Below are 112,399 nucleotides of genomic sequence, written 5' to 3'. Positions count from 1 at the left end.
AAGGCAGACATCCGGGCCGCCCCTGGACCTGACGGTTGTCGTCACCGCTGCATCCGGGTCCGTGTCTGGAGAGCCGGGAAGAACGGCCGCGCCCTACAGGCCGACCTGATCGAGCGTCCCCTGCCAGCGCCTGGCGAGGAGGAATCGTATCCGTACCCGACGGCTGAGGAAGTCCGTGCCCTTGTCAAATACGGGGTGCTGACTGGCTGGATGCCTGAAGCGGTCGGCGGCACGTTCCGAATCACGTCAGGGGCTGAACTTGCGTTGCCCGGATTCGCCATCACTGATCTTCTGTGGGCCGCAGAGCAGGCAACTCCCAAGCCGGTACTCGCTCACCCCAGTCTGACCCCAGCGCGACGCCAACACGCAACCGGATGAACGGCGGCCACGAGCCAGCGGGGAGGCGAGGCGGGTGACGGCGGATGCGGGATGCTCCTACGGATCAGATGGTCAGCGCCGGCCGGGCGTACAGCCATCGGTACAGCCAAGGGCGGCGGCAGTGGCCGACGACGCCCGACAACCACGGACGGGCTGAACAGGGGCGCGGCGGCCTGACCAGCCATCCGCGATCTTCTTCTAATCCCAAGGCCGCAGGTTCGAATCCTGCCGGGCGCGCCACCGCTGACTTGCAGCTTCCGCTCCAAAGTTGGTCATTTGGAAGCCGGCAGGCACGGGACCACAATCGATCGCTGCCGTCAGGCCCGCCCATCCAGACGACCGAGACCTTTCCCCAGACGACAGACGGCCCCTGCCCTGACGGGAGGGACCGTATGGCGCTCGGCTTCACCTCGCGGGAAGGCCCGCGCGGAGCGTGTGCTCAGCCCTGCTGGTGACGCTCATTGCGCCGAAGGGCCTCTTCGAGTTGGTCCTCAAGAATGATGATCCGGCAGGCCGAGGCCATGTCGGTGCCCTGGTCGCACATCTCCCGAGCTCGCGCGGCAAGGCGCAGTTGGTAGCGGGAGTAGCGGCGGTGCCCTCCACTGGAGCGCTGCGGGTCGATCAGTTTCGCATCGCCGAGCCGGCGTAGAAAATCCTGCGAGCAGCCGAGGATCTCTGCGGCACGGCCCATCGTGTAGGCGGGGTAGTCCTCATCGTCGAGCATGTCGTCGGGTTGAGCCATCGAACCTCCATCACGAGGGCCCCGGTGCTCGGAAGCACCGGGGCCCAAGGGTTGTGGGTCAGGAACACCATCTACCGACAGAACGTCGGCTTGTCTTATCCGCACCGGCCGTCAGGAACGGCTTCGGGTGCGAGGATCGCATAAGCGTGACCGGAGACCACCTCTCGTTCGAGGGAAACTGCGGTGTCCGCGCCCAGCCCACGAACGCGACTGGCGGCGGGCGATCCAACGGTGTAATGCCCTCCCTTGCCTCTGATTTCCTCTGCCGTACTCCGTGCTGTCCGTCGGTGTCCGAGCCCCACGCGACTTCATGGCCCCAACACGTACGACGAACTCTCCTTGCCTCGGGTGAAGCCCTGAACAAGCGTTGGCCCCACCCGCTGTCACACGCGTGCCACCTCACTACGGCAAATGTCTGCCGCCGAGCTGAGCAGGACTTGCAAGACCCCTGCCCCACTCCTTCGCCCTCGTGCGGGGCGGCAACGTCAGCGTCTTTGTTTACTCCGTCTTCGACCTCAGGAACGTTAGTCGACACCGGCAAAAATGTCTAGCGCTTCGAACATAGATTTTCTCCGAGGACGGAGATAGCCCCGCAGGTGCAGCCATCCGTCCTGCGCGTGGTGGCTGCGGCGGAACTGGAACCGGCTGCGAGGCGACGCGGAGTCGTGGCGCAGCCGCCAGCCCGTGCCTCGACTCGGCGGGCGACGTCAGCCGGCCCGGGCGCATGGCCGCTCAGCCCCGCAGGTGCCAAGCGCCTCCTGCGACGGCGACGGGGTAGATGACCGGCGCAGCAGCCGAGACTGGCCGATGCCCACAACGCCGACCACGAAGTCACCCCCTCGAGTGGGCGTCTCGCCCCGGACCATGATGGTTACCGGACTCCCCTCGCGGCGGAGCTGTATGTCCTCTCGGCCGCCCCACAGGTCGCGGTAGGGCAGGCGATCGGAGGCGCTGTGGGTGTTTTATACGACTACTTCCGTGCTTCTGACGACGAGGCTGTCGCGGAGCTGATGGCGACCATCGATGGCGGCCCGGTGATGCGGGAGGGAGACTCCTCGGTCGAGGACGCCGTGGATGGCAAGGGGATCGATCCGCCCGTCGTCCTCGGCCAAGTCGTCTCGTTCGCCCTCGACGTGCCATGGGACGCCGACCTGATCGGGGAACGACTCATCTGGCCGGCCGCTGCTGGTCAGGACCTTAAGTACGAAGGACCGTGGGTCGTCGTACTGAGCGAACGCGCCCGGGATGCGCTTGCCGAAATCCCGGATGACCGCTTGCCGGACCTGGCCGACCGGTGGTCACACATCGAGGAGCTGTCCCACTACAGCGACACTCAGCCGGAGCTCATGCTGTCGCGCTTGCGGGAGTTCGTTGGGCTGGCCCGCAGAGCACGCACGGGTGGGAACAGCGTCTACTGCTGGATCTGCCTCTAGTCGGGGCCGACAGCAGCGCATGTAGCAGAAAGTCGTAGCGTCGGGTGGTGACGATGTTCCGCTCTCCTCAGGTGATCCTCTTCTCCGAGGACGTCTCCTGCGCGGCCGAGTTCTACGCCGGTCTCGGCTTCACCGAGACCTTCCGCGTGCCGGCCGAGGGCGAGCCGATCCACATCGATCTCGTGCTTGACGGCTACAAGATCGGCATCGCCTCGGTGGCCTCCACCCGCGACGATCACGGGCTCGACCCCGTACCCGAGGGCCAGCGGGCCGCCGTGATCCTGTGGACCGACGACACCGCCGCCGCGTACGCCGAACTCACGGCGAACGGTGCCCCCGCACTGGCCGCACCGCACCGGTGGCTCGATCGCCTGCTGATTGCCTGGACGGCCGACCCGGACGGCAACCCGATCCAGATCGTCCAACAACTCTGACCTTACGGAAGGGCGGACTGCGGCGACTTTCGTAGCCGTGGGGGGCTCGTGCGGACCTGGGCGATGCTCCGACCGGGCGGCGGCGGACCGGGCTGTCTCTGCTCGATCGCGATGCCTGCACGCTGGACGTAGACCTCTCGCTTGTCGGTAGCTGCGCCCCTTGCGTTGAGGACGTAGCCCGTCAACCACACCCAGCCGTCGTACGGGTCGACGCTGCCGACTGAGACGAGCCGGAGCCGGAGCGCTCGTTCACCGCTGAACTGCACCGAACACGCCGGCCCGATCAGCACCACATCGCCGGAGTTGAACTCGGTCACGGCATCCAGCCGAGGAAGCGGCGCCGGAGGGCGTCCGGCGAAGCCCAGCTCTTATCCTTCCTGGCGGACAGCAGGCACGCGCCCATGAAAAGGGCCAGTGAGACCGAGGTGTCGCCGTGCTGGCCCAGCAGCTCATCGCGGCGTGGAACGCATGGCCAAGGCCGGTCGCATGTCTCGCACAGCCAGAGCGGCAGGACCGGCCCGTGCGTCGTCATTGGTCTTCACCAGGCCAGTGCCCCCGATTGATCGGGATGCGGTGCCGAAACCGGCAGGGAAGCTCGGCCCCGCAGCGGCACACATAGCGCCAACACCCCCAGCTCCATGCCGGACGGTGACGCCGCGCCAGGGTCAGCGCCACTGACAGCAGGTAGTCGTCGAAACCGACCCTTCTCTGTCGACAATGACCGTAGCGTTGTACGTTGCTGTACGTCTATAGACGTACCAGAAGTTTGAACGTCTATAGACGTCCCCTAGGTTGCGTCCATGATCGATCCACTGTCTCCGACGCCGATTTACGTTCAGCTCGCAGACGTGATCACCAAGCGGATTGAGACCGGGGAGCTGCCACCCAATCGACCGATCCCGAGTGAATCCACACTTCAGCAGGAGTACGGAGTCGCTCGCGGCACGGTCCGCGCGGCGGTGCGCCTGCTACGAGAGCGTGGACTGGTGATGACCGTGCCGCAGCGGGGCACCTACGTCAGCGACAGGTAGGCGCGTCACGACAGCCCTGCGCGGCAGAAAGTGCCCGGCGGGTGTCTACGGGTTGGCCGACCTCCGGCGTTAATAGGGCGTGACGTTCGAGGAGTATGCGTTCGCTCGCACTTCGGCGCTGGTGCGGCTCGCCCGGCTGCTGACCGGTGACGAGCACCGAGCCGAGGACCTGGTTCAGGATGTCCTCGCGCGGGCGTACGCCCGGTGGGGCCGCATCTCACGGACGGACCGTCCCGATGCCTATGTCCGGCGCATGCTCGTCAACACCCACAACTCGTGGTGGCGTCGGCGCAGCAGCCGGGAGATCTCCGTCGCCGCGGTGCTCGATCGGGCTGGCGACGTGGACGAGGCCGCCGGGGTCGCCGAGCGCGACGCACTGTGGCGGCTGGTCGGTGAGTTGCCGGCGCGTCAGCGCACCGTGATCGTGCTGCGCTACTACGAGGATCTGGACGACACGTCGATCGCCGAGATCCTCGCCTGTTCGACCGGGACGGTACGCACACACGCGAGGCGTGCCCTGGCGGCGCTGCGTCAACGACAGGTCGCGGCAACCCACGCATGGGCAGGAGAGCTCTGATGTTCAGTGACCTTGACGAGCAGCTCGCCGCCACGCTCAAGCATCGGGCGGGCGGCGACATCGACCCGACGCCGATCGTGCAACAGGCTCGGCTTCGCGGCCGGCGGTTGCGACTGCGGCGGCGGGGGCTGATCGCGGGAGGCGTGGCAGCGGCGTGTGTCGCTCTCACCTCGGTGGTGCTGGCGATCCCGGGCGTTTGGCGCACTGATGACCCGATCATGCCGGCCGCGGCGCTCATGCTGCCGGAGGCACCCAGCGATGCGACAGTACGCCCCGAGGAGGTCGGTGCCGATCCCGCGAGGGTGCACTTCACGACCGACGCCCTGGTGAGCGGTGCCGACTTCGCGACGTGGCGCACCGGGCGCGGCATCGAGAGCGTCGAGTTCCGGGGCCCGAGCGGTCAGGCCCGTTTCGTGCTGGCCCGCACCGAGGTGTTGCTGGATGGGCTCCAGCAGCCGTTGTCCTCGCAGGGGCGACCGCAGGGACGGACCGAGGTGCGGGTCGGCGACCGCTCGGGGGTCGCCTGGTTCGATCCGTCCGGCGATCGGAAGCTGTGGTTCGTCCGCTGGCAACCCGCCGACGGGCTCTGGGCCCAGTTGGACACGTACGCGGCCACCCGCGACGAGGCGACCGGCGCGGCGAGCCGGGTCAGGTTCGACGGTGCCCACCGCTGCGTCGTGCCGTTCCGCCTGGAGTCGCTGCCGCCCGATGGACGGCTGCTGGAGTGTTCGGTCACGCTCGGCCGGTCGGCGCGGGGCTCCTTCGTCGAGGGCTCTCTGGTGGTCGGTGACGCATCCGGCCGTTGGCTGACTGTTCGGGCGCAACCTGCCCCGGCCGGTGACGACGCTCGGCCCGGCGATCTCGTCGCCGGCCCCTATCGGGCCCGCCGGCAAGGCAGTGTCGTGCTGGAGATGGTCGTCAAGCCCTGCGTCGTCGAGGCGTTCCGCGAGGGTTGGGGGAACGGCTACACCGAGGCGGAGGGCTTGGTGATCCTCGGCGGGTACCGGCCGGCCCGCGATCTCGACCGCCCCGACACCTGGTGACGTAGGGACTGACGGAGGTGTGGGTCATGAGCTACGGATCAGCCGAGCCGCGCGGTTCGCCCGGTGTCGTGGTCGAGGCCCAGGAGCAGGCGCTCCACCCCGGTGATCCGCAGCACCCGCTGGGTGATTCCCCCGGCGCCTCGAATCGAGAAGCGGGAGCCGGCCCGGTCCGCCCGCTCCCGTGCCAGCAGAAGTGCGTGCACACCCGCGGCGCTGAAGAACCCGACGCCGGTCAGGTCGCAACAGACTTCGGGATGGCTGTCGATCGCGTTCATCAGGGCCGCCGCCAGGCGCGGCGCAGTGTCCATGTCGACGTACCCCACCGGGGCGACAACCATCCGGTCGGCCGAGATGGTCGCGGACAGGTTCGTGGGCTCGGTGTAGCGAGTCACCTGGAACGACGGCCCGGAGGAATCGACGTCGATTCGGCCGTCCCACTGGCCGCCGGCGAGCGTCGCCGGCGTGGCCGGCCCGTGGCTGACTGCCGTCGGGTAACTGTGGAAGTGGCTCTGGCAGAACCAGGAACGCTCAGTCATAGGAACACACGCCTCCTGTTGAAACCCGTAACAGGATTGGCGCGTGGCTTGACCAACCTCGACGATAACCGGCTGGGTAGTCGGCCGCCAGTCGAGGCGTCCGTCCTTGGCCGGGCTCAGCCGGCGCTACCCTGGCGGGCCGCCGCTTCCAGGGGCACAGCAGCCCGTTGCCGAACGCCTACAGCAGGTTGCCCGAGGCGCCACGATCACGCTTCGAACTCGGCGGCCGGGTGGCCCTTTCCACCAGAGCGGCAGCAACCTCCCGCAGTTTGCGGTTGGAATCCTGGGAAACCTTCGCGAGGACGGCGAACGCCTCGTCAGGAGTGCACCGGCGTTCGCCCATGATGATGCCTTTGGCCTGCTCGATGACGGCCCGGCTCTGCATGGCCAACTGCATCTGTGCGGCCAGGGTGACGGTGGCGTCGTAGAGGTGGGCGTTGGCGAGGGCGACGGCGGCGTACCCCGCGAATGTCTCCGCGAGGGCGACCGCGTCGTCGTCGAAGGCGCTTGGCTCGGCCCCGTAGATGTTCAGCGCGCCGAGCACGGATTCCTGGATCGGGAACCCGATCGACAATGAGCTGAATGCTCCGCCCTGCACAGCGTGGGCTGCCCACTGCGGCCAGCGGGCCTCTTCGGACATGTCGGGGACGGACACGACGGCGGACTCTCTGGCCGCCTCCAGACACGGGCCCTGACCGTACTCGTACTGCAGTTCGTCGAGCCGCAGCGCCATCTCACCGCTGAACGCGGCGGTCTGCGCACCCTCCTGCTTGATCAGCGTCACCGACACCTCCTCGGCACCGGGGATCGTTCGCCGTGCCAACTCGGAAACCTGGGTCAACACTCCAGACAGGTCGGTTTCGCCGAGCTTGATCTGGCCGAGTTCGAAGATCGCCGCATTGGGGTCAATGGGCTGCTGTGCCATGACTTCAAGGTCCTCGTGCCCGGGGCGCGTACCAGTTGCAGGAAGGCGACGGCAGCGCGCGTGGTGATGGCGCACCGCGAGCACGGGGCACCGCACGGACTCGCCAACCGAGCCCGGGCGCCCGCTGCTGGACGCTGACTGACCGACGCCCAGGCGTCGGCTGCGGCGACAACTATACGACGCCGAGTGGAACCTCTCCGAAGGCGCAGCCGGATCGGCTCGGCGGCCCGCCCGGGACGACGTGTCGTCCCGGGCACGGTGGCGGGAGGCGCTCCCACGGTGGACCCAAGGGTCGCATCAAGGAGCAGCTGTACGACGAGGCGAAGCGCGTGCGTCCGGGGCCCGTCCGGCTGGTGGTCAGACCTCGGAGTGTTCCGGCCGTGGTCGGCCGCGGCCTCGGCCATGCCACGGCCGAACCGGGTCAGACGGGCCCCAGCAGGGTGGCCAGCCCGTCGTCGCCCTGCCCGAGTTGCGCCCCACCGGTCGTTGGCGCGACCAGGAACCGTTGGCAGCCGTCGAGTTCCACGTACCGGTCCGGGCCTCCCCCGTCGAGCGGTCGCAGCAGCGCGAAGCGGGTCGCCGGGGTGTCGCAGTCGACCACCGCCCGACGGTTGGACAGCGCCCGGAGCACGCCCGCCTGGCGCTCGGTTGGCAGCGGCCCGCCGTACACGAAGTCGCCCGCCGGTTTGTCGCCGGCCTGAAGCGACGCGGGCACCTGGTAGACGCAGAGGCGTAGCGGGCCAACGCCCGGCGGGGTGACCGGACCGACCGGCCCGGGGTTACCGTTCCGGGTCTCCACCCACACCATGTCCGTCCACTGCTGGGCGCATCCGGCGGCCTCGGCCGCCGCGGATTCGATCTGCCGGATGGTACGGGTGGCCACCGTGGTCCACTGCGGCCCGGCCAACGCGGCGATCACCTCGGTGCGCGGCTTGCCGCAGGAGTCCGTCGGGAGGTAGGGCCGCAGCCAGCGCCCCCGGTCGTCGACCAGGGCCAGCCACGGTGGGATGACCATGTCGAGGGTGCAGGCGACCTCCCCGCCGACCTGCTCGCTGGGCAGGCGCAGCGCGGTGAGCAGCGGTGCGATCTCCTCGGCGCGTCGCTCGGTGGCGATCTGCTCCTGGCCGCCGTTGGGGCCCGGCCGAATCTCCCGCCCGCAGATCACGGCCGCGACCGGGGTGAAGGCGGGGTCGATGCGACCGATCGTCGGCTCGTCCACGGCCGGTGGCGACGTCTGCGTGCTCGGCACCGAGACCATCTCGCCGGCCCGTGGTGCCGCCTTGGCGCAGGAGGTCCACCCATCGACGATCTGGGCCGGACCGGGTTCTTCGGCCCGGTCCGGCCCGATCCCGGTGCCACCGCAACCACCCAGCGCCATGCCGAGCAACGCCACCGCCAGTACCGTCCGGGACGAGCGCATCCGGCCCTCACCACCCTTCCACCCGAGGATGAGACGGACGAGGGGCGCGCCCGGTTCCGACCGGGCGCCGGCTGGGCCCGGGGCGGCCGCCGGCAGAATGGCCGAATGGCACATCTGGGACTTGTCGCGCTGCTGGTCAGGGAGTACGACGAGGCGATCGACTTCTACGTCGGCGGCCTCGGTTTCGAACTGGTGGAGGACACCGCCCGACCGGACGGCTCCCGCTGGGTGGTGGTCCGCCCGGCCGGGGCCCGGGAGACGGCCCTGTTGCTGGCCCGGCCGAGCAGCGCCGAGCAGCGGGCTCGGGTCGGCGACCAGACCGGCGGCCGGGTCGGGCTGTTTCTGTACACGGAGGATTTCGCCCGGGACCACGCCCGGATGGTGGCGGCCGGGGTGCGCTTCCTCGAGGAACCACGGCACGAGGCGTACGGGTCGGTAGCGGTGTTCGTCGATCTCTACGGCAACCGCTGGGACCTCCTCCAGCCCCGCAGCACAGAGTGACGCATTAGCGACACCCCGCACACAAAGGGTCATCACTTGTCGTCGGCCATGCTATTGTCCGATGTCGATCTACGCCGCGTGGACCCGGACCGGGTCGTTGTCGGAAGGACACTTCCCGATGCCGGCCCTTGCCACCCCAACCGTGCCGCCGCCCACGCTGGACAATCCGGCCGGCGGGGCGCTGGGCCTCATCTTCACCACGTTGCCAGCGTTGCTGCGGCTGACCTGCGGGCTGTTCGGCGCGGCGGTAGCCGTGTCGGTGCAGACCCCGCCGGTCGACCAGGCCGTGTTGCTGCCCGCGGTGGGCGTGCTGACCGGTTGGTCCCTCTGGTACGCACACCGCGCGTTGCGTCACGGCATCGGCCCCGCCCTCGTCGCCGGTGACGTGGCGGTCACCGCGCTGGCCTGCCTCCTCATCCCGGTGCTGGTGGCGCCCGAGGTGCTGCCCGGCGAGGGCAGTTGGATCGCCGTGCTGGCCAGCACCACGGTGATCAACGCACAGGCCACCGCCCAGGCGCGCTGGTCGATCCCGGCCGGGCTACTCGTGATCGCCACCTACGTCACCGGGGCGCAGGCCGCGGGCAACCCCACCGAAGCCCGGGCGCACTCGGCCACGCTGCTGGCACAGACCGCCTGTACGGCGATGATGGCGGCGGTCATGCGCCGACGCATCGGCCGGGCGGACCGCGCCTTCGTCGAACACCAGCGGCTGACCCGGGAGGCGTTGGTCGCCCGCGCCGCCCGCGAGGCCGAACGCCAACACAATCGCGATCTGCACGACACCGTGCTCGGGACCCTGACCATGGTGGGGCTGGGAGCGGTGGCCGGGCCCTCGGCTGTCTTCCGGGACCGGTGCGCGGCCGACCTGCGTACCCTCGTCTCGCTCACCGACGCCGGCCCGGTGGCCGGCGACGGCCCGGTGCCGCTCGACGGACGGTTGCGGTTGGTGGTCGACCGGCTGCCCGAGCTTGCGGTACGGCTGGACCTGACGTCCTGCGCAGTCCCCCTCGGGGTGGCCGACGCGATCAGCGAAAGCGCCTACGCGGCGCTGTCCAACGTGGTCCGCCACGCGCCCGGCGCCGAGGCCACGCTGCGGCTGACCCGGGACGCGATCGGCGTCGTGGTCGAGGTCGCCGACGACGGCCCCGGCTTCGACCTGGCCACCGTCCCACCGCACCGGTACGGGTTGCGCGAGTCGATCCGCGGCCGGATGGCGACGGTCGGTGGTCGGGCCGACGTGCACTCGACGGTCGGCGCGGGCACCCGGATTCGACTGGAGTGGCCCGGTGTCGGCTGACCTGAACACCCCGACGCAGCCCACCAACGCTCCGGAGGCACCGAACCGGACCAGCGTTCCGGCGCCCCGGGAGCCGGTCTCCGACGCAGTGCTCGCCGCGCCGGCCGCCGTCGCACACGCGTCCGACCGGGGTGCCCGGATCGCCGCCGTCGCCATCGCGTTGGCCTGGCACGTCGCGATCGCGCTGCCTGCGGTGCTGTCCGCCCACGCGGAATTCGCCGCGCCAGCGGTGGTCCTCGGCGCCTGGATACTGGTGGCCGTGACCGGCGCGGTGGCCGGGGTACGGCTGCTGCAGGGCTCGCCGCTGCCGCCGTGGCCGCTGGCCGGGCTGCTGCTGGTCGTCGACGCGGCCGTCTTCGCCGCGGCCGGTGAGCGGCAGTTGTTCACCGCCGCCAACTGGGTGTGGGGCACGCTCGGCTGGTTCTTCGTGCTGGCGGTCTGGGGTCGGCGCGTCGTGGGGCTGATCGCGCTCCTGAGCACCCACGCATTGATCGCCCTGGTCGCCGTGCTGGGGCACGGCCCCGACCCGGCCGACGTGGCCCGCTACGTGATGTACGTCTACGGCACCTTCTCGCTGCCGGTGGCGGTCTTCGTGGGCAGCACCGTCATCGTGGGCCTGGCTCGGGAACGCGCCGCCGTCTCGGCCGCCGGTCACGCGATGGCCGCCGAGCGGGATGCCGCCGAGCGTGGCCTTCAGGAACGCCGGAACCGACTCACTCTGGTCAGCTCGGCGGCCGGTCGGGTCCTCGCTGACCTGGCCGCCGGCCAGGCCGACCCGGACGACCCGGAGGTGCAGCGCCGGTGCATGCTGGCCGCCGCCCGGCTGCGCCGGCTGATCGCCGAGTCCGACGATGTGCCCGACCCGCTGCTGCACGAGTTGCGAGCCGCCGCCGACCTGGCCGAACGCAACGGCCTCCCGATCGACCTGGTCACCATCGGCACCCCGCCGCCGCTGCCGGTGGAGGTCCGCCGCCGGCTGGCCGACCCGCTCACCGGCACCCTCGCCGACGCCCGGGGATGGGCCCGACTGACCGTGGTCTCCGGCCCGGACGAGGTGGTGGTCAGCCTGGTCACGCCGGACCGGGAGGGACCGGAGGCGACCGGCCCCCCACCCGGCGAGCACGACGACGGGCCGGTGCAGTACCTCTACGAACGGGACGGGAACATCAGATGGGCGCAGACCCGGTGGCGGCGGTGACCGGCGATCGGCCGGTCGGGGTGGCGATCGTCGACGACCACCCGGTGGTGGTCGAGGGGGTCCGCGCCTGGCTCGCCACCGAGCCGCGCCTGACGGTGCTCGCCACCGGCGACGACCCGGACGCGGTGCTGCGGGCCGCGCCGGACGCCGACGTCGTCCTGCTCGACCTGCGGTTGCACGGGCGGATGGCGTTGGACAAGTTGGCCGAGCTGAGCGCCGCCGGTCGGCGGGTGGTGGTCTATTCAGAGCACACCGACCCGCAGACGATGCTCGCCGCGCTGGACGCCGGGGCGGTGGCGTTCCTGGCCAAGCACGAGGGCCGGGAACACTGCGTGGAAACGGTGCTGGCCGCCGCGAGCGACCGCCCGTACGTGCCGCCGGCGCTGGCCGGCGCGATGGTCGGCGACCCGCGACCGGACCGGCCGATGCTGTCCGACAAGGAGCGTGAGGCGCTGCTGCTCTGGTTCCAGTCGATGTCCAAGGCGTCGGTGGCTCGGCGGATGCAGATCAGCGAGCACACCGTGAAGCAGTACGTCGACCGGGCGCGGATCAAGTACACCCGGGCGGGGCGTCCAGCCGCCACAAAGGCGGCACTACTCGCCCGTGCGATCGAGGACGGTCTCGTCCGCCCGGAGGAGATCGGCATCTACCGGTCACAGGCGACACACGACCGGCCGACCCCCTAACAGGCGTCATGACAGGGGCCCTCCGGTCCGCCAGGCTTCAGTACACAGCCAGCTGACCGGAAGGTCGTGACGATGCACGCCGACGCGTCCCCCTTCTTCATCGGTCCCCACCGGTTCGACGCCCCGGACGACGACGTGGGCCCGACCCTGGACCGCCGCTACAACCTGCGACCGAGGCCCGGTGAGCGGGTGCTCGGGCGACACCGGCTGCTGGTCGCGGGCTACCTGCTCGGGCCGAGCGAGGTGCGACGTCGTTGGCACCTGCCCGAGCCGGTCGCGGTGACCGTCACCGATCAGCGGATCTGCTGGGTGGGCAGTGGCTCGCAGCTGTCGCTGGTCGCCGACGGCACACACCGGGCCCGGCCGCCCGCTCGCCTGAACGGTCTGATGAGTGGTCAGATCCGCTGGCAGTGGCCGTCCCGGCTGGAGCTGCCGGCGACCGAGCCGGACGCCCCGGCGCAGCTGCTGATCGTCTGCGACGCGCTGCGCACCATCCAGCAGCCGGCGTTGGCCCTCAGTGGGGCGGCCGCCGAGGTCATGGCGCTGGCCCGGCAGGTCCGTCGGGCGGTGTCCATGTTCCGGCTCAGCCGTCCACAACTGGTCGACCTCTCGGCTCAGGAGCGCGACGTGCTGCTGCTGCGCGCCGGCTCCGGTCTGCTGGCCGGCGACACCCGGATCACGCTGCCCGGCTCGTTGCCGGTGGAGTTCTACTCCCGGGACGACTACTACCGCTCAAGACCGGAGCCGACCTCGTGGGGCGGGCTCGCAGGCGGCGCAGCATCCGGGCATCGGTGAAGCCGACGGCCCGCGCGGCGGCCTCCACGGTGGTGCCGTGCCCGATCAGGTGCTCGGCCCGTTCCACCCGCAGCAACTGCTGGTAGCCGAGCGGGGTGAGGCCGGTGCTCGCCCGGAACAGCCGGGTCAGGGTTCGCTCGGCCACCCCGCCGGCGGCGGCCAGCTCGGCCAGTGGCAGGGGCTCGGCGTACCGGCTGTCGATCAGATCCTGCACCCGGTGCACCGAGTCGGACAGATGGGAGCGGTGTCGCATCAGCGCGCTGGCCTGCGGCTCGTGCCCGTTGCGCCGGGCGTAGACGACCAGCGTGCGGGCGATCTTCGCGGCGGTCGCCGGGCCGTGCCGGGTCGCCACCAAGTGCAGCGCCACGTCGATGCCACTGGCGATGCCCGCCGAGGTGACCACCCGGTCGTCCACCACGTACAGCACGTCGCGGACGACCTGGGCCGCCGGATGCCGGCGGGCCAGGTCGTCCTGCACCTCGTGGTGGGTGGTGCAGCGTCGGCCGTCGAGCAGCCCGGCCCGCCCGAGCGCGTACGCCCCGGCACAGACGCTGGCCACCGTGCCGCCGGCCGCGTGGTGCTCGGCGAGTCGCCGCAGGTCGCCGGGCGACACCGGCCCCTGCGGCCCGTGCGCCGCCGGCCGCCAACCGGGCACGATCACCAGGTCGTCCGGGGCCAGTTCGGGCCATCGGGTGTCGGCGACCAGTGGTACGCCCTGCACTGTAGGCACCTGCTCGCGCTCCGCGACGTAGTGCAGCTGATAGTCGTACCCGAGGTCGGCGGCGCTGGAGAAGACCTGGGCCGGCCCGGCGAGGTCCAGCAGGTGCAGCTGTGGGACCAGCAGGAAGACGACCCGGATCACGACGTCAGCCCCGGCTGCCGGCGAGGGTCGCGCCGGTCACCTGGTCCACGGTGCGGATGGTCGCGAAGCGGCCGGCCAGCGCGTACTCGGTGCGGGTCACGATCTCCTCGTTGGTCAGGGTGCGCGGGTCGGCGAGGATCTCCGCGACCGTCGCGGTCTCCGGCAGGTCCCGGTGAGGGATGGGGAAGGTCAGCGTGGCGTCGGTGACGAAGGTCATCCGGTAGCCGAGGTCCGCGCCGACCCGGGTGGTGGTCTCCACGCACTGCTCGGTGCGGATGCCACAGACGGTGAGGTCGGTGATGCCTGCCTGGGTGAGCAGTTGCTGGAGGTTCGTGGTGGTGAACGCGTTGTGCGCGGTCTTGACCAGCGTCGGCTCGCCCTCGGCGGGGACCAGCCCGTCGATCAGCCGCACGTACCCGAGAGCGGGGTCGAACAACCCGCCCGTGCCGGGTTCCGAGTGCAGGACCCAGACCACCAGTTCACCGCGCTGCCGGGCGGCAGCCACCAGCCGGTCGACCTGGCGGATCATGTCGGGGTTGGAGCCGTACGCCCAGATCGGCCGCTGACGGAAGGACTCTTGCACGTCGATCACGACGAGTGCTGCTCTGCTCATGACGTCGATCCTGACCGAACCGCGTTCGCGCCGGCAGACACCATTCTGCCCGGGTGCGGAACGATCCGGCCCTAGGGCGTGTGTCGAAGCCCCTGGCCCGCCTGCGGCGGACCGAGGACTTCGACACACACGCCCCAGGTGTCAGGCGCTGGGGGCGCGCTGCTCGGCGGCGGCGTCCAGGGCGGCGGCCTCCTCGGGGGTGGGCGCGCTGCCGCCCAGGTGCGCGGGCTGCCACCAGGTGTCATCCGGGCCAGCCGGAGTGTCCGGATAATCCCGCTGCGCCCGGTCGACGAGGGCGCTGAGCCGGGTGGTCAGCTCGGCGGCCAGTACGTTCGGGTCCGGGAAGTCCGCCGGGTTGATCGGCTCACCGATCAGGATGGTGATCGGGGTGTGCCGGCGGGTCAGGGTGCGCGGCCGGCCCTTGGTCCAGAGGCGCTGGGTGCCCCACAACGCGACCGGCAGCACCGGCACCTTCGCCGAACGGGCCATCCGGACCGTGCCGCTCTTGAGCTCCTTGACGGTGAACGACCGGCTGATCGTCGCCTCGGGGAAGACGCCGACGACCTCGCCCTGCTTGAGCGCGCCCACGGCGGCGCGGAACGAGGCCGCGCCGGCCTGCCGGTCCACCGGAATATGCCGCATCCCGCGCATCAGCGGGCCGGAGATCTTGTGCGTGAAGACCGAATCCTTGGCCATGAAGCGGACCAGTCGGCCCGACGCGTTCGCGCCCAGGCCGGCGAAGATGAAGTCGAGGTAGCTGACATGGTTGCTGGCCAACACCGCCCCGCCAGTACGGGGTACGTGATGGGCGCCCTCGATGGTGATCTTCAGGTCGAGGAGACGGAACATCGTCTTGGCGGCGGCGATAACGGGCGGGTACACGAGCTCCGGCATCCGCAGAATCTACCCTGCCCGGCTGGGGTTCGGCTGAGCGACGAACCGGCGGCGACGCGGGCGGCGCGCCACCGCCGGTCCGGCGGTCTGATCGGTCAGTCGGCGAGGTTGTGCAGGTCCAGTCGGCCCCGGGCGAACGCGTCCACCCGGCCCCAGCGACCCGGGATGTCCAGCACCTCGATGCGACCCATCCCCACCGGCAGCCGCGGCTCGACCGCCAGGTGGCCCTCGTGCGGCTCCAGGCCGAGCATGGTGCGCAGCAGCAACAGCGGCGTACCCGTCGACCATGCCTGCGGGCTGCACGCCGTCGGATACTCCACCGGGAACTTGGTCAGCTCCCGTGGGTAGCCGCCGAACGCCTCCGGCAACCGGCCATCGAAGTACGTGGCCGCGTCCAGGATGCCGTTGGCGATGGTCGCGGCCTCCTCGGCGAAGCCGTAGCGGCGCAGACCCCAGGCGATGAACGAGTTGTCGAACGGCCAGATCGTGCCGTTGTGGTAGCCGATCGGGTTGTAGCGTGCCTCCCCCTCGGCCAGCGTGCGCACGCCCCAGCCGGAGAAGAGCCGCGGCCCGACCAGGTGCGCGGCGAGCTTCTCCGCCCGCTCGGGTTCGACGATCCCGCTCCACAGCAGGTGGCCGATGTTGGAGCTGAGGATGTCGCACTGCCGGCCGTCCGGGTCCAGGGCCAGGGCGAAGAACTCGCCGTCGGCCACCCACCAGTCCCGGTTGAACCGTTCCTTCAGCTCTGCCGCCTCCCGCTCCAACTGGTCGGCGAACCCCGGGTCACCCCAGAACTCGCGCGCCAACCGGGCCGCGCGGACCTTCGCGTCGTACGCGTACCCCTGCACCTCGCAGGTGGCCCGTGGGAACGGCGGCAGCGTGCCGTCGGAGTAGGAGATCGAGTCCCAGGAGTCCTTCCAGCACTGGTTCTCCAGGCCGGTGTCGGTGTTGCGTCGCTCGTACCAGATGTAGCCATTGCCGACCAGGTCGGCGTAGTTGTCGATCCACCTCAACGCCGCCCGGGACTCCTGTTCCAACTCCTTGACCAGCGCGACATCCCCGCTCCACCGCTCGTACTCGTCGAGCAGGACGATGAACAGCGGCGTCGCGTCCACCGAGCCGTAGTACGGCGAGTGTGGCTGCTCCTCGAAGGCCGCGGTCTCGCCGTAGCGCATCTCGTGCAGGATGCGCCCCGGGTCCTCGTCCCGGAAGTCGTCGAACCGGCTGCCCTGGAGCGACGCCAGGATGCGCAGCGTCGTCTTCGACAACTGTGGGGTGAACGGCAGTGTCTGCAGGCAGGTGAGGATGCTGTCCCGGCCGAACATGGTCATGAACCAGGGCAGACCGGCGGCCGGCAGAGTGGCGCCGCCCAGCGACAGCGGCGAGAAGCGCAACGCCGCCAGGTCGATCAGGCTGCGCCGGTAGGTGCTGGCCACCCGGCCGTGCTCACTGTTGACCTTGGGTGCGTCCGCGATCCACTGCTCCAGGTCGTGCTGGAGAGCGAGCCGCTCGGTGCCGTGTTGCCGCAGTCCGAAACGCAGGTCCCGGCCGCCGGGCCCGACCGCCTGGGTGTGCACGTCGATCACGGCTTCCCACCGCTCGTTGGGTTCCAGGTGCACGGTGTACGCGAAGCCCTTGCTGTCGTACCGGGCCGACATCGTCGACGAGATCGCCGTCTCCCGCCGGAAGTTCCCGCGCCGGTACCCCAGCCGCAGCCGGTCCGACTCCACCTCGGTGTAGATCTCGCCCTTCTTGTTCAGGATCTCGTCCTTGACCTGGAACAGGTCAGCGAAGTCCGACGCCGCGTCCATCCGGACTTCCAGGTCGACCGGCTTCTCGTCGTGGTTGAGGATGGTCAACTGCTCCCGGAAGCTGCCACCCACCGTGCGCTCCCGGATGATCGACAGCTTCGCGTCCACGTAGTGCGTGGCCATCCCCGGGACCAGGAAGAATCGCGACTCGAAGTACTGGAGGTCGTCGTAGGACAGCGAGTTGAGCCGCTCACCGTTGACGGTCAGCACCCAGGTCGACAGGAACCGGGTGTCGATGGAGAAGAGCCCGGTCGGCTCGCTCGGCGTCGCCTCGATGTCACCGGTGTCCTCGCAGACGACGAACGTGTTGCCGTCCAGGATCCGGATCGTGTTGCTCTGCCCCATCAGTGCACCTCCCCGGCGAAACGCCGACGCGGCCCACGGGCGTCCGGGGAACCCGGGAAGATCCGCTCCACCTGTACGACCAGACGAGCGTCGCCCGACACCGTCATGTCCCCCCGCAACAGGGCGGCAAGGCCGTGCTCGCGCCCCGAGGCGATGTCGTCGAAGAGGACCGGGTTCGCGCCGATCACCGTGTCGGCTTCCTGGTCCTCCTGACTGACGTTCAGCCGGCCGTGGTCGATCCTCAGCAGCCAGTGCCGGGTGTGCGCCCCCTCGTGCAGGTCTATCCGCAGTGTCCCGGAGGTCTTGGCCAGCAGGGGTTCGTACCCCCGCCGGTCCAGGTCCTCGAAGAACCTCGTGGTCGCGTCCACCATCGGGTCCACTCCTCCCAGTTGCCGGGCCGGGGATCCCACCCACCGCGCTCGCGTCGCGCGGACGGCCGGCGTTGCACGTCCCCGCACGGGTCCCCGCCGCTCCCCCGCTCAACCTCGCCCAGATCGGGTGACCCCCTCCCCCCACCCCACCCACCCCACCCCCGGCTCTGCGCCGGTGATCAAGAGCTTTGCGTCACCACCTTCGGTGTGTCGTGACGCAAACTTCTTGATCAACAAGGGTGGGGGTGGACGCCACAGCGCCGGCCCTCCCCGGGGGGAGAGCCGGCGTGTGCCGCGGCGGACGGGTCAGTTGTTCGGGTCGTCGGCGCTGATGTCGGCCAGGACCGACTGCGGTTCGCGCTCGACCGCGAGGTCACCCATCGAGATCAGGCCGACCAGGCGCCCGTCGTCGATCACCGGGAGTCGGCGAACGGCGTACGTCCGCATCAGGTCCGCGGCCGCCACGGCATCGTCGTACTGACTCACCGTGATCACGTCGCGGGTGGTGATCTGGTTCAACCGGGTGGAGCCCGGGTCCATGTTCTCCGCGACACCTCGGACCGTGATGTCCCGGTCCGTGACGATGCCGACCACACTGTCGCCGTCGGTCACCACCACATCGCCTATCGCGCTGTCACGCATCTCCTGCGCGGCTGCGATGAGCGTGTCGTTGCCGTCCATCGTCACCAACCGGGTCGTCATGAACTCTCCGACCGTTGTCATGGTGCTTCCCCTCTCGGTGTCGGCACGGCCCGTCTACCCGCCGCTCGGGAGGGGGTAACGCCGACGGCACCGGCCTATCCGCGCGGGTGCCGTCGGCCCGGCACCAGCGGGCGCAGCGGTAGCCCGCCGTGACCGTGGTCGAGGCGGGTCGAGCCGCTGTGGGCGGATCAGCCCCGGGGCGGCATCCCGTAGATCCGTTCCACGTGCACGCGCAGCACCAGCCGCCCCTCGTCGACCATGGCCTGGCGGTATTCGTCCCAGTCGGGGTGTTCGCCGCTCAGCCCCCGGTAGAGCGCCACCAACTCCTCGACAGTCTCGTCGCCGAGCTCGGTGGCCGGCGGGGACAGCTCGGCGCGACCCTCGACCACCGCGTACGCCCAGCCGTCCTCGCTGCCGACGTGGAAGCTGGCGCGCGGGTCGCGGCGCAGGTTGGCGGTCTTGGCGCGGCCGTCGGTGACCGAGACCCGGATCAGGCCGGCGTCCCGGTCGAAGGAGTAGAGCACCGTGGACAGCTGCGGACGCCCGTCCCGCTTGATGGTGGCGAGCACGCCCATTGAGCGGCCGGCCACCAGGTCGGTCAACGCCTGCTGGGTGCGGTCATCCGGCATGGTGTCCTCCAGGTTGGACGATCGTCTCCGACCCATCCAAGCACGACCTGCCGGCCGCCGCGGGCGACCACCCGGAACGACACCGAGCCCCCGCCGACGGACGGCGAGGGCTCGGTGAGTGCTCGGTGTTTGCGACCGCGCCGGTCAGCGGCGCTCGGCGGCGACCAACTCGGCGAGTTGCACCGCGTTCAGCGCGGCGCCCTTGCGCAGGTTGTCGTTGGAGCAGAACAGGGCCAGCCCGTACTCCACGGTCTCGTCGGCGCGGATCCGGCCCACGTAGGTCGGGTCCTGGCCGGCGGCCTGCAACGGCGTCGGGACGTCGGTCAGTGCCACCCCGGGCGCGTCTGCCAGCAGTTCGTGGGCGCGTTGCGGGGTGAGTGGCCGGGCGAACCGGGCGTTGATCTGGAGCGAGTGCCCGGTGAAGACCGGCACCCGGACGCAGGTGCCGGAGACCTTCAGGTCGGGGATCTCCAGGATCTTGCGGCTCTCGTTGCGGAGCTTCTGCTCCTCGTCGGTCTCGAACGAGCCGTCGTCGACGATCGAACCGGCCAGCGGGAGGACGTTGAAGGCGATCGGCTGGGCGAACGAGCGCGGCGCGGGGAACTCCACGGCCGCCCCGTCGAAGGCCAGCCCGGCGGCGTCCTCGGCCACCTTGCGGACCTGCTCGTCCAGCTCGGCGACGCCAGCCAGCCCGGCGCCGGAGACCGCCTGGTAGGTGGAGACGACCAGGCCGACCAGGCCAGCCTCGGCGTGCAGCGGACGCAGCACCGGCATCGCGGCCATCGTGGTGCAGTTGGGGTTGGCGATGATGCCCTTCGGGCGGTCCAGGACGGCGTGCGGGTTGACCTCGGCGACGACCAGCGGCACCTGCGGGTCCATCCGGAACGCCGACGAGTTGTCGATCACCACAGCGCCGGCCTCGGCGACCCGGGGCGCCAACTCCCGGGCGGTGCCCTTACCGGCCGAGAAGAGCACGATGTCCAGCTCGGAATAGTCCGCGGTGGCGGCGTCCTCGACGGTCACCTCGCCGTCGCGCCACGGCAGCGTCCGCCCGGCGGACCGCGCCGAGGCGAACAACCGCACCTGCTCCGCCGGGAACTTCCGCTCCGCCAGCACCTGCCGCATCACGCCACCGACCTGGCCGGTGGCCCCCACAATGCCGATCCTCATGCCCGCGAGGCTACCGACCCCACCCCCAGAACCGGGACCCCTTTCCCACCCCCCGGGTCCCACCTCACACCCACCCCACTCACCCCTCTCTCCCGTCGATCATGAAGTTGTTGCCGCGACACGCCGTGGCGAGTGACAACAACTTCATGATCGACAAGCAGGGGTGGGGGTTAGGGGAGGAGGGTGCCCAGGGCGGTGGCCTGTAGGTCGTCGCGGATTACTGCGGCGTCGCCCTCGATGACCAGGGTGAGGGCATCCGGGTGCAGGTGGGTGGCTGCCGCTGCGGAGACCTGGTCCACGTCGGCGGAGAGCAGCGACTCGCGCAACCGCGCGTGGTAGTCGTCCGGCAGGTCGTGCACCACCAGGGTGGTCAGCGCGGAGGCGATCGCCCGAGGGCTCTGCAACTCGACCGAGAGCTGCCCGGCCCGCCAGGAACGGGCCACCTCCAGCTCATCCTCGGTCACCCCGCTGACCTGGGTACGGGTGATCTCGCCCACCGCCTCCACCAGGGCCGGCGCGGTGACCGCCGTCTGCACGCCCGAGCTGACCGCGAAGCGACCGAACCGCCGGGACGCGGCAAAGTCACCCCGAATGCCGTAGGTGTAGCCGTGCACCTCGCGCAGCAGATGGTTGAGGCGGGAGGTGAACGCCCCGCCGAGCACCGTGCCGGCGAGCGTCATCGGCACGTAGTCGGGGTGCGCCCGGTGTGGTGACGGGTGGCCCAGCCGCAACGTGGACTGCACCGAGCCGGGCCGGTCCACCAGGATGATCCGCCGCCCGCTGTGCAGCGGCACCTCGATCGGGCCGCCCCGGTCGGCGGGGCCACCACCGGTGCCGGCGAACGCCGCGGCGGCCAGCGCGTCCAGGTCGATCCGGTCCAGGTCCCCGGCGACGATCAGGGTGCCGGGGCGCAGGAACCACTCGGAGTGGAAGACCGTCACGTCCTCCACGTCCAATCCGGCGACCGAGTCCGGGTCGCCGTGCATCGGCCGCCCCCAGCGGTTCTGCCCGCCGAACAGGTCGGCGCGCAGCGCGGCGTCGGCGCGCGGGCCGGGGTTGGCCCAGTCCATCCGCAGCGCGGTCGCCTCGTCGTCGCGGACCCGGCGTACGTCGGCGGGGTCGAGTTTGGGCGTGCGGACCGCCTCGGCGAGCAGCTCCACGGCCGCGCTCAGCCGGTCCACCGGGACGACCACGCTGGCCTGGAACGAGTCCCAGTCCAGACCGGTCGACAACGCGGTGCCGAGCCCTTCGACGGCGAGCGCGTACGCGGCGGCGTCCCGCTGCGCGGTCCCCTCCTCCAACGCCTTGGCCAGCACACCGGACAGGCCCTCCTTGCCGACCGGTTCCTGGCCCGCCCCCACGTCGAGCAGCAGCAGGGCCACGGCGAGGTTCTGCCCCGGCAGGTGCGCGGCGACGACCTGACCACCGGCCACGGCACGGCGGACCACCGGCGGGAACCGGTACGGGCGGGCCGCCCCCGGGCCGGGACGGTCGGCGATCAGCGTCATGAGGTCTCCTCGGGCAGGTAGGTCAGGGTCACCCGGTCGGTGGCGAGCACGTCTGCGGCGGCCTCGGCGATCTGCTCGGCGGTGACCGCGAGCAGGGCCGGCAGCTGGTCGGCGATGCGGGCCGGGTCACCGAACTGGGTGGTGTACCGGCCGAGCAGGTCGGCGCGGCCGTCGACCGTGGACAGCTGACGCCACCAGCCGGTGCTGAGCAACGCCTTGGCCCGATCCAGCTCGGCGGTGGTGACCGGCACGGTGGCCAGCTCGTCGACGACCTCGGCCAGCCCTTCGGCCAGCCGCCCGGCGCTCACGCCGGGGCGGGCGGTGGCGGTGGCGATCAGCGGTGCCGGGGCGTGTGCGAGATCCACCCCGTACGCCCCGACCAGGTCCGGCTGCGCGATCCGCTCGCCGTCGGCGAGTCGCTGGTAGAGCCGACTGCCCCGGCCGCTGCCGAGGATGGTGGCGAGCACGGTGATCACGTTGTACCCCGGGCTGCCGAACGGGTAGCTGCGGTGGGCGATGTAGACCCGCGGCGCCGGCACGTCGGCGCTGACCGACTCGACCGCCGTCTGCCCGGTGGCGGGGACGCTGCGGCCGTCGGGCGCCGGCGGGATGTCGTCGCGGGCGGGCAGCGCGCCGAAGTACTTGTCGGCGAGCGCGAACACGTCGGAGGCGGTGGCGTCGCCCACCACGGTGAGCACCGCGTTGTTCGGCGCGTAGTAGGTCTGGTGGAACGCCTGGAAGGTGGCGAGGTCAGCGGCGTTCAGGTCGGCCATCGAGCCGATCGTCGCGTGGTGGTAGGGGTGCCCCGGCGGGTAGAGCAGCGGCAGCAACCGCAGCCAGGCATCGCCGTACGGGACGTTCTCGTAGCGTTGCCGGCGCTCGTTCTTGACCACGTCCCGCTGGTTGTCCAGCGTCTCCTGGGTGAGAGCGGGGACCAGGCCGCCCATCCGGTCGGCCTCCAACCAGAGCGCCAGCTCCAGGTGCTCGGCCGGGACCGTCTCGAAGTAGTTGGTCCGGTCCGGGTTGGTGGTGGCGTTGAGCGAGCCGCCGGAGCCCTGAATCAGCTTCATGTGCTCGGTCTTCGCCACGTTCACCGAGCCCTCGAACATCAGGTGCTCGAAGAGGTGGGCGAAACCGGTCTGCCCGGCCGGCTCGTGCCGGGAGCCGACGTCGTACCAGAGGTTGACGGCCACGGCGGGCGCGGTGCGATCCTCACTCACCACCACACGTAGGCCGTTGTCCAGTCGGGACGTCTGAATGGGCCAGGGGTAACCGCTGTCGGGCATGCCCCGACGCTATCCGATCTCGGGAGCGGAAAGGTGACGTGCCGTCGGTCGGCGAGCCGACCCGGGCCGCATCGTGGCCGCCGCGCGGGGTACCGGAGAGCAATGACCCTCACCCCGCCTCCGTCCCGGCCCGTCGGCCGGGCCGCCACCGCCGTCGAACGCGCCAGCACCGCGCTCGGCCGGCTGCGCCGCGGTCGGTTGCTGCATCCGGCCGGTCGCTCGTTCGCCGGCGAGACGGTGATCTGGGGTACGCCCGGACCGCCCACCGGGGTGGCTCTGCTGGACCACCCCGGTCGGCACCGGACCACCGTCCGGCTCTCCAAGGGAACGCCCACGCCCGGCAGTTGGCCCGACGTCCTGGGCCTCGCGCTGCGCCTGCACCGCGACGACGGCCGGCCGTTCGACCTGTTGGTCAGCTCCAGCGGCGCGGCCCCGGTGCTGCGGAACCTGCCGCTGCCCCGACGCCGCTTCACCGGCACGTACAGCACGATCACGTGGTACCGCGCGGGTCGGCGGCGCCTCTGGCTGGCCGCGTTGGCCGACCCCGACTCGGCCGACCTCGGTCGCAGCCTGGCCACGGCGGCCGCCGTGACCCGGACGGACACCCCGCGACTGGTGCTCGCGGTCGCGTCGGCGGTGGGGCCCTGGCGGCTGGTCGGGCAGGTCACCCTCGGTGCCCAGCTCAGCGCCGAGCAGGACGCGGCGCTCGCCTTCGACCCGGTGCGCAACCTGCCACCCGAACTGCGGGTGGCAGGTCCGCTGGCCTGGCTGCGCGACCAGACCTACCGGGGGTCACGCCGGGCGCGCGGGGCGACCGCTCAGTCCGGCGGTTCGACCGCGGCCACGGTCTGATCCGAGGTACGGCGTTCCAGCACCGTGTCCGGGGCGGCGTTCTGGTCCGCCTCGCGGATGTCCGAGTCGGCGAGGATGGCCTCGGCCTGCGCCTCCGGGTCGTCGCTGCCCACCGCCTTCTCCTCGGGCAGGAGATGGTGCGCGCGGGACTCCACCCGCTCCTGATCACTCTGCTCGTGTGTCATGGCACCCCTGTTACCCCGACCGCACGCTCGGCACGCGATCTGCGCCCCGCATCTTGGGACGACCGGCCGGGTGACCGGGTCCGGTCGGGTACGCTGGCCCGGTGACGCGTTCCTATCGATGGTTTAGGCAGCCGGCTCGCACGCCGGTGACTTCACCATGAACTGACGTCACCACGGACCGAGCCGGCTGGGCAGGAGCTGTCGTTCCTGCCCTTTTGCGTACGAGCAGCCGGCTCGTCCCGGGCACCGGCCCCGGGCACGGTCGGCGGAAGGATGCCCACCGTGACGACCCCGGAGACCGATCGGGTCAGCGATCAGCGGATCGACCGTGTCGTGCCGCTGACCACGCCCGCCCTGCTGCACCACGAGTTACCCCTGGACGCCCCGCTCGCGTCGGCCGTGCTGACTGGTCGCCGCGCGGTCGGTCGGGTGCTGGACCGCGAGGACGACCGCCTGCTGGTGGTGGTCGGCCCCTGCTCGGTGCACGATCCGGCCGCCGCCCTCGACTACGCGCAGCGTCTGCGGACGGCAGCCGACCGGCTCGCCGACGACCTGCTGATCGTCATGCGGGTCTACTTCGAGAAGCCCCGCTCCACCGTCGGCTGGAAGGGCCTGATCAACGACCCGGGGCTGGACGGCAGCGGGGACGTCAACACCGGTCTGCGGCTGGCTCGGGCGCTGCTGCTCGACGTGCTCCGCCTCGGCCTGCCGGTGGGTTGCGAGTTCCTCGACCCGATCACCCCGCAGTACATCGCGGACACGGTGGCCTGGGGCGCGATCGGCGCCCGCACGGTGGAGAGCCAGGTGCACCGCCAGCTCGCCTCCGGCCTGTCCATGCCGATCGGCATGAAGAACCGCCCGGACGGCAGCATCGGCACGGCCGTGGACGCGATCCGCGCCGCCGGGGTCCCGCACGTCTTCCCCGGCATCGACTTCTCCGGCACCCCGGCGATCATGCACACCCGGGGCAACACCGACGGGCACCTGGTGCTGCGCGGCGGGGGCGGCCGGCCCAACTACGACGCCGAGTCCGTCGCCGGAGCGCTCGACCTGCTCCGCGCCGCCGACCTGCCGGAGCGACTGGTGATCGACGCCAGTCACGCCAACAGCGGCAAGGACCACCGCAACCAGCCGCTGGTCGCCGCGGACGTGGCCGCCCAACTGGCCGCCGGCCAGCGGGGCATCACCGGCGTGATGCTGGAGTCGTTCCTGCTGCCCGGCCGGCAGGAGCTCGACCCGACCCGGGAGCTGGAGTACGGCCGGTCGGTCACCGACGCCTGCCTGGGCTGGGACGACACGGCCGAGGTGCTCGACCACCTCGCCTCGGCGGTGCGGGCCCGTCGGGCCACCCTGCCGACGACGGTGTGACCGCCGACACCGCGGCACACGGAACACGAGCGGGGGTCGGCTCGTTGACACGGGTGTCGGTGTGCCCAGTGTCCCCGGGCCTCACCTAAATAGCCTTCGCGGAATACCGTCCGGCTGGAGCCGCGTAGCGCCACTCGCCGAGAGGCGACCTGCACACCGACACCAGCGCCGCCCCTGACTCACAAGGTCGGGGGCGGCGCTGTCGGTATTCGGCGAACCCCAGCGGACCGGCCCGGCCGACAGCGCCGAGCAACATCACCCTCGCCCTCTTCGCGCCCGCTACCTCTTTGCCTCCCTTTGCTGTGCACCCGTCCGCGCACCACCTACCGAGCGTGACTGTCGCCTGGGCGGGTGCAGAGCAAAGGAAGGCTCCCGGGGCCATCGACCGAGAGCGCAGGGTGCCACCGGGGTGACGTTTGACCGATTCCGCCCCGGGTAGCTGATCGACGTGACCGACGACGCATCCGTGGCCGGCGAGCCGGACACCCAGGCCCTCGACGACCTGCTCGACGACATCTTCCGGGCGCAGGAGCGGGTCACTCAGGCGGAGATCTATCGCCGGGCGGTGGCCGCCGAGCTTCCGCCGGACCTGCTCGCCCGCATCGACGCGCTTCCCGAGGGTGAGTACGCCGTGGACGAGGCCAGCGACCTGCTGGGCGGTTCCATCGGGTGAGCGACCTGGGCGGCACCATCGCGCGAATGACCGCAGGAGGGACACCGACATGACGCACCACGAGAAACACGACGAGAAGGTGCCGGCGCTGGGTCAGCCCCCGAAGGGCAGGGACACCACGCCCGAGCCGGACTTCGCCAACGAGCACGACCGCACGGCGGTGGATCGGGACATCATCACCGGGGCGGACGAGGACGAGCGGGAACCGGAGTCGCCGCACGGCTGGTCGGGCATGCAGCGCTGAGGCGTACGAGAAAGGGGGGCCGGCGTCTGCCGGCCCCCCTTTCGTGTCCTGCTGGTCAGTCGTCGTCGCCGTGCCCGCCCTCGGCGGCCTGCTGCGCCGTCGCGTACGCCATCTGGAGGAAGTCGGACGCGGCGACCGCCGTCAGCGCGGTGGCCACCAGACGGGTGAGCCGGGGCGCGAGCACCAGGCCACCGGTCAGCCCGGTGGCCACCCAGACCGCCAGGCAGAACGGGCAGCTCAGCAGTTCGCCGATGGCGTGCCGGGTCGGGCTGCCCGAGTCGCGGACCTGCTCCATCACCTCGCCGCTGCCGATCGGGCGGTCGTAGCGGGTGAACGGCGCCCGCAGCGGGCTGGTCACCGCGTCCTTGGACAGCAGCCGGCTCAGCTTGTGCGTGGCGATGGAGAGCAGCACCACGTCGGACGGGGTGGGCCGTTCCGGCACCGGCCGACCGGTCGCCTTGACCAGGCCGGCGAGAGCCCCGGTCACGCCGGCGTAGGCGCCCATCGCCACCAGGTACCCGCCGAGCGGCCGGTGCTCGTGCGGCGCGTACGCCCGGCGCAGCCGGGCCGCCTTCTGTCGCAGGCCAGTGTCGCTCACCCGATCTCCTCGTGTGTCGTGGTGGTGCGGGAGCGGCGTCCCGCGCGGTCGGCTCAGCCGGCCTGGAGGTTGTCGGCGACCTCGCGTACCAGGTTGGTGAGCGCTTCGTCGGCCAACTGGTCCGGACCGGGCCCGCCCGACCCGTCGGCCAGGTCGAGCTGGATCCGGGCGCCGCCGGAGTCCGCCGGCTCGACCCGGATCTCGGCGGACCAGTCAGCGTCGCCCCAGCGGGCGCGCAACTCCTCGCCGCTGATCTCGGCCGCGGGGCTGCCGTCGCCGCGCAGCGGCTCGGGCAGCCAGGCCGAGGCCCGGTCGGGGTCGGTGGCCGTGCTGAAGACCACCTCGGGTGGCGCGGACATGCCGCGCACGGCGCGCGCCGGCATCAGGCGTCCCGCAGGCGGCTGGGATCGACCTCGCGACCGGGGTGGCGGGCCAGGTACTCGGTCTCCAGCTCCGCAGTGCGCCGCAGGTGGTTGGCGAGTGCGGAGTCCGCCGCGTGCCGCAGGGTGTCCAGGCGGGTGCGGTGCAGGCTGTGCATCTCGCGGATCAGGTCCTCGTCGGTCAGCTCCGTCGGGTCGATACCGGGCAGATCACCGTCGAGGCCGGGAGCGCCCGCCGGGTCGGCGAACTGGTCGCCGCCCCACTCGGACACCCGCTGCTCCGGGCTCATTTCCGCGCCGCCGCTGGACGCATAGCCGTCTTCACGTACCGATCCGGTCATGATCGCCCCCCTTGATCTCGTTTGGGCTGGCGTCTAGACGATTGCCCAGGCGTGCTGATGCCAAACCACGCCGGCGAGGCGACGACTACGACACGGTGTCGGAGACCGGTAGCGCCCCCGGTACCCTCAATGTCATGAGGCGGCTCTGGACCCCGGCGTGGATCGCGCGCCACGTGGCCATGGTCGTGCTGGTCGTGGGCTTCCTCGGGCTGGGCTGGTGGCAGATCAGCCGGGCCACCGCCGGCAACACCCTGAGCTGGGGGTACGCGGTCGAGTGGCCGATCTTCGCCGGCTTCGTGGTCTACGTCTGGTGGCGTGAGGTGAAGTTGGCCCGCCGCAGGGCGGCGGAGGCCGACGCGCCGCCGGCGGATCCGGCCGTCGAGCCGCCGCCGACGGCCACCCCCGGGTCCCGACCGGCGGTACGCCGACCGGTGCGGGTGTCCCGGGTGCCGGCCAGCGGCGACGTCGTCGAGGACACCGACCTGGCCGCCTACAACCACTACCTGTCATGGTTGAACGCCAATCCGGGCGCCCGGCCCGGTGACTATCCCGGCTGAGCCGGGCTCGGAAGGACGGACGAAGGTGGGCGCTGCCCTTACCCGGTACCGCGTGATCGCCTGGATCGTGGGCGTGGTGCTGATCCTGCTGGTCGTGATCGGCATGCCGCTGAAGTACGCGTTCGACAACCCGGTCGTGGTGGAGACGATCGGGCCGGCGCACGGCTTCCTCTACATGATCTACCTGGTGGCCGCGTTCGACCTGAGCCGCCGAGCCGACTGGCCGCTGAAGCGGATGCTGCTGGTGATGCTGGCCGGCACCGTGCCGTTCGTCTCGTTCTACGCCGAGCGCCGGGTCAGCGCCTGGGTGGCCGCGCCGCAGGAGGAACGGGCGCCGCAGCCCGTCGCTCGCTGAGCGACCGGTGGGCCGACGCGGTCACCGCGCCGGTCCACCGCCCATCGGGTCAGCGGCTGGGCCGCCACGGGTCCGCCGAGGCGAGCGGATCGACCCAACTGCCGTAGCGGTTGACCTCCCGGGCCCGCAGCAGCGATCGGGTGACCTGGCCGAACTGCCGTTCGTCGTCCGCGCTGAACAGCAGCACCTCCGATCCTCGGTACCACCCCCACAGCTCGTGGGGTGGCGGGCGCCAGCGATCACCGACCAGGGCGAGAGCGGCCGGGAGCAGGAACACCGCGCCGAGGATCAGGTACGCCCCGGCGGTGAGGCGTTGCAGCCCGCCGGTGAAGCCGAGGAGCACCCCCACCCCGCCGAGCATGCTGGCGGTGATGACGACGGCCCGGACGGCGATCCGGTCGTGCGGGCCCCGGGTGGTACGCAGATGGGTCAGGTCGGCGACCTGGTAACTGTTCCGACCGACGGTGAACCGGTCGACGGTCACGACGATGCCGGGCCGCGCGTACAGCAGGGTTGACCGGGCGCCCGGCACCGTTCGCGGCGGTCGCGTCTTTGCGCCTTCACGATTCACGGTTCCCTCCCGGGGGACGGTTGGCCAGGCGGACCCGTCGGTGGCAGTCATCGCCACCTGTCGACGGGATTCCCGGGTCCGGACTTCATTGTGTTGCGGCACCGCCAGTCGACCTGGGCATTTACCGTCTCCCGACAGCTCGCCACGACCGGGTGAGATCGCCGAGAAACAGCATCCATTTCAGGTTTTATCGGTTATGGCGGCCAGGAATCCGGCGGCATACGCCCGGAACGACGAAGGTCGTATATCCGTCAGTAGTTCGCGAAAAGGGCGGTGTTCCCTCGCTCGCAGGCGTCATCCGCCACGATGACGCCACCCAGCCCACTGGCACGACCGGCAACTCTTCCAACTTTCGCCCCTGCTTCAACTGCGAGCGACATCCGTCCCGGGTTAGGTTGGGCGAGCCGGTCCGGCCCAGTGCCGTCCGCCCGGATGGCCCCGGCCGGTGTCGTCGAGGGCGTCAGCAGCCCCGACGGCCGTGGGAGAGGGGCCTTCCGCTCTTGTCATCCCTGAGAAATCTGCTGCGCACCGTGGCGCTGGTCGGCATGTCGGCCGCGCTGATCGCCCCGACGGCGGTGGCCCGGGCCGAGCCGTCCCCCGCCGACCTGACCCGCCGGATCGAGACGTCCTCGGCCGAGTTGGAGCGGGTCGTCGAGTCGTACAACAAACTGCGTGAGGAGATCAAGGCAAACGAGGCCGCCGCGGCCCGATTACAGACCCGCATCGGCCCACTCGAACAGCAGGTCGAGCAGAGCCGGGCCGACGTGGCCGAGCTCGCCTCCACCGCGTACAAGAGTGGCGGCCTGCGCACCGCGGACGCCCTGCTGCGTCCCGGCGGCTCGGCCGCGTTGCTGGACCGGCTCGGCACGATCGAGCAGTTGACCCGCCAACGGCAGGAGCGCATCTCCGGCTTCACCGCCGACCAGCAGCGACTGCTCGACGAGAAGGCCCGCCTGGGCGCCACGCTGACCCGGCAGGCCGCTCAGGCTCGGCAGCTCGCGGCGGGCAGGAAGCAGATCGAGCAGGACCTGGCCAAGTTGTACGAGCTGCGCCGGCAGGCGTACGGGGCCGCCACCGAGCGACCCGAGCCCAAGGCGGCAACGAACGAGGCCAAGAACGTGCCAGCCGTGTCCGGTGCTGCCGGCACGGCGGTGCGCTACGCGTTCGGCGCCATCGGGAAGCCGTACGTCTGGGCAGCCGACGGGCCGAACGGCTACGACTGTTCCGGGCTGACCTCGGCGGCCTGGCGGGCGGCCGGGAAGTCCCTGCCGCACAACACCCGGATGCAGTGGAGCGCGGTCACCCACATCGGGCGGGGTGATCTACGCCCCGGCGACCTGGTCTTCTACAGCGGGCTCGGGCACGTCGCCCTCTACGTGGGCGGCGGCCAGGTGATCGACGCGCCCAGCGCCGGTCGCAACGTGCTCAAGCGCGGCATGAACATGATGTCCATCCAGGGTTACGGCCGGGTTCGCTAACCACGATCGGCAACGGCGAACGGCCGGCGTCCCCCTATCGGACGCCGGCCGTTCGCCGTCATTACTACCGGGTCAGGCTGCCTGCAGCCCCTCAGCCCGGGCCAGCTCACGGAGCCGGCCGAGGGCCTGGATCTCCAGCTGCCGGATCCGCTCGCGCGACAGCGAGAACCGGGACGCGACCTCGGTGAGCGAGTGCTCCCGGCCGTCCTCCAGCCCGTAGCGGGCCCGCATGATGCCGGCGGACCGGTCATCGAGGTGGTTGAGCAGCCCCTCGATGCGCTGCCGCTCCAGGCCGCTGAGGACGATGTCCTCCGGCGACGGCGCATCGCTGTCGGCGACCAGGTCGCCGAGGTTCGTGTCGCCGTCGTCGCCCACCGGGGTGTCCAGCGAAACGGTGTCCTGGGACCAGCGGCGCAGCTCGTTCACCCGCTCGACGGTGACGCCGAGGGCGGTGGCGATCTGCTCCGGCTCCGGGTCGCTGCCCAACTCACGGGTCAGCTGCCGAGCCACGTTGCGCATCCGGTTGACGTCCTCCACCAGGTGCACCGGCAGACGGACGGTGCGCTCCTGCTGGGCGATCGCCCGGCTGATCGCCTGCCGGATCCACCAGGTGGCGTAGGTGGAGAACTTGTAGCCGCGCTCGTAGTCGAACTTCTCGACCGCCCGGACGAGGCCGGTGTTGCCCTCCTGGATCAGGTCCAGCATGGGCATCCCCGAGCGCACGTAGCGTCGGGCGATCGATACGACCAGTCGGAGGTTCGCGCGGATGAAGAGATCCTTCGCCCGCTCCCCCTCGACGACCAGCCACTCCAGGTCGGCCCGGTCGACACCGGCGGGAACGGCTTCCTCACCGAGCAGGTGCTCGGCGTAGAGGCCGGCCTCGATCGCCTTGGAGAGATCGACCTCCTTGGCGGCGTCCAGCAGTGGCGTCCGGGAGATCTCGTGCAGGTAGACGCCGACCAGGTCGCGCTCCTCGGCAACCTCGTCGGTTCGCATGCCGATGTTCTTGTCCACGTTGCCCACGGTCCCCTCGCTCGCGCCGGTTGCCCGGTTCCTTGCCATTCCCCACACCGGTCAGCCCCTGGTAACTTCTGCTGTGCCCATCGGTGCTGACACCTACACAACAGATGAGACGTGTCGGGGATTCCTCGTCGTGAGTCGAAAGTGTCACGAATGCCTGAGTAGTAGCTGAGAGCACGGTCCATGTTTGCTGTCAGCACCCCATCGGGTGGCTCGCCACTGGGCACCACTAACCGGGGTTACCGCACCATGGCAACACCGCCCGCCGCGGGGGCACAGCGACCCGGGTCACCACGGTGATGCGATCCTGGTCACTGCGAGATACGCACCGGTGGACCGGTCGGTTCATCCACGGGGGTGTTATTACCCCCCGGCCAGATGAACAATCCGACGCCCCGTTCGCTTCCCGGGTCGGGTGACGCTAGGAGGCGAGCAGGGCGAGCGCGCCGCGTACCTGGTCGGCCGAGCGGGCCAGCGCGGCCCGGGCGGCGTCGATCTCGGCGCCCGAGACGAGGGAGACGAGCGCCGTCTTCAGGTCCCCGTCGGCCTCGCTGAGGGCTCGCCGGGACAGCTCCTCCGAGCAGCCGGTGGCCTCGACCAGAATCGAGATCATTCGTCCGCGGAGTTTCGCGTTGGTGGCCACCATATCGATCATGAGGTTCGAGTAGACCCGCCCCAGGCGCACCATGACGGCGGTCGAGAACGTGTTGAGCACCAACTTCTGTGCCGTGCCCGCCTTCATCCGGGTCGACCCGGTGACCACCTCAGGTCCGGTGTCCACCCCGATGAACACGTCCACCGACCGGGCGGCCTCCGCCTCCGGATTGGCGCAGAGCAGCACCGTCGAAGCGCCCTTGGCGTGGGCTGCGCCGAGCGCCCCGAGGACGTACGGGGTGCGCCCGCTGGCCGCCAGACCAACCACCAGGTCCCCGGCCCGTACACAACTGGCCGCTTCGACCGCGCCGCCCCGGTCGTCGTCCTCGGCGTCCTCCACGGCCCGCCACATGGCGTCCGGGCCGCCGGCGAGGTGCGCGCAGAACCAGTGTCGGGGCGAGTTGAAGGTGGGTGCCAGTTCGGCCGCGTCGAGCACGCCCAGCCGGCCGGAGGTGCCGGCCCCGAAGTAGTGCACCCGGTGACCACCGCGAAGCGCCGCGACCGCCAGGTCGACGGTGGTGGCGATCTCGTCGAGCACCGCGGCGACCGCCGCTGGCACCCGCCGGTCCGCCTCGTTGATCACGGTGAGCACGTCCCGGGTCGACATCAGGTCCAGGTCGACGCTGAGCGGGTTACGCCGTTCGGTGGGGGCGCCCACCCGGACCGTCGGACGAGCGGGCGGTGCGGGCATCTCCGCACCCGCCGTCATGCCCGCCTCCGGTTGGCACCCACCCGGTGCGACTGGACCGCCTCGGCGGTCGCCTCCAGAGCCTTGCGGGCCCGGGCCCGGTTGCGGGCGGCCACCCCGACGAAGAGGCAGTCGACCACGGTGAGCTGGGCCAGTCGGCTGGCCGTCGCGCCGGAGCGGTAGGTGGTCTCCCGGGCCGCGGTGGTCAACACGAAGTCCGCCACGTCGGTGATCGGCGAACGCGGGAAGTTGGTCAGCGCCACGGTCGCGGCACCCCGGGTACGGGCCTGTTCCAGCACCTCGATCACGTCGGAGGTGGTGCCGGTGTGCGAGATGCCGATCGCCACGTCTCCCCGGCCCAGGAGGGCGGCCGAGGTCAGCGCGGTGTGCACGTCCGGGAAGTAGAAGGCGATCCGGCCGATGCGGTGCAGCTTCTGCTGAAAGTCCGAGGCGACGAACCCGCTGGCGCCGGCGCCGTAGATGTCGATCCGACCGGCACCGCTGATCGCCTCGACCACCTGCTCGCAGACGGCAGGGTCGAGTTGCTCGGCGGTCTCCTCGACGGCGCGGGCGTCGTTGAACGCGATGGTGGCGATGATCTGGGCCAGGTCGGCACCGGGCGGGATGTCACCGCCGACCACCCGGGCGTCCGGTGGCTCGATCCGGCGGGCGGCCTCGGCGGCGAGGCGAATGCGCAGCTGGGGGTAACCGTCCATGCCCACCGAACGGCAGAACCGGATGACGGTCGCCTCGGATGTCTCGGCCGCGGTGGCGAGGTCGGTGATTGTCCGCCGGGCGGCCGCCGCCGGGTCGGAGACGACCAGCCGGGCGACCCGCTGCTCGGCGGGCGACAGCGATGGCAACAGCCCGCTGATGTGGACGATCAGCCCACCGGGCTCGTGACTCGCAGAAATCTTCGGACTCTTCGCCACGGATGAAACTTACTTTCACCAAGCGTGAGCGTCAACTATGACTGTCCGAGGTGGGGGAAACTTCGATCAGCCGGGATCACCGGTCCCGCACAGCCTGCCACTTCTCCAGGACCGCCGCCTCATCCGCCGGGTCGAGTCCACCCTGCCGGACGGCCGCCGGGTGGGCGGCAATCCAGGAAGCGGTCGCCCGAACGGTATCGGCCAACGGACGGACCGTCAGCCCGGCCTCCAGGGCCGGCCGGACGTCCCGGTCCATCAGGCCCGCGTTCTCCGGCAGTCGCACCCAGAGCGGCAACGCCCGCTCCCCCGACCACTCGCGTACCTCGTGGGACAGCAGGAACTCCTGATCGACCCAGGTGAGGGCCGGTTCGGCGACGCCCAGCCCGGCGGCCACCCCGGCCAACAGGTCGGCTCGCGACATCGCCGGACCGGTGCCGTCGTACGTGCCGCCGAGGCGGGTGCCGGCGGCGTGCAACAGCCAACGCGCCAGATCGGCGACGTCCACGAACTGCACCCGATCGGTCGGGTGCCCGGGGGCCAGCACCTCGCCACCGGCCGACAGCCGCCGCACCCAGTACGGGAAACGGTCGCTCGGATCCTCCGCGCCGACGATCAGCCCGGCCCGGCAGATGAACGAGCGGTCCACGCCCATCCGCTCCCGGACCAACTCCTCGATGCTCACCTTGCACTCGCCGTACCAGCGGTGATCCGGGCCGACCGGACCGTCCACGTCCGGCGGGGCCGGTGCCAGGACCGGCGCGTCCGCCGCGGTCTGGCCCGGGGTGGTGTGGTCCGCGTAGACCGAGATCGTCGACACGAACGACCAGTGGCCGACGTGGTCGGCGAGCGCGGCCAGCGCGTGCCGGGCGTGGCTGATCTGGCGGGTCACGTCGACCACGGCGTCGAAGCCCGCGTCGGCGAGCGGGACGAGCGACTCGGGATCATCGCGGTCGGCCGCCACGAACCGCGCCCCGGCCGGCACGGCGCCGGACACGCCCCGCGCCGCACAGGTCACCTCGTAACCCTGCTCGACGGCGAGCCGGGCCGTCGCCCGGCCGAGGAATTGGGTACCACCGAGAATGAGGATCCGCATGCCGCCGATCCTGCGCCCCCAAGGTCCGAACAACCCAACCAATCTGCCCATGGCAGACCGCGATCATGAAGTTGTTGCCATTCAGATCGGCGTGTCACGGCAATAACTTCATGATCGACGGAGGGGCTCGGAGGGGGGCGGGGGCACTAGCGTGGGGCGTATGGGACAGGGCAGCGTGTTGGTTACCGGGGGTTCCGGCGGGCTCGGCGGGGCGGTCGTCTCCGCGTTTCTTGAGGCGGGCTGGCGGGTGGTCGTACCGCAGCGGAAAGCGCGGCCCGGGTCGGAGCCGGCGGTGGCCGGACTGGTCCGGGTCGTCGCGGACCTGGGCGAGCCGGCGGGCGCGGCGCAGGCGGTCGAGGCCGCCGCCGGCGAACCGGCGGCGCCGCTGCGCGCGGTGGTCAACCTCGTCGGGGGGTACGCCAGCGGCGGGCTGGTGCACGAGACCCCGGTCGAGGAGTTCGAGCGGATGCTCACCGTCAACCTGCGGCCGACCTACCTGGTCACCCAGGCCGCGCTGCCGCACCTGGTGGCGTCCGGTGGTGGCGCGGTGGTCTGCGTCTCGGCCCGCGCGGCGGTCGCCCCGTTCCGCGGCGCGGCCGGCTACTCGACGGCCAAGGCGGCGGTGCTGGCCCTCGCCAACGCGGTCGCGGTGGAGTACCGGTCGCAGCACGTGCGCTGCAACACCGTGCTGCCCAGCGTCATCGACACCCCGGCGAACCGGGCGGCTCAGCCCGACGCCGACCATTCCCGCTGGGTGACGCCGGACGAGATCGCGCCGGTGATCCGGTTCCTGGCGTCGGCCGAGTCCGCGCCGACCAGTGGTGCCACCGTTCCGGTCTACGGGCGGGCCTGAGCCACCATCGGGCCCACATCGTCCCCGGCCGGCGCGGACGGCGGCAGCCAGGTCTCCAGGTGCGCCTGGATCTGCTCGGTCACCTCCTCGGCCGGGCGGCCCGCGTCCACCAGCACGAAGCTGGGATATTCGGGCAGTGCCCGGTAGGCGGTGTCGGCGGCGGTGAGCCACCCCATCGTCTCGTGGTCGGTGCCGCGTTCCTCGATGCGCCGGTACGCCTCGGCCGGGTCGACGGCGAGCAGGAAGGTCACCTGCGGCGTCGGGAACAGCCGGTAGCCGGCCCGGGCGAGCCGCTCCCAGCGCTGCCCACCGTGCGCCCGGATGCTTGCGTACTGACAGGCCGAGTAGCGGTCCATCACCGCCGTCCGACCGGTGAGCAGGCAGCTGATCAGGGCGATGGCGATGGCCAGCCAGCGCAGCACCGACTCCACGGCCAGCACGCCGTCGCGCCCGACGAGCTGTTGCGCGTCCGGCCGACCGAGGCGATGGGCGAGCCGGCCGAGCCAGCGCCGGCCACTGGCGTTGCGGCGGTAGGTGGCGGGGCGTCCGGCGGCGGTCAGCGCGTCCGCCAGCCGGTGTGCCTGAGTGGTCTTGCCCGAGCCGTCGATACCGATCAGGGCGACGGTGCGCAATCGGGCCTTGCGTCGTCGCATCCCCGATGATCTGGCCACTCTCCACAGGTTATCCGACCCACGCACCGGCCCCGCGAGTTTTGTGGTGGTTCATCCCTGTTGACGCCTGACCGCGACACCAGCAGGTGTGGCCGACCGGTATGCCGGGTACCGGAGTTTGAAATCCAACCGCCGGTCCACCAACACGACGACGGAGGAACCAGATGGCTGAGCGCGGGGACGAGAGTCTGGTGCACACCCTCAAGAAGGTCGCCGCCGTGCTCAAGCAGTCCGAGATCCCGTTCGCCCTGGGCGGCAGCTTCGCCGTCTACGCCCACGGGGGGCACTCCAGCGATCACGACGTCGACTTCCTGATCCGGGAGGCCGACGTCGAGCAGGCGCTGGAGGCGCTGGTGGCCGCCGGCTTCGTCGCCGAGCGTCCACCGGAGGACTGGCTGGTCAAGGTCTTCGACGACGGCCGGATGGTGGACCTGATCCACCGGCCGATCGAGACACCGGTGACCGAGGAGACGTTCGCCGACACGGTCGTCCGGCCGGTGGACGCGATTCACATGCCGGTGCTGTCCGCCACCCAGTTGATGGTGCACAAACTGCTCAGTTTCTCCCAGCACTACTGCGACTTCGCCCGCGGTCTGCCGCTGGCCCGCTCGCTGCGGGAGCAGATCGACTGGGAACGGGTACGCAAGGAGACGCAGCACTCGCCGTACGCCGAGGCGTTCCTGGTGCTGCTGGACCGGCTGGAGGTGGTGCCGACTGCCGGCACCCAGCCAGGAGAGGGGACATCGTGACCCACCATCGCGACATCGGTGCCGGGCCACCGGACGAGTACGTCGAAGCGGAGATCCAACGGTTGCTCGTCGAGGACCCGGCCGTCGCCGAACAGGGCATCACCGTGGTGCGACGGGAACGCGCCCTCGTGCTCTACGGCGAGGTGGAGAGCCCGCACCGGCGGGAGGAGATCCTGCGTCGGGTGTCCGAACGCTTCCCGGACGTGCCGATCACCAGCGACATCGGGGTGATCCGCGTCGAGGCGCCCACGGAGATCGAGCAACTGCCCTGAGGGAGGTTCCATGGTGATCCGGATCGCCGCTGTGGGCGACGTGCATCTGGACGAGGACGTGGTCGGCCGGTTCCGACCGGCGTTGGAGGAGCTGCCGGAGTGCGCCGACGTGCTGTTGCTGGCCGGGGACCTGACCCGGCACGGCACCGAGGCCGAGGCGCGCTGCGTGGCGGAGGAGTTCGGTGGGTTGGCCGTACCGGTGGTGACCGTGCTCGGCAACCACGATCACCAGTGTGACCAGGTGCCACAGGTGGTCAAGGTGCTGGAGGACGCGGGCATCACCGTGCTGGAGGGCAACGGCGTCGTGCTGGACTGCGCGGGCGGCCGGCTCGGCATCGCCGGCGTCAAGGGCTTCGGCGGTGGGTTCGCCGGGCGGTGCGCGAGTGACTTCGGCGAGCCGGAGATGAAGGCATTCGTGCGGACCACCACCGACAGCGCGGACCGTCTGGGTGAGGCGCTGCGCTCGCTGGACTGCGACATGCTCGTCGCGCTCACCCACTACTCGCCGGTGCCGGACACGCTGGCCGGCGAACCGTTGGAGATCTACCCGTTCCTGGGGTCGTACCAGTTGGGGCAGGCGATCGACTCGGCGCCCACGGCGCTGGCCGTGCACGGGCACGCGCACGCCGGCACCGAGCGCGGCACGACCCCCGGCGGGGTACGCGTCCGCAACGTCGCACACCCGGTGATCAAGCAGGCGTACAGCGTCTTCCACGTTGGCGATCAACTCGACACCGACCAGGTTTCCCCGATCGGCCAGTCGGGTAGTCAGAGGTCATGGAGCTGATTCTCTGGATTCTCGCAGTCGTACTCGTGGTCGCCGGCATCCTCGCGCTGTTCCGCCGGCAGATCCTGTGGGGCATCGTCCTCATCGTCGTCGGGCTGTTGGTCGGCCCGGGTGGTGTCAGCATCTTCAATTAGCGTTCTTCAGCCTTGAGACCGGGACCCGCCGGGGTCGCCGCGACCGGAGCTTCGTCCTCCCGACAGAAGCACCGGCTGCGGCGATCCCGGCGCTTTTTCGTGGGTGGTCGGCGCCCCTGAACCGCCCTCCGCTGAGCGGTTTGAGCCGACGACGGAAGGAAATATCTCGACCATGGAGATATCTCGGGACGCACCGGCGACCACCGGGCGGCGAGCGTGGTGGGCCCTCGTCGGCTTCGCGGCGGCGGTCTTCGTCGCGGCCGCGATCGGCGGGCTGGGCGTGCAGGGCACCACCGACGAGTACGCGAGCCTGCGGCAGCCCGGCTGGGCCCCGCCCTCGTGGCTCTTCGGCCCGGTCTGGTCGCTGCTGTACGCGCTGGTCGCGGTGGCCGGCTGGCTGGTCTGGCGGCGGGTCGGCTTCTCCCCCGCCCTCTGGGCGTGGACCGCCCAACTGGTGCTCAACGCGATCTGGACCCCGCTGTTCTTCGGCGCGGGGCAGTACGGGCTAGCGTTCGCCGAGATCGTGCTGATGTGGCTGGCGATCGGCCTGACCGTGGTGCTGTTCGCCCGGGTGTCCCGGGTGGCGGCGGCGCTGTTGCTGCCCTACTGGGCCTGGGTCACCTTCGCCGCCGCGTTGAACCTGTCGATCTGGCAGCTGAACACCTGACCCACCGGTCCCCGACGGCGGCGCCCGCCGGGGACCGTGGCCGTTCGTCGGGTCAGCAGCGGGGCACCCCGGGGATGTAGCCGTCGGAGCCGGTGTACACGTACGCGTCGGCGATGTAGCGGCCGGAACCGATCCGGTCCCAGATCGAGCTGGTGCCGTAGGTGCCGGTGACCGTGGTGCCACTGGTCTGGCAGGCGATGGTCACCCGGGTGCCGTCGGCGACGGTGCCCACCGAGGCGTACCCGGTCCCGGGGCCGGAGCGGACGGTCAGTGGCGTGCCGCTGGTGTCGACCGTGCCATTGCCGCCGCCCGAGGAGCACCCGTTGTTACTGGTGTAGCTCTTGGTGCCCCAGTACAGCGCGAGGGTGCCGTTGAAGCGGACCTGGATGTCGGCGCCGTTGAGGCGCTGCTCGTAGTGCAGGTGTGGGCCGGTCGAGCCTCCGGTGCTACCGACCCAGCCGAGCACCTTGCCGTACCCGACGGTCTGCCCGACCGAGACGTTGAAGCCGTTGAGGTGCGCGTAGTAGGTGCTGTAACCGCCGCCGTGGTTGATCCGGACGTACTTGCCGTAGCTGGTGCCGCCGAGGTCGGTGACCCGGTCGACCGTGCCGGGGGCGCTGGCGACCACCGGGTCGCCGAGGTCGTCGGTGCGGTTGAAGTCGACGGCGTACGCCGGGCTGTGGTCCGACCGGGTCTGCCCGGACCAGGACTGGCCGCACGGGAACGGCACCTTGAAGGTCGGCGCGGCCAGCGCCGGAGTCGCCGGCACCAGCGCTCCCCCGACGAAGAGACCCGTCACCAGCAGGCTGATCCACCGCTTTCGCATACAGCTCCTCCTATGTCGAAAACCTTCGATCCGGTGCGCTCAGCCTGACAGATATCGTCAATCTTCGAAAGAGTCCCCAGCATGTCCCGGTAGCGCGCCCACCAGGCAGCCCGCAGGTTTCCGGATTGTTACTCGCTCGTGTCTGACAGGGGGTGGACCGGGCCGGATGCAAGCGCTTACATGTGTGCACGCCCAATCGGACCGGCGACGGGTCACCAGCACGACCGCGCCGGCTAGGAAGGAGGACGGCATGGCGGTCTTTACCAGACCACGCCAGGCCTTCGTGATCGCCGGTGTACTCGGGCTGGCGCTCAGCGCCACCGCCTGCGGTACCGGCGACGACAAGAAGAGCAGCAAAGCGGGCTCCGCGGAGTGCGCCGCATACGAGAAGTACCAGGGCCACGACGGCAAGAAGGTCTCCATCTACGCGTCCATCCGTGACGCCGAGGCCGACCTGCTTGAGCGGTCGTGGTCGCAGTTCACCGATTGCACCGGCATCGAGATCGACTACGAGGGCAGCGGCGAGTTCGAGGCCCAGCTCCCCGTCCGGGTCGACGGTGGCAACGCCCCCGACATCGCCTTCGTGCCGCAGCCGGGCCTCGTGAAGCGTTTCGCGGACGCCGGCAAGCTGAAGTCCCTCGGCGCCGACACCAAGGCCCTCGCCGAGCAGAACATGCCGGCCGACTGGCTGAAGTACGGCACCGTGAACGGGACGCTCTACGGCGTGCCGCTCGGCGCCAACGTGAAGTCCTTCGTCTGGTACTCGCCGAAGACGTTCAAGGAGAAGGGCTGGGAGGTTCCGACCACCTGGGACCAGCTCATCGCCCTGAGCGACAAGATCGCCGCCAGCGGCACCAAGCCGTGGTGCGCGGGCGTCGAGTCCGGTGACGCCACCGGCTGGCCGGCCACCGACTGGATCGAGGACGTGGTCCTGCGTACGCAGGGTCCCGAGGTCTACGACCAGTGGACCACCCACGCCATCCCGTTCAACGACCCGAAGATCGTCGACGCGGTTGACCGCGCCGGCAGCATCCTCAAGAACGAGAAGTACGTCAACGGCGGCTTCGGCGGCGTCAAGAGCATCACCACCACCGCCTTCCAGGAGGCGGGCCTGCCGGTGACCACCGGCAAGTGCGCGATGCACCGACAGGCGTCGTTCTACGCCAACCAGTTCCCCGAGGGCACCAAGGTGGCCGAGGACGGCGACGCGTTCGCCTTCTACTTCCCGGCCATCGACCCGGCCAAGGGCAAGCCGGTGCTGGGCGCGGGCGAGTTCGTCGTCGGCTACGCCGACCGTCCCGAGGTCCAGGCGGTGCAGACCTACCTCGTCTCGGCGGAGTACGTGAACAGCCGCGCGAAGCTCGGCAACTGGGTGACGGCGAACAACAAGCTGGACATCGCCAACGTCGCCAGCCCGATCGACAAGCTCTCCGTCCAGATCCTCCAGGACAAGACGGGCACCTTCCGCTTCGACGGATCCGACCTGATGCCGGCCGCCGTCGGCGCGGGAACGTTCTGGAAGGGCATGGTCGAGTGGCTGAACGGCAAGGCGACCGCCCCGGTGCTCCAGGGCATCGAGAGCAGCTGGCCTAAGTGATCCCGACGGTGGCCCGGTCCGCGTTCGCGGGCCGGGCCACCGGCCGAGGTGGACCCGGAAGGGAGGGTTGATGAAGTTCGACTTCGCCGATCAGCAGCCGAAGTTCCTCATGCTGATGTACGGGCTGGTCGCCTTCGTGTTGGTGGTGGGCGGTCTGCTGCTACTGCTCGATGTGGTGCCGGCCTGGTTCGCCCGGCGACGGGAGGCACAGCTCGTCGCCGCCTCGGTGAGTGGTGCTCCACTGCCCCGCCGACCCAGGCAGCGGGAGGGAATCTTCGCGATCTTCTTCCTGCTGCCGACGCTGCTGCTGCTCGCCATCGGACTTGTCGTGCCGGCCATCCGCACCGTGCTGCTCTCCCTGATGAACGGGGACAGCACCGAGTGGGTGGGGCTGCGCAACTACGGCTTCTTGTTCTCTGACGACGCGATGGTCCGGGTCCTGATCAACACCCTGGTCTGGGTGCTCCTGGTTCCGCTGGTGGCGACCGGGTTCGGCCTGATCTACGCCGTACTGGTGGACAAGGCCCGGTTCGAGGCCGTGGCCAAGTCACTGATCTTCCTGCCGATGGCCATCTCCTTCGTCGGCGCCAGCATCATCTGGAAGTTCGTCTACGCCTACCGGGGTGAGGGCGACCAGATCGGTCTGCTCAACCAGATCGTGGTCAGCCTCGGCGGTGAGCCCAAGGCGTGGCTGCTCGAATCACCCCTGAACACGCTGCTGCTGATCGTCATCATGATCTGGATCCAGGCCGGCTTCGCCATGGTGGTGCTCTCCGCCGCGATCAAGGCGATCCCCGGCGACATCGTCGAAGCCGCCCGGCTCGACGGTGTCAGCCCCTGGCAGATGTTCTGGCAGATCACCATGCCGAGCATCCGACCGGCGTTGATCGTCGTGATGGTGACCCTCACGATCGCCACGCTCAAGGTCTTCGACATCGTCCGGACCTCGACGAACGGCAACTACGACACCAGCGTGATCGCCAACGAGATGTACAACCAGGCATTCCGGTACGGCCAGAGCGGACAGGGTTCCGCGCTCGCGGTCTTCCTCTTCATCCTGGTCATCCCGGTCGTGATCTACCAGATCCGCAACCTCCGTCAACAGCGGGAGGGCTGAGATGACGACCGCAACGCCCACCGTCGCCGCCGGCACCCAGAAGACCGACGGCACCCCGACCACCACGGCCGGCCGGGTCCGCAAGCGGTTGAACAGCCGCACCGCGACGCTCGTCTCGATCGTCATCGCGGTGGTCTGGACCATCCCGACCTTCGGCCTGCTCGTCTCCTCCCTCCGCCCGGAGGACGAGATCAAGACCACCGGCTGGTGGACGGCCTTCACCAACCCGCAGTTCACCTTCGAGAACTACGAGCAGGTCCTGTTCGGGCGTTCGGCGTCCTCCGGCCAGCTCGCCGGCTCCTTCATCAACTCGCTGGCGATCACCATCCCGTCGGTGCTCTTCCCGCTCGCCTTCGCGTCCCTCGCCGCGTACGCGCTGGCCTGGATCAAGTTCCGGGGGCGGGACTGGCTCTACATCGCGATCTTCGCGTTGCAGATCGTGCCGCTGCAGATGGCTCTGGTGCCGCTGCTGAAGTTCTTCTCCACCGGGGTCACCCTCGGCGGCGTCACCCTGATGCCGGCCTGGGACCTGGTCGACGAGCAGAAATTCGCCCAGGTGTGGTTCGCCCACACCTGCTTCGCGCTTCCGTTCGCCGTCTTCCTGCTGCACAACTTCATCTCGCAACTGCCGGGGGACCTGATGGAGGCGGCCCGGGTCGACGGGGCCACCCACCCGAAGATCTTCCGCACCATCGTGCTGCCGCTGATCACCCCGGCGCTGGCGGCGTTCGGCATCTTCCAGTTCCTCTGGGTCTGGAACGACCTGCTGGTCGCGCTGATCTTCGCGGGCGGCGGCGACGAGACCGCTCCGCTCACCGTCCGGCTCGCCGAGATGGCCGGCACCCGGGGCAACGAGTGGCAGCGCCTGACCGCCGGTGCGTTCGTCAGCATCGTCGTACCGCTCATCGTGTTCCTGTCCCTGCAGCGCTTCTTCGTGCGAGGTCTGCTCGCCGGCAGCGTCAAGGGCTGACCCGCGCGCCCGCCGCCGCCTGGCCCCTCGGGCGGCGGCGGGCGCTCCGGGCACCGGAGCGGGAGAAACCGTGACGAGGATCGATGATGTGGCCCGGCTGGCCGGAGTGTCCACGGCCACCGTCTCGCGGGCGCTGCGCGGACTGCCGACGGTCTCGGCCGCCACCCGGCGCCGGGTACTCGCCGCCGCCGAGCAGCTGGACTACGAGGTCTCGCCGAGCGCATCCCGGCTCGCCGGCGGCCGGACCGGCACGGTCGCGGTGGTGGTCCCCCGGATCACCCGCTGGTTCTTCAGCACCGTCGTCGAGGCGGTCGAGGAGTACCTTCACCAGTCCGGCTACGACCTGCTGCTCTACAACCTGGGCGGCCGGGAGCAGGTCCGCCAGCGGGTCCTGCGTACGGCCAACCTGCACAAGCGGGTAGACGCCATGATGTTGGTCGCCACACCGCTGCGTCCGGCCGACCTGACCGCGCTCGCCACGCTGGAACTGCCCGGAGTCACCATCAGCTCGGGCAGCAGGGTACCCAACTGGCCGTGCGTACGGATCGACGACGTGGCGGCCGCGCGGGTCGCGACCAAACATCTGATCGACCTCGGCCATCACCGGATCGCCCACATCTCCGGCGACCCGGACGACGAGTTGGCCTTCACCACCCACCTCGACCGACGCCGGGGTTACCAGGCGGCGCTGCGCTCCGCCGGCCTGCGACCCGACCCGACCCTGGACATCGAATCCACCTTCACCATCGACGGCGGCAACCGGGCCACCGCCGAGCTGCTGGCCCGCGGCGAGCCGCCGACCGCGATCGTCGCCGCCTGCGACGAGATGGCGATGGGCGCGCTGACCGCCCTGCGCGAGGTCGGACTGCGGGTGCCGCAGGACGTCAGCGTGGTCGGCATCGACGACCACGACCTGGCCGGTGTGCTCGGACTCAGCACCGTCGCACAGCCCGCCGCCGAGCAGGGCCGGTTGGCCGCCCAGATGCTGCTCGACCCGCTCGGGGCACGACCGCTGGGCCCCATCGTCAGTCAGCGGGGCGCCGGTTGCGACACTCCGGTGGTCCTGCCCACTCGGTTGGTGGTCCGGGATTCGACCGCACCGCCCCGGGCACACTGAATTCCACACACCGCAACACGGGAGACGACCCTGAACACCGATCCGACGCAGCAGACCCCCTCCGGTCACCGGGCCACCGGCTGGTGGACCGAGGCCGCCATCTACCAGATCTACCCCCGCTCGTTCGCCGACTCGGACGGGGACGGAATTGGTGACCTGCCCGGCATCACCGCCCGCCTCGACCACCTGGTCGAGCTGGGCGTGGACGCGGTGTGGCTATCCCCCTTCTACCCCTCGCCGCAGGCCGACGCCGGCTACGACGTGGCCGACTACCGCGACATCGACCCGCTGTTCGGCACCCTCGCCGACGCGGACAAGCTGATCGCCGAGGCCCGGTCCCGCAACCTGCGGGTGATCGTCGACCTGGTGCCGAACCACACCTCCTCGGCGCATCGCTGGTTCCAGGCCGCGCTGCCGGCCGCGCCCGGCAGCCCGGAACGGTCGCGGTACATCTTCCGGGACGGCCGTGGCCCGGCCGGCGACCAGCCGCCGAACGACTGGCAGAGCGTCTTCGGTGGCCCAGCCTGGACCCGGACGGTCGACCCCGACGGGCAGCCCGGCCAGTGGTACCTGCACCTGTTCGACACCGGGCAGCCGGACCTCAACTGGGACAACCCGGAGGTGCACGCGGAGTTCCTGGACGTGCTGCGGTTCTGGCTGGACCGCGGCGTGGACGGCTTCCGGGTCGACGTGGCGCACGGCCTCATCAAGCAGGCCGACCTGGCCGACTGGCAGGAGCCGCAGGAGATCCTCTCCGGCAATGAGATCGACAAGCCGCGCCCGCCGATGTGGGACCAGGACGGCGTACACGAGATCTACCGGCAGTGGCGACAGGTCCTGGACAGCTACCCCGGTGAGCGGGTGCTGGTCGCCGAAGCCTGGGTGGAGCCGGCCGAGCGGCTGGCCCGCTACGTCCGCCCGGACGAGATGCACCAGGCGTTCAACTTCGAGTACCTGCTCGCCGCGTGGACCGCACCGGCCCAGTACGCGGTGATCACCCGCTCGTTGGAGGCGACCGACTCGGTGGGCGCTCCGACGACCTGGGTGCTGTCCAACCACGACGTGGTGCGGCACGCCTCCCGGCTCGGCCTGCCGGTCGGCACCGTACGCCCCAACGGCATCGGCATCGGCGACCCGCAGCCGGACGCCGCGCTCGGCCTGCGCCGGGCCCGGGCGGCCACCCTGCTGATGCTCGCGCTGCCCGGCTCGGCGTACCTCTACCAGGGCGAGGAGCTGGGACTGCCCGAGCACACCACCCTGCCCGACGAGGCCCGACAGGACCCGACCTGGGCGCGCAGCGGGCACACCCAGCGCGGCCGGGACGGCTGCCGGGTGCCGATCCCGTGGGAGGCCGACGCCCCGTCGTACGGCTTCGGGCCGACCGACGCGAGCTGGCTGCCGCAGCCCGCGCTCTGGGCGGAGTACGCGCTGGACCGCCAGCGCGACGTGCCCGGCTCGACGTACGAGCTGTACCGCACCGCGCTGCGGTTGCGTCGCGCGCACGGACTGGGTCGCGGCACCCTGGAGTGGTTGTCCTCCAGCGACGAGGTGCTGAGCTTCCGCAACGGTGAGCTGACCGTGCTGACCAACTTCGGTGCCACCCCGGTGCCGGTGCCGGCCGGCGCCGAGGTGCTGGCCGCCAGCGCGCCCCTGGACGACGACGGCACGATCCCGGCCGACGTGACCGTCTGGCTGCGAGGCTGACCCACCGCCGACCGGCCCGTTCGGCGGTACTCGCGGGCGGGCCGGTCGGTGTGGACCGGCTCACTATGGAGCTGATGCCGTAAACGATTCACGCCCGCCCGCCGCGCGCCCGCACCCTGCACCCTGCACCCTGCACCCTGCACCCTCAAGATCGCACTACTTCCAGGATGCAGTGGCCTCGGCCCGCCGGAAGGCAACTAGAACAAGAAGTAGCGCGATCTTGAGTGGCACAGGATGTGCGGGGACGCCTAGTCCTCGGAACCGCACACCGAACGTGTCCCCGACGCCGCGCCGCGCCGATCTTGCAGTTTCGGTCGTCGGTATGGGGGCCTCGTCCCGCCCCGTCCCGCCTCGCCCCGTCCCGTCCCGCCCCGCCTCGCCCCGTCCCGCCCCGCCTCGCCCGGTCCCGCCCCACCCCGTCGATCATGGAGTTGTGGTGGGTGACAATTGACCCGTAAGGCATCAAGCCAGGCACCATAACTCCATGATCGACGGGCCGGACCGCCCCCCGCCCCGCGATCTTGCGCTTACCGTCCCGACAAAGGCGGGCATTGACGGGACGGGACGGGGGCGGGGTCAGAGGCGGTCGGCTCGGGTGTGTAGCAGGTCGTGCACGTTGTCGATGTCCGCCGGTGAGGTCCGCGAGGCGAGCCAGTACATGACACCGGTCGGGATGAAGAAGAGCTGGAACGCGGCCAGCCCGACGGCGAAGTTCAGCGGTGGCGGGAACGCCGTTCGCAGCGCCTGGAAGGCCACCCCGATCAGACCGTTGCCGGCCGCGCGACCGACCCCGTTGACCAGGTTGCCCAGGCTGTAGACCGTGCCCCGGTGCTCCGGCGGGTTGACATCGGCGATCAGGGCGAACCAGTTCGGCGAGTTGGCCGAGGTCAACGCCAGGGCCACAATCGCGGTGAGCAGGCTCAGCCCGACCGACGGCTCGGTGAACACACTGGCCAGCACCGCACCGACCACCGCGCCGCCGCTCGCGCCGTCCGGGACGTCGATGGTCACCGGGACGAAGAACAACACCAGGTAGAACGGCAGCGCGGCGAGGATGCCGACCGAGGCGACAAGTGCCCGCCCGCGCGGCGTACGCCGTTGCATCGCGTCGCCGATCAAGCCACCCACGATGGACAGCACCCCACCGAGCTGGAAGAGAGTGGCGAAGACGCTGCCCACCATGACCGCGGTCGACGTCGAGTAACCCTGCGCCTCGGCCCGTTCGGCGAAGAGCACCGGCAGCCAGACCAGCGAGCCGAACGCGGCCTGCGCGGTCAGCCCCTGCAGGATCAGCCACCGGTTGGTCCGCCGGGCCAGGATGCGCGGCAGGTCGGCGCGGCTGATCCGGTAGTCGTACTCGGCGCCGGCGTCCAACCTGCCGGCCAGTTCCGGCTCGCTCTGACCACGTCGGATGTCGTACGTGAACAGGTAGGCCACGGTGGCGACCAGGCCGACACCGGTCAACACCAGGAACGGCCGCCGCCAGTCGGCCGCCCCGAGCAGCCCGCCGACGAGGGTGCCCGCGAGGGTGCCGACCCCCTGGGAGAGCCCCCAGAAGCTCATCACCAGCCCTCGCCGGGTCGGTGAGATCAGGTCGGTGACCACGGAGAAACCCACCGAGCCGACCGCGCCGAGGCCGACCGCCGCGACCAGCTGCGCGGCCAGGAACGTCAGGTAGCCGCCGGCCAGCGCGCTACCGCCGGTGCCCGCCGCCCAGAGGAGGGTGCCGAGCATGAGCAGCGGCTTGCGGTTGGTCCGGTCCCCGACGTACGCCCAGCCGACCGCCGCGACCGCGCTGACCAGGAAGCTGACCGCGGTGACCACGCCGAGCAGCCGCCCGGACACGTCGAACGCGTCGGAGATCGGGCCGTAGAGCGGGGGGACCAGCCCGATCGCCACGTTGTCCAGTGAGGCGAGCAGCACGAACACCACGACGCTGTACAGCCGGTGCGCCGGCCCACCGCCCCGGCCGTGCGGGCGCAGGTCGGGCCCGCCACTGCTCACCGTCATGACCGGCAGCCAACCAGACTCCGTGGAGGTGATCGTCACGCGGGTGGTGCCGGTCACCGTCGACCGGCACCCACCCGCGTCGATCCCGACGTTCAGCGTCGGTCGAGCACCAACCCGCGAGCCGCGGCGTACTGGTCGCGGACGGCGGGGACGGCCGCGGCGGCGTACTCCTCGGTGCCCTCGACCGCCCAGACCGGCGGCTCGGCACCGCCCAGGGCGACCCAGGCGGCCTGCCGGGCGGCCCCGTCGGCGACGTACTCCCCCGCTGGCGGGACGACGACCGGGCAGCCGAAGACCTGCGGGGCGATCTGACGCACTGCGGCCGACCGGGCCCCGCCGCCGATCAGGATGACCCGGCGGGCGACGGCACCCTGCGCGGTCAACGCGTCCAGGCCGTCGGCGAGGGCGCAGAGCATGCCCTCCACGGCGGCCCGCGCCAGGTGCGCGGGGGTCGAGGTGCGCAGGGTCAGGCCGTGCACCGCGCCGGTGGCGAGCGGCCGGTTCGGCGTCCGCTCACCCTCCAGGTACGGCACCATGACCAGCCCGTTCGCCCCGGCTGGCGCGGAGAGCGCCAGCTGGGCCAGCTCGTCCAGGTTGACGCCGAGCATCGCGGCGGCGGCGTCCAGCACCCGGGCGGCGTTGAGCGTGGCGACCAGCGGCAGGAAACGACCGGACGCGTCGGCGAAGCCCGCCACGGCGCCGCTCTCGTCGGCCGCGGGAACGTCCGCGACGCTGAACACGGTGCCGGAGGTGCCGATCGAGACGATCACGTCACCCGGCCCGGCCCCGACACCCAGCGCGGCAGCGGCGTTGTCCCCGGTGCCCGCGCCGAGCAGCGCACCGCCCGGCCCGCCCAGCTCGTCGGCGAGCTTCCCCGCCGACTCGGCCGGACCGAGCACCTCGGGCACCACCAACCGCCGGCCGAAGCCCTGCTCCAGCAGGTCCAGTCGGTAGTCACCGGTCGCCGGCGACCAGTAGCTGGTGCCGCTGGCATCGCCCCGGTCGGTACGCAGCGCGCCCAACCCCGGTGCGCCGGCCAGCCGCCAGGTCAGCCAGTCGTGTGGCAGGCAGACGGCGGCCACCCGGGCGGCCAGCTCCGGCTCGTGCCTGGCCAACCACCGCAGTTTGGTCAGGGTGAAGCTGGCCACCGGAACGCTGCCGGTGGCCTCGGCCCAGAACCGGCTCCCGACCGAGCCGCCGCCGGCCTCCTCGATGAGGTCGGCGGCGGCGTCGGCGGATCGGGTGTCGTTCCACAGCAGCGCCGGGCGGACCACCCGGCCGTCCTCGTCGAGACACACCATGCCGTGCTGCTGGCCGGCGACGGAGATCGCCGCCACGTCGGCCAGCCCACCGGCCTGGTCGGCGGCGCTGCGCAGCGCCTGCCACCAGGCTTCCGGGTCGACCTCCGTGCCGTCCGGATGCGGTGCCCGGCCCTGCCGGAGCAGGGCGCCGGTCTCCGCGTCCCGGATCACCACCTTGCAGGACTGGGTGGACGAGTCAACGCCTGCGACCAACGGCATGGCGGGGCCTCAGCGGGCGCCGAGCAGGTGCTCGACGGCGAGCTGGTTGAGCCGGACGAAGGCGAAGCCCCGGGCGGCCACCGCGTCGACGTCGACATCCTCGAACGCGGACCGGTCGGCCAGGAACTGGTCGTAGCTCTCGCCCTCGCCCAGCGTCGGCGTGCTCAGCTCGCCGACCTTGCTGGCGGCGAGCGCCTCGATCACCTCGGGGTCGGCGCGGAACGCCGCCGCGCGCTCCTTGAGCAGCAGGTAGGTGCTCATGTTGGCCGCCGCGGAGGCCCACACGCCGTCCATGTCCTCGGTGCGGGAGGGCTTGTAGTCGAAGTGCCGCGGCCCGTCGTAGGTCGGCCCGCCGTTGGGGCCGCCGTTCTCCAGGAGGTCCACCAGGGCGAACGCGTTCATCAGGTCACCGTGACCGAAGACCAGGTCCTGGTCGTACTTGATGCCGCGCTGGCCGTTGAGGTCCAGGTGGAACAGCTTGCCCTGCCAGAGCGCCTGGGCGATGCCGTGGGCGTAGTTGAGCCCGGCCATCTGCTCGTGGCCGACCTCCGGGTTGAGGCCGACCATCTCCGGGTGGGCCAGCTGGGAGATGAAGCCGAGCGCGTGCCCGATGGTGGGCAGCAGGATGTCGCCGCGCGGCTCGTTGGGCTTGGGCTCGAGGGCGAACCGCATGTTGTAGCCCTTGTCGATGACGTACTGGGTGAGCAGGTCCACGGCCTCGCGGTAGCGGTCCAGGGCGGCGCGGACGTCCTTGGCGAGGTCGTACTCGGAGCCCTCGCGGCCACCCCACATGACGAAGGTGCTCGCGCCCAGCTCGGCGGCCAGGTCGACCTGGCGCAGCACCTTGCGCAGCGCGAACCGGCGGACGTCGCGGTCGTTGCTGGTGAAGCCGCCGTCCTTGAAGATCGGGTGGGTGAAGAGGTTGGTGGTGACCATGGGCACCACGAGGCCGGTCTCGTCGAGCGCCTTGCGGAACCGGGCGATGTGCTGGTCACGGGTGGCGGCGTCGACGCCGAACGGGATCAGGTCGTCGTCGTGGAAGGTGATGCCGTACGCGCCCAGCTCCGCGAGCCGGTGCACTGCCTCGACCGCGTCGAGCTCGGGACGGGTGGCGTCACCGAACGGGTCACGGGCCTGCCAGCCCACGGTCCAGAGCCCGAAGGAGAACTTGTCGGCGGGGGTGGGACGGGGTGCCATGAGCGACCTCCGGGGTGGTGTTGTCCGCTATTTGTTCAGCGATTGAATTATTTGCCCACCCTATGGCACTGTCAAGGGGTGAGCCTCACCCACGCCCCGGCCGGCGCAGTCCGTCAGGGCAGCCTGCGCGAGCTCAACCTCGCCCTGGTCCTCGGCCGGATCGCCGCGGCCGACCGACCTCCCTCCCGGGCCGACCTGGCGACCGCTACCGGCCTGACCAGAGCCACCGTGTCCGCGGTGGTCGAGGACCTGCTCGCCGGCCGGCTGGTCAGTGAGTCCGACCCCGCGCCCCGCTCGGGCGCCGGCCGCCCGGCGCGCGGACTGGTCCTGGCCGATCAGGGGCCGGCCGGGCTCGGCCTGGAGGTCAACGTCGACTACCTGGCGGTCTGCGTGGTGGATCTCGCCGGCCAGGTCCGGCACCGCACGGTGCACCGGGCCGACCTGCGCCCGGTGGCCCCCGCCGACGCCCTGGCCCGCCTGGTCGAGATGGCCGGGGCAGCCCGCGACGACGCTGCCCAGGACGGCCTCACCCTGGTCGGGGCAGCGCTCGCGGTGCCCGGCCTGGTGGACGACGCCGGGCTGGTCCGGCTCGCGCCGAACCTCGGCTGGCGCGACGTGCCGGTGCCCGCGCTGCTCGCCCAGCACCCGCCGCTGATCGAAGAGGTGCCCGGCATCCCAGCGCTGGTGGTGGACAACGAGGCGAACCTCGCCGCGCTCGGCGAGCTGCACTCTCGGCCACCCGGCCCGTCCAGCTTCCTGCACATCTCCGGAGAGGTGGGCATCGGCGCCGGCATCGTGCTGGACGGTGCGCTGTTCCGCGGCGTACGCGGGTGGAGCGGCGAGATCGGGCACCTTCCGGTGCACCCCGAGGGCCGTCCGTGCCGCTGCGGCGGGCAGGGCTGCCTGGAGCAGTACGCCGGGCAGGAGGCGATCGTGTCCGCCGCCGGGCTGGCCCGGGCGGAGCTTCCCGCGGACACCGCGACGGCCCGGCTCGCCGAGTTGGCCGAGGCCGGCGACGCCGATGCGCTGCGGGCGCTGCACGACGCCGGAACGGCGCTCGGCGTGGCGGTGGCCGGCGTCGTCAACCTGCTCGACCTGGACACCGTGGTGCTCGGTGGCGGTTACGCGGCGCTCGCACCCTGGTTGTGCCCCCCGGTCCTCGCCGAGATCGACGCCCGGGTGCTCACCGCCGCCTGGTCGCCGGTCACGGTCCGGCCGTCGACGCTCGGCGCGGAGGCCGCCGCGGTAGGCGCCGCCGGATCGGTGGCCCGCCGGATCGTCGCCCAACCCGCTGGCTGGCTGGCCCGCTCCGGCTGATCGCCACCCCGCGCCGTGGGCCGCCGTCGGGGAGGATCGGTACGCTTGCTCCCAGGCAACGATCCCCGGTGAGGAGTCGAGAAGCAGCATGCGCACACGTCGTCAGACGCGAGCCGGCGTCCGGCGGTGACCACGACCCGGCAACCCGGCGGCACCCCGCTGCCGGCCGACGAGCGGTTGGCCCGCGAGCTGCTCGACGGGCTCGCCGAGGCGGTGCTGACAACGGACGGGACCGGCCGGGTCACCCTGGTCAACGCCATGGCGGCCGAGCTGATCCCGGAGATCGACGCCGGCACCGAGCTGGCCGGCTGCCCGGTGGCGGCCCTGGCCCGGGCGGTGGCCAGCGGCGCTGACCGCTTCGACGCCGACCACCATGGCCGGCGACTGCGCGGCGTCCGGCGGCAACTCGCCGGCTCCCGCTGGGCGTGGTATGTCCGCGACGTCACCGAGGAGCACACCCGCGCCGACGCCCTGCTCGCCGAACGCTCCCGCACCGCGTTCCTCGCCCAGGCCGGCAGCCGGCTGGCGCTGGCCCTGCACCGGGAGCAGGTTCTCCAGGCCACCACCACGCTCGCCGTTCCCTACCTGGCCGACGTCGCCGTGGCGCTGCCCCGACCGACCGCGCCGACCGAGCCGCACGCCCGCTGGATCCGGTACGCCGACGGTGAGCCCGCCCCGGCCACCGGGCTGGCCAGTCCCGCGCTGACCAGCTCCGTGCCCGGGCTGGCCGAGGCGCTGGCCGGCGAACCCGCCGAACCGGGCCCCTGGCCGGACGCCCCGCGCGCCGACCTGGCCGACCTGCTGCCGCCCGGCTTCGGCCCGCCGGGCATAGTGCTGGTCAGCCCACTGCTCAGCCCGAGCGGGTCGGCCGGTGCGCTACTGCTCATCCGTCGGCAAGGGCGGGCCGGCTTCGACCCGCGCGACGTGGAGCTGGCCCGGGAGTTCGCCGCCCGAGCGGGTGCCGCGCTGGCCACCGCCGACCTGCACGGTGAGCAGGCCCACCTGGCCCGGGTGCTGCAAACCAGTCTGCTCCCGCCCGAGTTGCCCGTCGTGCCCGGCGTCACCCTGGCCGGCGGCTACCGGGCAGCGGGCGACACTCTGCGCATCGGCGGCGACTTCTACGAGGTGTTCCCGCACCCGCGCGGCGCCCTGTTCGCGCTCGGCGACGTCTGTGGCAAGGGCGTGGGCGCGGCGGTGCTGACCGGCCGGGTCCGCCAGTCGTTGCAGACACTGCGGCTCGTCGAGCAACGCCCGCTGGAGCTGATCCGCCTGCTCAACCAGGCGCTGTTCGACGCGCCGGACGCCGCGCGGCGCAACCAGTTCACCACCCTGCTGCTCGGTTCCCTGGACCGGGGGCCGGCCGGGCTGGACGTCCGGATCGCCGGCGGGGGGCACCCGGCGCCACTGCTGGTCACCGCCGACGGCACGGTCAGCACGGTGCCGGTCGGTGGCATGCCGGTGGGGGCGCTGACAGCCGCACGGTTCGCCGAGACCCGGGTGCACCTCGATTCGGGCGACCTGCTGCTCGCGTACACCGATGGGGTTACCGAGGCGCGCGGCCCGCGCGACGCGGCGATGTTCGGCGAGGCCCGGTTGCGTGCCGCGCTCGGGTCGGCGGCCGGGCAACCGCCGGCCGCGCTGATCGACCGGGTGCTCCGGGCGGTCGATGACTGGCGGGACGGGCAGGCCCACGACGACATCGCCATGCTGGCCGTGGGCGCGTCGGCGCCGGCATGACCGACGGGCGACGGCCCGGCCGGCTTGATCAGGCGGTACGCGCCACCGGCGGGTCGCCGGCCGACCATTCCCGGGTGTTGCCGACCGATCGTTCCGGGCCGCCCGTCGAGCCCGTCCACACCGCTGTGGTCTGCCAGCCCGAATCGACCGACCGGTCCCCCGACCGCCCACCGGGCCGGTCCGGGTCGTCCGGCCAGTCCCCCTGGCCCGTCGACTCCCCCGGGCCCGTGGACTCGCTCGCCGTCGACGCGTTGAGCGCCTGCTGGCGGCGGGCGGCCTCGTCGAACTCCCGCATCCCGCGCAGCAGCGCGTCGCGGCCCTCCTGGCTCATCCCGGTCAGCACGGCGGAGAGTTGTGCCTGGCGGTCGGCCCGCAGCTCGGCGAGGAGCCGGCGGGCCTCCGGGGTGAGGTGCAGCGAGATCTCCCGCCGGTCGAAGCGGCCCGGCTCGCGCTCCAGCATGCCGGCGGCGACCAGCCGGTCGCAGAGGCGGCTGGCGGAGCTGAGCAGCATGTCGAGTCGGGTGGCGAGCCGACGCAGGTTGATCCCGTCGGACTGCTCCACCACCATCACGGCCCGTAGTTGGGGCCCGGAGACCCGGTTGGCGGTCCCCTCCCGGGCGGATTCCCAGATGCCCAGCAGGGCAGCGGCCGCCGCGTCCAGCGCGGCAGCCATACTCGTCTCGGGGTCCGTCGGACGGTTCAGTTCGGCCATGGTGGCCCGAGAGTACTCCGAACCCACTGGTGGTCGAGCTTTCACGAGGGAGCGACGATGAGCGAACCGGTCAATCAGGCACGACGTGCCCTGAACGAGACACCAGCTGACCGGCTCGTCGATGGTATCGGAGAGGTCCTGGCCCGGGCGTACGGGATCACCGAGGTCGAGCTCTACCAGGTCGACTACCGGCTCGCGGAGCTGCTGCCGCTCAATGACGCCGACTCGATCACGAGCCCCGGGCACCCGGCCTGGCGCGCCTTCGACCACCAGTCGCCGATACTGACCGACGGCATCGCCTGGTTCCCGGTCACTATGCGTGGCGAGCGTCGAGGGGTGCTGCGCCTGTCACCCGTTCCGGACGACCGGGAGGTGGTCGGCGCACTGGCCGAGATCGCCACGGCGCTCGCGCACGAGGTGGCGGCGGTCTCCGCCGGCACCGACGTCTATCGGGCGGCTCGGCGCACCCAGCGCCTCACCCTGGCCGCCGAGATGCAGTGGGACCTGCTCCCCGGCCGCAGCCGGATCCGTCCCTCGTTCAGCCTGGCCGGGCAGTTGGAGCCGGCGTACGCGGTGCGCGGCGACAGCTTCGACTGGTCCGACGACGGGGAACGGCTCTGGTTGTCCACCATCAACGGCACCGGTGAGGGCGTGGCCGCCTCCCTGCTCACCTCGCTGGCCACCCACGCGCTGCGCAACGCGCGGCGGGCCGGGCTGAGCCTGGGCGACCAGGCCGCCCTCGCCGACCAGGCCATCTACGACCTGTACCGGGGCGAGCAGCACCTCTCCGCGTTGCTGATGGAGCTGGACCTGCGCTCCGGGTTGATGACCGTGGTGGACGCCGGGTCACCCCGACTGGTCCTGCTCCGCGACGGGGACGTCACCGAGCAGCCCCTGGAGGCGCAGTTTCCGCTGGGCATGTTCGAGGCAACCGACTACCACGAGCAGAAGTTCCCGCTGGAGCGCGGGGACCGGCTCTTCGTGGTCAGCGACGGGGTGGTGGAGGCCACCGGCCAGCAGATGCGCTACGGCGAGACGGCACTGGACCGGTTCCTGCGGCGGACCGGGCCGATGGCGCCCCTGGACGCCGTCCGGTCGCTGATCGGTGATCTGCGCGCGTTCGTGGCCGGTGACCTGGTCGACGACGCGGTGGTCGTCTGCCTGGACTGGACCGGCCCGCAACCGTGACCGGTGGTCAGTACGCTCCCCGGCCGTTCAGCACCGCGCCGAAGGTCTTCCAGAGAATGGTGAGGTCGGCGGCGAGGGACCAGTTCTCCACGTAGTAGAGGTCGAGCCGGATGCCGTCCTCCCAGCTCAGGTCGGAGCGGCCACTGACCTGCCACAGGCCGGTCATGCCGGGCTTGACCAGCAGCCGCCGGGCCACGTCACCGTCGTAGCGGGCCACCTCCGAGGGCAGCGGCGGGCGGGGCCCGACCAGGCTCATCTGACCCAGCAGCACGTTGACCAGTTGCGGCAGCTCGTCCAGTGACCATTTGCGCAGCAGCCGGCCGACGCGGGTCACCCGGGGGTCGTGGCGCATTTTGAACATCAGGCCGTCGGTCTCGTTGCGCGCGGTCAACTCGGCGAGCAGCGCGTCCGCGTTCACCACCATGGTGCGGAACTTGAAAACACCGAACTCCTGCCCGCCCCGGCCGACCCGGACCTGTCGGAACAGCACCGGGCCGCGGCTGTCCAGTTTGATGGCCAGGGCGATGAACGCGATCAACGGCAGCAGCAGCGCCAGCGCCAGCGACGAGACAGACCGGTCGACGAGACCCTTCACCAGCTTGCGGGCCCCACGGAACTCGGGCGCCTCGACGTGGATCAGTGGCAGGCCGGCGACCGGGCGGGTGTGGATCCGCGGGCCGGCGACGTCGGTCAGCGCGGGTGCCACGACCAGGTCGACGCCGGTCCCCTCCAACTGCCAGCCGAGGCGGCGCAGCCGGGTCGCGGTCAGCTCACCGGAGGCGGTCACCGCGACCGTGTCCGCGCCGATCGCGGTGGCGGCCTCCGGGATGCCCCGGAACGACCCCACCACCGGCACGTCCCCCAGCCGCTGCGCCACCGGCGCGAGCAGCGCGTCCGGGATGCAGGCGCCCACCACCTGGTAGCCGGCGTACGGCTCGCGGCGCAGCGTGTGGACCAGCTCCAACACGTGGGCGGTGTCGCCGACCACCAGCACCTTGCGCGACCAGCCGGTGCCGAGCGAACGGGCCCGGTGCAGCCGCTTGCGGGCGGCGAACCGCGCCACCTCCAGCCCGACGGTGCCCACCGCGAAGGAGATGCCCAGGAAGCCCCGGGAGACGCCGACGTCGGCGATGTAGCCGATGATGGCGATCGCCCCGGCCAGGCGCAGGCTGGCGGAGCTGACCCGCCGGTACTCGTCCGCCCCGTAGCCGATGACCCGGTCGTCGTAGCAGCCGAGCGCCTTGAGCGAGATCAGCCAGGCCAGCACCAACCCGGGGGCGACCAGTACGTACGGGATCTGCGAGCCGGTCGGCTCGTCGTCACCGAAACGGGTGACGTACCCGATCAGCAACGCGATGATGAGGACGGTGGTGTCCAGCACCACCAGGACCCGGACGTAGGACCGTTCGTCGGCGCGCGCCACCAGCCCGGCGCGTCGACCGCTCGGCTCCGCCGACGTGGCGGGGGTCAACAGTGTCGCCACGCTCACCGGCCCTCCCACTCTGTACAGGATGGCCCCGGCCGACGGGTCGGACCGGAGGCGGACCGACTATGCCGGAACAGTCGACATCCTGCCTTGACAACTATGACTGCCGATTGCTTCCGACGTATTGCCGTCACTTTTTTTCAACAACCTGCTGGCCGAAAAGGGGCCTGCCACACCGAATCGACGGTACGGCAGGCCCCTGGACGTCTGAGCGTCGGATCAGCGCGGTGCTGGCGGACGCCGTGCGATGGCGCTGAGGAAGATGCTGCCGATCTCGCTCGGGTCCTTGGTGACGAAGACGTCGCCACCGGTCACCTTGGTGATCGATTCCAGCTCTGCCTTGCTGACGCCCTCGCCGATACCGATCATGATGACCTGGACCGGTCGCTCCGGGTCGGCGAGCTGCTTGAGCTTGGCCAGCAGCTGCTGCTGGTTGAGCCCGTTGTTGTCCTCGTTCTTGCCGTCGGTGAACAGCACGATCGAGTTGACCCGGCCAGGCTGCCAGTTCTCCTGCACCGCCTGGTACGCGGCCAGCATGGTGTCGTAGAGGCCGGTGTCGCCGCTGGAGGGCTTGACGGTGGCGAGCGCGCCCTCCAACTGGGCCCGCTGGCCGGAGAGCGGCCCGATCGGGACCAGCTCCCGATAGTCCCGGTTGCCGACGAGCTGGGTGGAGAAGGTCCACAGACCGATCGACCAGGAGTCGTCGAAGAGGCCGAGGCCGCGACGGGCCGCGTCCACGGTGACCTCCTCCCGGCTGCGGTTGTTGGCGCTGGGCACCGGGTCCTTCATCGAGCCGGAGACGTCGATGACGGCCAGCATCCGACCGGACTGGGTGGCGATCGACCAGCTGGAGACGACCCGCTGGATGGCGGCCGGGTCCAGGCCACCCGCCGCGGTGCCGCCGTTCGCCGGTGCGGTGGGCGCGCCACCGGACGGGCTCGGCGCACCCTGCGGCGCCTTGAAACCCTCGCCCCAGTTGCCGTCCGGCGCGCGCAGCGACTGCGCGGCGAGCCGGTCGCGGAAGGTCGGGCTGGTGAGCAGCTCGAACAGCACCTTGGCCGCCGACGCCTTGCTCGGCTCGATGCCGGGCAGCACCGCGTACGGGTAGTCCAGCGGCATCGGCGCCGGCTCCATGTAGAGCGCGGCGAGCGGCACCGGCGGCTTCTTGCTGTTGTACGCCATCACGTCTTCTTCGGACAGGGCCGCCGCGCCGAGACCACTGGCGATGGACGTCGAGTCGTTGGCCGTCGGGAAGCGGGCCAGCAGGTCGTTGCGGAGCGACGAGCGCCCGGTGGCCAGCGCGCGGAGCGCGCCGACGGTGTTGCGCTGGGCGTCGCCGCCGGCGCCGTTGGCGGCCGCGGTCAGCGAGAGCAGCCCGGACAGGCCGGCCGCGTCGCGGGTCGGCTCGACGATCCCGGTCCGCAGCGGCGCGCTGGTGTTGTTGACCTGCTTGAGCAGGTCGGTCCAGTTGAACTTCTTGTCCGGCCAACCCAGCCGGGTGGCGATTGGCTCGGGCATCGCGACGACGATGGGGCTGCGCGCGATGGACGCGCCGTTGGTCGGAGCGAACGCGGTCGCGTCCTTCTTCAACCGCAGCAGCCAGGTCGAGGAGTCGGGCACCCAGACGTCGGGGCTGACGGCGGTGCCACTGGCCTGCCCCACACCGGCCAGCACAGCGCCGTGCTTGGCCGCCACCACGGCCGCCACGTCGACCGGGTCGGACGCGGAGACGTCGACGCGGATGCAGGTCGGACCGACCGCGGCGCCATCCTTGACCCACTGGGACGCGGCGGCGTCCACCGCTGGCGCGAGTTCGGAGGCGACCGCCACGGCGAGTCGGATCTCCCCCGAGCAACTGGGCTGGATCAACTCCCGATAGCCGAACCACGCGCCCGTCGTCACGACGAGCACCCCCGCCGTTGCGGCGGCGGCGGCTAGGTGGAGTTTCGAACGCATGCGATGACGGCCTGCTGACACGGTGACCATCTTGCGTACTAGGTGCCGTCTCTGCCACATCCGTTCGGACTAAAGTTACGGAGGAGAAACAGTTGACCACCTTTTTGCAACACAGAGTGACCTGACAGCCCCGTGGCGTTGCCAAATCAGTGCAGCACTCGCGTCACTAAACCATCGTTCAGGGCAGTACGCACGTCGGACTCGGCACCGGCACCGGCTCGCCGACCGCCGCCAGGACGCCGGTGTCGGTGTCGCGCCGGAACACCCGCACCATGTCCGCCCGCTCGTCGGCGACGTAGAGGTGCTCCCCGATCAGGGCGAAGTGCCGAGGCCACTCGCCGCCGGTGTCCACTTCGGCCACCAGCTCCGGCAACTCCCCGGCCAGGGCGAAGACCGCCACGGTGCCCGCCCCACGGTTGGCGACGTAGAGGAAACGACCGTCCGGCGCGACCGCGACCTCCGACGGTTGGACGTGGCCGGCCCGCTCGCTCGCCTCGACCCGCCCGCGCTGGTGCAACGCGCCGTCGTCGGTCAACTGGTAGGCGGTGACCGAGGCGTCCAGCTCACCGACGAGGTAGCAGCGCCGTCCGTCCGGGTGCCGGGCCAGGTGCCGGGGGCCGGTGCCGGGCGTCGTACGGAGCCGCGGCGCACGCGGCACCAGTCGTCCGGTCGCCTCGTCCAGGTCGTACCGGTAGACCGAGTCGGTGCCGAGATCCACGGCGAAGATCGGCCCCCGACCCGCCCCCGGCGAGACCATGTGGGCGTGGGCGTGGTCCTGGCGCTCCGGGTCGGGACCGTGCCCCTCGTGCACCACCAGGTCGGTGCGCTCGCCGGGCACGCCCTGACGATCGAGCGGGAAGACCGCGATGCTGCCGCCGCCGTAGTTGGCCGCCAGCAGGTGATCGCCGCCGGGCAGCACCGCCAGGTGGCAGGGCTCGGCGCCGCCGGTCGACCGGCTGCCGAGCGGGTCCAACGCGCCGTCCGCCCCGACCTGCCAGGCGCTGATCTCCCCGTCCGTCAGCTCGTTGACCGCGTAGAGCACCGGCTGGGTGGGATGCCGCGTCAGAAAGGAGGGGGACGGGGTGACCGCCACCGTGCCGAGCGGGGTCAGCGCCCCGGTCCTCGGGTCGCGGTGTGCCGCGACGATGCCGCTGCCCCGCCCACCACTCTGCGCGGTGTAACCCCCGATGTGGACGACCTCACCCTGACCGCTCACGTCCCACTCCTCCGCCGGCATCCTTCGTTGATCCAACCAGAGGCTGCCCGCGATGCCCGCCCGTTAACCGGCTTTCCGGGCCGGTTCTCAGGCCGCCGGCACCGGCTCGCCGCGCTGACGGGCAACGTGCTCCACCAGAGAGATCAACACCATCTTCCCGGACTGCCGGTCCCGGGCGTCGCAGAGCACCATCGGCACGTCCGGGTCCAGGTCGAGCGCTCGGCGTACGGTCTCCAGATTGAACCGACGGGAGTCGTCGAAGCAGTTCACGCCCACCACGAACGGGATGCCGCGCTGCTCGAAGTAGTCGATGGAGGGGAAGCAGTCGGCCAGCCGGCGAGTGTCGGCGAGCACCACCGCGCCGAGCGCGCCGAAGGCCAGTTCGTCCCAGAGGAACCAGAACCGGTCCTGACCCGGCGTGCCGAACAGGTAGACCTGAAGATCGTCGTTGATGGTGATCCGGCCGAAGTCCATCGCCACCGTGGTGGTGGACTTGCCCTCCACTCCGGAGATGTCGTCGGTGCCGATCCCGGCGCCGGTCAACACCTCCTCGGTCTGCAACGGACGGACCTCGCTCAGGGCGCTCACCAAGGTCGTCTTGCCAGCCCCGAAGCCTCCCGCGATGAGGATTTTCAGGGCCAGCGGGATGGTGGTGCTGGTGCCCACCTGGTCACAGCGCACGGAGTCCACTGACCACCGCCTTGAGGATGTCGTCGTCGGGAAGAATTCCGGCGGCCGGCGGCTCGTGCACCGCGACCAGGCCCTCGGCGAGCAGGTCACCGAGCAGTACCCGGACCACGCCGACCGCCAGGTCCAGCTCGGCTGCCAATTCGGCCACCGACACCGGCCGGCAGGCCAACGCGACCAGCCGTCGATGCTCCGGCAGCAGGTGCGGGTGGCTCGCCGCGTCGACGTCCGAACCGGCCACCACGAACGCGACCAGGTTGAAGTCGTCGACGGCGGAGCGTACCCGGCCCCCGGTGAGCGTGTACGGGCGCATCACCGGGCCGGCTTCGCCGTCCAGCCACTCGTGCTGCGGCCCGGGCGGCTCAGTCCGCATCTCCGGTACCCGCCGCCGATCGGGCCGGCGCGGCGAGGCTCTCCCCCACCCGGATCACCAGCATCGCCATCTCGTACGCGACCAGCCCGATGTCCGCGTCGGCGTCACTCACCACAGCCAGACAGGCACCCTGCCCGGCGGCGGTGACGAAGAGGTACGCCGCCTCCATCTCCACCACGGTCTGCCGCACCGGGCCGCCGTCCACGTGCCGGCTGGCGCCCCGGGCGAGGCTGGAGAAGCCGGCGGCGAGCGCACACAGGTGCTCGGCGTCGGAGCGCTCCAGCTCGGCCGAGCAGCCGAGCAGCAGGCCATCGGCGGAGAGCACGACCGCCTCCCGGGCGGCTGGTACCCGTTGCACCAGCTCGTCGAGCAACCAGTCGAGGCCGGCGCTCTGCTTCGTCGAATGCCGCACTAGGCGTCCCTCTCAGTCGCGGTCGGGGGTTCGGGGGTCGTCGTGGGGTCGGTGGGGGCCGCCGGACCGGTCGGGGCCGGTGTTGACGCCGCCGGTGCCGTCGGGGGGAGGGCGGTGGCGCGTCCGCGCGCCGTGCCGGCCTGCAGCGCCGCCATCACCTGGCGGACCTCCTCCGGCGAGCGGGGCGACGGCGTGTCGGTGACGGTCGACCGGGGCTGGGCGACGGGGGTACGACGTCGCACCCGGCGGGGCAACCCGTCCAGCTCGTCGGCCGGCTCGTCGGAGGTCGCCGACCCCTCGTCGCGTCCACTGCCGGGCGGGGTGGCCGACGTCGGTGCTCCGGCGGGTGGGGCCGGCGGAGCTGTGCTGGCCGGCGGGGCCGTTGGTGGGCGGGTACGGGGACGGGTCACGGTGCCCCGGCGCGCCGTCCGAGCCAGCCGCCGGCTCGGGTCGGCCGACGCGGTGCCGAGCGTGGCAGGGTCGGGGCCGGCCGGCGGTTCGGTGGTGACCAGGCCGGTGGGGATCAGCACCACGGCGGTCACGCCGCCCTCTCCGGCGGGCCGCAACCGCACCCGTACGCCGTGCCGGGCCGCCAGCCGGGCCACCACGAACAGGCCGAGTCGGGCGCTCTGCGCCGGGTCGAACTCCGGCGAGCTGGCCAGCCGGGTGTTGGCGGTCTCCAGCGCCGCGTCGGACATGCCCAGCCCCTGATCGGTGATCTCCAGGGCGTACCCGTTGGCCACCTGCGCCCCGCTGACAGTGACCCGGGTGTCCGGCGGGGAGAAGGCGGTGGCGTTCTCGATCAGCTCGGCGAGCAGGTGGATGACGTCACCGACCGCCCGCCCCAGCACGCCGGCCGGCTGCACAGCCTTGACGTCCACCCGTTCGTACGCCTCGACCTCGGAGATCGCGCCGCGGATCAGGTCGACCATCGCGACCGGGTTGCGCCACCCCCGGCCGGGTGCGGAGCCGGCGAGGATGACCAGGTCCTCGGCGTGCCGGCGGAGCCGGGTGGCCAGGTGGTCGACCTGGAACAGCTCGGCCAGCTCGTCCGGGTCCTCGCTACGCCGCTCCATCCGGTCCAGCAGGTGCAGCTGACGGTGCACCAGGCTCTGGCTCCGTCGGGCGATGTTGAGGAAGACCTCGTTGAGCCCGCGACGCAGGGTGACCTCGTCCACCGCGGCCTGGACGGCGGTGCGCTGCACCTCGGTGAAGGCGCGCCCGACCTCGCCGATCTCGTCATGGCCGTACTCCAGCGGCGGCGCCTCCCGGGCGACGTCGACCTGCTCGCCACGGCGCAGCCGGGTCACCACGTCGGGCAGCCGGTGCTCGGCCAGCTCCAGTGCTGCGGTGCGGACGCCGCTGAGCCGCCGGACCAGGGTGCGGCCGACCCGCAGCGCCACCAGCACCGAGACGACCACGGCGATGAGCCCGAGCACGCCCGCGGCGGCCAGCCGCACCAGGATGCGGACCGCCATCGGCACCGAACGGTCGGTGAGAGCGTCGGCCTCGGACAGCTCGAAGTCCCGCAACTGTTGCTGCACCGCGTCCTGGCTGGCCTGCCAGGCCGCCGCGTCGACCGTCGGCCGGCCGGACCGGTTGGGCGTCACCAGCGCGTCCTGCATGGTGCGCAGCCGGGTGAACGCCTCGCCCTCGGTCAACCGTTGGTACGCGACCCGGCTGCTCTCGGGCAGGTCGGCCACGGCGCTCTCGGTGAGCCACCGTTGGTTGCCGATGGCCTGTACGAGCTGAGTGTGCTCCCCCTCGGCGAACCGTCCGGCGGTCAGCGCGCCGGCCAGCAGCGCGTCGCTCTGGCCGAGCAGTTCCCGGGAGCGACCCAGCGCGGTGAGCGCCAGGGCCTGCCGGTTGATATCCGGGTCGGTGAGGGTCGCCATACCGGCGAACGCCTGGAAGGCCGCAGCGACCATGCCGCTGTACAGGCCGATCGCGCCGGCCCGGTCCACCTTGCGGTCGTCGATGAACTTTCGCCCGCTGGGTAGCGCCGCCAGGGCGCTGACCAGCTGATCGACCCGGGTTTCCAGCAGGTCGTCCGCGGCGTCGCGCAGGGGCTCCCCGTCCACCCGGCGGCGCAGCTCGGCGACCGCCCGATCGGTGCGCCCGCGCTGCTCGGCGAGTGCGGGCAGCTCGGTGCGGCCGGCGAGCTGCACCACCGAGAGCCGCCGTTCCCGTTGCAGCTCGGTGACCACCGTCTCGCCGGGGCGACCCAGGTCGTACAGCAGGGTACGGGCGGAGAGCAGGTTCAGGGCGGGACCGAAGGTCAGGGTGGTCGCGAAGATCCACAGCGCCAGCAGCGCGGTCACCGGCGCGACGACCAACGCGGTCAGCTTCGAGCGGATCGGCCAGTCGCGGGTTTTCATCAGACCTCGCCCGTACAGGGGTGGCAGGAGGGGTGCCGGCACCGCCGGGCAACGCGCCGGCCGGCTGCGCGCCCGGCCGCGTCGCCGGGCACCGGCGCGGGCGCCTTGGGCAGGATACGTAATCGAGGGCGGTTGCACTACCGCCTGTCGCGCCGGCATCGACGCTCCGGGATGTGCGGGGGGTGGGAACGGCCCGGCTGCGACGAAACCGCGCGGCTGCGCCACTCGTTCCGCATCCGCTCCCGGCCGAGGTCTGTGGGTGCCTCGACCCACCCGAGCACCTTTTCTGGGATGAATCAGGTTCTGGCTGACGAGTAGTTACCGCCCTCGTCAGGAAAGTGCCTCGGATCGGGATTGGCGATCACTGCGCGGAGGGAATACCAGTCACGAAGGAGGAGCCCATGTCGCCCACGCAGATAATCGTCATCGTGCTCGTCGTGCTGGTGATCGTCGCGGCGCTGGCCCTGGCCGCCCGCTCGCTGAACAGCCGACGCGCGCTGCGCAACCGGTTCGGGCCGGAGTACGACCGGGTGGTGGCGGAACAGGACAGCCGCTCCGCCGCGGAGCGCGAACTGCGCGACCGGGAACGCCGGCATGCCGAGCTGACCCTCACCCCACTCAGCCCGGAGTCTCGGGCCCGGTACGCCGCCGCCTGGGAGGAACTCCAGGTCCGCTTCATCGACTCCCCCGGCGAGACCGTGGGCGACGCGGACGAACTGGTCACCCGGCTCATCGAGGAGCAGGGCTACCCGACCGGCGACTTCTCCGACCAGATCGCGCACCTCTCCGTCGAGCACGCCCGCACGCTGACCAACTACCGGGACGCGCACGAGATCCACCTGCGCAACTCCCGGGGCGAGGCCAGCACCGAGGAGCTGCGGCAGGCGGTCGTGCACTACCGCGCGCTCTTCGCCGACCTCCTGGGTGAGGAGCCGGTCGGCCACCGTACGCCCGAACAGCGCCACCACCCGGACCACGACGCCACGAGCCGCTGAGGAGGCCACCGATGCGCCAGGAAGAGCAGCAGGTGAGCAACGACCACCCGGAGGCCGTCCGGTCCGCGCCCGTGTCGGTACCCCCGGCCGGCGACCGGGCTGGCCGCTCCGACGTCCCTGAGGACGCCCTCGACGACCGGGGCACCTTCGACGACCGGAGCGCCGCCCACGGTCGGACCGACGACACCGAGCGGGACGCCGCGTACGACCCGGCCGACGACGAGCTGACCGACGACTCCGACCCGCGCCACCGGCGCGACGACCGGTCCTCCGACGAGGGCGGTTTCCACGAGCCGGGGCCGCTGCCGACGACGTTCGGCGCCACCACGGTGGCCGACGCGGTGGCCGCCTCCGCGCTGGCCAGCCCACACCCGCAGGATCAGCCGGACCCCCGGGCCGAGCGGACCGCCCAGCCGGGCGACGGCGCCGAGGACGGCGAACGGGAAGGTCTGCGTGCCGACCCCACCGCCGAGCTGCACCGCCGCGACAAGGACGTCGACGGCGGCCGCGCGGACCTCGACGACCGCGCCGACGCGGACACCTCGGCGCGGACCGTCGTCCCGCCGGGGAGTACGGACGGCGACCCCGAGCGGCGCGGCGATCTGACCGGCGACCGGGATGCGGCCACGGCGGGTGCGGCCGGCTACGGCAGCGCGACGCCGGAGATGGTCGACCCGGACGCGGACGGCGAACCGGTCCCCGGCGACGACACCAGCCCCACGCTGGAGGCCGCCGGGACGTCCCGGCCCGCCGGCTCAACCGTCGCGGCCGAACCGGCCACCCTCCTCGACACGGACACCGCACAGGGCTTCCGGGACCGCTGGCGGGACGTGCAGCTGCGTTTCGTCGACGACCCGCAGGGAGCTGCCGGCGAGGCACAGTCGCTGGTGGAGGAGGCCATCCAGGCCCTCTCCTCCGCTCTGGCCGCGCAGAAGAACACGCTGGGCGGGTGGCAGGACGCCGGCTCGGCCGACACCGAGCAGCTGCGGATGGCGGTCCGCAACTACCGGGACTTCCTGGATCGCGTGCTGGGTCGCTGAGTCACCCGACCCACAAACTGGCGCCCCGGCCGTGACGGCCGGGGCGCCCTCTTGCGCCTGGTCGTCGCCGAGCCCGCCAGACCGCCCGAGAGGGCCCGAACGCGGCGGTCTCCACCTTCGGGAGTGAAACCGTACGGACGGGGTAATAGGGCGCGCGCACAACCAGTACGGACGTCGGGACGAGGGGTGGCGGGATGGACGGCGACGGTCTTCGGCTCAACATGAACGGGCTGGACTACCTGATTCTGGCGCTGTACTTCGTCACCGTCCTCGGGGTCGGCTTCGCCGCGCGCCGGGCGATCCGGACCAGCGTGGACTTCTTCCTCTCCGGCCGTTCCCTGCCGGCCTGGGTGACCGGTCTCGCCTTCGTCTCGGCGAACCTGGGCGCGTTGGAGATCATCGGGATGGCCGCCAACGGGGCCCAGTACGGCGTGATGACGGTCCACTACTACTGGATCGGCGCGGTCCCGGCGATGGTCTTCCTGGGCATCGTGATGATGCCCTTCTACTACGGCTCCAAGGTCCGCAGCGTGCCGGAGTACCTGCGGCTGCGGTTCAACCGCCCCACCCATCTGCTCAACGCGCTCAGCTTCGCCGTCGCCCAGGTTCTGATCGCCGGCGTGAACCTCTACGCGCTGGCCCTTGTCATGCAGGCGCTGCTCGGCTGGCCGCTCTGGACGGCGATCGTGGTCGGCGCGGCGATCGTGCTGGCGTACATCACCATCGGCGGCCTGTCCGGGGCGATCTACAACGAGGTGCTCCAGTTCTTCGTCATCCTCGCCGGCCTCATCCCGGTCACCGTGATCGGCCTGGTCAAGGTCGGCGGGTGGAACGGCCTGATGGACGCGGTCGGCGACACCAAACTCGGCGAGGCGGGCCTGCACGCGTGGCAGGACACCGGCAGCACGGCCAACCCGCTGGGCGCGCACTGGATCGGCATCGTCTTCGGCCTCGGTTTCGTGCTGTCGTTCGGCTACTGGACGACGAACTTCGCCGAGGTGCAGCGGGCCCTCTCGGCCAAGAACATGAGCGCCGCCCGGCGTACGCCGATCATCGCCGCGTACCCGAAGCTGTTCATCCCGTTGGTCACGGTCATTCCCGGTCTGGTAGCCCTGGTCACGGTGAAGGGCCTCGGCGCGGAGAGCGGAGACCTCCAGTACAACAACGCGATCCCGTTGCTGATGCGCGACCTGCTGCCCAACGGCGTGCTCGGGGTGGCCGTCACCGGCCTGCTCGCCTCGTTCATGGCCGGCATGGCGGCCAACGTGAGCGGCTTCAACACCGTCTTCACCTACGACATCTGGCAGGCGTACATCCGCCGGGACCGGTCGGACGAGTACTACCTTCGGGTCGGTCGGTGGGCGACGGTCGCCGCGGTGGTGATCGGGATTGGCACCGCGTTCATCGCGGCGGGGTTCAGCAACATCATGAACTACATCCAGGCGCTCTTCTCCGTCTTCAACGCGCCGCTGTTCGCCACCTTCATCATCGGCATGTTCTGGAAGCGGATGACCGCCCTGGCCGGCTTCTGGTCGCTGTTGCTGGGCACCCTGGTGTCGCTGAGCCTCTACCTGCTCTACAAGGGCGGCGTGGTCGATTTCAACTCCGACCTGGAGGAGAGCTTCTGGGGTGCCGGTCTGGCGTTCGTCACGGCGGTGGTGGTCGCCGCGATCGTCACCCCGCTCACCGCGCCCAAGCGTGACGAGGAGCTGCGCGGGCTGGTGTACGGCATGGGCGGCGTCGACCTGAAGGGCGACGTGCTCGCCGGAGACGCCGCCTGGTACCGCTCCCCGGTGCTGCTCGGCGTGATCGCGGTCGCGCTGGCCGCCCTCTTCTACATCCCGGTCTTCTAAGGAAAGGGGTCGGCAGATGAGCAACGACGGCCAGCCGGCACAGGACCCGCTGATCGATGAGACGCAGGCGGAGCAGCGGCGCTCCGCCGCGGCCCGGCTGTTCGACATCCGCCGGGTGATCGGTGGCCTCTTCGTCGCGTACGGGGTCATCGTGACGCTGATCGGCGTCTTCGACAGCCGGGCCGAGATCGACAAGGCCGAAGGCGTACGGATCAACCTGTGGGCCGGGCTGACGATGCTCGCCTTCGGCCTGCTCATGCTGCTCTGGCAGTGGCTGCGTCCGGCGGAACCGCCGGCCCCCAACGAGCACCAGCCCGACGCCTGACCGCCGGGCCACCCGGCCCGACCGCACGGCACGAGCACGGCCCGGCGCCTGACCGCCGGGCCGTGCGGCATGAGCGCGGCACGAAGGGGTACGTGGGGGAAATCAGGCACCGTGTCGGACACAGGAGGCAGCACCATGACCGATCGCGATCGCCAACCGCCGTTGGAGGACAGCCCCGAGGTGGCCTCGGCGGTGGACGATGATGCCACCGTGCCGCAGCTGCGGACCGGAGGTGGCCCCGACCGGGACACACCGGGCTTCGCCGAACCCCGCAGCCGACCGGCCGACCTCGCGCCGGACACCGACGAGCTGATCGGCGACCCGTACGCTGCCGGCACCGGGGCGACCGGGACGGGCACCGGCGCTGGCGGGGACAACATCCGCACGGGGGGCGAACAGCCCTGGGAGCCGGAGGATCTGGTGATGGCCCGCGGCCAGGACCTGACCCCGGAGAACCTGGAGAAGGCCCGCCGTGACCTGGCCGAGCAGGGCCGGGCGGCGATCGAGCGCACCGTGCCCTGATCGGGGCCCAAAGGGCGTGAGTCGAAGCCCTCGGTCGAGCCGAGGCGGAGTCCGGGCGGCGGTCCGGCAAGGCGGAGGTTGGCCCGGATACCGGTGTTGTATCCGGGCCAACCTCCAAGGCGGCCGGCCGTCGTCTGGGCCCGCCGCAGGCCGGCCAGGGGCTTCGACTCACGCCCAAGGGGGGTCCCCGGCCCGACCTGTGACGGTCGAACCGGGGACCCGGGGGGAACCTGCTGCCAACAGTGCCTCACCAACCACTGGCAGCGGGTTGGTGCGTGAGCTACCCGGTCAGAGCGCCGGGTAGGCGTTGCGCATGAGCTCCTGGAACTGGGCGGAGAACCAGGCACCGGAGATCGGTGCGTCGGCCAGCGCCCCGGACGGGTTGTTGCCGTTGCGGGCGTTGCCGCCGTACGTCGGGTCGCACATCCGGTCGAAGCCCTTGCCCTCGTTGTTCGGGATCTCCTTGCTGGAGCCGTCCGACTCACCCGGCGGCTTCACCCAGACGTAGGCGTCGATGCCCGGCTCCGGGTTGGGCCGGGGCCGCTCGCCGATGCCGGCGCCGGCCTGGTTGCACCAGTTGCCGAGGTGGGCCCGGCGGTCGATGCGACCCCCGTTGACGTACGTGTCGACGTTGGTCGTGGCGCCCGGCCCGGTGGGCCGCGCGGAGCCGCCCCAGCCGTTGCGGGACGTGTCGATCAGCATGCCGATGTTGGAGTTGAAGCCGACCGAGACCAGCTTGTCGCGGAACGCCTGGGCGAAGGACAGCTCGTCGACGTAGAAGTTCCAGTCGACCCACTTGGACTGCCGCACCGTCTGACCGTTGACGTTGTCGGTGACCTTGAAGTACGGCTCACGCAGCGCCGAGTAGTTCGCGGTGTTGGTGATGAACCCGTGCACGTTGTTGACCGTGCTGCCGGAGGCCACCGCGGCGGTCTTCAGGATGTCGGCGGTCGGGCCGAAGTTGGAGTCCCAGCCGAGCCAGCCGTGGTGGCCGGCGTCGATGTAGTTGTAGACGTTGCCGATCGCGCCCAGCTTGGCGAGGGCGTAGCCGACCCCGTTGACGTAGGCGCCGTTGGCCTTGACCGTGTCGCACATGACCGTGCCGCCGGGCTGACCGGACGTGTTGGTGACCAGGTTCGGCAGCGAGTCGATCTCGATGACGTTGATGATCCGCAGGCTGCTGTACTTCGAGTCACCCTGGATCGCGGCGATCGGGTCGATGTACTGGGCCTTGTACTTCGGCAGCTCGTCCGGGCCCAGCTCACCGTTGGAGGCGAGCGCGGAGCAGTCCCGGCCGGGCAGGTTGTAGATCACGAACTGGATGTAACCGGCGCCCTGGCGCAGCGCCTCGTCCAGGTGCTGCCGCACCCCGAAGGCCCCGTTGGAGCTGCTGTCCGGCGTGCCGTTGATCGCGGCGATCCGGTCCAGCCAGACGGCGGTGGGGTTGTTGGAGATCCGGCTTCCGCCGGCCTCGGCGTCCGCCTTGGCCTTCCACTCCGGGTTCACGTAACCGCGCGCCCCGACGTACGGGTTGTCGACCTTGGTGCCGGGCGGCGGATCGGTCGGCGGATCCGTCGGCGGGTCGGTCGGCGGGTCGGTGGGCGGATCGGTCGGCGGGTCGGTCGGCGGGGTGGTGCCACCGTTGCAGACCACGCCGTTCAGGGTGAACGAGGTCGGCTTCGGGTTGCTGCCGCTCCACGCGCCGTTGAAGCCGATGCTCGTTGACGCGCCGGTGGCCAAGGTGCCGTTGTAGGACAGGCTCCGGGCGGTGACCTGGCTGCCAGACTGGCTGAACGTGGCTGACCAGCCCTGCTGCACCCGCTGGCCGGAGTTGGGGAAGGTCCAACCCAGGGTCCAGCCGTTCAGCGGGTCGCCGACGTTCTTGATGGTGACGCTCGCGGTGAACCCGCCGGGCCACTCGTTGCTGGTGTACGCGATGTCGCACTGCGTCGCGGCCTGCGCCGCGGTACCCGGAATCGTTACGAGCCCACCGGCGACCAGGGCACCCGCGCCGGCGAGCGCGAGGGCCCGGCGTGGGCCGGATAGCCTTCTCCACACATTCATGCCACTGATCTCCTTGGGCGAGACCGGGCCCACGTACGGCCCGGCGGGACGGCCCGATAGACGTCCTGCACGGACGGCCGTCGGCGCCAAACGGGATTCTTTGGGGGCGCCCGACCCGGACGGGCGATGGTGGTGGTGGTGCCCGGCCGATGCGTCGGCCGGTCGATCGGCGGCGGGATGTCGCCCGATGAACCGGGTGCCCTCGACTCCCTGCCTGCGCGGTGTGGCTCTCTGAACCGCGTTCGCCGATTCTTGCATGGGAGCGCTTCCATGGCAATGGCTCGATGCGTTGCCCGAGCCGTTTCGGACGATACCCCCGGCTGCGCCCGAGTGGCGCGCGCCTGCCTGGAGCCGTCGCTACCCGGATGACCGGGGCGGCCGGGCACGGCGAGCGCGGAACACCGTGGCGCATCCACAACGTCCCGGGCCGTCTGAGACGACGCTCGGCGCGGTGAAAGCCGCGTAGCACCCCTTCACCTCTTATTTGGATCAAAGGTAAAACGCGAATCTTTCACTTCATAAGTCATGAAACGGTCTAACGTCGGTCTTAGCTCGGTTGTCGCCGGGCACAGGACAACAGGGATGGAGTGACGCAGGTCATGGCTAAGAAGATGCTCGGGAAGGTCGTTGCGGGCGCCGCGCTCGGCGGCGCGTCGCTTCTGGTGTTCGCACCGGGGATCGCGTTCGCCGACGGCCACAACGACGGCAAGGACCGCGACGGCAAGGTCTACGCCAAGCCGCACGTCGTCAAGGCTGGCGAAGAGGTCAAGCTCCTCGAGATCTGCCCGGATCGGCAGGAGCACGCGTACGTGTGGTCCAAGGTCACCGGCAAGGTCAAGCTCAAGCCGGCCCATGAAGACCGGGGCGAGGACCGCGAGTGGCGCGAGGAGAACTCCTCCGACCACGACAAGGGCAAGGACGAGCACGGCAAGGACGAGAACGGCAAGGACGACAAGGGCAAGGACGAGAACGGCAAGGACGAGAACGGCAAGCACGAGAACGGCAAGGACGACAAGGGCAAGGACGAGAACGGCAAGCACGAGAACGGCAAGGACGACAAGGGCAAGGACGAGAACGGCAAGCACGAGAACGGCAAGGACGACAAGGGCAAGGACGAGAACGGCAAGCACGAGAACGGCAAGGACGAGAACGGCAAGGGCGGCCAGGGCGGCGGCGCTGCCGCCGACGCCTACGGCGACGAGGGCAGCAAGGACTGGAAGGGCGAGGAGCACGGCCAGGACGCCGAAGGCAACCGCGACAAAAAGGACTGGGAGTCCAAGGACGAGCACGGCTCGGACAACGGCTGGGAGTCCAAGGACGAGCACGGCTCCGAGTACGGCTCGGACAACGGCCGGGACAACGGCCGTGACCACAAGGACGAGCACGGCTCTGAGTACGGCTCGGACAACGGCTGGGGCTCCAAGGACGAGCACGGCTCCGAGTACGGCTCGGACAACGGCCGGGACAACGGCCGTGACCACAAGGACGAGCACGGCTCTGAGTACGGCTCGGACAACGGCTGGGGCTCCAAGGACGAGCACGGCTCCGAGTACGGCTCGGACAACGGCCGGGACAACGGCCGTGACCACAAGGACGACCACGGCTCCGAGTACGGCCGTGACAACGGCCGTGACAACGGCCGTGACAACGGCCGTGACAACGGCCGTGACAACGGCCGTGACTCCAAGGACGAGCGTGACTGGGACAACGAGCGCGAGTTCGTCTACTACGGCGAAGCCAAGGTCGACAAGGATGCCAAGCCGGGTCGCTACGAGCTCAAGGGCTCCTGCGGCGAGGGCGAGCTCGTCGTGCTGCCGCACGGCGGTGTCGACGGTGGTGACGGCGGCGTCAGCACCGGCACCGACCGGGGTCTGGCCACCGGCGGGGCGGGCCTGCTCGGCGCTGCCGCGCTGGGCGGGATCGTGCTGATGCGTCGTCGGCGGACCGATGGTTCGCTCGTCTGACGTGACGACGACACCGGCCGGCGGCCGTCGCGGGAAACCGTGGCGTGCCGCCGGCACGGCCGTCGTCGTCACCATGGCCATGATCGGCGCCGGCATGATCGGCGCCTCCCTGAAGACCGCGCCCAGTCCCCGGCCGCCGCAGCCGCTGGCCCAGGCGGGCCCCGAGGCCACCGGGCCGGCGAGCACCGCCGACGACGCCCCGCAGGTCGATCAGGGGGACGCGCCGGCCGGGTTGGCCCGTTCGGCGCCTACCAGCATCGAGATCCCCCGGATCGGTGTCGACGCGACAATCATGTCGTTGGGCACCAACCCGGACGGCACCGTCCAGGTCCCTCCGCTGGACAAGGCCGACCAGGCCGGGTGGTACGAGCCGGGTGCGAGCCCGGGCGAGACAGGTAACGCGGTAATCGTCGGACACGTGGACTCGGCGGTGCTCGGCCCGGCCGTCTTCTTCGACCTCGGCGCTCTCACCCCCGGCGACACCGTCACCGTGCGCCGCGCCGACGGAGTGCCGGCCACCTTCACCGTCGACTCGGTGAAGTCGTACCCGAAGACGGCCTTCCCCACCGAGTTGGTGTACGGACCGAGCGACCGGCCCAGCCTGCGGGTGGTCACCTGCGGCGGTCAGTTCGACGCGGCCGCGAAGAGCTACCCGGACAACATCGTCGTCTTCGCCACCATGGCGGCGTGACCCGCGGCGACGACAGAACGCGGTCCGGCCGGTCGGGGTGACCCGACCGGCCGGACCGCGTCCGGCGTAGCTGACTCAGGCGGCTGCGGAGGTCCGCACCAGGGTGCGGATCTGGCGCAGCAGCACCGACAGCGCGGCGAGGTCCGCCCGCGACTCGTCGAACTCCCCCATCGCCCGTCGGGCGCGGTGGATGGAGGTGGCGTTCGACTGCTCCCACTGCTGCACCCGCTCGTGCGGTGGCAGGTCGCCCGGAGTGGAGTCGAGCACCTCCGCGGTGAGCGCGGCCAGCGCGGCGTAGAGGTCGTATCGCAGCGCCATCCGGGCCAGCGTCTGCCAGCGGTCCTCCCGCGGCAGCAGGGAGATCTTCGACAGCAGCGAGTCCACCCGGAACAGGTCGGACAGCACGAAGTAGACCGAGGCCACCTCGCTGACGTCCCGCCCACTGGCGTTCGCGGTCTCCACCACGTCCATCAGGCCGAAGCTGTACATCAGCCGGGTCGCCCGCTCCGCCAGCTCGCGGGGCAGCCCACGCTCGGTCATCGAGTCCATGTGCGCGGCGATGCCCTGGCGCTCGTTGCCGTAGAACAGCTCCTCGAGCCCTGGCAGCAGCCGGGTGACCCCGTCCCGCAGCCGGGCGATCTCGGCCGGCACGTCGATCGGTGAGCGCCGGTTGGAGACCAGCCACCGCACCGCCCGGTCGAGCAGCCGGCGGGTGTCCAGGTAGACGCTGGTCTGCAGTTCCGGCGCCACCTTGTTGTCCAGCGCCTCGACCGCGTCCCACAGGTCGCGCAGGCCGAACACCTCGCTGACCACCACGTACGCCCGGATCACGTCTGCCGCGCTGGCCGCCGTCTCCTCGACCACCCGGAAGATGAACGAGATGCCGCCCCGGTTGATCGCCTCGTTGACCAGCACGGTGGTGACGATGTCCCGGCGCAGCCGGTGCCGGCCCATCCGGTCGGCGAACCGTTCGCGCATCGGCGTCGGGAAGTAGTTGACCAGGACGTCGGTCGTCCACTCCTCGTCGGCCAACCCCTCGGTGAGGATCTCCCGCTCCAGGACGATCTTCACGTACGCGAGCAGCACCGCGAACTCCGGCGCGGTCAGGCCGGACTCGCTGCGGACCGCCAACTCCTCGTCCGGCGGCAGCGCCTCCAACGCCCGGTCCAACCCGCCCGACCGCTCCAGCTCGTTGATCATCCGGCGGTGCACCGGGAGCAGCGAGGCGGCCTGGGCCTGGGCATTGTTGATCGCCCGAGCCTGGTCGTAGTTGTCCCGCAGCACCAGTTCGGCGACCTCGTCGGTCATCCCGGCCAGCAGCTCGTCGCGTTCGGCCATGGTCAGCTCACCGTCGGCCACCGCCGTGTTGAGCAGGATCTTGATGTTCACCTCGTGGTCGGAGGTGTCCACCCCGGCCGCGTTGTCGATGAAGTCCGTGTAGATCCGGCCACCGGTCAGCGCGTACTCGATCCGGCCGAGCTGGGTCCAGCCCAGGTTGCCGCCCTCGCCCGCCACCCGGCAGCGCAGGTTGCGCCCATCCACCCGGATCGCGTCGTTGGACTTGTCGCCCACCTCGGCGTTGGTCTGGGTGGAGGCCTTGACGTAGGTGCCGATGCCGCCGTTCCAGAACAGGTCCACCGGGGCGGTGACGATCGCCTTCATCAGGTCCTGCGGCGACAGCTGCGTGACGTCGTCGTCCAGGCCGATCGCCGCCCGGACCTGGGGCGTGATCGGGATGGACTTCGCGGTACGCGGGAAGATGCCGCCACCTGCCGAGATCAGCTCCGGGTTGTAGTCCTCCCAGGAGGAACGGGGCAGGTCGAACAGTCGCCGACGCTCCGCGTAGGAGGTGGCGGCGTCCGGCTCCGGGTCGAGGAAGATGTGCCGGTGGTCGAAGGCGGCCACCAGTCGGATGTGCTCGGAGAGCAGCATCCCGTTGCCGAACACGTCGCCGGACATGTCACCGACGCCGACCACCGTGAAGTCCTGGGTCTGGGTGTCCAGGCCCAACTCCCGGAAGTGCCGCTTCACCGACTCCCAGGCGCCTCGGGCGGTGATGCCCATCTTCTTGTGGTCGTAGCCGGCGGAGCCACCGGACGCGAACGCGTCGCCCATCCAGAAGTTGTGGGTCTTGGAAATCTCGTTGGCGACGTCGGAGAACGTCGCCGTGCCCTTGTCGGCCGCCACCACCAGGTACGGGTCGTCGCCGTCGTGCCGGACCACGTCCTCGGGCGGCACGATCTGCCCGCTGACGATGTTGTCGGTGACGTCCAGCATCGCGCCGACGAACTCCTGGTAGCAGGCGACCGCCTCATCCCGGTCACCCGGCTTCTGCTTCAACACGAAGCCGCCCTTGGCGCCGACCGGCACGATCACGGTGTTCTTCACCATCTGCGCCTTGACCAGGCCCAGCACCTCGGTACGGAAGTCCTCGCGACGGTCGGACCAGCGCAACCCGCCCCGGGCCACCGGCCCGAACCGCAGGTGCACACCCTCGAACCGGGGCGAGTAGACGAAGATCTCGAACTTCGGTCGCGGCGCCGGCAGGTCCGGAATGGCCTGCGGGTCGAGCTTGAACGCCACGTACGCCTTCGGTCGCCCGTCGGCGCGCTTCTGGTAGAAGCTGGTCCGCAGGGTCGCCTCGATCAGCGTCAGGTACGAGCGCAGGATCCGGTCCTGGTCGAGGCTCGCCACGTCGTCCAGCGCGCCCCGGATAGTCTCCACCAGCTCACCGCTGCGCTGCTGCCGCTGCTCGGTGCTCAACTCGCCCGGCGCGAACCGGGTCTCGAAGAGCTCCACCAGCAACGCGGCCAGCTTCGGGTACGCGATGAAGGTCTGCTCCATGTAGTCCTGCGAGAAGACCGTGCCGGCCTGCCGCAGGTACTTCGCGTACGCCCGCAGCACCACCACCTGCCGCCAGGTCAGCCCGCCGCGCAGCACCAGCTCGTTGAACCGGTCCACCTCGGCCTCGCCGCGCCAGGCCGCCGCGAACGCGTTCTCCACGTGCGGGCGCACCTCGGCCAGCTCGTGATGCCCCTCGGGCAGCATGAGGCCGAAGTCGTACAGGTAGACCCGACCGTCGATCCGGTCCACCTCGTACGGGTGCTCGTCGACCACCCGTACGCCGAGCGAGTGCAGCACCGGCAGCACGGCGGAGAGCATCATCGGCTCGCCGTACCGGTAGACCTTGAACCGGACGTCCATCGCCTCGGCCAGGTCCGCTCCCGGCACCCGGGTGCCCGGTCGGGGCGCCAACTGCTTGCGGAACAGGTGCATCTCCAGCTGGCCGGGCTCCTCCAGCAACTCCAGCTTCGCCAGGTCCTTCATCGCCTCGTACGGCGTGTGCCCGTCCTTGTAGCCCTCCGGGAACGCGTCGGCGTACCGGGTGAAAAGGTGCTTGGCCTGCTCGTCGCCGAGCTTGCGCTCCAGCACCAGCCGGTAGTCGTCGTCCCAGAGCCGGGTGGCGTCGGCCAACTCCTCGGCCAGCAGGTCGGCGTCGATGTCGCCGGGCGGCCGTGTCGGGTCGGTACGGACGATGAAGTGCACCCGAGCCAGCATCGACTCGGTGACCCGGGTGGTGTAGTCCACCCCGACGCCGTTCAGCTCACGCAGCAGGATGTCCTGCATGCGCAGCCGGTTCTGGGTGGTGAACCGGTCCCGGGGCAGGTAGATCAGGCAGGAGATGAACCGCCCGTACGCGTCCCGACGCAGGAAGACGCGCAACTGCCGGCGGCCGGCCATCCGCAGCACACCGACCACCGCGTGGTACAGGTCGTCGGTCTTGATCTGGAACAGCTCGTCGCGCGGGTACGTCTCCAGGATCTGGATCAGATCCTTACCGGAGTGGCTGCGCTGGCTCAGGCCGGAGCGGTCCAGCACCTCGGCCACCTTGCGGCGGACCACCGGCAGCTCACGGACGCTGGTCCGGTAGGCGGCCGTCGAGAACAGGCCCAGGAAGCGCCGCTCACCGATCACGTCACCGGCGGAGTTGAAGATCTTGAAGCCGATGTAGTCCAGGTACGCCGAGCGGTGCACGGTGGCACGCGAGTTGGCCTTGGTGATGATGAGCAGGCGCTTCTCCAGCACCTTCTCGTGCGCCTCGGGCGTCATCGACGCCAGCGACCGCGCGTCCGGCGAATCGGAGCGCAGGATGCCCAGACCGGTGCCGAGCACCGCCTCCAACGCCTTGCCGTCGACCGGGTCGGTGGCGTCGCCGCCGTCGGCGTCCACCAGTCGGTACTCGCGGTAGCCGAGGAAGGTGAAGTGATCCTGGGCGAGCCAGCGCAGCAGCTCCACCGAGTCGGTGATGTCCTTTTCCGGCACCGGGGGGCGGTTGTCGGAGGTACGGGCCGAGGCCAGCTCGTCGGCGAGCGCGAGGGCACGCTGACGCATCTTCGGCCAGTCCTCCACCGCCTCCCGCACGTCGGTGAGCACCCGCTGCAACTCGCGGCGCAGCCGGTCCCGCTCGGCCGCGTCCCGGACCGGGTCGATCTCGATCCGCATCCAGCTCTCGATGATGTCGCCGGAGATCGCGTCGTCCGGCTCCACGTCCGCGGAGACCTCGGTGAGCCGGCCCAGCGGCTCACGCCGCACCACCACCAGCGGGTGCACCAGCAGGTGCACGTCGAGGTGGTACGAGTTGAGCAGCGCCGTCACCGAGTCGACCAGGAACGGCATGTCGTCCGTGACGATCTCGACGACCGTGTGGTGCTGGTCCGCGTGCGGTTCGTGGATCCGCAGCTTCAACTCGCCCGGCACCCGCTGCTGGGCGAGGTCCCGGTGTGCCCGGGCCGCGTCGAGCATCTCCTCCGCCGTGAAGCCGACCAACTCCTCGTCCGGGGCGAACCGCCAGAAACGGCTGACAAGTGTCGCCGCGTCGTGGTCGTCCCCCGCGAGCGCGACGGCCTGGGCCACCAGGCGCTCCGCGTTGGGGACGGGTTCGTCGAGCTCGGCGTCCTCCACGTCGTCGGCCAACGCCTCGGTCGGCAGGCCCAGATCGTAGATGGTGTCGATGCTCGACCCGGTCAGCCCGGTGACTCCCGTGTCGAGCCGGCCGTAGCCGTCCCCGTCGGTCGCCGAATCGAAGCTGTCGTCGTCCCGGCCGGAGTCATCCTGCCGGAGGTCGGGTTCCGGTTTGATCGCCGGACGCCGGTCCATCGGTGCCACTCCCCTCGACCCACCGCGTTGTGGGTCACTCTGCCGCCCAGCCTAGGCCCTGCCGCTCTGCGCCTTCGTCGGCGGACCACTGGCCAGACGTCCGGATCGGGACTTTGTCCTTTCACCCGTTGCGGGTCCGAGGTTGGCCGGCTGCGGGATACCCCGCCACGCGATGTTCATCACACCGGCGCGGCCCGTCTTTGGGCGCAGCCGAGCACCTGGGGGACGTTGGGGACGCCGTTCGCGTACTACCGTGCGAGGGCAGTCCGAAATCGGAAGGACCAGCTCCATGCCCTTGTCGTACCCCCGGCCCCACCGGCCGAACCCCGCCCGCCGCCTGGCCGCCGCCGTCACCACGGCACTGCTCGCGGCGGGTGTCCTGGTCGGTTGCTCGGGTGACGACGGGCCGCAGCGCACCGTCGACGCCTTCCTCGCGGGGTGGCGCAGCGGTGACCTCCAAGCGGTCGGGCTGATCGACCCGCTCGGCACGAAACTGCCGTCGGCCGACGTGGCGCGCGAGATCAAGGACCTTTCCGGGGAGCTGGCGGCCACTCCGCCGACGCTGACGCGTCGCGGCGAGCCGAAGATCACGAAGGACATCGCGACCACGACCGTCCAGGTCGAGTGGGCCCTGCCCGGTCAGACCCGCTGGGCGTACGACCGGGAGCTACGGCTCGCCCACGGCGACGACGACCAGTGGCAGGTGATCTGGGAGCCGAAGGTGGTGCACGAGCAGCTCACCAAGGGTGACCGGCTGGCGCTGCGCCGCGACGCCGGCGCCCGCGCCCCACTGCTGGACAACGCCGGAAAACCGATCGTGACCCCGCGTCCGGTGGTCCGGGTGGGTGTGCAGCCCAACGGGGTCGCCGACATCAAGAAGCTCGTCAAGGACCTCGACGCGGCGTTCAAGGCCATCCGCCCGGCGCTGGTTCCGGGCGTCGACCTGGCCGACCTGCCCGGGCGGGTGGCGAAGGCCGAACCGGGTGCCTTCGTCGAGGTGGTGTCGCTGCGCGAGGATGCCTACCGGCAGATCAAGCCCCGGATCTACGACCTGCCGGGCACGAAGTTCGTCTCCGACAAGATCGACCTGGCGCCCACCCGCGAGTTCGCCCGTGCGCTGCTCGGCACGGTCGACCCGGCGCAGGCCGACGACCTCGCCGCACACCCCGACCGGTACGTCGCCGGCGACCTGGTCGGGCACGGCGGGCTACAGGGCCGCTACGACGAACGACTGCGCGGCGGCCCCGGGCTGACCGTGGTGGTCGAGCGTCCGACCGAGGACGGCAAACTCGAACCCACCGGCACCGAGCTGTTCCGCCGGGAGCCGCAGCCCGGGCAGGCGCTGAAGACCACGCTGGACGTCGCCGTCCAGAACGCGGCCGACGGGGCCCTGCGCGCCGAGTCGCGCCGATCCGCCCTGGTGGCGCTTCGGATCAGCGACGGCGCCGTGCTCGCCGCGGCGAACGGCCCCGGGCCGGCCGGGGAGAATCTGGCCTTCAACGCCCAGGTCCCGCCGGGCTCCACCTTCAAGATGGTCAGCACGCTGGGCCTGCTGGACCGGGGCGCGGTCACTCTGGACGGGCCGGTGGACTGCAAGAAGACCTTCACCGTGGACGGCCGGTCCTTCAAGAACTCCGACAACTTCGAGCTCGGCTCGGTGCCGTTCCGCACCGACTTCGCCAAGTCCTGCAACACGGCGTTCGCCGCGTTGGCCCCGAAGCTCGGCGGCGACGGGCTGGCCGCCGCCGGCCGCTCGCTGGGCCTGGAGGGTCAATGGGACCTCGGCACGGACGCCTTCACCGGCAAGGTCTCGACGGGTGGCAGTCCGACCGAGCAGGCCGCCGCATCGTTCGGGCAGGGCACCACGCTGGTCAGCCCGCTCGCCATGGCCGGTGCCACCGCCGCCGTCGCCCGCGGCCGCTTCGAGCAGCCGAAGCTGCTGATCGACCCGGCACCGGCCAAGCCGGCCCCGGCGGGCGAGCAACTGAAGCCAGAATCCGTGGCGGCGCTGCGCACGATGATGCGCGAGGTGGTCACCACCGGCACCGGCAGCGCGCTCAAGGACGTGCCGGGCGAGGTGTACGGCAAGACCGGCACCGCGGAGTACGACGACAACCCGGCCCACACCCACGCCTGGTTCGTCGGCTGGCGGGGCGACGTGGCGTTCGCCGTCTTTGTGGAGAAGGGCGGGGCCAGCACCGCCTCGGCCGTCCCGATCACCGAGCGCTTCCTCCGCGCCCTCCCGGCCCGCTGACGGTGGTCCGCTGCTCGTTCGTGTGACGCGAGCGAGCAGCGGACGGACAGCCCTTTCCGGCGGCGGATGAAGGTCGCCTACCCGGACGCGAGCACCCACTGTCAGATGTCGGCCAATCCCTTGCCACGGCGATGGCAATGCCCTGATCCGGCACCGAACACCGGATATCCCCTGCCAAACGGGGTGAAGCACATCCTCCTTCCCCACGGCTACCACCCGCTACGGCTCGCCCGCCTGCCGGGGCCCACGAGTGCGGGGGTGGTAGCCCGTCAATCGGCCCGGTACGGTGCCGGAATCACAGGAAATCAAGGAGCTCAATAGGACAAGACGTACTGAGGGTTGGTTGGTGGCGTCTTCCCTGGAGCACTGACAGCCCTCGGTGCGGCGATTCTTTCCATCCCCGCCCGTTGTGGAGCCGATTTGCCGCAACCAGAAGCCACGCTCTCCGGAAAAACAATCTCGGATGCCCTCAGCCGGGCTCTCGACTGCCTACGGATCAATTTTCGATCCAACGAGGGTGAGGCCGGCTGGTACCACTTCCTGGACGATCCGTCGCCCGGGATCACCGCGTCTGCGGTGGGGCTGTTCACCTTCCGGCTCGCCGGCCAAAATTTCGAACGCGCCGACGAGGTGATCCGCTACCTCATCGACCAGCAGGTCCGTGGACCAGACGGCGAGGGGGCCGGCTGGGCGGTGCGCACCACCAACGGGTTCCCCATCATCGAGGCGACCGCGTGGGTCGTACGAGCGTTGAGTCCGCCCGGCTCGGGGCGGCTCGCCGCCGTTGGCGCCCTCCAGGACGGCGCACGATTTCTGGAGGACAACCAGAACACCGATTTCGGCTGGGGCTCCTACGCCGGACAACCCTCCCGTGTGTTCCACACCGCCCTGTGCATGCTGGCGTTGCAGGAGTGCGGCGGCCCCACCCACGTCATCGACAACGCCAAGAAATGGCTCATCGGGGCGCAGAGCCCGGATGCGCCCGCCTGGGGGCCGCTACCCGGTGCGCCACCGACCCTGCTGCACACCAGCTTCGCCCTCCTCGCCCTCGCCAATCTCGACGGCGCGCTCAGCATCAACACGATCGAGAAGACGACCGACTGGATCCTGGGCAAACTCGTGCCCGGGGAACACGTCGAGCGGTCCTCCACCGTCGAGGAGTTTGACGTTCCGTACACGGACGGCGACCGGGCACTCGTCTTCCAAAACGCCCTGCCGCACTTCGCCGGCCCGGTAGCCGTGACCGCACTGCTGGCGGCGGGAGTCGACCCACTTCAGCCGACGCTCTTCAAGGCGATCTCGCACATCCTTCAAGCGCAGGGCAAGACCGGTTCCTGGGAATTACCGAGAAGCCCGTCAAGGGACTCCATCTGGGCGATCTGGCCCTTCGTCTCGGCCTTGTCCCGGATGCGGGCGGCACTCTTTCCCGTAACCAATGGTGAAGCGCAGCTTCTCTACCCCGGCTGCGCGCTCGTCCAGACGGAGACGAACGCGAGGAAACTGACCAGCGCGCTCCTGATGCGCAACTTCGCCGTCAGTTGGATGAGTCGCCATCGCGTGGCTCTCGGGTTGTGGGGCCTGGCGATCGCCTACTCCGTCACGGCGCTGGTGCTGTTCCTCACCCGGGCGCTCGACAAGGTGGAACTCGCCGTGGGCCTCATCCTCCCGGCGTTGTTGCTGGTGTTCCAGCTGATCTGGGGAGCGCGGTCCCGCCTTCGCGCGGGGCGATCGACGTGAGTGTCGAGCATTGCGAGATGTGCCTGGAGGTCGAGCTGAACGGCCGGGCCGGCGGCCGGCAAGGCGACGTGAGCGAGAGCATGCCCCGGCTGATTCTCCGCACCGACGGCATCGACGTGATGGCCGGGCTCGGGTCGCTCGCTCCCGGCTACACGTTGCTCGTACCGCACCGCCATGTTCCCAGCAGCGGTGATCTGGAGCCGCACGAGCGGGCGGTGCTGCACACCGCGGCACGGGTGGTGGGCCACGAGATCGAGGAGGTCTTCGGGTGCCGGGTGGCCCTGGTCGAGCACGGCTCGTCAGGCAAGGCGTCGGGTCGGTCCGGCGGAGGGTGCATCACCCACTGCCACCTCCACCTCCTACCCCTGGCAACGGATGTGGATCCGGGCATCCTCGTACCGCAGGGAAGTCGCCGCATCGAGGACCTCAGCCCTTTGGTCACCGCCGCCAGCCGTCGGCAGAACTATTACTACTGCTCATGGGCCGCCTCAGGCGGTCACTTCGCGGAGAGTCCCAAGCTGTCGTCCCAGCACGCCAGACGTATCTGGGCGCAGAGCCTCGGCCAGCCGGACCGGTGGGATTGGGCACTTTTCCCCTATATTGATAACTGCCGCATCACGATGGAAAGTCTGCGACCGAACGAGACGCACATGAGCGAAAAACTGAGTGCCGCGATCGTCGACGAGACCATCGCCACCTACACGGGCAACGCCGCCCGCTACGCGGCCGACACCGAGAAGTTCGCCGCCAATTCCACCCTGCCCGGCCAGATCGACGCCCTCCTGAAAGCCACGAGTGGGCCGATCCTGGACGCGGGCGCCGGAGCCGGGCGGGACGCCGAGTACATGGCGGCGACCGGACGGACCGTCATCGCCCTGGACGCCTCTCCCGCGCTGCTCACCGAACTGGAGTGGGGCCACCCCTTCGGGCGGGTGGTCGGCGACGTACGCCGCATCCCGCTGGCTGACTCATCGGTCGGCGCCATCTGGTGCTCTGCGGTGCTCCTCCACCTCGGCCAGCGCGACGTACGGCAGGCGCTGACGGACCTCGCGCGGGTCCTCCGCCCGGGCGGCCTGATGCAGATCTCCGTGAAGAAGGGGCGGGGCATGCGCACCGAACCGCTGGCCGGCTCCGGCACCTTGCGACACTTCTACCTCTACGACGCTGACCAGCTCTGCGCGATGGCCGTGGCAGCAGGGCTGCAGGTGGTCAGGGTTTGGACCGAGGAGGAGGACGGGTCGGCCAGGACCCTCCAGCAGTGGGCCAAGATCGTGACCCGGAAGCCCCGCTAGGTCATGCTGGCGCACCTGCACCTTCACCTGGAGCCCGAGCGGCGGAAACGGACCCAGATGGGGTTGGCGGCCGGTGAACCCTCCCGCGACAAGAAGGCGTTCTTCGCGGCCCACGACGTGGGCAACAGGACGCGGCTGCCGGTGACCGGTCAGGATCTCCGGGACTTCATCGTCCAGGTGCACGCGGAGCAACGCCGGGAGGGCGTGGACTACGTCGAACTGCGGCTTTCGCCGCGCCGCTTCCTGCTCGACGGCCTCTCGACCCACGAGTTCGTCCACATCGCCGCTGCTGCCATGCAACCCCTGCGCAGACCCATTGTCAGGGGAGTTCTCCTCGTCAATCGGGACAGCACGCTAGACGTCGTCGCCCGCTGCACGGCGATGCTTCCGGACCTGCCCGCCACCTTCGTCGGCGTCGATCTGGCCGGCGACGAGAGTCACCACGGTGACACCACGCGATTTCGCGCCCTGTTCCACACAGCCCGTGAGGCGGGCCTGGGAATCACCGTACATGCGGGCGAGTTCGGTGACCTCGCGAGTACATGGCGGGCCCTGGACGAACTCGGTGCGCAGCGGATCGGCCACGGGCTCGCCGCGGTCCAGAGTCGCTCGCTGCTGAAGCGGCTCAGCAACGATCACGTGATGGTCGAGCTCTCGATCTCCTCCAACCGCGCATTGGGAGCGGTCACCGGGATGGCACCGCATCCGGCGCGGACGTTCCTGGAGGCAGGCGTGCCCATCTGCTTCAACACCGACATCCCGGTGGAGAGTGGGTCGACCCTGCAGCAAGAACTGACCCTCGCCGCCACCGCCCTCGAGGTGACGACGGCCGAGCTGACAGCGATCCAGCAGAGGGCCGCAACCTTCGCCTTCCGCTCCGATCTCAGGTCACCGACTCAGGGCCACTGATCCCGACGGCAGCTGGGGTCAGGCCGTGTCGGTTCTGGGTCGCTCGGTGGTGTCCGGGGTGGTTGGCGCGAGGCGCCGCAGCAGACCTGGGCCGGCCGAGGCGGGTGGGCCGACCGGCTCCCGCTCGACCGGAGTTGGGATATCCGCCGGCTCTGACTGCACCGGGGCGAGCGTGCCGCCAAGGTCCGACTCCGCCGAGGTCGGCACGGCGCGTGGCAGCCGTCCCACCGAAGAGTGGACACCGGAGGGCTCGACGGCGATAGGCGCGGGGATGGTGGGCGTGGCAGCAGCCGTCTGGGTCTCCTCACGGGCGGCCGGAATCGGCCGGCCAGGGGTGACTGAGGGAGAATTTTCGCCCCTGCGCGGGGTCGGCGTCGGCCGGGCCGACAGCAGTCGGGGCGGTACGGCTTCCGGGGCGGTGACCGGCGCCAGACCGGCGACCACGGTGTTGACGATCTCGGCCGCGTACGAGCCGTCCGGGTCGTAGTCGGGGTCGAAGACGGTCAGCTCCACGCCGAGGCAGTGCGGGGTGTCGACCAGGCCGGCGAGCAGGATCTCCAGTTCGGCGAAGGCGATGCCACCCGGGTCGGGGGCGTCCACGGCGGGCATCACCGCCGGGTCGAGCACGTCCACGTCGATGTGCACCCAGTAGCCCGCGCAGTCGGCGAGTTGCTCGTGCGCCCACTGCGCCGTCCGGGCGGCGCCTTCGGCTCGCAGCGCCGGCACCGGGCGGGTGGTGATCCCGGCGGCCTGGAGGTCGAGCCGGTATTCGTCCTGTGCGCGGATGCCGAGCACGACCACGTCGATGTCGCGGAAGTAGGGCCGGCGGCCCTCCAGCGCGGCCAGGTCGGCCTGCCCTCGCCCGGTGACCAGGGCCAGGTCCTCACCGGCGGCGGCGCCAACGTAGGAGGCGTTGCCGGGGTGCCGGAAGTCGGAGTGCCCGTCGACGAAGACCAGCCCGATCCGCCCGCCGACGGCTTCGCCGAGGCGGTGCATGGCCAGGGCCGAGCCGAGCAGCACGGAGCAGTCGCCGCCCAGCACCACCGGGAACTCGCCCCGGTCGATGATCGAGCCGATGCGTTCGGCGAGGGCCAGCGAGTAGTCGGCGATTTCCCGGGCGTGGCACACCCCGTCCCCGGGCCGCCAGTCGCCCGGGTCGTACCGGGCGGGGGTGACGCAGCCGGCGTCGCGGGCGCGGAGCCGGGCCAGCAGGTCGTGGTCGCGCAGCGCCCCGGGCGCCTTGGCGCAACCCGGGACCGACGTGGGCGTCGGCGGCCGTAGACCGAGATTTGTCGGCGCGTCGAGGACGGCGATCCGGCGCATCATGAGCTCCCGTCCTCGGTGGTCGGGCGGGCCGGCCGGAACGCCGGCCCGCGCTGGCGTGCTACGAACTCAGAACAGGGCGCTGGCCAGGGCCCGACGCGCCGAGGCGACCGCCGGATCGTCCGGGCCGGCGATGGAGAAGAGCGAGACCAGGTGTTGGCGAACCGTCTCACGGTCCTCACCGGCGGTGCGCCGGACCAGACCGACGAGCCGCGCGTACGCCTGCTCGGCCAGGCCGCTGAGCACCTCGATGTCGGCGGCCAGCAGTTGGGCGGCGACGTCGTCGGGGGCGCTCTCGGCGGCGGCCAGCGCGGTGGACGGGTCGGCGCCGGCCACCCGGCGGGCCACCCCGACCTGGGCCAGCCCCGCCGTGGCCGCGGCGTCCGCGGGGGCGTCGGCGAGGATCTTCCGGTACGCCTGCTCGGCGGCGTCCAGGTCGCCGCTCATCAGCGCGTCGTCCGCCTCGTCGAGGCGGGGGTCCTCCGGCTCGGCGACGGTCACGCCGCCGGCCTTGAGTACGGCCTGGATCCACTGCCGCAGCTGCGCCTCGGGCACCACGCCGGAGAAGGCGTCGACCGGCTGGCCGCCGACGACCGCGTAGACCATGGGGATGCCCTGAACCCGGAACATCTGGGCAATTCGGGGATTTTCCTGCACGTCGACCCGGGCCAGCACCCAGGTGCCGCCGCCCTCGGCGTTCAGCCGCTCCAGGACCGGGGCGAACTCGTCGCTCTCCGGGAAGCCGGCCGCGCCGAAGAACACGACGACGGGCGTGGCCATCGAGCGTTCGAGCACGTCGGACTGGATGGTCGCCTCGGTGACGTCCACGATGGCGGTGTCACCGCCGGCGGTGGGCGCGCCGGGGGCGCCGTTGGACGGGCCGCCCTGCGGGGGCGTGCCGGGGCGGGTACTTGCTGGTGCGGGGCCACGCAGCGTGCTGAGGTCGACCGCGCCGCGGGTGAAGATCGACGAGGTGATCCGTGGGTCGCTCATGGTTACCTAGTCTCGCACGTGAGCCCCCGATCTCAGCTCACCCGCAACCCCGACGTTGCAACTCTCACCCCCGCCCCCATCCCCCGCGATCTTGCACATTCTGTTGCCGATAGGCCACATTCACGCCTTATGTCGGCGCAGAATCCGCAAGATCGACGGAGTGGGGGTGAGGGGTGAGGCAGGGACGGGGGTTAGAAGCGGGCCGGCTCTCGGTAGGTGCCCCACTCGGCGCGGAGAGCGTCGCAGATCTCGCCCAGGGTCGCCTCGGCGCGGACCGCGTCGAGCATGGCCGGGATCATGTTCTCGTCGGTGCGACTCGCCTCGATCATCCGGGCCACCGCCGCGCGGACCGCTGACTCGTCCCGCGCGCTCTTACGCTCGGCGAGCACCCGGCGCTGCTCCAGCTCCACCTCGTGCGAGATGCGCAGGATCTCCAGCTCCTTGGCGACCGTGCCGGTGTGGCAGTTGACGCCGACGATCTTCTTGTCGCCCTTTTCGAGGGCCTGCTGGTAGACGAAGGCCGACTCGGCGATGTGCCCGGTGAACCAGCCGTCCTCGATACCGCGCAGGATGCCCGAGGTCATCGGGCCGATCTGGTGCGGCCCGTCTCCGCCGAGCTGCCGGATCCGGGCGAAGATCTCCTCCGCCTCGGCCTCGATCTTGTCGGTCAGCGCCTCGACGTACCAGGAGCCGCCGAGCGGGTCGGCCACGTTGACCACACCGGTCTCCTCCATCAGCACCTGCTGGGTACGCAGGGCGATCTCGGCCGACTCGTCGGTGGGCAGCGCCAGGGTCTCGTCCAGCGCGTTGGTGTGCAGCGAGTTCGTGCCGCCGAGCACCGCCGCGAGAGCCTCGACGGCGGTGCGTACGACGTTGTTGACCGGCTGTTGCGCGGTCAGCGACACCCCGGCGGTCTGCGTGTGGAACCGCAGCCACAGCGCCTTCTCGCTGGTCGCGCCGTAGACGTCGCGCAGCCAGCGGGCCCAGATCCGGCGGGCGGCACGGAACTTGGCGATCTCCTCGAAGAAGTCGAGGTGCGAGTCGAAGAAGAAGCTCAGCCCCGGCGCGAAGACGTTCACGTCCAGCCCACGCGAGAGACCCAGTTCGACGTAGCCGAAACCATCCGCCAGGGTGTACGCCAGCTCCTGCGCCGCGGTCGAGCCGGCCTCGCGGATGTGGTAGCCGGAGACCGACAGCGGCTTGTAGCGCGGGATCTCCCGGGCGCAGTACTCCATCAGGTCGCCGATCAGGCGCAGGTGCGGCTCCGGGTCGAAGAGCCACTCCTTCTGCGCGATGTACTCCTTGAAGATGTCGGTCTGCAGGGTGCCGTCCAGCTTGGACAGGTCGGCGCCCTGCCGCTCGGCGGCGACCAGATACATGCAGAACACCGGCACGGCCGGGCCGGAGATGGTCATCGAGGTGGTGACGCCGGCCAGGTCGATGCCGTCGAAGAGCGCCTGCATGTCGGTGGCGGTGTCGATGGCCACGCCGCAGTGGCCGACCTCGCCGAGCGCCTGCGGGTCGTCCGAGTCGCGGCCCATCAACGTCGGCATGTCGAACGCCACCGAGAGCCCGCCGCCGCCGGCGCCGAGGATCATCTTGTAGCGCTCGTTGGTCTGCTGGGCGTTGCCGAAGCCGGCGAACTGCCGGATCGTCCAGGTCCGCCCGCGGTAGCCGGTCGGATACAAACCCCGGGTGTACGGATATTCGCCCGGCCAGCCGATCCGTTCGAAGCCCGGATAGGTGGCACCCTCCGGCGGCCCGTAGACGGGCTCCACCGGCATCCCGGAAAGCGTGGTGAAGTCCGCGTCCCGCTTACGCGCGGCGTCATACCGGGCCTGCCAGCGCGCCCGTCCGGCGTCGATCTCGTCGGCGTCCATGAGCAGGGCTCCTCCTCGGGTCCTCGACTGCACGTCGAGTGTAAGGCCCCTACCTGAACGATCGCTAAGTCGTGCCGTACCCACGGGTAACGTGAGCTGGCTGGCATCGACGCCTCAGACCGCGGCCGCTCCGGGCTGGTTCAGCTCGATGTCGTCCACCGTGACGTTGACCTGGGTGACAGTCAGGCCGTACTTCTCCACCGCCTCGATCACCGCGGCCCGCACCGCCTCGGTCACGTCGGCCACGACGTGCCCGGCGTCGATCACCAGGACCACGTTGATGACGGCCGAGCCGCCCTTCACGTCGGCCGAGACGCCCCGGCGAGCGTCGCCCACCGCGTCCAGGCCGACCTTGTCCAGCACACTGTTGAAGAACCGGGCCACGTCACCGCCAAGATCGGCGACACCGGGCACCGCACGAGCGGCCGCCCCGGCGATCTTCTCCACGACCTCGTCGGAAACCGACGTGACACCCCGGGCCGCACCCGTCGCGGGCTGCGCTGCGCCGGCGTTCTCCACCGCGTCCGTCATGATCACATCTCCCCTGGTCCCGGTGCACTGTGGACCGACCGGTTCGTCAGTCCGCTTCGCGGCAGCCACGCTCCCGGCCACGCGCCGCGAGCCTACTAAAACCAGAGCGACCTTCGCTTGCGGGCGGGAGGCGTGCTCCGACCGCCGCACGAGCGGCGACGTCGGTCCGCACCGGACAGTGCCGATCCGGTACATCCAGGGCGGACGCGCCGGCCGGCGGGACGCCGGGTCAGCGGGCGAGCTGGGCGAGCAACTCGTCCGCCGCCGTGTACGGGTCGATCGCACCCTCGGCGACCTTGGTGGCGAGCGTGGTCAACTCCGTACCGTCGCGCAGTGAGCCGATCCGGGCGCGGAGAGCGCCGAGCGCGATCGCCTCGATCTCGGCGGCGGCCCGCGCCTCCTGGCGGCGGCGCAGCTCGCCGTGCTCGACCAGCCAGCCCCGGTGCTTGTCGATGGCGGCGGCGATGTCGTCGATGCCCTCGCCGCGCGCGGCCACCGACCGGACCACCTGCGGCCGCCACTGCCCCGGCCCGCGCTCACCGAGAGCGATCATGCCCTGGATGTCACGAACGGTGGCGTCGACGCCGTCCCGGTCCGCCTTGTTGACCACGAACACGTCGGCGATCTCCAGGATGCCGGCCTTGACCGCCTGGATCGCGTCGCCCATCCCCGGCGCGAGCAGCACCAGCGTCGTGTCGGCCAGCGAAGCGACCTCCACCTCGGCCTGCCCGACGCCGACGGTCTCCACCAGCACCACGTCGCAGCCGGCGCCCTCCAGCACCCTCACCGCCTGCGGCGTCGCCGCGGCCAACCCGCCGAGGTGCCCCCGACTGGACATCGACCGGATGTAGACGCCCGGATCGGTGGCGTGGTCCTGCATCCGTACCCGGTCGCCGAGGATCGCTCCCCCAGTGAACGGGCTGGACGGATCCACCGCCAGCACACCCACCCGATGCCCGCGCGCCCGCAGCGCGCGGACCAGCTCGTTCGTGGTGGTCGACTTGCCCACCCCGGGTGAGCCGGTCAGCCCGACCACCTGGGCCTGCCCGGCGTACGGCGCCAGCGCCGCGGCGATCGCCGGCAACAGCGCGTCGCCGTTCTCCACCAACGTGATCAGGCGGGCCACCGCGCGCGGGTCGCCCGCCCGGGCCCGCTCGACCAGCAGCGGTACGTCCCGGCTGCGGCGCACCGACGTGGTGCCCGCTGCCGGGACGTGCTCAGCCTCGCTCACTGGGCGGTCTCAGCCTTGCCCGGCACGTGGATGATCAGCGCGTCGCCCTGGCCACCGCCGCCACAGAGCGCCGCCGCGCCGGTGCCACCACCGCGCCGCTTCAGCTCCAGGGCGAGGGTGAGGACGAGGCGCGCGCCGGACATGCCGATCGGGTGACCCAGCGCGATCGCGCCGCCGTTGACGTTGACCTTGTCCGGGCTGACCCCGAGATCGCGGGTGGACTGGACACCAACCTGCGCGAACGCCTCGTTGATCTCGATGAGGTCCAGGTCCGCCACGCTGAGGCCGCCCTTCTTCAGGGCATGGTTGATCGCGTTGGACGGCTGCGAGTGCAGGGAGTTGTCCGGGCCCGCCACGTTGCCGTGCGCACCGATCTCGGCCAGCCAGGTCAGCCCCAGCTCCTTCGCCTTGGCCTTGCTCATCACGAGCACCGCGGCGGCGCCGTCGGAGATCGACGACGAGCTGCCGGCGGTGATGGTGCCGTCCTTGGCGAAGGCGGGGCGCAGCTTGGCCAGCGACTCGACTGTGGTGTCCGGGCGGATGCCCTCGTCCTCGGTGATCACCAGCGGGTCGCCCTTGCGCTGCGGGATGACCACCGGGGCGATCTCGTCGGCGAAGTGGCCGTTCTTCTGCGCGGCGGCGGCCCGCTGGTGGCTGGCGGCGGCGAAGGCGTCCTGCTCCGCGCGGGAGATGCCGTGCTTGGCACCGAGCCGCTCGGTCGACTCGCCCATTGAGCAGCAGTCCCAGGCGTCGCTGAGCCCGTCGTGTGCCATGTGGTCCTTGACCACCACGTCGCCGTACTTGTGGCCGGTGCGCTGGCCCATCAGCAGGTGCGGGGCGTTGGTCATCGACTCCATGCCGCCGGCCACCACGATGTCGAACTCGCCGGCCCGGATCAGCTGGTCGGCCAGGGCGATCGCGTCCAGGCCGGAGAGGCAGACCTTGTTGATGGTCAGCGCCGGCACGGACATCGGCACGCCGGCCTCGACCGCCGCCTGCCGAGCCGGGATCTGACCGGTGCCGGCCTGCAACACCTGCCCCATGATCACGTACTGGACCTGGTCCGGGCTGACGCCGGCACGATCCAGCGCCGCCTTGATGGCGATCCCGCCGAGCTTCGTGGCCGGGAGGTCCTTGAGGTTGCCCAGCAGCCGGCCCATCGGGGTCCGCGCGCCGCTGACGATCACCGAAGCCATGCCTGCCTCCGAAGGGGTGCCGAGCTGTACGCCTTAACGATTGTTCGGCCAGACTAGCGCCATGGCAGAGAACTCCCCCGTCGAGCCCGGTGCGGACTACGTCACAGACATCGGGCTTCGCAAGATTGACCACGTCGGGATCGCCGTGGCCGACCTGGACGCCGCGATCGACTTCTACCAGCGGACGTTCGGGATGCGCTGCGTACACGTGGAGACCAACACCGAGCAGGGCGTTCGGGAAGCGATGCTGGCCGTCGGGCCGACCACCGAGGGCGGCTGCGTGCAGTTGCTCGCCCCGCTCACCCCGGAGTCGACGATCGCGAAGTTCCTGGACCGCAACGGGCCGGGCGTGCAGCAGGTCGCGTACACCGTGGTGGACATCGACGCGGCCTGTGCGGCGCTGCGCGAGCGTGGGATGCGGCTGCTCTACGACGCTCCCCGACGCGGCACCGCGGACAGCCGGATCAACTTCGTCCACCCCAAGGACGCCGGCGGCGTCCTCGTCGAACTGGTCCAGCCCGCACCCACCACCCACTGACCGCCCCGTGTTCTCCGCGCCACCCTTGTTGATCAAGAGGTTTGCGTCAGCCTGCGCCTCGCCGGTGACCGAAAGCTCTTGATCAACGGGGGTGGCGTTCGCTGGAGGCCCGGCAGGCGCGCACGTCGGTGCGCGGTTGGCCGGGTGGCTGCACACCTTCACGCATCGGCGGATGCAGTTTTTCACAGAGGACTTCCCGGCCTAGCTACCGTTCAGTAACGTCCGGCCCCACAGGAGCGCGACCGGTGCCGGATGTGTCGAATGCCGACATGGCGGTCGTGCCCACCGGCGCCGACGATGGCAGCACCCGGGCCCGTGCGGGTGCGGATGAACCGGAGGTCACCGTGCAGGACATCCTCGAAGCGATCATGGCGGCGGAGGAATCGAACGATCCGGACCGCGAACTCGCCGGCCTCGCCGGGCTTCCCGTACCGGAGAGCTACCGGGGCGTGGTGGTCCGCGCCGAGGAGGCCCGGATGTTCGACGGCATGGCCACCCGGGACAAGGACCCGCGCAAGGCGTTGCACGTGCAGGAGGTGCCGACGCCGGAGCTGGCACCGGGCGAGGCGCTGGTCGCGGTGATGGCCAGCGCGATCAACTACAACACGGTGTGGACCAGCATCTTCGAGCCGCTGTCCACCTTCAAGTTCCTCCAGCGCTACGGCCGGGTCTCCGAGCTGACCCGCCGGCACGACCTGCCGTACCACGTGGTCGGCTCGGACGCGGCGGGCGTGGTGCTGCGCACCGGCCCCGGGGTGACCCGGTGGGCGCCCGGCGACGAGGTGGTCGCGCACTGCCTCTCCGTCGAGTTGGAGGACGCGGCCGGCCACGACGACACCATGCTCGACCCGCAGCAGCGGATCTGGGGCTTCGAGACCAACTTCGGCGGGCTGGCCGAGCTGGCCGTGGTCAAGGCCAACCAGCTGATGCCCAAGCCGCGGCACCTGAGCTGGGAGGAGGCGGCCAGCCCCGGGCTGGTCAACTCCACCGCGTACCGGCAGCTCGTCTCGCACCACGGCGCCAACATGAAACAGGGTGACGTGGTGCTGATCTGGGGCGCCTCCGGCGGCCTCGGCGGGTACGCCACCCAGATGGCGCTCAACGGCGGCGCGATCCCGGTCTGCGTGGTGTCCTCACCGGAGAAGGCCGAGCTGTGCCGAAAGATGGGCGCGGAGCTGGTCATCGACCGGGCCGCCGAGGGCTTCCGCTTCTGGAAGGACGAAGAGACCCAGGACCCGGACGAGTGGCGGCGCTTCGGCGAGCGGATCCGCGAGCTGACCAGCGGCGAGGACCCGGACATCGTGTTCGAGCACCCGGGTCGGGAGACGTTCGGCGCCAGTGTCTACGTGGCCCGGCGCGGTGGGACCATCGTCACCTGCGCCTCCACGAGCGGCTTCCAGCACCAGTACGACAACCGCTACCTGTGGATGCACCTCAAGCGGATCGTGGGCAGCCACTTCGCCAACTACCACGAGGCGTGGCAGGCCAACCGCCTGGTCGCGCTCGGCAAGGTGCACCCGACAGTGTCCCGCACCTACCCGTTGGAGCAGACCGGCCAGGCCGCGTACGAGGTGCACCGCAACGCCCACCAGGGCAAGGTCGGCGTGCGCTGCCTCGCACTCACCGACGGGTTGGGCGTACGCGACGGGGAGTTGCGGGCCCGGCACGAGGACGCGATCAACCGGTTCCGGGGTCACTGACGGGCACCGTCGGTCAGCGGCCGCCGAGCGGCACCGCCGGTCCCCGGCCGCTGACCGGCACCGCCGGTTGCGGGCCCCGGCTGGACGGGGGAACCCTGGATGACCATTGCGCTGATCGCTCATTGTTCTTCCGCCCCCATTAGCGGATAACCCACCCGGATCGAACAAAGGGCCTCGGGGTAACCCCGGGGCCCTTTTCCGCGTCACGCTGCGTGCCGCCCGACCCGCCGGGACCTGCCAAGATCGCCGATTGGTCGAACCTCGCCGATCGCGGGAGTTGACCATGTAAAGAGGGCACGAAAGCTTCGCACCGCTCTTGCGAAGCACCCTGGGGCGTCTGCCAGTATGTCCCAATGCCCCAGCAGCAGTCCTCCCCTCTCGCGTTCTTCGATAACGCGAACTCGCAGCCAGATTTCACCGTTGGCCTGCGCGGATACAACACCCATCAGGTCGACGACTTCCTCGGCCGGATGACCGCCGCGCTGACCCAGTCCGAGCAGGCCCGTGCCGAGGCCGAGCAGCGGATGAACGACGCCCAGCGTCGGCTCCGCCAGGCCGAGCAGCGCATGAGTGCGCTGGAGCAGAAGCTCACCGACACGAACAAGCAGCTCGAAGAGAACAGCCGGCCCACCCTCTCCGGGCTCGGCACCCGCGTTGAGCAGATCCTCCGGCTCGCCGAGGAGCAGGCCAACGACCACCGCAACGAGGCCAAGCGCGAGTCGGAGGGCATCCTCTCCGCCGCCCGGCTCGAGGCCCGCGAGATCACCGACAAGGCCCGCGCCGAGGCCGCGGCCATGAAGGCGAGCGCCGAGCGCGAGGCGGGCAACCTGCGCACGGCCGCTGAGCGCGAGGCCGCCGAGGTCCGGGTGCAGGCCCGCCGCGAGGCTGACACGCTGCGCGCCGACGCCGACCGGGAGACCAAGCAGCTGCGCACGGTCACCGCGCACGAGGTGGCCGAGCTGAAGTCGACCGTCGAGCGGGAGGTCGCCACCCTCCGGGCCACCGCCGAGCGGGAGATCACCCAGCAGCGGGCGAAGGCCGCCCGCGAGGCTGAGGAGAAGCGCGCCGAGGCGACCAAGCTGCTCACCGACGCGCGGGACAAGCGCGACAAGGACCTGCAGGCCCTGGAGCTTCAGCTGGCCGAGCGGCGGGAGAAGGCCGAGCGCGAGGAGTCCGAGCGCCACGCCGCCCAGGTCGCCCAGACCCAGAAGATGGTCAGCGAGGCCGAGCAGCGTGCCCGGGCCGCGCAGGAGCGGGCCAAGGAAATCGAGCAGCGCGCGGAGGCGCGGCGGGTCGAGTCGGAGCGCAACGCCGCCGAGACGGTCGACAAGGCCAAGGCGCACTCGGAGAAGACCCTCAACGAGGCCAAGGCCGAGTCGCAGCGTCTGCTCACCGAGGCTCGCACCGAGGCGGAGCTGACCACGCAGGCCGCCCGCCGCGAGGTCGAGGACCTCACCCGGCAGAAGGACGCGGTCACCTCGCAGCTGGGCCAGATGCTCTCCGGGCTCGCCGGCATCGTTCCGGGCATGCCGGCGCAGGCCGCTCCGGCTGCCAAGCCGGAAGCCAAGAAGACCGATGGCGGTCAGGAGCGGGTGGCTGCGGAGACCGCCGGCTGACGCGAGGCGTCAGGTCGGGGCATCGACGGCGCGAGGTGACACCGGGTAACCGGTGCCACCTCGCGCCGTATGCGTTTCCTAACCCGTGGTATCCGCCAGCTGCAACGGAGTGAAGTAGCTCCCACAAGGCCCGTCCGTATCGCCCCAGCAGGGCCCGTTGCGTGTGAGGATGGGGGCATGTCGCACGGCGAGGAACTGTTCGCGCTCGGCGGGGACGTGACGACGGAGCCCAGCTTCGAGTCCGCTCTGCGGGGGTACGAGAAGAAACAGGTCGACCGTTATGTCGCACGTGCTGAGCACGAGATCGCGACCCTCGCTTCCGAACGGGAACAGGCGTACACACAGATCCACAAGCTCGCCGGCCAGGTCGAGGTTCTCCAACGTGACCTGACCCAGGTGCGCAAGCAGATGAACGTGGTCGACCGGGCGTCGTTCCGGCATCTCGGCCCGCGGGTCGAGTCGATCCTCACCCTCGCCGAGGAGCAGGCCGAGCAGATTCTCGCCGACGCGAACGGGGAGATCGAGGCCCGTCGTGCCGCGGCCGAGCACATCATCGAGGAGGCCCGCGAGCAGGCCGCGCGGGCTCTGAAGGACTTCGAGATCGTCCTCGCGGCCCGACGCGCGGAGGAGGAGCGGCACAGCGCCGCCCAGCGGGCCGAGGCGGACGCGGCCCTGCGGTCGGCCAAGGACGAGTCGGCGCAGTTGCGCAAGGCCGCGCAGGACGCGCTCGCGAAGGCCCAGCAGGAGGCCACCCATCTGCGGGACTCCGCCAAGGAGATCCACACCCGGGCCCAGCAGGAGGCCACCAAGCTGCGCGAGACGGCCCGCGAGACGCTGGCCAACGCCCGGCAGGAGGCCAGCGATCTGCGCGACGCGGCCAAGGAGGTGCACGCCAAGGCCCTCCAGGAGGCCAAGCGGCTCACCGACACCGCGACCGAGGCCGGGCGGGCCAGCCACGCCAAGGCGCAGCAGGAGGCCAAGCAGATCATCGACGACGCGTCGATGGCTGGTCGGGCCACCCGCGCCAAGGCGCAGCAGGAGGCCGAGCGGCTGACGACGCAGGCCACCGAGTCGGCGAAGCGCAGCCGCGCCGAGACCGAGGCGTACGTGCAGCGGATGCGCACCGAGACCGAGGCGTACGTGCAGCACACCCGGGCGCAGACCCAGCAGGAGCTGGGCGCGTGGCGGGCCGGGGTGGAACAGGAGGTCAACTCCCGTCGGGAGGCGGCCGACCGGGAGTTGGCGCAGCGACGGTCCGCGGCCGAGCAGGAGTTCGCCAAGCGCCGCGACGAGTTGGACAAGCAGCACGCGGCGCGCCAGCAGGAGCTGGAGGCCGGGTTCGTCAGCCGTCAGCAGGAGCTGGAGAGCGGGTTCACCACTCGCCGGGACGAGCTGGAGACCGAATACTCCACCCGCAAGAACGAGATCGAGCAGGGCGCGGCGGGCATTCGTCAGGCGGCCGAGCAGGACGCGGCGGCGCTGCGTCAGCGGTCCGAGGCGGAGGCCGCCGAGCTGCTGAGCCAGGCCGAGACCGAGGCCAGCGACAAGCGCCGCAAGGCCGACGAGCATGTCGCGGCATCCCGGCGGCAGTTCGAGGAGTACGCGGCCACCACGCAGCAACACCTGGCCACCACCCAGCAGCACCTGGCGGCGACCCAGCAGGAGGCGGCAGCGGGCCGGCAGCAGTTGGCCCAGGTGATGTTGGAGATCGCCCAGGCCCAGCAGCAGCTGGCGGATCTGCGGCAGGAGACCTGGAAGGCCCGGCAGGAGTCCGACGAGCTCCAGCGTCAGATGTCCGAGCTGCGGTTGCAGAGTGTCGCCGGCCCGATCGACGGCCCGACTGCGCCGGCCGCGGCGGACGGCGCGAGCGGCGGCCGGTCTGATGGTGGCGACGACGGCGTGAGCGTTTCCGCCGGCGCGACCGCCGGGTCGGGTACGGGCACCGGGCTGAAGGCGGAACCCGCCGACACCAGGCAGCCGGTGAACGCGGGTGCGGAGGAGTCCGGGCGGTCCACGACGCGGCCGGTCGCCGAGCCGGTGACCACCGTGGACGGTGGGACGGCGAGCGCCGGGGTGGACGGGGAGCCGACCGTGGCCGCCGTTCCGGGCGAGGGTGGCCGGGGCGCCAAGCCCACCAAGATCACTAGCACCGGTGAGAACGGCAAGCGACCCAGCAAGCCGACCACCGACGAGCGCAGCGCCAAGCCCAGCAAGGTCACCATCGAGAAGGAGTGACCGCCGCCGGGGTCGAGGCCATGCTTCAAGATCTTGGACACTTTCCGTCAGCCGCTGACGAAAAGTGTCCAAGATTCATTTATGGGTCGGTTGGCGCAGAGGTGGAGTGGGGGTCCAACCGGCTGCGACGAGGGCGCGGCGGACGGTGTCGGCGACCTCGTCCGGGCGGGCGCGGACCAGCCAGGCCGGGAAGCGCAGAATCCGATCGCCGCTGGTCCAGACGTCGTTCTGCCGACGCATGTCCGCCGCCCACTGCTTGGCGTCCATGTGGTGCGCGCCGTCGATCTCCACCTGCACCCGCCACTCCCGCCAGTACGCGTCCAGCCAGCGATTCCGGCCGGCCGCGTCGACACGGTGCTCCTGAAGGTCGGGGGCGGGCAGCCGGTGCCGGCGGCACAGCCGCAGAAAGTCGATCTCGGAGAGCGCCTGCGCGCCGCCAGCGATGTCGCTGATGGTCTGCCCGATCAGCCGTCGACGGGGGACCCGCGGGAGGACGTCGAGCACCGCCTGCAACTCCTCGGGCAGCACCCGGCGTTGCTGGCAACCGGCGGCCAGCACCGCCTGCGCCTCGTCCACGCCGGTCGCCCAGCCCGCCGCCTCCACCAGGGCCCGAGCCGTCGTGGTGCGCGGCGGGCGGGCGCGTTGCAGATGGGCCTCGGGTAGGACCGTCGTGCGATGGACCAGGACGGCGGGCATGTCGATCGGAAGTCGACGCAGGGTGGTCCGCGCGGCACGGCGGGCTGCCGGCACCAGCACGTGCAGCGGCTCGCGTCGCAGTCCCCGTACCCCGGCTTCGGCGGCGGCGGACACCCCAGCCAGCACGGCCCCCGGGCCGGCTGCCAGCACCGCCACCCAGAGTTGTTGGTCGCGGGTCAGTCGGCCGTTGCCGGCCAGCAGAACCCCCCGGCAGATCGACCGCCACCGACCGGACCGAATCCGGCCCCGTACCGCCCCCTCGCTCAGCAGCCCGGCGACCTGCGCGGTCGTCAGCACGCCCGCCTGTTCGAAGGCGAGCCAGTCGAGTGCGTCAGCGTCATCGGCGGGCAGCATCCCGTCAGCTTTCGCCGTCGATCGCCGCCCCACCACCAGATCTTGGACACTTTCCGTTACGCCGTAACGGAAAGTGTCCAAGATCTGCACGGATCCGGCAGGGTCTAGCCGACGGTGGTTGGCGGTGGGACACATGGAGCACCAGATTGACGGTCTCGTGGTTGGTGGCGACCATGAGGTGGCTACGCTGCTGGCGCGTTGGGAGATGATCAGAAACGCTGCGTTGCCCGCCGCCAGTCGATCGAGCTGATGAAGGAAGTCGTGACCTCATGGACCTGACCGGCCCGGTGCTGGTGTTCTCGCCGGCCGCGTGGCGGGCGTTCGTGGCCGTCGCCCGTCGTCCCACCGCCTGAGCCGGGAGGTCCCTGGTGCCCCAGCACTACCCGTCCGGCGACGACCCGGACGTGACCGCCGGTCCCCCGCCGCCGGGAACCCCGCAGCCGCCGGGAACCCCGCAGCCGCCGCGAACGCCCCCGTCGGCGGAGACGCCACCGCCGGTGCCGGTCCCTGCCCCGGGGATGGACCCGGACGAGCCGCCAGCGGTCCCGTCCGGAAAGTTCGGCACACCGGGGCGGCCACTGCGGCGCAGCAGCTTCCTGATCGGCTTCACCGGTGCGCTGGGCGTGCTGCTGGCGTACACCCTCTATCTGGGGATTCGCAATGCCGGCGGCATCCTCGTACTGGTGGTGATCGCGCTCTTCCTCGCGGTCGGCCTCAACCCGGCGGTGGTCCGACTGCGCCGCTGGGGTGTGCCACACGGCCTGGCGGTGGCGGGAGTCGCGTTGACGGTGGTGCTGCTGCTCTGCGGCGGCGTGGTGGCGCTGGTTCCGCCGATCGTGACCCAGTCGGGGCAGTTCATCGATCAGATCCCGAGCCTGCTGGACGAGTTACGCCGCAACCCGACGATCAATGACCTGGTGGAGCGGTACGACGTGGTGGAGCGGGTGCAGGGCGCGGCCAACGCGGAAACGGTAGGACGGGCGCTCGGCGGGGTGCTGGGCGGCGCACAACTGATCTTCGGCACGGTGTTCCGGACACTGACCGTGCTGGTGCTGACCATCTACTTCCTGGCCTACTTCGACCGGCTGCGCTCGCTGGGCTACTCGTTGGTGCCCCGGTCCCGGCGCGAGCGGGTGCAGCTGATCGGCGACGAAATCCTGACCAAGGTTGGCGCCTACATGGTCGGCGCGCTGAGCATCGCGGTGCTGGCCGGCGCGACCACCTTCGTGTTCGCGCTGATCGTCGACCTGCCGTACCCGTTCGCGCTGGCCGTGGTGGTCGCGGTGACCGACCTGATCCCGCAGATCGGCGCCACCCTGGGCGCGGTGATCGTGGGCCTGGTCGGCTTCGCCGCGGACCTGCCCACCGGCATCGCCTGCGCGGTCTTCTTCCTCATCTACCAGCAGGTGGAGAACTACCTCATCTACCCGAAGGTGATGCGGCGTTCGGTGGAGGTCAACGAGGTGGCCGCCCTGCTGGCCGCGCTGCTCGGGGTGGCGCTGCTGGGCGTGGTGGGCGCGCTGATCGCCATCCCCACGGTGGCGGCGCTGCAACTGATCCTGCGCGAGGTGGTGCTGCCCCGCCAGGAGCGCCGCTGAGCGTCGGCGGGCCGGGGACGACCGGGTCAGTCCGCCTTGGTGGCGGCCGGGCCGGGGACGGGGGTGTCGGCGAAGGCGGCCACCGTCCGGTCGGCGTACGCGCTGACGTCGCCGGCCTCCATCGGACCGTCCCAGGTCGTGGGCAGCGGCACCTCGGTGGCCGGGTTGACCCGTCGGACGATCTCGTCGAGCACGGTCTCCGCGTCGCCCACCCAGAGGTGCTTGGCGCCCGGCACCCCGACCACCTCCGCCTGCGGCACGGCGGCGAACCGCTCCCGCGCCTCGGTGGGGCGCAGGTAGTCGTCGAACTCCGGCACCAGCGCCACCAGCGGCCGACCCGAGTTGGCCCAGGTGGCCAGGTCCTCGGGGGCGGAGAAGCGCAGCGGCGGGGAGAGCAGGATCGCCCCGGCGATCGTCGGGTCACAGCCGTACTTCAGCGCCAGGTCCGTGCCGAACGACCAGCCGACGAGCCAGATGTTGGGCAGTTCGGCGAACTCCGCGTACTCGATGGCGGCGGCCACGTCGTACCGCTCGCCCACCGCGCCGTCGAAGGCGCCCTCGCTGGTGCCGCGCACGCTGCTGGTGCCCCGGGTGTTGAACCGCAGCACCGCCAGGTCGGCCAGGGCGGGCAGCCGCCAGGCCGCCTTGCGGAACACGTGGCTGTCCATCATCCCGCCGTGGGTGGGCAGCGGGTGCAGACAGACCAGGGTGGCCACCGGCGGCCGGTCGGCCGGCAGGGCCAGCTCACCGACCAGCCGCAGACCGTCGGCGGTGTGCAGCTCGATGTCCTCCCGGCGGCCGGGCAGGATCGACGACGCGCGGATCGCTGTGCTCACCGCCCAAGTCTGTCGCGAAGTCGCCGCCGCCGCCCGCCCAGGCACGAACAGGGTGACCCAGGTCGCTAACGGGCGGGTCGCCCAGCCCTGACGCGGCAGCGCCCCGGGTGGCCGGCTCAGCGCGGCAGCGCTCCGGGCTGGTCGCTCAGTAGCGCGGGGTGCCCCGACCGCGCTGCACCGCCGGGCCGCGCCGGTCCCGGGCCCGCCAGCAGCCGCTGTGCCAGTGCCGCCGGTCGGTCAGGTCACCCAGGCCGTCCGCCGGCCAGGCCACCAGGTGCGCCACCCCGGGTCGGATCTCCTGGTCACAACCGGGGCAGCGGTACGTCTTGACCGACGCGCCCGCGCCGATGCCGCGTACCTGCCAGGCGCCGTCGGTCCACTGCTGCACCGAGGCGACACCCTGCCGGACCCGGTCGGCGTCCAGGTTGGCGTTGTCGTCCCGGCGAGGGCGATTGCGACGGGGGCTCACAGTCACCAAGCGTACGTCCGGCGGGTACGGCCGCCGGGGGCGGTCACCAGGTCGCGGGCCGGTCCAGGTGCTCGGCGACCCGCGCACCGAGCAGCACTGTCGTCGCCTCGGCCTCGCTGAGGGACTGCTCGTAGTTGAAGGCGGCGAACAGTTGGGCCCGAGGGATGTCCAGGAGCTCCAGCCGTGCGCCGCTGGGGTCGAAGTGGGCGGGCCTGCCGCCGATCGTCCGGTTCGCCGGCGCCTTGTCCGTCACGGTGGTGCCCGCGTACTGCAACTCGACGGTGATCCCCGCGCCGCGAACGTCGTCACTGACCGACAGCACCACCGCGTACGCCGCCGGGAAGGTGCCGACGACCGTCGAACAGCTGCTCAGCTGCGCACCGGCGGGCAGGTCGGTCAACCGCAGCGGACCGGTGCACCCGTACGCCTGATCGAGTCGTAGCGCCTCGGCCGCGTCGTACAGCGGGTCCTCGTTCGAGCCGGGCACGCTGGCTCCCGCGTACACGCCGGGCGCCGGCTGCCAGTAGCGCCGCCAGATGGGGGCACCGTCCGGCCCGTCGGCGTGGGTCACGGAACCGTCGTAGCGGTTGCCGGTTGGGCCGTTCAACGGCGGCATGTTCCAGGCGCCGGTGGATCGCAGCACGTCGACCGAGGTCAGCTCGACGGTGACGGTCCGGCCGCCCACGTCGAGCTTCGCGGTCTCCTTGCCGCCAGCGACGTTCCACTCCAGATATCGCGGGCCGCCCGGGGCGAGGCCGATGTGCAGCAGGGTCGGATCCTTGCCAATCTGGTCGGGCCGGGCCGCCGCACCGGGAGCACCGTCGACCCGCGGCGGCACGAGGGGCACCGCGGCCTCGCTCAGGCCGGGTTCGATCGCGGGCCCCAGCCGGGGCAGACGGTCCACCGGAGCGGCGACCGCACCGAACCCGAGCAGGGCAGCCACACCGACGGCGACCCCAGCGCCGGCCGCACGCCGCCGACGCACCCGGGTACGCCCCCGGAGCACCGCGCTGACCAACAGCCGGTCGGCGTCCACCGGACCTTCGGCGCGTTCGCGCAGCGTCTGATCGATCCGCTGGTCGAGGTCAGTCACGGTCGGCTCCCGTTGGTGGCCGGGGCACCGCAGCGCTCCCGGAGGTTGGCGAGCGCCCGCATCGCGTGGGTGCGGACGGTGACCGGCGAGCAGTCCAGGATCTGGGCGATGGTCGCGTCGTCGAGGTCCTCGTAGTAGCGCAGCACCAGGACTGCCCGCTGACGATCGGGCAGGCCGAGGATCAGCCGCCACATCTCGTCCCGGTCGGCCGCTTCGCCGCCGAGGTCGCCTCGGTGCGCCCGCTCGGCGAAGGTGTCGACGGCCAGCTCACGGCTGGACCGGCGACGCCACCAGGAGATGTTGGCGTTGACCAGCATGCGGCGCACGTACACGTCGGGCCGGTCCGCGCGGGCGATCCTGCGCCACTGCACGTACGCCTGGGACAGCACGTCCTGGGTGAGGTCCTCGGCCCGGTGCTCGTCACCGGTCAGCAGCCGGGCGAGCCGGACCAGCGCCGGACCCCGGCTGCTGACGTACTCCTCGAAGGTCACACTCTGCAGACGCGGTCAGCACCCGCAGGCGTTGACCCGGTCAGCGGTGCGAGTGGTCGCGGAAACCGCGGCGGGTCTTGCGGCCCAGGTAGCCGGCGGTGACCAGGTGCTCCAGCAGCGGCGCGGGCGCGAAGCCCGGCTCGCGCAGTTCCAGGTACAGCTCGCGCTGGATGGCCAGGGAGACGTCCAGCCCGACGACGTCGAGCAGCTCGAACGGGCCCATCGGGTAGCCGCAGCCCAGCTTCATGGCGTGGTCGATGTCGTCGGCCGTCGAGTAGCTGGCCTCCAGCATCTTCACCGCGTCGTTCAGGTACGGGAAGAGCAGCGCGTTGACGATGAAGCCGGACCGGTCGCCGCAGACCACACCGGTCTTACCGAGCGCGGCGCAGACGGCGCGGGCGGTGGCGGTGGCCTCCGGGGAGGTCCGGATGGTGCGGACGACCTCGACCAGCGGCATGACCGGCGCCGGGTTGAAGAAGTGCAGCCCCACCACGTCGGCCGGCCGCTGCGTGGCCATCGCCACGTCGATCACCGGCAGCGACGAGGTGGTGGTGGCCAGCACCACGCCCGGCTTGCAGATCTCGTCCAGGCTCGCGAAGAGGGCCTTCTTGACGCTCAACTCCTCGACGACCGCCTCGACCACCAGGTCGACGTCGGCCAGGTGGTCGAGCGTGGCCGACCAGCTGATCCGGCCCAGGGCGGCGTCCCGGTCGGCCTCGGCGAGCTTGCCCCGCACCACGCCCTTGTTCAGCGAGGTCTTCACCGACTCGCAGACCTTCGCGGACTTCTCCATGCCGCGGGTCACCGAGACGACCTCGTAGCCGGCCTTCGCGAAGACCTCGATGATCCCGGTGGCCATGGTTCCGGAGCCGACCACGCCGACCTTCGCGATGGCGCGCGCACCGTCGGCGAGCGCCGACTCCGTGGCCAGCGGCGTCGCCTCATCCGGTACGACCACCGGAGAGCCGGGCCGCTCGTAGGTGTAGAAGCCCCGGCCCGACTTCCGGCCGAGCAGCCCCGCCGTCACCATCTGCTTGAGCAGCGGCACCGGGGCGTGCCGGCGGTCCCGCCCGCCGCGCCGGTACATGGTGTCCAGGATCTCGTACGCGGTGTCCAGGCCGATCAGGTCCATCAACGCCAGCGGGCCCATCGGCAGGCCGCAGCCGAGCTTCATCGCGGCGTCGATGTCCTCCCGGGTCGCGTAGTGCGACTCGACCATGCCGACCGCGTGGTTGAGGTAGCCGAAGAGCAGCGCGTTGGCGATGAAGCCGGCCCGGTCGTTGATGGTGACGTCGACCTTGCCGAGCCGGGCGCAGAGCGCCTCCACGTCGGCGACCACCTCGGGTGCGGTGACGACCGTGCGGACCACCTCGACCAGCTTCATCACCGGGGCCGGGTTGAAGAAGTGGATGCCGATCACCTGGTTGGGTCGGCTGGTGGCCACCGAGATCTCGGTGACGCTCAACGACGAGGTGTTGGTGGCGAGGATGGTCTCCGGTCGGCAGACCCGGTCCAGCTCGGCGAAGATCCGCTGCTTGAGGTCCAGGTGCTCGGGCACCGCCTCGATGACCAGGTCGACGGAGTGCAGCGCGTCCAGCCCGACCGCGAAGTGCACCCGCTCGTGCAGGGCGTCGCGGTCCGCCTCGGCGAGCTTGCCCTTGGCGACCGCCCGGTCGGTGGAACCCTTCAGGGTGGCCCGGCCGCGCTCCAGCGCCGGCTCGGAGATCTCCACGGCCACCACGTCGATGCCGTTGCGGGCGAAGACCTCGACGATGCCGGCACCCATGGTGCCCAGCCCCACCACGCCAACGGTGCTGAACTCGCGCGCCACGACCGGCCTCCCCAGAGACTCCGCACGACCACTGAACGGCCGCTAAGGTTATGCGCGCGAGTCTGCCACGTGACGGTGAGTTGTCGAGACGCCGTGGCATATTTCACCCACGGCGCGGCCGGGCATCTATCCGGCTGACACGCTGGTCAGGGCCAACAACTCGGCGACGAACTCCGCCGGGCGCTCCAGGTGCGGGCTGTGGCCGCAACCCGGCAGCACCACCTCGTGGTAACTGCCGCCGGCCGCGGCGTACCGGTCGAGCACCGCCCGGGTCTGGCCGATCATCGGCTGCGGTGGGCAGGCGTCCGCGCCGGGCCACCCGGGCACGAGATCCAACGAACCCAGGTACGCCAGGTCGAACAGCGAGGTGTCCGAGACGATGACGTCGACGTCGCCGCGTACCCAGGTGACCGGCGGCTTCTCGGCGACCGCCACCAACTCGTCGGCGATCCGGAACCAGGTCGGCGCGAGCGCGTTGAGCACCCCGCGCTCCCCCGGTGCGGTGCCCGGCCAGTTCTCCGACGGCACCGCCGTGCCCGGGTAGTTGTCGTCCCCGGTGGCGGTGGAGAGGACGGTGCCCAGCAGCAGTTCCTCGTCCTCACCCAACGAGGCGGGATCGGCCACATAGGTGGCTCGTAGCACGGCGCGCGGGCTGGCCGGCGCGTCCGCGCTCCGGTCGCCGGCCGCGAGGCGGGCGACGAAGTCCGGGTTCGCCGTGCCGGCGCCGGTACCGGCGAAGTCGGGGGTGGTCGGCGTGCCGGTCAGGTCGCGGGTGCCGCCGAAGCCGTACGGGGAGACCGGCGCGGCGAGCAGCAAGGCCCCCACCCGGTGGGGCTGGTCGATCAGCAGGCGCATCGCCACCCCGCCGCCGAGGGAGTGCCCGACCACCACCGGGCGCGCGTCGGCGTCGAAGAGCGTCGGGTCGTCCAGCAGGGCGGCCACGTCGTCGGCGAAGTCGCGCAGGCCCCGGGTGGCGTCCACCGGGGCCGTGGCGGAGTCGCCGTACCCCCGCAGGTCGGGGGCGACCACCCGCAGCGTCGGTGGCAGCCGCCGGACCAGTGGCTCCCAGAACAGCGCGGACGAGCAGTTGCCGTGGATCAGCAGCACCGGCGTGCCGTCCGGCGGGCCGGCCACCCGTACCGCCTGGGTGATGCCGTTCGCCGTCACGCTCCGCTGCTCGGTCTCCATCCGCGGCATGCTGCCACGCGGGATCCCGCCGGTCCAGGTGTCGGACCGCCACCCACCGGAGCTGCCTGGTGTGGCCAGCCCTCAGGCGGTCAGCGACGCGTGCCCGGTGGCGCGGCCAGCGGTAGCGGCAGCGTCGGTCGGACGTCGCGCCGGGACGGGCCGAAGCTCAGGCCCACCGGGTCGGTGAGCGCGACCCCGGGGTCGAAGAGGCGCAGTTCGGTACGGCCCAACCGGATCACGTCTCCGTCGGAGAGTCGTTCCACCTCGGTGATCCGCCGGTCGTTGAGCCAGGTGCCGTTGGTGGAGCCCAGGTCCCGCAGGGACGGGCCCTCCGGCGCCAGCCACACCTCGGCGTGGCGACGGCTCAGGTGCGGATCGTTGATGACCACCTGACCGCTCGGCGCTCGGCCGATCACCTGCACTTCGGCTCGCATGCGAAAACTCGCTCCGCGCATCGGTCCACCCGCGACCGTCAGCAGCGGCATCAGTTCCGGATGTTCCTCCATGGACAGTCAGCCCTCCACCCCACACCGTCACTCCGCGCGTCAGCTTGCCATCAGACGGTAGTCGTCAATACCGACCGGCCGGTCAGCCTCTCGTCACCTCCCGGCCATCTGCCGTTCGACGATTCGGGCGGGCCGCGTCCGTCACCAACGCCTGACCTGCACTGATCAACGATCGGTCGGGTCGGTGCGACGCCGGTCCCCCGGCCCCGAATCGGGGACCCTACCGGTGAGTAATCCTCGGGTCTAGACTTCCGCCATGACGGCAGTGCATATCCCGGGCGTTCCGGTCATCGAGGCGGGTCAGTTGGTTTCCACCAGCCCGGCGACCGGCGCTGAGGCCGGTCGCCTCCCGGTCGCCACCGACGCCGACGTGCGGCAGGCCGTCGACCGCGCCCGCACCGCCGGCGAGTGGTGGGCCGGTCTCGGCTTCACCGGCCGCCGCGAGCGGATGCTGCGGTGGCGTGCCCTGCTCGCCAAGCGGATCGAGCAGTTGGCCGAGTTGATGCACGTCGAGGGCGGAAAGCCGATCGCCGACGCCATCGTCGAGATCGTCACCGCGATCGAGCACATCGACTGGGCCGCCCGCAACGCCGGCCGCGTGCTCGGCCCACGCCGGGTGCGCTCCCGGCTCATCCTCGCCGAGTTCTCCGGGCACCTCGAATACCAGCCCCACGGGGTGGTCGGCGTGATCGGGCCGTGGAACTATCCGGTCTTCACGCCGATCGGCTCCGCCGCGTACGCCCTCGCCGCCGGCAACGCCGTGGTGCTCAAGCCGAGCGAGTACACCCCCGCCGTCGGCCAGTGGCTGGTGGACAGCTTCGCCGAGGTGGTGCCCGAGCAGCCGGTCTTCACCGCCGTGCACGGGCTGGGCGACGTGGGCGCGGCGCTGTGCCGCTCCGGCGTCGACAAGTTGGCCTTCACCGGCTCCACCGCCACCGCTCGGAAGGTGATGGCCGCCTGCGCCGAGACGCTGACCCCGGTGCTCATCGAGGGTGGCGGCAAGGACGCCATGATCGTCGACAGCGACGCCGACCTGGACGCGGCCGCCGAGGCGTGCGTCTGGGGCGGCATGACCAACGCGGGCCAGACCTGCATCGGCATCGAGCGGGTGTACGCCGTCGACGCCGTCTTCGACGCCTTCGTCGACAAGGTGGTGGCCCGCGCCGGTCAGCTGACGGTCGGGCCGGAGGGGACCGACATCGGCCCGATCACCATGCCCAAGCAGGTCGACGTGATCCGCCGGCACATCGACGCCGCGATCACCTCCGGCGGGCGCGCCGTGCTCGGCGGCCCGAGCGCCGTACAGCCGCCGTACGTCCACCCCACCGTGCTGGTGGACGTCCCGGAGGACTCGGCCGCCGTCCGCGAGGAGACCTTCGGCCCCACGCTGACCATCAGCCGGGTCCGCGATGCCGACGAGGCCGTCACCCGCGCCAATGCCCTGTCGTACGGCCTCGGGGGTTCGGTCTTCGGCCGGCGCCGTGCCGTGTCCATCGCCCGGCGGCTGCGCTCCGGGATGGCTTCGATCAACTCCACGCTGACCTTCGCCGGCATGTCCACCCTGCCGTTCGGCGGTGTGGGCGACTCCGGCTTCGGTCGGATCCACGGGGAGGACGGCCTGCGCGAGTTCGGTCGGGCCAAGGCGATCACCCGACGTCGCGCCCGGTCGCTGCTGCCCTCGATGACCTTCGAGCGCACCCCCACCGACGTGGCCCGGCTCGTCAAGGCCATCAAGGTTATGTACGGGAGGTAAGTGTCGGATAACCGATCATCAACAAGGATCGGCGTATCCACATGTTTATACGCCGTGGTCGCGGCGGTACATTGCGTTAAATGGGCCCCAATCGATTGCGCTACCGCCTTGTCGACAGTGACCAGTCGTGGAGCGCCCGACGGCGTCGGCACCGGTCGGACTGGCTGGCACGCACCTTTCCCGACATTCGCGACATGCACGTGGTCGATCTCGGCGGCCGGCTCGGCACCTGGCACCGCGCCACCATCCGACCGGCCCGGGTGACCGTCGTCAACCTGGAGCAACCACCCAGCGTCGTTCCGGAATGGGCTCAGGTCGAGCAGGCCGACGCCTGCGCCCTGCCGCCGCACCTCGCCAAGGGCAGCTACGACCTGGTCTTCTCCAACTCGGTGCTGGAGCATGTGGGCGGGCACGAACGCCGGATTCGGTTCGCCGCCGCCGCCCGCTCACTGGCCGACCGGCACTGGGTGCAGACGCCCTACCGCTACTTCCCCATCGAGCCACACTGGATCGCGCCGGGCATGCAGTTCCTGCCGATACGACTGCGCACCGCGTTCGCCCGACGTTGGCCGTTGGGGCACAAGCCGACCCGGAGCCACGACGCCGCCATCCACCAGGTGCTCTGGACCGAGTTGTTGGACCGCTCGCAGATGCGCCACTACTTCCCCGACTCGACCATGCTGGTGGAGCGGGTGTTCGGCCTGCCCAAGTCACTGATCGCGGTGCGCACCCGGTAGGGCGCCGGTCAGAAGAGGGTCAGCTCGTCCTTCACGATGCCGCGCAGCTTGTCGTAGTCCACGACCACACACCGGATGCCCCGGTCGGTGGCGAGCACCCGGGCCTGCGGCTTGATCTCCTGCGCGGCAAAAACTCCGACGACCGGGCTGAGCAGCGGGTCACGGTTCATCAACTCGAGATAGCGGGTCAACTGCTCCACCCCGTCGATGTCGCCACGCCGCTTGACCTCGACGGCGACCGAGCCCGAGTTGGCATCCCGGCAGAGCAGGTCGACCGGGCCGATCGCCGTCATGTACTCGCGGCGGACCAGCGTGAACCCCTCGCCCAGGACACCCGGGTTGGCGGCCAGCAACTCCTGCAGGTGCGCCTCCACCCCGTCCTTGCGCAGGCCCGGATCCACACCCAACTCGTACGAGGTGTCCTGGAAGATCTCCTCCAGGGTGATCCGCAGCTCCTCGCCAGCCTTGTTGACGACCCGCCACACCCCGGGGGCCTCCTCCAGCCGGCACGGCGGGCTCATCCAGTTCAACGGCTTGTACGCCCGGTCATCGGCATGAATAGACACCGACCCGTCCGCCTTCACCATCAGCAACCGAGTGGCCGGCGGCAGGTGAGCCGAAAGCCGTCCGACATAGTCCACCGAGCACTTCGCAATGACCAACCGCACCCGACGAGGGTAGCCGAGCACCCACCGGTTGCCAGCGAGCGGCACTGGCGCGTCGATGCGATGCTGAGACCGTGTTCGAAGTCCTCACCGGCACCGGTCTCGCCGCCTCGGCGGGGCTGAACGCCTACATACCCCTGCTCATCCTCGGCCTGCTCGGCCGTTACACCGACCTGATCGACCTGCCCAGCGGCTGGACCTGGCTCGGCAACGGCTGGGTCATCGCCATCATGGCCGTGCTGCTCGCCGTGGAGATGGTGGCGGACAAGGTGCCTGTGGTCGACCACATCAACGACGTGGTGCAGACCGTGGTCCGGCCCACCGCCGGTGGCCTGGCCTTCGGTGCCGGCTCGTCGTCGGAGACGGTGACGGTCAGCGACCCGGGGAATTTCTTCTCGTCGCACCAGTGGGTGCCGGTCGTCACCGGCGTACTGCTGGCGTTGGGCGTGCACCTGCTCAAGTCCGCGGCCCGCCCGGTGATCAACGCGACCACCGCCGGTATCGGCGCACCGGTCGCCAGCACCGCCGAGGACGCCACCAGCGTGGTGGTCTCCCTGGTGGCGATCGTCCTGCCGGTGTTGGTGCTCGTCTTCCTGGTCGGCCTGGTGTTCTTCACCATCTGGTTCGTCCGCCGCCGTTCCGAACGACGCCGCGAACGCGAGGCAGCCCGCGCCGCCGGCTTCCGCGTCTGACGCTTGATCGACTCGGGTTCCTTGATCGACTCGGGTTCCTGGAAACCGGGCCATCCCCCGCAGCGGGACACCTCGCGTTCCTGAAACCCGAGTCGATCATGCTGGGCGGCGGATCGGCGGCCCGCGATACCGGGGTTCCACGGGCCGGCAAAAGCCTAGTATCGGGGCAAGAGCCTAGAGGAGGTCGGCATGACCGCAGCGTTGGAGATGCCCCGAGTCCAGGAATGTGTAGTCGCCGCGTGCGCGTACAACCAGGCGGGTGACTGCCACGCCTTCGCGATCACCATCGGCAGCATGGATCACGCCCACTGCCACACCTTCGTCGAGTCGCCCGTCCGAGGCGGGGTGGAGAACCTGATCGCGCAGGTGGGCGCCTGCCAGCGCGCCGACTGCCGGCACAACGAGCAGCTGGAGTGCCACGCGGCGTCGATCAGGGTCGGCCCGGACAACGACATGGCCGACTGCATGACCTACGCCGGCCGCTGACCCACGCCCGCCGGCGACCCACGCCGGCCGGCGAACCGCCGGGTCGGCGTTCGGACGCTCCTATGCCGGGTCAAGTGGTTGGGGTGGGTTTTCCAAGCGTCGGTAGATTTCGCGGGCGACGTAGCGTTT

General features: G+C 71.0%; 104 protein-coding genes and 1 pseudogene. 52 read left to right on the top strand and 53 right to left on the bottom strand.

All coding sequences use genetic code 11. From position 1 onward, the window contains the following. Positions 1–817 precede the first annotated feature (817 nt). A complete protein-coding gene (locus AC5L30_RS25345; protein WP_203122548.1) occupies positions 818–1,120 on the bottom strand; it encodes a MerR family transcriptional regulator in 303 nt (100 codons plus the stop codon). A gap of 953 nt (positions 1,121–2,073) precedes the next feature. On the opposite strand from AC5L30_RS25345, the gene AC5L30_RS25340 reads away from it, so the two are divergent. The 5 genes from AC5L30_RS25340 (at position 2,074) to AC5L30_RS25320 (ending at position 5,638) form a co-directional block, all read left to right on the top strand. Then, entirely contained in the window at positions 2,074–2,553 is a 480-nt protein-coding gene (locus tag AC5L30_RS25340) for a hypothetical protein (protein WP_494870118.1), read from the top strand. A 53-nt stretch (positions 2,554–2,606) separates the two neighbouring features. Further along, complete coding sequence (locus AC5L30_RS25335) at positions 2,607–2,987, top strand: VOC family protein (RefSeq protein WP_494870177.1); 381 nt, start codon at positions 2,607–2,609, stop codon at positions 2,985–2,987. 800 nt (positions 2,988–3,787) lie between these two features. Further along, the gene (locus tag AC5L30_RS25330; RefSeq protein ID WP_494870117.1) at positions 3,788–4,018 is read left to right on the top strand and encodes a GntR family transcriptional regulator; all 231 of its coding nucleotides are present in this window, start codon (positions 3,788–3,790) and stop codon (positions 4,016–4,018) included. 79 nt (positions 4,019–4,097) lie between these two features. Continuing rightward, the gene (locus tag AC5L30_RS25325; protein ID WP_494870116.1) at positions 4,098–4,595 is read left to right on the top strand and encodes a SigE family RNA polymerase sigma factor; all 498 of its coding nucleotides are present in this window, start codon (positions 4,098–4,100) and stop codon (positions 4,593–4,595) included. Beyond that, complete coding sequence (locus tag AC5L30_RS25320) at positions 4,595–5,638, top strand: hypothetical protein (RefSeq protein ID WP_494870115.1); 1,044 nt, start codon at positions 4,595–4,597, stop codon at positions 5,636–5,638. Before AC5L30_RS25325 ends, AC5L30_RS25320 begins: the two co-directional genes overlap by 1 nt. Before the next feature lie 38 nt (positions 5,639–5,676). On the opposite strand, the gene AC5L30_RS25315 is transcribed toward AC5L30_RS25320, so the two are convergent. The 3 genes from AC5L30_RS25315 to AC5L30_RS25305 form a co-directional block, all read right to left on the bottom strand. Then, positions 5,677–6,174, bottom strand: a complete 498-nt coding sequence (locus tag AC5L30_RS25315) for an STAS domain-containing protein (RefSeq protein ID WP_494870114.1) — start codon at positions 6,172–6,174, stop codon at positions 5,677–5,679. Between the two features lie 178 nt (positions 6,175–6,352). After that, positions 6,353–7,099: a GAF and ANTAR domain-containing protein gene (locus tag AC5L30_RS25310; RefSeq protein ID WP_494870176.1), complete on the bottom strand. Its 747-nt coding sequence runs from the start codon at positions 7,097–7,099 to the stop codon at positions 6,353–6,355. Positions 7,100–7,520: 421 nt separating this feature from the next. After that, positions 7,521–8,519, bottom strand: a complete 999-nt coding sequence (locus AC5L30_RS25305) for a hypothetical protein (protein ID WP_494870113.1) — start codon at positions 8,517–8,519, stop codon at positions 7,521–7,523. Between the two features lie 105 nt (positions 8,520–8,624). Between AC5L30_RS25305 and AC5L30_RS25300 the strand changes: the two genes are divergently transcribed. From AC5L30_RS25300 to AC5L30_RS25280, 5 genes are all read left to right on the top strand, one after another. Then, positions 8,625–9,020, top strand: a complete 396-nt coding sequence (locus tag AC5L30_RS25300; protein WP_494870112.1) for a VOC family protein — start codon at positions 8,625–8,627, stop codon at positions 9,018–9,020. A gap of 118 nt (positions 9,021–9,138) precedes the next feature. Beyond that, positions 9,139–10,317, top strand: coding sequence for a sensor histidine kinase (locus AC5L30_RS25295; protein ID WP_494870175.1), 1,179 nt, complete (start codon positions 9,139–9,141; stop codon positions 10,315–10,317). Further along, positions 10,307–11,515: a hypothetical protein gene (locus AC5L30_RS25290; protein ID WP_494870111.1), complete on the top strand. Its 1,209-nt coding sequence runs from the start codon at positions 10,307–10,309 to the stop codon at positions 11,513–11,515. Before AC5L30_RS25295 ends, AC5L30_RS25290 begins: the two co-directional genes overlap by 11 nt. Further along, on the top strand, positions 11,488–12,201 hold the full coding sequence (locus tag AC5L30_RS25285) for a response regulator transcription factor (protein ID WP_238678153.1): 714 nt from the start codon (positions 11,488–11,490) through the stop codon (positions 12,199–12,201). Before AC5L30_RS25290 ends, AC5L30_RS25285 begins: the two co-directional genes overlap by 28 nt. Before the next feature lie 72 nt (positions 12,202–12,273). Next, entirely contained in the window at positions 12,274–12,996 is a 723-nt protein-coding gene (locus AC5L30_RS25280; protein ID WP_494870110.1) for a hypothetical protein, read from the top strand. Here the strand turns inward: AC5L30_RS25280 and AC5L30_RS25275 are convergent. The 10 genes from AC5L30_RS25275 to AC5L30_RS25230 all read right to left on the bottom strand — a co-directional run bounded on the left by AC5L30_RS25275 (position 12,878) and on the right by AC5L30_RS25230 (position 23,187). Then, positions 12,878–13,858, bottom strand: coding sequence for a GlxA family transcriptional regulator (locus AC5L30_RS25275; protein ID WP_494870109.1), 981 nt, complete (start codon positions 13,856–13,858; stop codon positions 12,878–12,880). The genes AC5L30_RS25280 and AC5L30_RS25275 overlap by 119 nt on opposite strands. 4 nt (positions 13,859–13,862) lie before the next feature. Further along, on the bottom strand, positions 13,863–14,471 hold the full coding sequence (locus AC5L30_RS25270) for an isochorismatase family protein (RefSeq protein WP_494870108.1): 609 nt from the start codon (positions 14,469–14,471) through the stop codon (positions 13,863–13,865). A 141-nt stretch (positions 14,472–14,612) separates the two neighbouring features. Beyond that, the gene (locus tag AC5L30_RS25265; protein ID WP_494870107.1) at positions 14,613–15,365 is read right to left on the bottom strand and encodes a lysophospholipid acyltransferase family protein; all 753 of its coding nucleotides are present in this window, start codon (positions 15,363–15,365) and stop codon (positions 14,613–14,615) included. A 95-nt stretch (positions 15,366–15,460) separates the two neighbouring features. Beyond that, the gene (locus AC5L30_RS25260; RefSeq protein WP_494870106.1) at positions 15,461–17,521 is read right to left on the bottom strand and encodes an amylo-alpha-1,6-glucosidase; all 2,061 of its coding nucleotides are present in this window, start codon (positions 17,519–17,521) and stop codon (positions 15,461–15,463) included. After that, entirely contained in the window at positions 17,521–17,892 is a 372-nt protein-coding gene (locus AC5L30_RS25255; RefSeq protein WP_494870105.1) for an SCP2 sterol-binding domain-containing protein, read from the bottom strand. Before AC5L30_RS25255 ends, AC5L30_RS25260 begins: the two co-directional genes overlap by 1 nt. A gap of 306 nt (positions 17,893–18,198) precedes the next feature. Next, on the bottom strand, positions 18,199–18,615 hold the full coding sequence (locus AC5L30_RS25250) for a CBS domain-containing protein (RefSeq protein WP_433312203.1): 417 nt from the start codon (positions 18,613–18,615) through the stop codon (positions 18,199–18,201). A gap of 167 nt (positions 18,616–18,782) precedes the next feature. Then, positions 18,783–19,223 (bottom strand): PPOX class F420-dependent oxidoreductase, encoded by a 441-nt coding sequence (locus tag AC5L30_RS25245; protein ID WP_494870174.1) that lies wholly within the window; start codon positions 19,221–19,223, stop codon positions 18,783–18,785. A 144-nt stretch (positions 19,224–19,367) separates the two neighbouring features. Further along, the gene (locus AC5L30_RS25240) at positions 19,368–20,393 is read right to left on the bottom strand and encodes an aspartate-semialdehyde dehydrogenase (protein ID WP_494870104.1); all 1,026 of its coding nucleotides are present in this window, start codon (positions 20,391–20,393) and stop codon (positions 19,368–19,370) included. Positions 20,394–20,563: 170 nt separating this feature from the next. Beyond that, a complete protein-coding gene (locus AC5L30_RS25235) occupies positions 20,564–21,901 on the bottom strand; it encodes a M16 family metallopeptidase (RefSeq protein ID WP_494870103.1) in 1,338 nt (445 codons plus the stop codon). Further along, the gene (locus tag AC5L30_RS25230; protein WP_494870102.1) at positions 21,898–23,187 is read right to left on the bottom strand and encodes a M16 family metallopeptidase; all 1,290 of its coding nucleotides are present in this window, start codon (positions 23,185–23,187) and stop codon (positions 21,898–21,900) included. The genes AC5L30_RS25235 and AC5L30_RS25230 overlap by 4 nt, the downstream gene beginning before the upstream one ends. Before the next feature lie 102 nt (positions 23,188–23,289). Here AC5L30_RS25230 and AC5L30_RS25225 point away from each other — a divergent pair, with 102 nt between their 5' ends. Further along, entirely contained in the window at positions 23,290–24,039 is a 750-nt protein-coding gene (locus AC5L30_RS25225) for a phosphodiesterase (protein ID WP_494870101.1), read from the top strand. On the opposite strand, the gene AC5L30_RS25220 is transcribed toward AC5L30_RS25225, so the two are convergent. Continuing rightward, positions 24,006–24,224 (bottom strand): hypothetical protein, encoded by a 219-nt coding sequence (locus AC5L30_RS25220; RefSeq protein ID WP_355429292.1) that lies wholly within the window; start codon positions 24,222–24,224, stop codon positions 24,006–24,008. The genes AC5L30_RS25225 and AC5L30_RS25220 overlap by 34 nt on opposite strands. Positions 24,225–24,497: 273 nt before the next feature. Between AC5L30_RS25220 and AC5L30_RS25215 the strand changes: the two genes are divergently transcribed. The 3 genes from AC5L30_RS25215 to AC5L30_RS25205 all read left to right on the top strand — a co-directional run bounded on the left by AC5L30_RS25215 (position 24,498) and on the right by AC5L30_RS25205 (position 26,509). Next, complete coding sequence (locus AC5L30_RS25215) at positions 24,498–25,592, top strand: 3-deoxy-7-phosphoheptulonate synthase (protein ID WP_091405633.1); 1,095 nt, start codon at positions 24,498–24,500, stop codon at positions 25,590–25,592. Positions 25,593–26,031: 439 nt separating this feature from the next. Then, the gene (locus AC5L30_RS25210) at positions 26,032–26,265 is read left to right on the top strand and encodes a hypothetical protein (protein WP_274531013.1); all 234 of its coding nucleotides are present in this window, start codon (positions 26,032–26,034) and stop codon (positions 26,263–26,265) included. Positions 26,266–26,314: 49 nt separating this feature from the next. After that, on the top strand, positions 26,315–26,509 hold the full coding sequence (locus tag AC5L30_RS25205) for a hypothetical protein (protein ID WP_494870100.1): 195 nt from the start codon (positions 26,315–26,317) through the stop codon (positions 26,507–26,509). A 55-nt stretch (positions 26,510–26,564) separates the two neighbouring features. Here the strand turns inward: AC5L30_RS25205 and AC5L30_RS25200 are convergent, their stop codons facing one another. From AC5L30_RS25200 to AC5L30_RS25190, 3 genes are read right to left on the bottom strand one after another with little or no spacing between them, the layout of a single operon-like run. Continuing rightward, positions 26,565–27,107, bottom strand: coding sequence for a DUF1360 domain-containing protein (locus tag AC5L30_RS25200; protein WP_494870099.1), 543 nt, complete (start codon positions 27,105–27,107; stop codon positions 26,565–26,567). 53 nt (positions 27,108–27,160) lie between these two features. Beyond that, entirely contained in the window at positions 27,161–27,490 is a 330-nt protein-coding gene (locus AC5L30_RS25195) for an SRPBCC family protein (protein WP_494870098.1), read from the bottom strand. After that, on the bottom strand, positions 27,490–27,831 hold the full coding sequence (locus AC5L30_RS25190; protein WP_494870173.1) for a DUF6158 family protein: 342 nt from the start codon (positions 27,829–27,831) through the stop codon (positions 27,490–27,492). Before AC5L30_RS25190 ends, AC5L30_RS25195 begins: the two co-directional genes overlap by 1 nt. A gap of 131 nt (positions 27,832–27,962) precedes the next feature. Here AC5L30_RS25190 and AC5L30_RS25185 point away from each other — a divergent pair, with 131 nt between their 5' ends. Both AC5L30_RS25185 and AC5L30_RS25180 read left to right on the top strand, forming a co-directional pair. Then, a complete protein-coding gene (locus AC5L30_RS25185) occupies positions 27,963–28,385 on the top strand; it encodes a hypothetical protein (RefSeq protein WP_494870097.1) in 423 nt (140 codons plus the stop codon). Positions 28,386–28,410: 25 nt separating this feature from the next. Further along, on the top strand, positions 28,411–28,740 hold the full coding sequence (locus AC5L30_RS25180; RefSeq protein WP_494870096.1) for a DUF3817 domain-containing protein: 330 nt from the start codon (positions 28,411–28,413) through the stop codon (positions 28,738–28,740). A gap of 49 nt (positions 28,741–28,789) precedes the next feature. On the opposite strand, the gene AC5L30_RS25175 is transcribed toward AC5L30_RS25180, so the two are convergent. Continuing rightward, complete coding sequence (locus tag AC5L30_RS25175; protein WP_494870095.1) at positions 28,790–29,311, bottom strand: DUF6232 family protein; 522 nt, start codon at positions 29,309–29,311, stop codon at positions 28,790–28,792. A gap of 500 nt (positions 29,312–29,811) precedes the next feature. Here AC5L30_RS25175 and AC5L30_RS25170 point away from each other — a divergent pair, with 500 nt between their 5' ends. Further along, positions 29,812–30,789: a C40 family peptidase gene (locus AC5L30_RS25170; RefSeq protein WP_494870094.1), complete on the top strand. Its 978-nt coding sequence runs from the start codon at positions 29,812–29,814 to the stop codon at positions 30,787–30,789. A 72-nt stretch (positions 30,790–30,861) separates the two neighbouring features. On the opposite strand, the gene AC5L30_RS25165 is transcribed toward AC5L30_RS25170, so the two are convergent. The 4 genes from AC5L30_RS25165 to AC5L30_RS25150 form a co-directional block, all read right to left on the bottom strand. Continuing rightward, entirely contained in the window at positions 30,862–31,851 is a 990-nt protein-coding gene (locus AC5L30_RS25165; RefSeq protein WP_196919428.1) for a sigma-70 family RNA polymerase sigma factor, read from the bottom strand. A gap of 379 nt (positions 31,852–32,230) precedes the next feature. Next, complete coding sequence (murQ, locus tag AC5L30_RS25160; protein ID WP_494870093.1) at positions 32,231–33,172, bottom strand: N-acetylmuramic acid 6-phosphate etherase; 942 nt, start codon at positions 33,170–33,172, stop codon at positions 32,231–32,233. Next, a complete protein-coding gene (locus tag AC5L30_RS25155) occupies positions 33,169–34,083 on the bottom strand; it encodes a MurR/RpiR family transcriptional regulator (protein ID WP_030488123.1) in 915 nt (304 codons plus the stop codon). Before AC5L30_RS25155 ends, murQ begins: the two co-directional genes overlap by 4 nt. A 76-nt stretch (positions 34,084–34,159) precedes the next feature. Further along, positions 34,160–35,176, bottom strand: coding sequence for an NAD-dependent epimerase/dehydratase family protein (locus AC5L30_RS25150; protein WP_494870092.1), 1,017 nt, complete (start codon positions 35,174–35,176; stop codon positions 34,160–34,162). A 160-nt stretch (positions 35,177–35,336) separates the two neighbouring features. Here AC5L30_RS25150 and AC5L30_RS25145 point away from each other — a divergent pair, with 160 nt between their 5' ends. Next, on the top strand, positions 35,337–36,029 hold the full coding sequence (locus tag AC5L30_RS25145; RefSeq protein WP_494870091.1) for an SDR family NAD(P)-dependent oxidoreductase: 693 nt from the start codon (positions 35,337–35,339) through the stop codon (positions 36,027–36,029). Here AC5L30_RS25145 and AC5L30_RS25140 read toward each other — a convergent pair. Beyond that, on the bottom strand, positions 36,014–36,682 hold the full coding sequence (locus AC5L30_RS25140; RefSeq protein WP_494870172.1) for a dTMP kinase: 669 nt from the start codon (positions 36,680–36,682) through the stop codon (positions 36,014–36,016). The genes AC5L30_RS25145 and AC5L30_RS25140 overlap by 16 nt on opposite strands. 179 nt (positions 36,683–36,861) lie before the next feature. Between AC5L30_RS25140 and AC5L30_RS25135 the strand changes: the two are divergent. The 5 genes and pseudogenes from AC5L30_RS25135 to AC5L30_RS25115 all read left to right on the top strand — a co-directional run. Further along, positions 36,862–37,449: pseudogene (locus AC5L30_RS25135) on the top strand (nucleotidyltransferase); the annotation flags it as partial. Continuing rightward, a complete protein-coding gene (locus tag AC5L30_RS25130) occupies positions 37,446–37,721 on the top strand; it encodes a hypothetical protein (RefSeq protein ID WP_494870090.1) in 276 nt (91 codons plus the stop codon). The pseudogene AC5L30_RS25135 and the gene AC5L30_RS25130, both read left to right, overlap by 4 nt. A gap of 10 nt (positions 37,722–37,731) precedes the next feature. Then, the gene (locus AC5L30_RS25125) at positions 37,732–38,508 is read left to right on the top strand and encodes a metallophosphoesterase family protein (protein ID WP_494870089.1); all 777 of its coding nucleotides are present in this window, start codon (positions 37,732–37,734) and stop codon (positions 38,506–38,508) included. Beyond that, complete coding sequence (locus tag AC5L30_RS25120; protein ID WP_007464364.1) at positions 38,499–38,642, top strand: GPGG-motif small membrane protein; 144 nt, start codon at positions 38,499–38,501, stop codon at positions 38,640–38,642. The genes AC5L30_RS25125 and AC5L30_RS25120 overlap by 10 nt, the downstream gene beginning before the upstream one ends. A gap of 172 nt (positions 38,643–38,814) precedes the next feature. Further along, a complete protein-coding gene (locus AC5L30_RS25115; protein WP_494870088.1) occupies positions 38,815–39,309 on the top strand; it encodes a TspO/MBR family protein in 495 nt (164 codons plus the stop codon). A 52-nt stretch (positions 39,310–39,361) separates the two neighbouring features. Here AC5L30_RS25115 and AC5L30_RS25110 read toward each other — a convergent pair whose 3' ends face one another. Further along, positions 39,362–40,135: a M23 family metallopeptidase gene (locus tag AC5L30_RS25110; RefSeq protein ID WP_494870087.1), complete on the bottom strand. Its 774-nt coding sequence runs from the start codon at positions 40,133–40,135 to the stop codon at positions 39,362–39,364. A 250-nt stretch (positions 40,136–40,385) separates the two neighbouring features. On the opposite strand from AC5L30_RS25110, the gene AC5L30_RS25105 reads away from it, so the two are divergent. From AC5L30_RS25105 to AC5L30_RS25085, 5 genes are all read left to right on the top strand, one after another. Beyond that, entirely contained in the window at positions 40,386–41,732 is a 1,347-nt protein-coding gene (locus tag AC5L30_RS25105) for an ABC transporter substrate-binding protein (RefSeq protein WP_494870086.1), read from the top strand. A 70-nt stretch (positions 41,733–41,802) separates the two neighbouring features. Beyond that, on the top strand, positions 41,803–42,849 hold the full coding sequence (locus AC5L30_RS25100; RefSeq protein WP_494870085.1) for a carbohydrate ABC transporter permease: 1,047 nt from the start codon (positions 41,803–41,805) through the stop codon (positions 42,847–42,849). 1 nt (position 42,850) lies between these two features. Further along, positions 42,851–43,819, top strand: a complete 969-nt coding sequence (locus tag AC5L30_RS25095) for a carbohydrate ABC transporter permease (RefSeq protein ID WP_238658018.1) — start codon at positions 42,851–42,853, stop codon at positions 43,817–43,819. Positions 43,820–43,889: 70 nt separating this feature from the next. Continuing rightward, on the top strand, positions 43,890–44,936 hold the full coding sequence (locus AC5L30_RS25090) for a LacI family DNA-binding transcriptional regulator (protein ID WP_494870084.1): 1,047 nt from the start codon (positions 43,890–43,892) through the stop codon (positions 44,934–44,936). A 30-nt stretch (positions 44,937–44,966) separates the two neighbouring features. Next, positions 44,967–46,640, top strand: a complete 1,674-nt coding sequence (locus AC5L30_RS25085; RefSeq protein WP_494870171.1) for a glycoside hydrolase family 13 protein — start codon at positions 44,967–44,969, stop codon at positions 46,638–46,640. A 576-nt stretch (positions 46,641–47,216) separates the two neighbouring features. Here the strand turns inward: AC5L30_RS25085 and AC5L30_RS25080 are convergent. The 3 genes from AC5L30_RS25080 to xylA form a co-directional block, all read right to left on the bottom strand. After that, positions 47,217–48,650, bottom strand: a complete 1,434-nt coding sequence (locus AC5L30_RS25080) for an MFS transporter (protein ID WP_494870083.1) — start codon at positions 48,648–48,650, stop codon at positions 47,217–47,219. Between the two features lie 92 nt (positions 48,651–48,742). Next, positions 48,743–50,170: a xylulokinase gene (gene xylB / locus AC5L30_RS25075; protein WP_494870082.1), complete on the bottom strand. Its 1,428-nt coding sequence runs from the start codon at positions 50,168–50,170 to the stop codon at positions 48,743–48,745. Positions 50,171–50,179: 9 nt separating this feature from the next. After that, entirely contained in the window at positions 50,180–51,367 is a 1,188-nt protein-coding gene (gene xylA / locus AC5L30_RS25070; protein WP_494870081.1) for a xylose isomerase, read from the bottom strand. Between the two features lie 78 nt (positions 51,368–51,445). Between xylA and AC5L30_RS25065 the strand changes: the two genes are divergently transcribed. Further along, positions 51,446–52,684 carry an ROK family transcriptional regulator gene (locus tag AC5L30_RS25065; RefSeq protein ID WP_494870080.1) on the top strand — a complete coding sequence of 413 codons (1,239 nt, stop codon included), beginning with the start codon at positions 51,446–51,448 and terminating at the stop codon, positions 52,682–52,684. A 126-nt stretch (positions 52,685–52,810) separates the two neighbouring features. Continuing rightward, the gene (locus tag AC5L30_RS25060) at positions 52,811–54,421 is read left to right on the top strand and encodes a PP2C family protein-serine/threonine phosphatase (protein WP_494870079.1); all 1,611 of its coding nucleotides are present in this window, start codon (positions 52,811–52,813) and stop codon (positions 54,419–54,421) included. A gap of 28 nt (positions 54,422–54,449) precedes the next feature. Here the strand turns inward: AC5L30_RS25060 and AC5L30_RS25055 are convergent, their stop codons facing one another. Next, positions 54,450–55,133, bottom strand: a complete 684-nt coding sequence (locus AC5L30_RS25055; RefSeq protein WP_494870078.1) for a MarR family winged helix-turn-helix transcriptional regulator — start codon at positions 55,131–55,133, stop codon at positions 54,450–54,452. A gap of 57 nt (positions 55,134–55,190) precedes the next feature. On the opposite strand from AC5L30_RS25055, the gene AC5L30_RS25050 reads away from it, so the two are divergent. After that, the gene (locus AC5L30_RS25050; protein WP_494870077.1) at positions 55,191–56,321 is read left to right on the top strand and encodes a PP2C family protein-serine/threonine phosphatase; all 1,131 of its coding nucleotides are present in this window, start codon (positions 55,191–55,193) and stop codon (positions 56,319–56,321) included. A gap of 7 nt (positions 56,322–56,328) precedes the next feature. Here the strand turns inward: AC5L30_RS25050 and AC5L30_RS25045 are convergent, their stop codons facing one another. The 7 genes from AC5L30_RS25045 to AC5L30_RS25015 all read right to left on the bottom strand — a co-directional run bounded on the left by AC5L30_RS25045 (position 56,329) and on the right by AC5L30_RS25015 (position 64,829). Next, positions 56,329–57,810 carry a sugar transferase gene (locus AC5L30_RS25045; RefSeq protein WP_494870076.1) on the bottom strand — a complete coding sequence of 494 codons (1,482 nt, stop codon included), beginning with the start codon at positions 57,808–57,810 and terminating at the stop codon, positions 56,329–56,331. A 216-nt stretch (positions 57,811–58,026) separates the two neighbouring features. After that, positions 58,027–59,784 carry a substrate-binding domain-containing protein gene (locus tag AC5L30_RS25040; protein ID WP_494870075.1) on the bottom strand — a complete coding sequence of 586 codons (1,758 nt, stop codon included), beginning with the start codon at positions 59,782–59,784 and terminating at the stop codon, positions 58,027–58,029. A gap of 157 nt (positions 59,785–59,941) precedes the next feature. Continuing rightward, a complete protein-coding gene (locus AC5L30_RS25035) occupies positions 59,942–60,979 on the bottom strand; it encodes a lactonase family protein (protein ID WP_494870074.1) in 1,038 nt (345 codons plus the stop codon). Between the two features lie 87 nt (positions 60,980–61,066). Continuing rightward, positions 61,067–61,669, bottom strand: a complete 603-nt coding sequence (locus AC5L30_RS25030) for a GTP-binding protein (RefSeq protein WP_494870073.1) — start codon at positions 61,667–61,669, stop codon at positions 61,067–61,069. Next, positions 61,650–62,039 carry a DUF742 domain-containing protein gene (locus AC5L30_RS25025; protein WP_494870072.1) on the bottom strand — a complete coding sequence of 130 codons (390 nt, stop codon included), beginning with the start codon at positions 62,037–62,039 and terminating at the stop codon, positions 61,650–61,652. The genes AC5L30_RS25030 and AC5L30_RS25025 overlap by 20 nt, the downstream gene beginning before the upstream one ends. Further along, positions 62,029–62,451, bottom strand: a complete 423-nt coding sequence (locus AC5L30_RS25020) for a roadblock/LC7 domain-containing protein (protein ID WP_494870071.1) — start codon at positions 62,449–62,451, stop codon at positions 62,029–62,031. The genes AC5L30_RS25025 and AC5L30_RS25020 overlap by 11 nt, the downstream gene beginning before the upstream one ends. Next, entirely contained in the window at positions 62,451–64,829 is a 2,379-nt protein-coding gene (locus tag AC5L30_RS25015) for a sensor histidine kinase (protein WP_494870070.1), read from the bottom strand. The genes AC5L30_RS25020 and AC5L30_RS25015 overlap by 1 nt, the downstream gene beginning before the upstream one ends. A gap of 401 nt (positions 64,830–65,230) precedes the next feature. Between AC5L30_RS25015 and AC5L30_RS25010 the strand changes: the two genes are divergently transcribed. The 5 genes from AC5L30_RS25010 to AC5L30_RS24990 all read left to right on the top strand — a co-directional run bounded on the left by AC5L30_RS25010 (position 65,231) and on the right by AC5L30_RS24990 (position 69,564). Continuing rightward, a complete protein-coding gene (locus tag AC5L30_RS25010) occupies positions 65,231–65,824 on the top strand; it encodes a hypothetical protein (protein WP_494870069.1) in 594 nt (197 codons plus the stop codon). 11 nt (positions 65,825–65,835) lie between these two features. Next, a complete protein-coding gene (locus tag AC5L30_RS25005; RefSeq protein ID WP_494870068.1) occupies positions 65,836–66,864 on the top strand; it encodes a hypothetical protein in 1,029 nt (342 codons plus the stop codon). A 194-nt stretch (positions 66,865–67,058) separates the two neighbouring features. Beyond that, positions 67,059–68,717: a sodium:solute symporter family protein gene (locus tag AC5L30_RS25000; protein ID WP_494870067.1), complete on the top strand. Its 1,659-nt coding sequence runs from the start codon at positions 67,059–67,061 to the stop codon at positions 68,715–68,717. A gap of 16 nt (positions 68,718–68,733) precedes the next feature. Continuing rightward, positions 68,734–69,042 carry a hypothetical protein gene (locus AC5L30_RS24995; protein WP_494870066.1) on the top strand — a complete coding sequence of 103 codons (309 nt, stop codon included), beginning with the start codon at positions 68,734–68,736 and terminating at the stop codon, positions 69,040–69,042. Positions 69,043–69,177: 135 nt separating this feature from the next. Beyond that, on the top strand, positions 69,178–69,564 hold the full coding sequence (locus tag AC5L30_RS24990; protein ID WP_210786102.1) for a hypothetical protein: 387 nt from the start codon (positions 69,178–69,180) through the stop codon (positions 69,562–69,564). Positions 69,565–69,852: 288 nt separating this feature from the next. Here AC5L30_RS24990 and AC5L30_RS24985 read toward each other — a convergent pair whose 3' ends face one another. Beyond that, entirely contained in the window at positions 69,853–71,628 is a 1,776-nt protein-coding gene (locus AC5L30_RS24985; protein ID WP_494870065.1) for a glycoside hydrolase family 6 protein, read from the bottom strand. 599 nt (positions 71,629–72,227) lie between these two features. Here AC5L30_RS24985 and AC5L30_RS24980 point away from each other — a divergent pair. Both AC5L30_RS24980 and AC5L30_RS24975 read left to right on the top strand, forming a co-directional pair. Beyond that, on the top strand, positions 72,228–73,592 hold the full coding sequence (locus tag AC5L30_RS24980; RefSeq protein ID WP_494870064.1) for a hypothetical protein: 1,365 nt from the start codon (positions 72,228–72,230) through the stop codon (positions 73,590–73,592). After that, positions 73,576–74,283 (top strand): class F sortase, encoded by a 708-nt coding sequence (locus tag AC5L30_RS24975; RefSeq protein WP_494870063.1) that lies wholly within the window; start codon positions 73,576–73,578, stop codon positions 74,281–74,283. The genes AC5L30_RS24980 and AC5L30_RS24975 overlap by 17 nt, the downstream gene beginning before the upstream one ends. A gap of 75 nt (positions 74,284–74,358) precedes the next feature. Here AC5L30_RS24975 and AC5L30_RS24970 read toward each other — a convergent pair whose 3' ends face one another. After that, entirely contained in the window at positions 74,359–79,440 is a 5,082-nt protein-coding gene (locus AC5L30_RS24970; protein WP_494870062.1) for an NAD-glutamate dehydrogenase, read from the bottom strand. A gap of 289 nt (positions 79,441–79,729) precedes the next feature. On the opposite strand from AC5L30_RS24970, the gene AC5L30_RS24965 reads away from it, so the two are divergent. From AC5L30_RS24965 to AC5L30_RS24950, 4 genes are all read left to right on the top strand, one after another. After that, on the top strand, positions 79,730–81,694 hold the full coding sequence (locus AC5L30_RS24965) for a penicillin-binding transpeptidase domain-containing protein (RefSeq protein WP_494870061.1): 1,965 nt from the start codon (positions 79,730–79,732) through the stop codon (positions 81,692–81,694). A gap of 339 nt (positions 81,695–82,033) precedes the next feature. After that, complete coding sequence (locus AC5L30_RS24960; RefSeq protein WP_494870060.1) at positions 82,034–83,431, top strand: prenyltransferase/squalene oxidase repeat-containing protein; 1,398 nt, start codon at positions 82,034–82,036, stop codon at positions 83,429–83,431. A 17-nt stretch (positions 83,432–83,448) separates the two neighbouring features. Further along, positions 83,449–84,723, top strand: a complete 1,275-nt coding sequence (locus tag AC5L30_RS24955; RefSeq protein WP_494870059.1) for a methyltransferase domain-containing protein — start codon at positions 83,449–83,451, stop codon at positions 84,721–84,723. A 3-nt stretch (positions 84,724–84,726) separates the two neighbouring features. After that, the gene (locus AC5L30_RS24950) at positions 84,727–85,632 is read left to right on the top strand and encodes an adenosine deaminase family protein (RefSeq protein WP_494870058.1); all 906 of its coding nucleotides are present in this window, start codon (positions 84,727–84,729) and stop codon (positions 85,630–85,632) included. 18 nt (positions 85,633–85,650) lie between these two features. On the opposite strand, the gene AC5L30_RS24945 is transcribed toward AC5L30_RS24950, so the two are convergent. The 6 genes from AC5L30_RS24945 to AC5L30_RS24920 form a co-directional block, all read right to left on the bottom strand. Further along, positions 85,651–86,958, bottom strand: a complete 1,308-nt coding sequence (locus AC5L30_RS24945; RefSeq protein WP_494870057.1) for an arginase family protein — start codon at positions 86,956–86,958, stop codon at positions 85,651–85,653. Positions 86,959–87,024: 66 nt separating this feature from the next. Continuing rightward, positions 87,025–87,948, bottom strand: coding sequence for a tetratricopeptide repeat protein (locus tag AC5L30_RS24940; RefSeq protein ID WP_363889790.1), 924 nt, complete (start codon positions 87,946–87,948; stop codon positions 87,025–87,027). Positions 87,949–88,139: 191 nt separating this feature from the next. Continuing rightward, entirely contained in the window at positions 88,140–89,828 is a 1,689-nt protein-coding gene (gene icmA, locus AC5L30_RS24935; protein ID WP_238659291.1) for a coenzyme B12-dependent isobutyryl-CoA mutase large subunit, read from the bottom strand. Positions 89,829–89,942: 114 nt separating this feature from the next. Next, positions 89,943–90,359 carry an Asp23/Gls24 family envelope stress response protein gene (locus tag AC5L30_RS24930; protein WP_494870056.1) on the bottom strand — a complete coding sequence of 139 codons (417 nt, stop codon included), beginning with the start codon at positions 90,357–90,359 and terminating at the stop codon, positions 89,943–89,945. 229 nt (positions 90,360–90,588) lie between these two features. Next, positions 90,589–91,590 (bottom strand): methylmalonyl Co-A mutase-associated GTPase MeaB, encoded by a 1,002-nt coding sequence (meaB, locus tag AC5L30_RS24925; protein WP_494870055.1) that lies wholly within the window; start codon positions 91,588–91,590, stop codon positions 90,589–90,591. Continuing rightward, complete coding sequence (locus tag AC5L30_RS24920; protein WP_494870054.1) at positions 91,587–92,786, bottom strand: acetyl-CoA C-acetyltransferase; 1,200 nt, start codon at positions 92,784–92,786, stop codon at positions 91,587–91,589. Before AC5L30_RS24920 ends, meaB begins: the two co-directional genes overlap by 4 nt. A 61-nt stretch (positions 92,787–92,847) precedes the next feature. Between AC5L30_RS24920 and mce the strand changes: the two genes are divergently transcribed. The 4 genes from mce to AC5L30_RS24900 all read left to right on the top strand — a co-directional run bounded on the left by mce (position 92,848) and on the right by AC5L30_RS24900 (position 98,875). Beyond that, positions 92,848–93,324 carry a methylmalonyl-CoA epimerase gene (mce, locus tag AC5L30_RS24915; RefSeq protein WP_494870053.1) on the top strand — a complete coding sequence of 159 codons (477 nt, stop codon included), beginning with the start codon at positions 92,848–92,850 and terminating at the stop codon, positions 93,322–93,324. A gap of 344 nt (positions 93,325–93,668) precedes the next feature. Continuing rightward, the gene (gene ccrA / locus AC5L30_RS24910) at positions 93,669–95,024 is read left to right on the top strand and encodes a crotonyl-CoA carboxylase/reductase (protein WP_494870170.1); all 1,356 of its coding nucleotides are present in this window, start codon (positions 93,669–93,671) and stop codon (positions 95,022–95,024) included. A 353-nt stretch (positions 95,025–95,377) separates the two neighbouring features. Beyond that, positions 95,378–96,640: a DivIVA domain-containing protein gene (locus AC5L30_RS24905; RefSeq protein ID WP_494870052.1), complete on the top strand. Its 1,263-nt coding sequence runs from the start codon at positions 95,378–95,380 to the stop codon at positions 96,638–96,640. 177 nt (positions 96,641–96,817) lie between these two features. After that, the gene (locus AC5L30_RS24900) at positions 96,818–98,875 is read left to right on the top strand and encodes a coiled-coil domain-containing protein (protein WP_494870051.1); all 2,058 of its coding nucleotides are present in this window, start codon (positions 96,818–96,820) and stop codon (positions 98,873–98,875) included. 75 nt (positions 98,876–98,950) lie between these two features. On the opposite strand, the gene AC5L30_RS24895 is transcribed toward AC5L30_RS24900, so the two are convergent. Continuing rightward, on the bottom strand, positions 98,951–99,925 hold the full coding sequence (locus tag AC5L30_RS24895; protein WP_494870050.1) for an endonuclease domain-containing protein: 975 nt from the start codon (positions 99,923–99,925) through the stop codon (positions 98,951–98,953). A gap of 269 nt (positions 99,926–100,194) precedes the next feature. Between AC5L30_RS24895 and AC5L30_RS24890 the strand changes: the two genes are divergently transcribed. After that, the gene (locus AC5L30_RS24890) at positions 100,195–100,278 is read left to right on the top strand and encodes a DUF397 domain-containing protein (RefSeq protein ID WP_494870169.1); all 84 of its coding nucleotides are present in this window, start codon (positions 100,195–100,197) and stop codon (positions 100,276–100,278) included. A gap of 15 nt (positions 100,279–100,293) precedes the next feature. Further along, a complete protein-coding gene (locus tag AC5L30_RS24885) occupies positions 100,294–101,523 on the top strand; it encodes an AI-2E family transporter (protein ID WP_494870049.1) in 1,230 nt (409 codons plus the stop codon). Positions 101,524–101,549: 26 nt separating this feature from the next. Here AC5L30_RS24885 and AC5L30_RS24880 read toward each other — a convergent pair whose 3' ends face one another. From AC5L30_RS24880 to AC5L30_RS24850, 7 genes are all read right to left on the bottom strand, one after another. Continuing rightward, positions 101,550–102,359 carry an alpha/beta hydrolase gene (locus AC5L30_RS24880; protein ID WP_494870048.1) on the bottom strand — a complete coding sequence of 270 codons (810 nt, stop codon included), beginning with the start codon at positions 102,357–102,359 and terminating at the stop codon, positions 101,550–101,552. Between the two features lie 145 nt (positions 102,360–102,504). Next, positions 102,505–102,828 carry an Rv1322 family protein gene (locus AC5L30_RS24875; protein ID WP_244236765.1) on the bottom strand — a complete coding sequence of 108 codons (324 nt, stop codon included), beginning with the start codon at positions 102,826–102,828 and terminating at the stop codon, positions 102,505–102,507. 43 nt (positions 102,829–102,871) lie between these two features. Then, on the bottom strand, positions 102,872–103,921 hold the full coding sequence (locus AC5L30_RS24870) for a hypothetical protein (RefSeq protein ID WP_494870047.1): 1,050 nt from the start codon (positions 103,919–103,921) through the stop codon (positions 102,872–102,874). Next, positions 103,918–104,412, bottom strand: a complete 495-nt coding sequence (locus AC5L30_RS24865; RefSeq protein WP_494870046.1) for a SigE family RNA polymerase sigma factor — start codon at positions 104,410–104,412, stop codon at positions 103,918–103,920. The genes AC5L30_RS24870 and AC5L30_RS24865 overlap by 4 nt, the downstream gene beginning before the upstream one ends. A gap of 40 nt (positions 104,413–104,452) precedes the next feature. Continuing rightward, positions 104,453–106,243, bottom strand: coding sequence for a 3-hydroxyacyl-CoA dehydrogenase family protein (locus tag AC5L30_RS24860; RefSeq protein WP_494870045.1), 1,791 nt, complete (start codon positions 106,241–106,243; stop codon positions 104,453–104,455). A gap of 126 nt (positions 106,244–106,369) precedes the next feature. Then, on the bottom strand, positions 106,370–107,440 hold the full coding sequence (locus tag AC5L30_RS24855) for an alpha/beta hydrolase (protein ID WP_494870044.1): 1,071 nt from the start codon (positions 107,438–107,440) through the stop codon (positions 106,370–106,372). Between the two features lie 80 nt (positions 107,441–107,520). Continuing rightward, the gene (locus AC5L30_RS24850) at positions 107,521–107,886 is read right to left on the bottom strand and encodes an FHA domain-containing protein (protein ID WP_494870168.1); all 366 of its coding nucleotides are present in this window, start codon (positions 107,884–107,886) and stop codon (positions 107,521–107,523) included. 307 nt (positions 107,887–108,193) lie between these two features. Here AC5L30_RS24850 and AC5L30_RS24845 point away from each other — a divergent pair, with 307 nt between their 5' ends. Both AC5L30_RS24845 and AC5L30_RS24840 read left to right on the top strand, forming a co-directional pair. Beyond that, complete coding sequence (locus AC5L30_RS24845; RefSeq protein WP_494870043.1) at positions 108,194–109,690, top strand: aldehyde dehydrogenase family protein; 1,497 nt, start codon at positions 108,194–108,196, stop codon at positions 109,688–109,690. A gap of 80 nt (positions 109,691–109,770) precedes the next feature. Further along, entirely contained in the window at positions 109,771–110,427 is a 657-nt protein-coding gene (locus AC5L30_RS24840; RefSeq protein WP_494870042.1) for a methyltransferase domain-containing protein, read from the top strand. Positions 110,428–110,435: 8 nt separating this feature from the next. Here the strand turns inward: AC5L30_RS24840 and nucS are convergent, their stop codons facing one another. Continuing rightward, positions 110,436–111,095, bottom strand: coding sequence for an endonuclease NucS (gene nucS, locus AC5L30_RS24835; RefSeq protein WP_366633113.1), 660 nt, complete (start codon positions 111,093–111,095; stop codon positions 110,436–110,438). A 71-nt stretch (positions 111,096–111,166) separates the two neighbouring features. On the opposite strand from nucS, the gene AC5L30_RS24830 reads away from it, so the two are divergent. Both AC5L30_RS24830 and AC5L30_RS24825 read left to right on the top strand, forming a co-directional pair. After that, on the top strand, positions 111,167–111,784 hold the full coding sequence (locus AC5L30_RS24830) for a DUF4126 domain-containing protein (RefSeq protein WP_494870041.1): 618 nt from the start codon (positions 111,167–111,169) through the stop codon (positions 111,782–111,784). A 189-nt stretch (positions 111,785–111,973) separates the two neighbouring features. Beyond that, the gene (locus tag AC5L30_RS24825) at positions 111,974–112,270 is read left to right on the top strand and encodes a DUF1540 domain-containing protein (protein ID WP_494870040.1); all 297 of its coding nucleotides are present in this window, start codon (positions 111,974–111,976) and stop codon (positions 112,268–112,270) included. Positions 112,271–112,399: the final 129 nt, after the last annotated feature.

It is taken from the genome of Micromonospora sp. BQ32 (assembly GCF_059358895.1).
Note: the sequence above shows the minus strand (reverse complement) of the source record. Positions and strands in the feature narration are given on the sequence as shown.

What these genes read in the sequence shown, in the direction of transcription:
- AC5L30_RS25220 (WP_355429292.1), bottom strand. Translation starts at nt 24,224, where the DNA reads ATGACACACGAGCAGAGTGATCAGGAGCGGGTGGAGTCCCGCGCGCAC.
- AC5L30_RS25345 (WP_203122548.1), bottom strand. Translation starts at nt 1,120, where the DNA reads ATGGCTCAACCCGACGACATGCTCGACGATGAGGACTACCCCGCCTAC.
- AC5L30_RS24900 (WP_494870051.1), top strand. Translation starts at nt 96,818, where the DNA reads ATGTCGCACGGCGAGGAACTGTTCGCGCTCGGCGGGGACGTGACGACG.
- AC5L30_RS24975 (WP_494870063.1), top strand. Translation starts at nt 73,576, where the DNA reads ATGGTTCGCTCGTCTGACGTGACGACGACACCGGCCGGCGGCCGTCGC.
- AC5L30_RS24850 (WP_494870168.1), bottom strand. Translation starts at nt 107,886, where the DNA reads ATGCGCGGAGCGAGTTTTCGCATGCGAGCCGAAGTGCAGGTGATCGGC.
- AC5L30_RS24995 (WP_494870066.1), top strand. Translation starts at nt 68,734, where the DNA reads ATGAGCAACGACGGCCAGCCGGCACAGGACCCGCTGATCGATGAGACG.
- AC5L30_RS24825 (WP_494870040.1), top strand. Translation starts at nt 111,974, where the DNA reads ATGACCGCAGCGTTGGAGATGCCCCGAGTCCAGGAATGTGTAGTCGCC.
- AC5L30_RS25005 (WP_494870068.1), top strand. Translation starts at nt 65,836, where the DNA reads ATGCGCCAGGAAGAGCAGCAGGTGAGCAACGACCACCCGGAGGCCGTC.
- murQ (WP_494870093.1), bottom strand. Translation starts at nt 33,172, where the DNA reads ATGACGGCGGGTGCGGAGATGCCCGCACCGCCCGCTCGTCCGACGGTC.
- AC5L30_RS25125 (WP_494870089.1), top strand. Translation starts at nt 37,732, where the DNA reads ATGGTGATCCGGATCGCCGCTGTGGGCGACGTGCATCTGGACGAGGAC.
- AC5L30_RS25195 (WP_494870098.1), bottom strand. Translation starts at nt 27,490, where the DNA reads ATGCCGGCGCGCGCCGTGCGCGGCATGTCCGCGCCACCCGAGGTGGTC.
- AC5L30_RS25335 (WP_494870177.1), top strand. Translation starts at nt 2,607, where the DNA reads ATGTTCCGCTCTCCTCAGGTGATCCTCTTCTCCGAGGACGTCTCCTGC.
- AC5L30_RS25095 (WP_238658018.1), top strand. Translation starts at nt 42,851, where the DNA reads ATGACGACCGCAACGCCCACCGTCGCCGCCGGCACCCAGAAGACCGAC.
- AC5L30_RS25115 (WP_494870088.1), top strand. Translation starts at nt 38,815, where the DNA reads ATGGAGATATCTCGGGACGCACCGGCGACCACCGGGCGGCGAGCGTGG.
- xylA (WP_494870081.1), bottom strand. Translation starts at nt 51,367, where the DNA reads ATGGCACCCCGTCCCACCCCCGCCGACAAGTTCTCCTTCGGGCTCTGG.
- AC5L30_RS24890 (WP_494870169.1), top strand. Translation starts at nt 100,195, where the DNA reads ATGGACCTGACCGGCCCGGTGCTGGTGTTCTCGCCGGCCGCGTGGCGG.
- AC5L30_RS25245 (WP_494870174.1), bottom strand. Translation starts at nt 19,223, where the DNA reads ATGCCGGATGACCGCACCCAGCAGGCGTTGACCGACCTGGTGGCCGGC.
- AC5L30_RS25215 (WP_091405633.1), top strand. Translation starts at nt 24,498, where the DNA reads ATGCCCACCGTGACGACCCCGGAGACCGATCGGGTCAGCGATCAGCGG.
- AC5L30_RS24920 (WP_494870054.1), bottom strand. Translation starts at nt 92,786, where the DNA reads ATGGCTTCGGTGATCGTCAGCGGCGCGCGGACCCCGATGGGCCGGCTG.
- AC5L30_RS24845 (WP_494870043.1), top strand. Translation starts at nt 108,194, where the DNA reads ATGACGGCAGTGCATATCCCGGGCGTTCCGGTCATCGAGGCGGGTCAG.
- AC5L30_RS25120 (WP_007464364.1), top strand. Translation starts at nt 38,499, where the DNA reads ATGGAGCTGATTCTCTGGATTCTCGCAGTCGTACTCGTGGTCGCCGGC.
- AC5L30_RS24980 (WP_494870064.1), top strand. Translation starts at nt 72,228, where the DNA reads ATGGCTAAGAAGATGCTCGGGAAGGTCGTTGCGGGCGCCGCGCTCGGC.
- AC5L30_RS24905 (WP_494870052.1), top strand. Translation starts at nt 95,378, where the DNA reads ATGCCCCAGCAGCAGTCCTCCCCTCTCGCGTTCTTCGATAACGCGAAC.
- AC5L30_RS24855 (WP_494870044.1), bottom strand. Translation starts at nt 107,440, where the DNA reads ATGCCGCGGATGGAGACCGAGCAGCGGAGCGTGACGGCGAACGGCATC.
- mce (WP_494870053.1), top strand. Translation starts at nt 92,848, where the DNA reads ATGGCAGAGAACTCCCCCGTCGAGCCCGGTGCGGACTACGTCACAGAC.
- AC5L30_RS25235 (WP_494870103.1), bottom strand. Translation starts at nt 21,901, where the DNA reads ATGACGCTGATCGCCGACCGTCCCGGCCCGGGGGCGGCCCGCCCGTAC.
- AC5L30_RS24990 (WP_210786102.1), top strand. Translation starts at nt 69,178, where the DNA reads ATGACCGATCGCGATCGCCAACCGCCGTTGGAGGACAGCCCCGAGGTG.
- AC5L30_RS25320 (WP_494870115.1), top strand. Translation starts at nt 4,595, where the DNA reads ATGTTCAGTGACCTTGACGAGCAGCTCGCCGCCACGCTCAAGCATCGG.
- AC5L30_RS25145 (WP_494870091.1), top strand. Translation starts at nt 35,337, where the DNA reads ATGGGACAGGGCAGCGTGTTGGTTACCGGGGGTTCCGGCGGGCTCGGC.
- AC5L30_RS24930 (WP_494870056.1), bottom strand. Translation starts at nt 90,359, where the DNA reads ATGACGGACGCGGTGGAGAACGCCGGCGCAGCGCAGCCCGCGACGGGT.
- AC5L30_RS25205 (WP_494870100.1), top strand. Translation starts at nt 26,315, where the DNA reads ATGACGCACCACGAGAAACACGACGAGAAGGTGCCGGCGCTGGGTCAG.
- AC5L30_RS25300 (WP_494870112.1), top strand. Translation starts at nt 8,625, where the DNA reads ATGGCACATCTGGGACTTGTCGCGCTGCTGGTCAGGGAGTACGACGAG.
- AC5L30_RS25150 (WP_494870092.1), bottom strand. Translation starts at nt 35,176, where the DNA reads ATGCGGATCCTCATTCTCGGTGGTACCCAATTCCTCGGCCGGGCGACG.
- AC5L30_RS25055 (WP_494870078.1), bottom strand. Translation starts at nt 55,133, where the DNA reads ATGGCCGAACTGAACCGTCCGACGGACCCCGAGACGAGTATGGCTGCC.
- AC5L30_RS24950 (WP_494870058.1), top strand. Translation starts at nt 84,727, where the DNA reads ATGCTGGCGCACCTGCACCTTCACCTGGAGCCCGAGCGGCGGAAACGG.
- AC5L30_RS25255 (WP_494870105.1), bottom strand. Translation starts at nt 17,892, where the DNA reads ATGGTGGACGCGACCACGAGGTTCTTCGAGGACCTGGACCGGCGGGGG.
- AC5L30_RS25310 (WP_494870176.1), bottom strand. Translation starts at nt 7,099, where the DNA reads ATGGCACAGCAGCCCATTGACCCCAATGCGGCGATCTTCGAACTCGGC.
- AC5L30_RS25105 (WP_494870086.1), top strand. Translation starts at nt 40,386, where the DNA reads ATGGCGGTCTTTACCAGACCACGCCAGGCCTTCGTGATCGCCGGTGTA.
- AC5L30_RS25280 (WP_494870110.1), top strand. Translation starts at nt 12,274, where the DNA reads ATGCACGCCGACGCGTCCCCCTTCTTCATCGGTCCCCACCGGTTCGAC.
- AC5L30_RS25225 (WP_494870101.1), top strand. Translation starts at nt 23,290, where the DNA reads ATGACCCTCACCCCGCCTCCGTCCCGGCCCGTCGGCCGGGCCGCCACC.
- AC5L30_RS25315 (WP_494870114.1), bottom strand. Translation starts at nt 6,174, where the DNA reads ATGACTGAGCGTTCCTGGTTCTGCCAGAGCCACTTCCACAGTTACCCG.
- AC5L30_RS24945 (WP_494870057.1), bottom strand. Translation starts at nt 86,958, where the DNA reads ATGATGCGCCGGATCGCCGTCCTCGACGCGCCGACAAATCTCGGTCTA.
- AC5L30_RS25080 (WP_494870083.1), bottom strand. Translation starts at nt 48,650, where the DNA reads ATGACGGTGAGCAGTGGCGGGCCCGACCTGCGCCCGCACGGCCGGGGC.
- AC5L30_RS25110 (WP_494870087.1), bottom strand. Translation starts at nt 40,135, where the DNA reads ATGCGAAAGCGGTGGATCAGCCTGCTGGTGACGGGTCTCTTCGTCGGG.
- xylB (WP_494870082.1), bottom strand. Translation starts at nt 50,170, where the DNA reads ATGCCGTTGGTCGCAGGCGTTGACTCGTCCACCCAGTCCTGCAAGGTG.
- AC5L30_RS24940 (WP_363889790.1), bottom strand. Translation starts at nt 87,948, where the DNA reads ATGAGCGACCCACGGATCACCTCGTCGATCTTCACCCGCGGCGCGGTC.
- AC5L30_RS25000 (WP_494870067.1), top strand. Translation starts at nt 67,059, where the DNA reads ATGGACGGCGACGGTCTTCGGCTCAACATGAACGGGCTGGACTACCTG.
- icmA (WP_238659291.1), bottom strand. Translation starts at nt 89,828, where the DNA reads ATGGACGCCGACGAGATCGACGCCGGACGGGCGCGCTGGCAGGCCCGG.
- AC5L30_RS25185 (WP_494870097.1), top strand. Translation starts at nt 27,963, where the DNA reads ATGAGGCGGCTCTGGACCCCGGCGTGGATCGCGCGCCACGTGGCCATG.
- AC5L30_RS25330 (WP_494870117.1), top strand. Translation starts at nt 3,788, where the DNA reads ATGATCGATCCACTGTCTCCGACGCCGATTTACGTTCAGCTCGCAGAC.
- AC5L30_RS25230 (WP_494870102.1), bottom strand. Translation starts at nt 23,187, where the DNA reads ATGCCCGACAGCGGTTACCCCTGGCCCATTCAGACGTCCCGACTGGAC.
- AC5L30_RS25250 (WP_433312203.1), bottom strand. Translation starts at nt 18,615, where the DNA reads ATGACAACGGTCGGAGAGTTCATGACGACCCGGTTGGTGACGATGGAC.
- AC5L30_RS25015 (WP_494870070.1), bottom strand. Translation starts at nt 64,829, where the DNA reads ATGAAAACCCGCGACTGGCCGATCCGCTCGAAGCTGACCGCGTTGGTC.
- AC5L30_RS25295 (WP_494870175.1), top strand. Translation starts at nt 9,139, where the DNA reads ATGCCGGCCCTTGCCACCCCAACCGTGCCGCCGCCCACGCTGGACAAT.
- AC5L30_RS24840 (WP_494870042.1), top strand. Translation starts at nt 109,771, where the DNA reads ATGGGCCCCAATCGATTGCGCTACCGCCTTGTCGACAGTGACCAGTCG.
- AC5L30_RS25260 (WP_494870106.1), bottom strand. Translation starts at nt 17,521, where the DNA reads ATGGGGCAGAGCAACACGATCCGGATCCTGGACGGCAACACGTTCGTC.
- AC5L30_RS24955 (WP_494870059.1), top strand. Translation starts at nt 83,449, where the DNA reads ATGTGCCTGGAGGTCGAGCTGAACGGCCGGGCCGGCGGCCGGCAAGGC.
- AC5L30_RS24970 (WP_494870062.1), bottom strand. Translation starts at nt 79,440, where the DNA reads ATGGACCGGCGTCCGGCGATCAAACCGGAACCCGACCTCCGGCAGGAT.
- AC5L30_RS25305 (WP_494870113.1), bottom strand. Translation starts at nt 8,519, where the DNA reads ATGCGCTCGTCCCGGACGGTACTGGCGGTGGCGTTGCTCGGCATGGCG.
- AC5L30_RS25140 (WP_494870172.1), bottom strand. Translation starts at nt 36,682, where the DNA reads ATGCGACGACGCAAGGCCCGATTGCGCACCGTCGCCCTGATCGGTATC.
- AC5L30_RS25165 (WP_196919428.1), bottom strand. Translation starts at nt 31,851, where the DNA reads ATGGCAAGGAACCGGGCAACCGGCGCGAGCGAGGGGACCGTGGGCAAC.
- AC5L30_RS25050 (WP_494870077.1), top strand. Translation starts at nt 55,191, where the DNA reads ATGAGCGAACCGGTCAATCAGGCACGACGTGCCCTGAACGAGACACCA.
- AC5L30_RS25285 (WP_238678153.1), top strand. Translation starts at nt 11,488, where the DNA reads ATGGGCGCAGACCCGGTGGCGGCGGTGACCGGCGATCGGCCGGTCGGG.
- AC5L30_RS25010 (WP_494870069.1), top strand. Translation starts at nt 65,231, where the DNA reads ATGTCGCCCACGCAGATAATCGTCATCGTGCTCGTCGTGCTGGTGATC.
- AC5L30_RS24985 (WP_494870065.1), bottom strand. Translation starts at nt 71,628, where the DNA reads ATGAATGTGTGGAGAAGGCTATCCGGCCCACGCCGGGCCCTCGCGCTC.
- AC5L30_RS25270 (WP_494870108.1), bottom strand. Translation starts at nt 14,471, where the DNA reads ATGAGCAGAGCAGCACTCGTCGTGATCGACGTGCAAGAGTCCTTCCGT.
- AC5L30_RS25265 (WP_494870107.1), bottom strand. Translation starts at nt 15,365, where the DNA reads ATGCCGGAGCTCGTGTACCCGCCCGTTATCGCCGCCGCCAAGACGATG.
- AC5L30_RS24965 (WP_494870061.1), top strand. Translation starts at nt 79,730, where the DNA reads ATGCCCTTGTCGTACCCCCGGCCCCACCGGCCGAACCCCGCCCGCCGC.
- AC5L30_RS25100 (WP_494870085.1), top strand. Translation starts at nt 41,803, where the DNA reads ATGAAGTTCGACTTCGCCGATCAGCAGCCGAAGTTCCTCATGCTGATG.
- AC5L30_RS24895 (WP_494870050.1), bottom strand. Translation starts at nt 99,925, where the DNA reads ATGCTGCCCGCCGATGACGCTGACGCACTCGACTGGCTCGCCTTCGAA.
- AC5L30_RS25025 (WP_494870072.1), bottom strand. Translation starts at nt 62,039, where the DNA reads ATGCGGACTGAGCCGCCCGGGCCGCAGCACGAGTGGCTGGACGGCGAA.
- AC5L30_RS25240 (WP_494870104.1), bottom strand. Translation starts at nt 20,393, where the DNA reads ATGAGGATCGGCATTGTGGGGGCCACCGGCCAGGTCGGTGGCGTGATG.